The 115,343-nt window shown below is 49.1% G+C and carries 100 protein-coding genes and 1 tRNA gene (2 of these 101 running past the window's edge); 40 read left to right on the top strand and 61 right to left on the bottom strand.

Going from position 1 to position 115,343, the window contains the following annotated elements; translation table 11 throughout:
- Together Q0577_RS26575 and Q0577_RS26570 are read left to right on the top strand one after the other, a co-directional pair.
- Nucleotides 1–422 carry the 3' portion of an isoprenylcysteine carboxylmethyltransferase family protein gene (locus Q0577_RS26575; protein WP_298741811.1) on the top strand. The gene continues 139 nt to the left of window position 1, outside the view, so the window shows 422 of its 561 coding nt (coding positions 140–561); its start codon lies beyond the left edge, outside the window; its stop codon occupies nt 420–422.
- A 99-nt stretch (nt 423–521) separates the two neighbouring features.
- Nucleotides 522–595 (top strand) — tRNA-Met (locus Q0577_RS26570).
- 180 nt (nt 596–775) lie between these two features.
- Here the strand turns inward: Q0577_RS26570 and Q0577_RS26565 are convergent.
- Complete coding sequence (locus tag Q0577_RS26565; protein WP_298741807.1) at nt 776–946, bottom strand: transposase; 171 nt, start codon at nt 944–946, stop codon at nt 776–778.
- Nucleotides 947–1,309: 363 nt separating this feature from the next.
- Between Q0577_RS26565 and Q0577_RS26560 the strand changes: the two genes are divergently transcribed.
- Both Q0577_RS26560 and Q0577_RS26555 read left to right on the top strand, forming a co-directional pair.
- Nucleotides 1,310–2,077 (top strand): glucose 1-dehydrogenase, encoded by a 768-nt coding sequence (locus Q0577_RS26560; protein WP_298741804.1) that lies wholly within the window; start codon nt 1,310–1,312, stop codon nt 2,075–2,077.
- Nucleotides 2,078–2,133: 56 nt separating this feature from the next.
- Nucleotides 2,134–2,718 (top strand): Crp/Fnr family transcriptional regulator, encoded by a 585-nt coding sequence (locus Q0577_RS26555; RefSeq protein WP_298741802.1) that lies wholly within the window; start codon nt 2,134–2,136, stop codon nt 2,716–2,718.
- Nucleotides 2,719–2,815: 97 nt separating this feature from the next.
- On the opposite strand, the gene Q0577_RS26550 is transcribed toward Q0577_RS26555, so the two are convergent.
- The 5 genes from Q0577_RS26550 to Q0577_RS26530 form a co-directional block, all read right to left on the bottom strand.
- Nucleotides 2,816–4,387: a DUF6770 family protein gene (locus Q0577_RS26550; RefSeq protein WP_298741801.1), complete on the bottom strand. Its 1,572-nt coding sequence runs from the start codon at nt 4,385–4,387 to the stop codon at nt 2,816–2,818.
- A gap of 19 nt (nt 4,388–4,406) precedes the next feature.
- Nucleotides 4,407–5,864: a M48 family metalloprotease gene (locus tag Q0577_RS26545; RefSeq protein ID WP_298741799.1), complete on the bottom strand. Its 1,458-nt coding sequence runs from the start codon at nt 5,862–5,864 to the stop codon at nt 4,407–4,409.
- Nucleotides 5,865–6,012: 148 nt separating this feature from the next.
- The gene (locus Q0577_RS26540) at nt 6,013–6,993 is read right to left on the bottom strand and encodes a transglutaminase domain-containing protein (RefSeq protein ID WP_298741797.1); all 981 of its coding nucleotides are present in this window, start codon (nt 6,991–6,993) and stop codon (nt 6,013–6,015) included.
- Between the two features lie 9 nt (nt 6,994–7,002).
- Complete coding sequence (locus Q0577_RS26535) at nt 7,003–8,478, bottom strand: hypothetical protein (protein ID WP_298741795.1); 1,476 nt, start codon at nt 8,476–8,478, stop codon at nt 7,003–7,005.
- 141 nt (nt 8,479–8,619) lie between these two features.
- Nucleotides 8,620–8,832, bottom strand: coding sequence for a hypothetical protein (locus Q0577_RS26530; protein ID WP_298741793.1), 213 nt, complete (start codon nt 8,830–8,832; stop codon nt 8,620–8,622).
- 114 nt (nt 8,833–8,946) lie between these two features.
- On the opposite strand from Q0577_RS26530, the gene Q0577_RS26525 reads away from it, so the two are divergent.
- The gene (locus tag Q0577_RS26525; protein WP_298741791.1) at nt 8,947–10,149 is read left to right on the top strand and encodes a DUF1343 domain-containing protein; all 1,203 of its coding nucleotides are present in this window, start codon (nt 8,947–8,949) and stop codon (nt 10,147–10,149) included.
- Nucleotides 10,150–10,163: 14 nt separating this feature from the next.
- Here the strand turns inward: Q0577_RS26525 and Q0577_RS26520 are convergent, their stop codons facing one another.
- On the bottom strand, nt 10,164–11,285 hold the full coding sequence (locus Q0577_RS26520) for a DUF692 family multinuclear iron-containing protein (protein WP_298741789.1): 1,122 nt from the start codon (nt 11,283–11,285) through the stop codon (nt 10,164–10,166).
- Between the two features lie 38 nt (nt 11,286–11,323).
- Complete coding sequence (locus tag Q0577_RS26515) at nt 11,324–11,485, bottom strand: hypothetical protein (protein WP_298741787.1); 162 nt, start codon at nt 11,483–11,485, stop codon at nt 11,324–11,326.
- Nucleotides 11,486–11,748: 263 nt separating this feature from the next.
- On the opposite strand from Q0577_RS26515, the gene Q0577_RS26510 reads away from it, so the two are divergent.
- Complete coding sequence (locus Q0577_RS26510; RefSeq protein ID WP_298741785.1) at nt 11,749–13,440, top strand: beta-xylosidase; 1,692 nt, start codon at nt 11,749–11,751, stop codon at nt 13,438–13,440.
- 36 nt (nt 13,441–13,476) lie between these two features.
- On the opposite strand, the gene Q0577_RS26505 is transcribed toward Q0577_RS26510, so the two are convergent.
- The 3 genes from Q0577_RS26505 to Q0577_RS26495 form a co-directional block, all read right to left on the bottom strand.
- Nucleotides 13,477–14,823 (bottom strand): glycoside hydrolase family 88 protein, encoded by a 1,347-nt coding sequence (locus tag Q0577_RS26505; RefSeq protein ID WP_298741783.1) that lies wholly within the window; start codon nt 14,821–14,823, stop codon nt 13,477–13,479.
- Nucleotides 14,824–14,974: 151 nt separating this feature from the next.
- Nucleotides 14,975–15,517 carry a ferritin-like domain-containing protein gene (locus Q0577_RS26500; RefSeq protein WP_298741780.1) on the bottom strand — a complete coding sequence of 181 codons (543 nt, stop codon included), beginning with the start codon at nt 15,515–15,517 and terminating at the stop codon, nt 14,975–14,977.
- A 269-nt stretch (nt 15,518–15,786) separates the two neighbouring features.
- Nucleotides 15,787–16,371: a TetR/AcrR family transcriptional regulator gene (locus Q0577_RS26495; protein ID WP_298741778.1), complete on the bottom strand. Its 585-nt coding sequence runs from the start codon at nt 16,369–16,371 to the stop codon at nt 15,787–15,789.
- Nucleotides 16,372–16,695: 324 nt separating this feature from the next.
- On the opposite strand from Q0577_RS26495, the gene Q0577_RS26490 reads away from it, so the two are divergent.
- On the top strand, nt 16,696–18,513 hold the full coding sequence (locus Q0577_RS26490) for a cbb3-type cytochrome c oxidase subunit I (RefSeq protein ID WP_298741776.1): 1,818 nt from the start codon (nt 16,696–16,698) through the stop codon (nt 18,511–18,513).
- Here the strand turns inward: Q0577_RS26490 and Q0577_RS26485 are convergent, their stop codons facing one another.
- From Q0577_RS26485 to Q0577_RS26430, 12 genes are all read right to left on the bottom strand, one after another.
- Entirely contained in the window at nt 18,514–19,461 is a 948-nt protein-coding gene (locus Q0577_RS26485; RefSeq protein ID WP_298741774.1) for a phosphatase PAP2 family protein, read from the bottom strand.
- Between the two features lie 2 nt (nt 19,462–19,463).
- Entirely contained in the window at nt 19,464–20,084 is a 621-nt protein-coding gene (locus Q0577_RS26480; RefSeq protein WP_298741772.1) for a sterol desaturase family protein, read from the bottom strand.
- Nucleotides 20,085–20,099: 15 nt separating this feature from the next.
- Entirely contained in the window at nt 20,100–21,377 is a 1,278-nt protein-coding gene (locus Q0577_RS26475; RefSeq protein WP_298741771.1) for a DUF4833 domain-containing protein, read from the bottom strand.
- Nucleotides 21,378–21,438: 61 nt separating this feature from the next.
- The gene (locus Q0577_RS26470; RefSeq protein WP_298741769.1) at nt 21,439–24,006 is read right to left on the bottom strand and encodes a DUF5686 and carboxypeptidase-like regulatory domain-containing protein; all 2,568 of its coding nucleotides are present in this window, start codon (nt 24,004–24,006) and stop codon (nt 21,439–21,441) included.
- Nucleotides 24,003–24,389 (bottom strand): GtrA family protein, encoded by a 387-nt coding sequence (locus Q0577_RS26465; protein WP_298741766.1) that lies wholly within the window; start codon nt 24,387–24,389, stop codon nt 24,003–24,005. The genes Q0577_RS26470 and Q0577_RS26465 overlap by 4 nt, the downstream gene beginning before the upstream one ends.
- Before the next feature lie 5 nt (nt 24,390–24,394).
- Nucleotides 24,395–24,853, bottom strand: coding sequence for a phosphatidylglycerophosphatase A (locus tag Q0577_RS26460; RefSeq protein WP_298741765.1), 459 nt, complete (start codon nt 24,851–24,853; stop codon nt 24,395–24,397).
- Nucleotides 24,850–26,175, bottom strand: a complete 1,326-nt coding sequence (locus Q0577_RS26455) for an inositol-3-phosphate synthase (protein WP_298741763.1) — start codon at nt 26,173–26,175, stop codon at nt 24,850–24,852. Before Q0577_RS26455 ends, Q0577_RS26460 begins: the two co-directional genes overlap by 4 nt.
- A 104-nt stretch (nt 26,176–26,279) precedes the next feature.
- Entirely contained in the window at nt 26,280–27,269 is a 990-nt protein-coding gene (locus Q0577_RS26450; RefSeq protein ID WP_298741761.1) for an NAD(P)-dependent oxidoreductase, read from the bottom strand.
- 83 nt (nt 27,270–27,352) lie between these two features.
- Nucleotides 27,353–28,528, bottom strand: coding sequence for a hypothetical protein (locus Q0577_RS26445; RefSeq protein ID WP_298741759.1), 1,176 nt, complete (start codon nt 28,526–28,528; stop codon nt 27,353–27,355).
- On the bottom strand, nt 28,525–29,592 hold the full coding sequence (locus Q0577_RS26440) for an aminotransferase class I/II-fold pyridoxal phosphate-dependent enzyme (protein ID WP_298741758.1): 1,068 nt from the start codon (nt 29,590–29,592) through the stop codon (nt 28,525–28,527). The genes Q0577_RS26445 and Q0577_RS26440 overlap by 4 nt, the downstream gene beginning before the upstream one ends.
- A 509-nt stretch (nt 29,593–30,101) precedes the next feature.
- Nucleotides 30,102–30,677 carry a YceI family protein gene (locus Q0577_RS26435; protein WP_298741756.1) on the bottom strand — a complete coding sequence of 192 codons (576 nt, stop codon included), beginning with the start codon at nt 30,675–30,677 and terminating at the stop codon, nt 30,102–30,104.
- Between the two features lie 40 nt (nt 30,678–30,717).
- Entirely contained in the window at nt 30,718–31,317 is a 600-nt protein-coding gene (locus Q0577_RS26430; protein WP_298741754.1) for a TetR/AcrR family transcriptional regulator, read from the bottom strand.
- Nucleotides 31,318–31,563: 246 nt separating this feature from the next.
- Between Q0577_RS26430 and Q0577_RS26425 the strand changes: the two genes are divergently transcribed.
- The 8 genes from Q0577_RS26425 (at nt 31,564) to Q0577_RS26390 (ending at nt 40,750) form a co-directional block, all read left to right on the top strand.
- Nucleotides 31,564–32,163 (top strand): TetR/AcrR family transcriptional regulator, encoded by a 600-nt coding sequence (locus Q0577_RS26425; protein ID WP_298741752.1) that lies wholly within the window; start codon nt 31,564–31,566, stop codon nt 32,161–32,163.
- 334 nt (nt 32,164–32,497) lie between these two features.
- A complete protein-coding gene (locus Q0577_RS26420) occupies nt 32,498–35,029 on the top strand; it encodes a TonB-dependent receptor (RefSeq protein WP_298741750.1) in 2,532 nt (843 codons plus the stop codon).
- A 5-nt stretch (nt 35,030–35,034) separates the two neighbouring features.
- On the top strand, nt 35,035–36,225 hold the full coding sequence (locus Q0577_RS26415; RefSeq protein WP_298741748.1) for a PepSY-associated TM helix domain-containing protein: 1,191 nt from the start codon (nt 35,035–35,037) through the stop codon (nt 36,223–36,225).
- Nucleotides 36,222–36,932 (top strand): 5-oxoprolinase subunit PxpB, encoded by a 711-nt coding sequence (gene pxpB, locus Q0577_RS26410; RefSeq protein WP_298741746.1) that lies wholly within the window; start codon nt 36,222–36,224, stop codon nt 36,930–36,932. Before Q0577_RS26415 ends, pxpB begins: the two co-directional genes overlap by 4 nt.
- Nucleotides 36,929–37,930, top strand: coding sequence for a biotin-dependent carboxyltransferase family protein (locus Q0577_RS26405; protein WP_298741744.1), 1,002 nt, complete (start codon nt 36,929–36,931; stop codon nt 37,928–37,930). The genes pxpB and Q0577_RS26405 overlap by 4 nt, the downstream gene beginning before the upstream one ends.
- Nucleotides 37,917–38,657, top strand: a complete 741-nt coding sequence (gene pxpA, locus Q0577_RS26400) for a 5-oxoprolinase subunit PxpA (protein ID WP_298741742.1) — start codon at nt 37,917–37,919, stop codon at nt 38,655–38,657. The genes Q0577_RS26405 and pxpA overlap by 14 nt, the downstream gene beginning before the upstream one ends.
- On the top strand, nt 38,654–39,832 hold the full coding sequence (locus Q0577_RS26395; protein WP_298741739.1) for an NRAMP family divalent metal transporter: 1,179 nt from the start codon (nt 38,654–38,656) through the stop codon (nt 39,830–39,832). The genes pxpA and Q0577_RS26395 overlap by 4 nt, the downstream gene beginning before the upstream one ends.
- A 45-nt stretch (nt 39,833–39,877) precedes the next feature.
- Nucleotides 39,878–40,750 (top strand): EamA family transporter, encoded by an 873-nt coding sequence (locus Q0577_RS26390; protein WP_298741738.1) that lies wholly within the window; start codon nt 39,878–39,880, stop codon nt 40,748–40,750.
- Between the two features lie 4 nt (nt 40,751–40,754).
- On the opposite strand, the gene Q0577_RS26385 is transcribed toward Q0577_RS26390, so the two are convergent.
- The gene (locus Q0577_RS26385; RefSeq protein WP_298741736.1) at nt 40,755–41,156 is read right to left on the bottom strand and encodes a DoxX family protein; all 402 of its coding nucleotides are present in this window, start codon (nt 41,154–41,156) and stop codon (nt 40,755–40,757) included.
- A gap of 76 nt (nt 41,157–41,232) precedes the next feature.
- Nucleotides 41,233–43,362: a thiamine pyrophosphate-dependent enzyme gene (locus Q0577_RS26380; RefSeq protein WP_298741734.1), complete on the bottom strand. Its 2,130-nt coding sequence runs from the start codon at nt 43,360–43,362 to the stop codon at nt 41,233–41,235.
- Nucleotides 43,363–43,434: 72 nt separating this feature from the next.
- Between Q0577_RS26380 and Q0577_RS26375 the strand changes: the two genes are divergently transcribed.
- Nucleotides 43,435–43,869: a MarR family transcriptional regulator gene (locus Q0577_RS26375; RefSeq protein ID WP_298741732.1), complete on the top strand. Its 435-nt coding sequence runs from the start codon at nt 43,435–43,437 to the stop codon at nt 43,867–43,869.
- An 82-nt stretch (nt 43,870–43,951) separates the two neighbouring features.
- On the opposite strand, the gene Q0577_RS26370 is transcribed toward Q0577_RS26375, so the two are convergent.
- The 4 genes from Q0577_RS26370 to Q0577_RS26355 form a co-directional block, all read right to left on the bottom strand.
- The gene (locus Q0577_RS26370) at nt 43,952–44,563 is read right to left on the bottom strand and encodes a fumarylacetoacetate hydrolase family protein (RefSeq protein WP_298741730.1); all 612 of its coding nucleotides are present in this window, start codon (nt 44,561–44,563) and stop codon (nt 43,952–43,954) included.
- A 52-nt stretch (nt 44,564–44,615) separates the two neighbouring features.
- Nucleotides 44,616–45,197, bottom strand: coding sequence for an aminoacyl-tRNA hydrolase (gene pth / locus Q0577_RS26365; RefSeq protein WP_298741728.1), 582 nt, complete (start codon nt 45,195–45,197; stop codon nt 44,616–44,618).
- A 139-nt stretch (nt 45,198–45,336) separates the two neighbouring features.
- Nucleotides 45,337–45,927: a 50S ribosomal protein L25 gene (locus Q0577_RS26360; RefSeq protein ID WP_298741726.1), complete on the bottom strand. Its 591-nt coding sequence runs from the start codon at nt 45,925–45,927 to the stop codon at nt 45,337–45,339.
- Between the two features lie 33 nt (nt 45,928–45,960).
- On the bottom strand, nt 45,961–46,911 hold the full coding sequence (locus tag Q0577_RS26355; RefSeq protein WP_298741724.1) for a ribose-phosphate pyrophosphokinase: 951 nt from the start codon (nt 46,909–46,911) through the stop codon (nt 45,961–45,963).
- A 210-nt stretch (nt 46,912–47,121) separates the two neighbouring features.
- Between Q0577_RS26355 and radC the strand changes: the two genes are divergently transcribed.
- Nucleotides 47,122–47,847, top strand: a complete 726-nt coding sequence (gene radC, locus Q0577_RS26350) for a DNA repair protein RadC (protein WP_298741723.1) — start codon at nt 47,122–47,124, stop codon at nt 47,845–47,847.
- A gap of 65 nt (nt 47,848–47,912) precedes the next feature.
- The gene (locus Q0577_RS26345; protein ID WP_298741721.1) at nt 47,913–48,896 is read left to right on the top strand and encodes a Gfo/Idh/MocA family oxidoreductase; all 984 of its coding nucleotides are present in this window, start codon (nt 47,913–47,915) and stop codon (nt 48,894–48,896) included.
- Here the strand turns inward: Q0577_RS26345 and Q0577_RS26340 are convergent.
- The 4 genes from Q0577_RS26340 to Q0577_RS26325 all read right to left on the bottom strand — a co-directional run bounded on the left by Q0577_RS26340 (nt 48,893) and on the right by Q0577_RS26325 (nt 53,331).
- On the bottom strand, nt 48,893–49,567 hold the full coding sequence (locus tag Q0577_RS26340; protein WP_298741719.1) for a 2-C-methyl-D-erythritol 4-phosphate cytidylyltransferase: 675 nt from the start codon (nt 49,565–49,567) through the stop codon (nt 48,893–48,895). The two genes, Q0577_RS26345 and Q0577_RS26340, sit on opposite strands and share 4 nt — an antisense overlap.
- Nucleotides 49,568–49,627: 60 nt before the next feature.
- Nucleotides 49,628–50,677, bottom strand: a complete 1,050-nt coding sequence (gene queA / locus Q0577_RS26335) for a tRNA preQ1(34) S-adenosylmethionine ribosyltransferase-isomerase QueA (protein WP_029464719.1) — start codon at nt 50,675–50,677, stop codon at nt 49,628–49,630.
- An 89-nt stretch (nt 50,678–50,766) separates the two neighbouring features.
- Entirely contained in the window at nt 50,767–52,521 is a 1,755-nt protein-coding gene (locus tag Q0577_RS26330; protein ID WP_298741714.1) for an ABC transporter ATP-binding protein, read from the bottom strand.
- A 39-nt stretch (nt 52,522–52,560) separates the two neighbouring features.
- Entirely contained in the window at nt 52,561–53,331 is a 771-nt protein-coding gene (locus Q0577_RS26325) for an AMP nucleosidase (protein WP_298741713.1), read from the bottom strand.
- 58 nt (nt 53,332–53,389) lie between these two features.
- Here Q0577_RS26325 and Q0577_RS26320 point away from each other — a divergent pair, with 58 nt between their 5' ends.
- Complete coding sequence (locus Q0577_RS26320) at nt 53,390–53,836, top strand: type I restriction enzyme HsdR N-terminal domain-containing protein (protein WP_298741712.1); 447 nt, start codon at nt 53,390–53,392, stop codon at nt 53,834–53,836.
- A gap of 81 nt (nt 53,837–53,917) precedes the next feature.
- On the opposite strand, the gene Q0577_RS26315 is transcribed toward Q0577_RS26320, so the two are convergent.
- The 4 genes from Q0577_RS26315 to Q0577_RS26300 all read right to left on the bottom strand — a co-directional run bounded on the left by Q0577_RS26315 (nt 53,918) and on the right by Q0577_RS26300 (nt 57,128).
- The gene (locus Q0577_RS26315) at nt 53,918–55,336 is read right to left on the bottom strand and encodes a Glu/Leu/Phe/Val dehydrogenase (RefSeq protein WP_298741711.1); all 1,419 of its coding nucleotides are present in this window, start codon (nt 55,334–55,336) and stop codon (nt 53,918–53,920) included.
- 37 nt (nt 55,337–55,373) lie between these two features.
- Nucleotides 55,374–55,613: a CcmD family protein gene (locus tag Q0577_RS26310; protein WP_298741710.1), complete on the bottom strand. Its 240-nt coding sequence runs from the start codon at nt 55,611–55,613 to the stop codon at nt 55,374–55,376.
- Nucleotides 55,610–56,272 (bottom strand): cytochrome c biogenesis protein CcsA, encoded by a 663-nt coding sequence (gene ccsA, locus Q0577_RS26305; RefSeq protein WP_298741708.1) that lies wholly within the window; start codon nt 56,270–56,272, stop codon nt 55,610–55,612. Before ccsA ends, Q0577_RS26310 begins: the two co-directional genes overlap by 4 nt.
- A gap of 184 nt (nt 56,273–56,456) precedes the next feature.
- Nucleotides 56,457–57,128: a heme exporter protein CcmB gene (locus Q0577_RS26300; protein ID WP_298741706.1), complete on the bottom strand. Its 672-nt coding sequence runs from the start codon at nt 57,126–57,128 to the stop codon at nt 56,457–56,459.
- A gap of 380 nt (nt 57,129–57,508) precedes the next feature.
- On the opposite strand from Q0577_RS26300, the gene accC reads away from it, so the two are divergent.
- Together accC and Q0577_RS26290 are read left to right on the top strand one after the other, a co-directional pair.
- Nucleotides 57,509–58,993 (top strand): acetyl-CoA carboxylase biotin carboxylase subunit, encoded by a 1,485-nt coding sequence (gene accC, locus Q0577_RS26295; protein WP_298741704.1) that lies wholly within the window; start codon nt 57,509–57,511, stop codon nt 58,991–58,993.
- Between the two features lie 55 nt (nt 58,994–59,048).
- Nucleotides 59,049–59,540 carry a GtrA family protein gene (locus Q0577_RS26290; RefSeq protein WP_298741702.1) on the top strand — a complete coding sequence of 164 codons (492 nt, stop codon included), beginning with the start codon at nt 59,049–59,051 and terminating at the stop codon, nt 59,538–59,540.
- A gap of 4 nt (nt 59,541–59,544) precedes the next feature.
- On the opposite strand, the gene Q0577_RS26285 is transcribed toward Q0577_RS26290, so the two are convergent.
- Nucleotides 59,545–60,114, bottom strand: coding sequence for a thymidine kinase (locus Q0577_RS26285; protein WP_298741700.1), 570 nt, complete (start codon nt 60,112–60,114; stop codon nt 59,545–59,547).
- A 163-nt stretch (nt 60,115–60,277) separates the two neighbouring features.
- Here Q0577_RS26285 and Q0577_RS26280 point away from each other — a divergent pair, with 163 nt between their 5' ends.
- Nucleotides 60,278–61,093 (top strand): hypothetical protein, encoded by an 816-nt coding sequence (locus Q0577_RS26280; protein ID WP_298741698.1) that lies wholly within the window; start codon nt 60,278–60,280, stop codon nt 61,091–61,093.
- Here the strand turns inward: Q0577_RS26280 and Q0577_RS26275 are convergent.
- Nucleotides 61,063–62,352, bottom strand: coding sequence for a glycosyltransferase N-terminal domain-containing protein (locus Q0577_RS26275; protein ID WP_298741696.1), 1,290 nt, complete (start codon nt 62,350–62,352; stop codon nt 61,063–61,065). The genes Q0577_RS26280 and Q0577_RS26275 overlap by 31 nt on opposite strands.
- Nucleotides 62,353–62,462: 110 nt before the next feature.
- On the opposite strand from Q0577_RS26275, the gene Q0577_RS26270 reads away from it, so the two are divergent.
- Genes Q0577_RS26270 through rfbD form a run of 6 tightly spaced genes read left to right on the top strand, consistent with a single transcriptional unit; the run spans nt 62,463 to nt 68,374 of the window.
- The gene (locus Q0577_RS26270; RefSeq protein WP_298741694.1) at nt 62,463–63,590 is read left to right on the top strand and encodes a DegT/DnrJ/EryC1/StrS family aminotransferase; all 1,128 of its coding nucleotides are present in this window, start codon (nt 62,463–62,465) and stop codon (nt 63,588–63,590) included.
- Between the two features lie 9 nt (nt 63,591–63,599).
- Nucleotides 63,600–64,913 carry a UDP-glucose/GDP-mannose dehydrogenase family protein gene (locus tag Q0577_RS26265; protein ID WP_298741692.1) on the top strand — a complete coding sequence of 438 codons (1,314 nt, stop codon included), beginning with the start codon at nt 63,600–63,602 and terminating at the stop codon, nt 64,911–64,913.
- A gap of 13 nt (nt 64,914–64,926) precedes the next feature.
- The gene (locus Q0577_RS26260; RefSeq protein ID WP_298741690.1) at nt 64,927–65,871 is read left to right on the top strand and encodes a UDP-glucuronic acid decarboxylase family protein; all 945 of its coding nucleotides are present in this window, start codon (nt 64,927–64,929) and stop codon (nt 65,869–65,871) included.
- 7 nt (nt 65,872–65,878) lie between these two features.
- Nucleotides 65,879–66,934, top strand: a complete 1,056-nt coding sequence (rfbB, locus tag Q0577_RS26255) for a dTDP-glucose 4,6-dehydratase (RefSeq protein ID WP_298741688.1) — start codon at nt 65,879–65,881, stop codon at nt 66,932–66,934.
- 7 nt (nt 66,935–66,941) lie between these two features.
- Nucleotides 66,942–67,502 (top strand): dTDP-4-dehydrorhamnose 3,5-epimerase, encoded by a 561-nt coding sequence (gene rfbC / locus Q0577_RS26250; protein WP_298741686.1) that lies wholly within the window; start codon nt 66,942–66,944, stop codon nt 67,500–67,502.
- 5 nt (nt 67,503–67,507) lie between these two features.
- Nucleotides 67,508–68,374 (top strand): dTDP-4-dehydrorhamnose reductase, encoded by an 867-nt coding sequence (rfbD, locus tag Q0577_RS26245; RefSeq protein WP_298741684.1) that lies wholly within the window; start codon nt 67,508–67,510, stop codon nt 68,372–68,374.
- Between the two features lie 122 nt (nt 68,375–68,496).
- Here rfbD and Q0577_RS26240 read toward each other — a convergent pair whose 3' ends face one another.
- Together Q0577_RS26240 and hscA are read right to left on the bottom strand one after the other, a co-directional pair.
- Nucleotides 68,497–68,727 (bottom strand): hypothetical protein, encoded by a 231-nt coding sequence (locus Q0577_RS26240; protein ID WP_298741683.1) that lies wholly within the window; start codon nt 68,725–68,727, stop codon nt 68,497–68,499.
- A gap of 171 nt (nt 68,728–68,898) precedes the next feature.
- A complete protein-coding gene (gene hscA, locus Q0577_RS26235; protein WP_298741681.1) occupies nt 68,899–70,755 on the bottom strand; it encodes a Fe-S protein assembly chaperone HscA in 1,857 nt (618 codons plus the stop codon).
- A gap of 126 nt (nt 70,756–70,881) precedes the next feature.
- Here hscA and tyrS point away from each other — a divergent pair, with 126 nt between their 5' ends.
- Nucleotides 70,882–72,165 carry a tyrosine--tRNA ligase gene (gene tyrS, locus Q0577_RS26230; protein ID WP_298741679.1) on the top strand — a complete coding sequence of 428 codons (1,284 nt, stop codon included), beginning with the start codon at nt 70,882–70,884 and terminating at the stop codon, nt 72,163–72,165.
- 79 nt (nt 72,166–72,244) lie between these two features.
- A complete protein-coding gene (locus Q0577_RS26225; RefSeq protein WP_298741677.1) occupies nt 72,245–72,850 on the top strand; it encodes a hypothetical protein in 606 nt (201 codons plus the stop codon).
- 39 nt (nt 72,851–72,889) lie between these two features.
- Here Q0577_RS26225 and Q0577_RS26220 read toward each other — a convergent pair whose 3' ends face one another.
- Complete coding sequence (locus Q0577_RS26220) at nt 72,890–74,194, bottom strand: amidohydrolase family protein (RefSeq protein ID WP_298741675.1); 1,305 nt, start codon at nt 74,192–74,194, stop codon at nt 72,890–72,892.
- Between the two features lie 10 nt (nt 74,195–74,204).
- Complete coding sequence (locus Q0577_RS26215; protein WP_298741673.1) at nt 74,205–77,249, bottom strand: amidohydrolase family protein; 3,045 nt, start codon at nt 77,247–77,249, stop codon at nt 74,205–74,207.
- A 169-nt stretch (nt 77,250–77,418) separates the two neighbouring features.
- Between Q0577_RS26215 and Q0577_RS26210 the strand changes: the two genes are divergently transcribed.
- The 5 genes from Q0577_RS26210 to Q0577_RS26190 all read left to right on the top strand — a co-directional run bounded on the left by Q0577_RS26210 (nt 77,419) and on the right by Q0577_RS26190 (nt 82,455).
- Nucleotides 77,419–77,859: a hypothetical protein gene (locus tag Q0577_RS26210; protein WP_298741671.1), complete on the top strand. Its 441-nt coding sequence runs from the start codon at nt 77,419–77,421 to the stop codon at nt 77,857–77,859.
- Entirely contained in the window at nt 77,856–79,160 is a 1,305-nt protein-coding gene (locus tag Q0577_RS26205; protein ID WP_298741669.1) for a glycerate kinase, read from the top strand. The genes Q0577_RS26210 and Q0577_RS26205 overlap by 4 nt, the downstream gene beginning before the upstream one ends.
- Nucleotides 79,161–79,254: 94 nt before the next feature.
- Nucleotides 79,255–80,430 carry a mannonate dehydratase gene (gene uxuA / locus Q0577_RS26200; RefSeq protein WP_298741667.1) on the top strand — a complete coding sequence of 392 codons (1,176 nt, stop codon included), beginning with the start codon at nt 79,255–79,257 and terminating at the stop codon, nt 80,428–80,430.
- Between the two features lie 124 nt (nt 80,431–80,554).
- On the top strand, nt 80,555–81,028 hold the full coding sequence (locus tag Q0577_RS26195; protein WP_298741665.1) for a MarR family transcriptional regulator: 474 nt from the start codon (nt 80,555–80,557) through the stop codon (nt 81,026–81,028).
- Between the two features lie 119 nt (nt 81,029–81,147).
- The gene (locus Q0577_RS26190; protein WP_298741663.1) at nt 81,148–82,455 is read left to right on the top strand and encodes a hypothetical protein; all 1,308 of its coding nucleotides are present in this window, start codon (nt 81,148–81,150) and stop codon (nt 82,453–82,455) included.
- 16 nt (nt 82,456–82,471) lie between these two features.
- Here the strand turns inward: Q0577_RS26190 and Q0577_RS26185 are convergent, their stop codons facing one another.
- The 11 genes from Q0577_RS26185 to Q0577_RS26135 all read right to left on the bottom strand — a co-directional run bounded on the left by Q0577_RS26185 (nt 82,472) and on the right by Q0577_RS26135 (nt 98,828).
- Nucleotides 82,472–82,705, bottom strand: a complete 234-nt coding sequence (locus tag Q0577_RS26185) for a hypothetical protein (RefSeq protein WP_298741661.1) — start codon at nt 82,703–82,705, stop codon at nt 82,472–82,474.
- Nucleotides 82,706–82,983: 278 nt separating this feature from the next.
- Nucleotides 82,984–84,297: a glucoamylase family protein gene (locus Q0577_RS26180; protein ID WP_298741659.1), complete on the bottom strand. Its 1,314-nt coding sequence runs from the start codon at nt 84,295–84,297 to the stop codon at nt 82,984–82,986.
- Nucleotides 84,298–84,323: 26 nt separating this feature from the next.
- Nucleotides 84,324–85,847, bottom strand: a complete 1,524-nt coding sequence (locus Q0577_RS26175; RefSeq protein WP_298741657.1) for a RagB/SusD family nutrient uptake outer membrane protein — start codon at nt 85,845–85,847, stop codon at nt 84,324–84,326.
- 10 nt (nt 85,848–85,857) lie between these two features.
- Nucleotides 85,858–89,301, bottom strand: coding sequence for a TonB-dependent receptor (locus Q0577_RS26170; RefSeq protein WP_298741655.1), 3,444 nt, complete (start codon nt 89,299–89,301; stop codon nt 85,858–85,860).
- Nucleotides 89,302–89,402: 101 nt separating this feature from the next.
- Complete coding sequence (locus tag Q0577_RS26165) at nt 89,403–90,431, bottom strand: FecR domain-containing protein (protein WP_298741653.1); 1,029 nt, start codon at nt 90,429–90,431, stop codon at nt 89,403–89,405.
- A gap of 145 nt (nt 90,432–90,576) precedes the next feature.
- Complete coding sequence (locus Q0577_RS26160) at nt 90,577–91,176, bottom strand: sigma-70 family RNA polymerase sigma factor (RefSeq protein WP_298741651.1); 600 nt, start codon at nt 91,174–91,176, stop codon at nt 90,577–90,579.
- Nucleotides 91,177–91,222: 46 nt separating this feature from the next.
- Nucleotides 91,223–91,819 (bottom strand): response regulator transcription factor, encoded by a 597-nt coding sequence (locus tag Q0577_RS26155; protein WP_298741649.1) that lies wholly within the window; start codon nt 91,817–91,819, stop codon nt 91,223–91,225.
- A gap of 518 nt (nt 91,820–92,337) precedes the next feature.
- A complete protein-coding gene (locus Q0577_RS26150; protein WP_298741647.1) occupies nt 92,338–93,711 on the bottom strand; it encodes an alpha-L-fucosidase in 1,374 nt (457 codons plus the stop codon).
- Nucleotides 93,712–94,455: 744 nt separating this feature from the next.
- Nucleotides 94,456–94,734, bottom strand: a complete 279-nt coding sequence (locus Q0577_RS26145) for an HTH domain-containing protein (RefSeq protein WP_298741645.1) — start codon at nt 94,732–94,734, stop codon at nt 94,456–94,458.
- Nucleotides 94,735–95,564: 830 nt separating this feature from the next.
- Nucleotides 95,565–96,260: an AcvB/VirJ family lysyl-phosphatidylglycerol hydrolase gene (locus tag Q0577_RS26140; RefSeq protein ID WP_298741643.1), complete on the bottom strand. Its 696-nt coding sequence runs from the start codon at nt 96,258–96,260 to the stop codon at nt 95,565–95,567.
- A 21-nt stretch (nt 96,261–96,281) separates the two neighbouring features.
- Nucleotides 96,282–98,828 (bottom strand): phosphatidylglycerol lysyltransferase domain-containing protein, encoded by a 2,547-nt coding sequence (locus tag Q0577_RS26135; RefSeq protein ID WP_298741641.1) that lies wholly within the window; start codon nt 98,826–98,828, stop codon nt 96,282–96,284.
- Between the two features lie 196 nt (nt 98,829–99,024).
- Between Q0577_RS26135 and Q0577_RS26130 the strand changes: the two genes are divergently transcribed.
- The 4 genes from Q0577_RS26130 (at nt 99,025) to Q0577_RS26115 (ending at nt 103,194) form a co-directional block, all read left to right on the top strand.
- Complete coding sequence (locus tag Q0577_RS26130; protein WP_298741639.1) at nt 99,025–99,828, top strand: mechanosensitive ion channel family protein; 804 nt, start codon at nt 99,025–99,027, stop codon at nt 99,826–99,828.
- A 111-nt stretch (nt 99,829–99,939) separates the two neighbouring features.
- Entirely contained in the window at nt 99,940–100,287 is a 348-nt protein-coding gene (locus Q0577_RS26125; protein WP_298741637.1) for a YciI family protein, read from the top strand.
- A 9-nt stretch (nt 100,288–100,296) separates the two neighbouring features.
- Entirely contained in the window at nt 100,297–101,565 is a 1,269-nt protein-coding gene (locus Q0577_RS26120) for a sigma-70 family RNA polymerase sigma factor (protein ID WP_298741634.1), read from the top strand.
- Nucleotides 101,566–101,610: 45 nt separating this feature from the next.
- Nucleotides 101,611–103,194 carry an FMN-binding glutamate synthase family protein gene (locus Q0577_RS26115; protein ID WP_298741632.1) on the top strand — a complete coding sequence of 528 codons (1,584 nt, stop codon included), beginning with the start codon at nt 101,611–101,613 and terminating at the stop codon, nt 103,192–103,194.
- Nucleotides 103,195–103,378: 184 nt separating this feature from the next.
- Here the strand turns inward: Q0577_RS26115 and Q0577_RS26110 are convergent, their stop codons facing one another.
- The 7 genes from Q0577_RS26110 to Q0577_RS26080 form a co-directional block, all read right to left on the bottom strand.
- Complete coding sequence (locus Q0577_RS26110) at nt 103,379–104,119, bottom strand: amidohydrolase family protein (RefSeq protein WP_298741630.1); 741 nt, start codon at nt 104,117–104,119, stop codon at nt 103,379–103,381.
- Nucleotides 104,116–105,573 carry an alpha-L-fucosidase gene (locus Q0577_RS26105; protein WP_298741628.1) on the bottom strand — a complete coding sequence of 486 codons (1,458 nt, stop codon included), beginning with the start codon at nt 105,571–105,573 and terminating at the stop codon, nt 104,116–104,118. The genes Q0577_RS26110 and Q0577_RS26105 overlap by 4 nt, the downstream gene beginning before the upstream one ends.
- Before the next feature lie 93 nt (nt 105,574–105,666).
- On the bottom strand, nt 105,667–106,389 hold the full coding sequence (pgl, locus tag Q0577_RS26100) for a 6-phosphogluconolactonase (RefSeq protein WP_298741626.1): 723 nt from the start codon (nt 106,387–106,389) through the stop codon (nt 105,667–105,669).
- A gap of 93 nt (nt 106,390–106,482) precedes the next feature.
- Nucleotides 106,483–107,985, bottom strand: a complete 1,503-nt coding sequence (zwf, locus tag Q0577_RS26095; protein WP_298741624.1) for a glucose-6-phosphate dehydrogenase — start codon at nt 107,983–107,985, stop codon at nt 106,483–106,485.
- A 78-nt stretch (nt 107,986–108,063) separates the two neighbouring features.
- Nucleotides 108,064–109,479 carry an NADP-dependent phosphogluconate dehydrogenase gene (gndA, locus tag Q0577_RS26090; RefSeq protein WP_298741622.1) on the bottom strand — a complete coding sequence of 472 codons (1,416 nt, stop codon included), beginning with the start codon at nt 109,477–109,479 and terminating at the stop codon, nt 108,064–108,066.
- A 177-nt stretch (nt 109,480–109,656) separates the two neighbouring features.
- Nucleotides 109,657–112,236, bottom strand: coding sequence for a phosphoenolpyruvate carboxylase (locus Q0577_RS26085; RefSeq protein WP_298741620.1), 2,580 nt, complete (start codon nt 112,234–112,236; stop codon nt 109,657–109,659).
- 162 nt (nt 112,237–112,398) lie between these two features.
- Entirely contained in the window at nt 112,399–113,235 is an 837-nt protein-coding gene (locus tag Q0577_RS26080; protein WP_298741618.1) for an energy transducer TonB, read from the bottom strand.
- Nucleotides 113,236–113,979: 744 nt separating this feature from the next.
- On the opposite strand from Q0577_RS26080, the gene Q0577_RS26075 reads away from it, so the two are divergent.
- Nucleotides 113,980–115,343 carry the 5' portion of a TonB-dependent receptor gene (locus tag Q0577_RS26075; protein WP_298741616.1) on the top strand. 697 nt of this gene lie beyond the right edge of the window, so 1,364 of the gene's 2,061 nt are visible here — the first part of the coding sequence; it begins with the start codon at nt 113,980–113,982; its stop codon lies beyond the right edge, outside the window.

Here is a 115,343-nt window from a genome sequence, read left to right as displayed (position 1 = left end):
CTGCCACCGCTATTGGCGGGAACCTTGCCGAATATACCAGCTTTCCGCTAACGGGGTGGACAGGCATCGGGTGGTCGGGCATAGGCATGATATTGCTGGGGATGATCATCCGGTTTATAGCGATCCGCTCACTGGGCAGGTTTTTTACGGTCGATGTGGCCATACGGCAGGGCCATATGTTGAAGAAGGACGGGATGTATAAGTATGTTCGCCACCCGGCTTACTCGGGATCGCTGCTGTCTTTCCTAGGCTTTGCCATTTCGCTGAACAACTGGGTGAGCCTGCTGATAGTGGTGATACCGGTAACAGCGGCATTCCTGTACAGGATAAGGGTGGAGGAAGCGATGCTGACGGCGTCTTTCGGGGCGGAGTACGAGGCGTATCAGCGGACCACTAATCGCTTACTACCGGGTGTTTATTAAGCCGCTTATATATTATTTTGGAAATAATATTTAGATTAATTTTTGATATTTCGGGGACGACCATTATCTTTGCACTCCCTTGATCAAAATAGGAAACATGGCGAGGTAGCTCAGGCGGTTAGAGCGCAGGATTCATAACCCTGAGGTCAAGGGTTCAACTCCCTTTCTCGCTACGAATTTAGAAAAAGGCTTTCAGGCACATGCTTGAAAGCCTTTTTTTATTTATGGTTCCGGTAATTAATGAACCCCAGCCCCGGATGTGAGGGATCAAGTTAAATTTCTGGGGGATTTAAGTTTTCAAGCATAAATTTTAGATAATCTAAACAGAAAGAATTCCACATCTCTTACGCCTCTCATCGCGTTCCTAAATCTTTAATCTTCGCATTAAATGACTCTGCCGCTGCATTGGTGGACCTGTTGTTGAAAAAGTTAAGTATGCCCAGATAATGATGTTGGATAGTTTTGGCAAGGGTTTTAAAAGATGGAAGCCCGGCATCTTCTACATCATTGTACCATAAAACCAACTTTTTAAAAGCCTGCTCTTTACTGGTGCAGTGGCGAAAAACTTCTCCAAGACGACTACCGGTAAGTCAATCTTTCCTTCCAGGTAAATATGAAGCCCATTGGGTGATTGAGTGGTTTTGATCAAGTCAAAATAATTCAAAAGTCCCTTTGGGAGAAGAAATTTAATTAACTGCTGATAGTGCTGATCCAAGGTTGTTGATTCTTAATGAGCTGCAAAACAACAAAATTTTAACCTTCCCCCAAGTTTTCATCTTGATCCACATTTCCACGGTGATATTTATCACACAAACTTCTTATCATATGTCCTTGTGCCCTGGCACCAAACCACCTCAACTTTGCTGTGGAATAAATTAACTGACCAAATGAGACTAAAAGACAAAGTAGCGGTGATCACCGGCGGTAATAGCGGAATAGGCTTTGGAATTGCAGAAGCTTTTCAGAAAGAAGGCGCCAAAGGCGCCATCACCGGCAGAAACCAAAAGACGATCGATACGGCGGTTCAGCGCCTGGGTAAAAACTTCATCGGATTAAAAGGCGATGTAACCAATATGGGCGACCTTGAAAACATCTTCAGCACAACGGCTGAAAGATTTGGCAGGATCGATGCCCTTGTAGTGAATGCAGGCGGTGTGGTGGATGGCAGCCAGATGGGCCCTGTAACAGTTGTTACAGAAGAAAGTTACGACGGTTATATGGCCCTGAACCTGAAGAGCGTCTACTTTACCGTGCAGAAAGCGCTTCCCTACCTGAATGAAGGAAGTTCCATTGTACTTATCGGTTCCAGTGCCGCACACCGTGCAGCACCTGGTATGGCTATATACAGTGCAGCCAAAGCAGCTGTGATATCGCTGGCCAAAGGTCTCTCCCTGGACCTGTTGGAACAACGGATCAGGGTAAACGTACTTTCGCCAGGCACTATTGATACACCGGTGTTTAACAAATTCGTGCCTGAAGGCCAGGTGAATCAGGTGAAGCAGCTTTGGGTGAACCAGATACCCATCGGAAGGATAGGACAGCCCGCTGATATTGGCAATGCGGCCGTGTTCCTGGCATCGGATGAGTCTTCATTTATTGTCGGTTCAGAGCTCCTGTCGGATGGAGGTATGACCCATATCAGCCTGATGAAATAACTGTAAGACCAACCCTGTGAAAAGATTTGCATAGCTTTGTCAAAAGCCAGCAAATTATGTTTGAGTCATTAGCCGTTTATCTGAGAGAGGGAGCAGGCCTGAACGATGAAGCATTGCAACAGGTGAAGCTGGTTACGACAGAAAAAAAACTGCGCAAGCGGCAATACCTGCTCCAGGAGGGTGATGTATCCAATTTCAATTGCTTTGTTGCCAAGGGTTGTCTGCGGCTATATCGTATCGGTAAAGATGGTGCTGAACATATTATGAGATTCTCCATCGAGAACTGGTGGATGAGCGACTATGAGAGCTATAATTCAGGCCTTCCTTCCAAATGCAATATTGATGCACTTGAGAATAGTGATCTGTTACTCATCAGAAAACAGGATTTCGATAACCTGGTTAACACTATTACGCCGTTCCGGCTGTTCAAGGAGAAACTGGAGGCCAGGAGTTATGACGCCAGCCAAAGAAGGATACTTAGTAACATCAGCGATACCGCGGAAGAAAAATACCTGAACTTTATTAAATCCTATCCCAGGATCTATGAGCGGGTTCCCCTGCATATGATCGCATCATTTCTTGGGGTAACGCGCGAAACGCTCAGCCGTATCAGGCAGCAGTATGCAAAGCATTCATCCTGATCTGCATGTTTTGCGGAACAATGTCTGCCACCTCAGCAGGTGCAATAAAAAGAAAGACTGAAGTATTCTATTCAGTCTTCCTTTTTTTATAACCGGGTTATAATGATTCTATAGACACCTTCCGGGAACGGTCCTGCTTGTTGTATTCAGAAACCATGATATGCCCTTCCTTGGCGGGATAGATGGTGGTTACCACATTACCGTCCTTACGGGGGATAGTGCGTATCACCTTCTGCTGGTTTACGTTATAGATATGCACATTGTTCTTGTCACTCACCACCAGGTAATTCGTTTTTGTTTCAGAGTTGGTTACAGTATAATACGCATTTAAATCATACAGGTAAATAGGCAATCTGCAGGGGTAGTAACGGCCATGATATGTAGGAATGGCGTTTACATAGGTTAAAGCGCCTTTCTCATTCTGTTTGAACAGCAGCGCATCCCCCTGCCGGGTTTTCTGTGTGCCACCCATACTTAGTATCCACAACGGCGGAATTACGAGGGGCAGTGTAATAACCGATGCGGTAATAGCGCCCCATTTCGGTTTCCTGATGTAGGAAGTGCCGGCGAAATAAGTGTTGCCCTGATAGTCCTTGAAAACAGGTTCAAACATTATATACGATCTGGTAGCCTGGTAACGGCCTTTGGCAGAGAATGCCGCCTGAGTGCCAGCGGACCAGTCAGATACTACTTTTTCCATTTTGCTGGTGCCGGGGCCTTTTGTGCGCACCGTAAACACGCCTATGTAAGGGCCTTTTGCCAGCTGTTTAACGGTCAATGTAGCATTTCCCCTGCGTGGATGCAGTACAACACCTGCAATGTATGGCCTGCCGGTTACAGCATCATTTTCAAATGTATGTACACTGAACGGGCGTCCTTTGTTGTCACTCAGGTTGAACTTGGCAAAAGCATCGTTATTATCCACATTGTAACCCATCAACCAATAACCACCTTCCTGCAGTTTCTCTGTCTTTTTATAAAGCAAGTAAATATCGTGTTGTGATGGCAATATGAAGAATTTGTCCGCAGCCTGCATAAAATCTTTGTGCCAGATATCCTTTCCCTCCGGACTGTACACTGTAAGATAATTCTTACTCTCGTCACCGTAAAAGCATACAAAGCCTTTACCGGTCATATTCCTGAGCCGTACAACATGTTTTAGGCCTCCATCGCCTATTGAAGTATGATCCCAGCTGCGGGCGTATACATCCAGTACTTTTATATTCACCTTGACAGTGTTGGAATTGATGATATTTCCATCCAGGCTTACAAACTGGGTAAAGACAGACACATAGCCGTTAGCGGCCTGCGCTTTGCGGTCTCTTCTTTTCTTATCACCATAACCTATGAAGTTACTTTTGAGGTAGGCCAGGCATAAAACATCCTGTTCAAATGCCACTGCTTCCAGGTCCAGTTTCAGTTCAGTAAAATTTAATACGCCGATATCGTTCAGGTTTTCATCCATAATAGTTACCCGGTAACGAAATGAATCGGCGTTTACACGTTCCAGTTCTGTAAAAGCGATATAGCCGATGAGATTGTCGTCTTGTATAACGGGTTTTACTTCTGTAGAAATACCATTACTTACTTCTTTAAAAACTTTAGTCTGGGCAAAGGGATTGTTGGTAAATACCAAAAAAAGAATGCTGATGAGTAATAATTGTTTCATTGTATTAGGGATAGATGTGTTATTTTTTGTCAAATCTATGGGCAAATTCGGCGTAGAGACTGTTCTCGTTGCCATTAAGAAAAGCTTTGGCAACGCTGGCTTTATGGGCTTCAGAAAAATCGGGATCCAGGGTTAACGCGCTCATCAGCCGGCGGAATGCCGCTTCATCTTTTTTGCTGTCGGGCCACCGGTTGGAATTCAGCAGTGTTCTGCAGAATTGTTCAAGGTTATCGCGGGGGATCTGCTCAAACAATGTTTGCAATTCGTAGTAGTCTTTGGAAATGTACTCTTTAGGTTTAACGCTGATAGCATTGAAACGGTCAAGCTCCCGATCGGCGTAGTAAAGTCCTGAGATGACGTTTGCCGCCATAAAATCATACCAGGGATCCTTGTTCCCCTTGTCTTTTTCGAGCAGGATCATATAGAGGCAGGCTGTCAGGTTCATATTGTAATACACGCTCCATATCTCCATTTTGCGGGCTCTTTCCTGCATTTCCTCTGGTACCGGAGTGAATGCAACATTTTTGCTGCCATCGCGCAGGGTTCTGTTGTAACGCTCTATACAGTCCGGGTGTGTTTTCATGGAATCCTGTATATGAGTAGTGTCTTTAAAATTGTAGGCCCTGGTGGAAAGCCCTTTGGATCGTTTCTGCATCCAGGTGGGCATGATCTCCAGACTATAGGCAGAAAAGTACTGTGGCAAGGTTTGTTTCAGGGCTTGTTTGTAGATGATGTCTGCGCTGTCCAGCCGCAGAAAGAAGGATGGGTCAAAAGCGATACTGCTTTTTTTCAGGAGGAGGATGGCCAGTGAATCTGCATCGCTTTCGTGATAGCGCTGGTGTCTGCTCCTGTTGAATGAGTAACCTTCAAAAACTTTCTTGAGGCGTGTCAGCCTTTCATACTTTGAATCTAGTATGGCATTCATTGATTTTTTGTACTCCGCAGAAGTGAGCCACTCTGCCCGTTGTCTGATAGCATTTTCCGGATGCATTAAGATATTGTGGGACAGCTCATGGGCAATCGTTAGTGCTATATCCTCTTTCGATTGGGCAAAGGTGATCAGTCCAAGGTTGATAGCCAGTATATTACCGCCTACTGCATAGGCATTTACCGCAGCGCTTCTATCGATCAACACAAACGGTTTAACGGGGATGAGCTGCTTATTAGCCCGGGCTATCTGGTCAACAATACCGTCGATATAGGCAAGTAACTCCTTGTCATAAACGTAGTTATCCTCTTTAAGCGCCTTTGTAAGAAAATCGGTACGATCATCCCAAAGCTCCTTGTACTGCTTCTGAGTTTCTTTTTGCTTGAAAACTGCCGGGCAGGCCCATGCTTTTTTCAGCGAATCCAGCTGCTTTTGATAGTAAAGGTGAGATAGATCCTGGTAACGGTACAATTCTTTGTTCTGGGCATAAGAGCAATGACAACAAAGTATCAATAACGCAGCGGCTAGGAGGCGTTTATAGCTTGGCATAGGTAAAAGGATAGATATAATATTCTAATAGCTAACAAATTATATATTGACAAATATATAAGTTTATTTGGTCATATTTTCATATGTTTTGTAAAACATTGAAAAATGGCTTCCTGAGAATTGTAAGGAATATGCTTGTTTATCCGCTTTACAGCCGTGCCATGCGCTGCGCTATCATTTGCTTACCCCGCTGGCAGGCAGGCAATAACTGCCGGATATCTGGTTTTGAAGAACGTTCAATAAGGATCATTGCCGTTTCCAGGAACTGTGCGGCTCTTTTCAGGGCAGGCAGACTTGCTTTTTCATTGTTGACAATAGCCACCGCGTAGTTATAGTAAACGGCGATCCGCGTATTTGGGTTGTCTTTGTTGAACAGGTAACTGTTCTCAGCCACTTTAATCTTTTGCTCCACTTCGTTTAGTTTAAGAAAGGCGTTCAGTGAATCACGGTAATTCAGATAGCTTGCTTCAGCACTGCTATCGGGGTGCCGAGCAGCAGTATAGAATGCCTGCATACTGAGGGGATAATTACTAAACTGGAATACCGGGTCTAAAGGTAAGTGTGAAGAAATAAGTTGTGCAGGCGGCACCAGGTAATAGGCGGTGTTGATCTTCTTAATGAAGTGGTAACCGCTGGGCTTACTAACCAATTCACAGGTAGACCAAAACAGGTCGCACAGCAGCCAGGAAGAATCAATATATACCGCATTCCAGGCGTGGTTGGCATCATCCAGTATATCTGTAGATTTGAACCCGGCATATTTTACATACCCTTCAATACGTATACAGGGGATGTTATTCAACCTGCAAAATTCAGTGACTATATTGGCATACTCATCACAGAGGCCTATCTTCTTTTCAATGCTTTCATCGGTTGTGAGGGGATATCCACCAGAAAAAAAACGGTCGGTATCCACCTGCAGGTATTTATCCGCCCATAGCAATAACAGCTGAAGCTGTTCCCTGGGATCTTTTGTGGATGGAGCAATGGCCCCGGACAGGTCTTTACTGTTCCTGACAGCAGGGAAGGTGGTGGCAGCAAACTTTGTGATCGTGGATAAAGGGATACCCTGCTGAGCGGAGACAGTGATATGTGCGAATAGTAAAAGAAGGGTGGTTAGTTTATTCATACCAGGTAGTTACTCATGCAAGGCAGTTACCCTGAACAGATACAAGTTACTCGATTCCTCTATTGCGTAATCTCTTTTATCAACCAGGTCAAGCTGATATGCCTTTAGCAAAGGGGGGTACCTTCTGGAGATATATTCCCTGGACCGCGCTGTGATGAAGTATACTTCTTTCAGATGCTCTCTTGCAAATAGTGCTTTCATGCCATTGTAGTACGAGTCAGGCGCTTCCAATGGGACCTTGTATTCATCTTTCCACTGGAGAAAATAGAACGCTCTTTGCATATCAACACAATAGAATGCCTGGCCTGTATACGTAGAAAGCATGTCGGCACACCAGAAATCAGTTACAATCTTTTTTCCGGTGGGTACCTCTTTTAATACCTCGCCAGCCTGGTATGCATTGGAAAAGGGATAACGTATATCCCTGTACACTGCGATTGCAGACGCTATTATCTGCACCGCCAGCAGTATATTAACAAGACGGCTGGTCCTTCTGCGGGGAAAGGCCTCAGCGGTATATATCCACCAGGCTGTAATAAAGCTGATAAAAATAAAACCGGTGTATCTCACTGTTGTTAATGGGAAAACAGCAGCCATTACCATTGTCACTGCAAAGTTGGCGATAAAAACCAGCAGACTTTTCCGGTTGCCTTTCAAAATAAAGACCACCAGCAAAGACAGGGCCACTGATAACAGTAAAGTAACCCCTTTCAACAAAGGGTACTGTTGCCCTGCATTCAGTAAGAATTGTGTATTCCAGAAATTATAATTCCACCACGCCGGCACCGGAATAAAAGACCTGACAGGCGCCAGCAACATGATGGCCAGTTGTTGTTTAATGTGCACCCTGCCCCAAAAGGCACTAAAATCAAGTGCACTATCTGTGGGCGGAAAAATAAAATACAAGGTAGGTAATAATACTATCAGTCCAAATAAGCCGTGCAATAGTAATTGTTTCATTCTCGCGTTCTTCTCCTGGTTCCGCACTAAAAAATATAAATGCAGACTTCCGGCTAATATTAACGCCAGCAGGTGTGTATTGGCCAAAATGAAAAGCAGTACATAATACAGGGGAACGCTGTACCTGAACTTACCTGGTATTACCAGCAGGATACAAAAGAGCAATAATAACGCTATCGCATAATTTCTGCTTAAGGCAGCATATTCAAACAAAAAGAAATATCCGAACGGGATCAGTGATCTTGTAAGACAAGGGATGGGTGAGAAAAAAAGCAGGACAAAAACAGCGGAAGTGATGATCACCCAATGAACCACCTGCATCCAAACTATGTCCTGGGTACACCTGGAAATGGACCAGAGTACAATATACCATACGGGCGGATGCCCCTCATACCGGGAATTGGAGACCACATCTGAAATGGTAGCGCTGGACTTTGCGATGTTCCAGCTATGCAATTCGTCTCCCCATATTTCATGGTGTGAGATCGTTAAAGAAGAAAGGGCTACATATAGAAGAAATATCACCCATTTCTGCGTTAGTTTGACATTTATTGCTGCGAAAGGCAAATGTAGGGATCGGCCCTGTTTCCTGGCCATGATCCATCAAATATAGGGAAAAAGCCTGGCCAGGTGATCATAGATACCACTATGGCCAGCGGCCTTGTATCAGTGGCGTTTGTTACCGCTCAACACCAGCACTACCCCCACCACGGCTACTATGCCGCCCGCATAGGTAGGCCAGCCCACCCATTTATTTTCTTTTTTATTTACTTCTACAGGGCCCACATCCAGCACTTTCTTTTCGGTTTGAACAGAGAAACCACGAATGATCACCATAGCAAGACCTGCAATGATCAGGATGATACCTAGTACTTTCATAATTGTAGCGTTTATGGAACTACTACAAGCGTTGTGCCATAACCACCCGGAATAACAGGCTGGCATTACCAAATAAATACTATTTTTAAGCAATTACCTGTATAATAGCATCATATGTGTAAACTTCTGACCCTGGTATTTATACCGCTCATTTTTCTTTCTTCTTCGCGCATGGAAGATGATCGTCATAAAACAACACCTGTTACCGGTGCTGAACAGGTAGCACGCTATCTGCCCTATTTAAAAGGAAAAAGAGTGGGGTTGCTGGCAAACAATACATCAATCATCGGCAATAAATCCATTGCCGACAGTTTAAAAGCATTGGGTGTAGACATCCGAATGATATTCGGCCCTGAGCATGGGTTTCGTGGCAATGCCAGTAATGGCGCTCATGTAGGGGATGAAATAGACAAGGCAACTGGTATACCGGTTATTTCCCTGTATGGCAACAAGAGAAAACCGTCTGCAGAGGAAATGAAAGCGATAGACATCATGATCTTTGATATACAGGACGTAGGCTGCAGGTTCTACACCTATATTAACAAGCTGGCAGATATTATGGAGGCTTGCGCTGAATCAGGGAAAGAATTACTTATACTGGATCGCCCCAACCCGAATGGCTATGTTGATGGCCCGGTACTGGATATGCAATTGAAGTCTGGAATAGGCAAGTTTCCGATCCCCATTACCCATGGTATGACCATTGGGGAATTTGCCAGGATGATCAACGGCGAAGGATGGCTGCCAGGAAAGCAACAGTGCCGGATCAAAATAATACCGGTTCTACACTATGCTCATAATATGGACTACACCCTGCCGGTAGCCCCCTCTCCTAACCTTAATACACAACAGTCCATCCTTTTATATCCTTCGTTGTGCCTGTTTGAAGGTACCATCATCAGCCAGGGACGGGGCACTCACATGCCATTTACGGTGTTGGGTAGTCCGGCGCTGAAAGGCGTTTACAAATTCTCCTTCACCCCGGTAAGCATACCTGGAATGTCTGAAACACCTTTACATCAGGATCAGACCTGCTACGGACTGGACCTCCGGCAATATGATATGACGGCTCTTCGCCATAGTGGCCGCATTAATATTAAATGGATGATGGAGTTGTACAAAGCTTATCCAGCCAAGAATAAATTCTTTGACAGATCACAGAGTAAGCAGATGGGAGACATCGATAAGCTGTCTGGCAGCACCCGGTTTAAACAACAGATCATAGCCGGCAAATCAGAAGCGGAGATCCGCAAAAGCTGGGAACCTCAGCTATCTGCGTATAAAACGATGCGTAAAAAGTACTTGTTGTATCCCTGACAGGGACTTTGTTGCTATTTCCATTTCTGTGCAATCTTTACCGCTGTTTCTATCATATATGGCTCCCATTGTTCTATCCGCCAGTCAGACTTTGCCAGGGAAGATTGCTTCAGCAACAGCATAGCCTCCTCATAAGTGTTGGATGATTCAAGGATGGAAGATAGTTCCAGTTGTTGCTCATAAAGCATACTATCTTCCACAACTGCTCCAGTCAAAAATGAAGATGATGGAAGAAAAGGCTCCTTTGGCCCATCATCCTCCTCATCATTATTCCGGCGAACGATCTCCGCCATCTGCAGAAAATCATTATAAAAAAGAGATCTGCTCTGCGCTGTTGCCAGCCCGTCTCCAAGCTGTTCCAGCACTACATATTTGAGATTGGGACACCGTGCGATGCTCATTTCCAGCAGTTGAAAAACATCCCTTGGTACACTGTCGTCATGCGTATCTCTTCTTATACTTCGGGAAGGGGTTACTGCAGACGCATCCCAACTACCCCCGGAAATATGTATTTCCCGGACCCTTTCCAATGGGTATAAAGAGATCAACTCATCAAATGCCAGGTCAAAATTGCGGAGCTGACAATATAGATTGTGCAGGTCCAGTATAATAAAGCCATTTACCGGTTCAAGCAGCTGTTCCAGAAAGGCCCCGTGCCGCTTTGCCTCATCCAGTGAATAGGAGAATGCCAGGTTTTCCAATCCTACCGGAAGCCTGCACGCTTCCTGGATCCGCTTTAAACGGTCCCTGCCAATGTTAAGGGTAGTACTGGTATAGGGAATATTCAGCGGGGCGCCACGGTGAAAATCTTTACCGGTCATGAAGCCGAAATGCTCCGTTATATGATCAAACCGGAACTCGGTACAGGTCTGTCTGAGATGTTTTAACCAGACCACCTGCTCCGGCAGCCACTTACCCGAGAAAAGAGAAAAGAAGACGCCATGGCCAATTAGGCGTTTTTCGTTACTAAAGACGTTCAATAATTCGCGGAACCAGGCAGGCACTTCTTTTACCTTGTATAAAGTGTCAAAAGACCACTCTATGGCTTCTACCCTGGATTCCTCCATTAAAGGCAAACTTGCCGCAAGGATGTTAGCATCCAGGTTACAGGCAAGGGTTGATAATATTCTGGGCACCTTTCTGGAATTACAGCTAAAGTATCAGGTTTAAGTTATCAACCCATGCCGCAGGCAGGACAATTGCCCAGGGGCTGATCTTTTTTCGGCTCTTCCTTGTCTTTGGGCTGGGGCTGATCATCCTTCCCGCATGAGATAACAGTTGTTTGTACGGCAATGCCGATCAGGATGGCACTGAGTAGAGATTTTGGCAGTTTCATTCTTCAGGTTTTAAGATGAAAGAGAATTGATTGATGATAGTACCTCGGGCAGCTTTTACCCTGCATTGATCCCTCACTTTCTTACGTATAGCAACCGATCTGATTTTTAAACGGAACAGGAAGCCAAAAGTTACAAGGAGGCTCTCCCAAACCTCGCGGAATACCGCTTTATAAATTCTCTTCCAAAACCCATATCTTTATTTGGTAACAAACATCAACACAAGCCAGGTATATTATACCTCCACGTTAAAACCCTGCAACATATGAACTGGAAACATGCGCTTTATTTTATTGCCATACTGGCCGTATTGATGCACCCGTTTTACAGCAGCGGCCAGGACACAGTAGCAATACAGGTTAACCTGGATAAAAGCAAGGGGCCTATGCAGCCCATCTGGGCATGGTTTGGTTATGATGAACCCAACTACACCTACATGAAGGATGGTAAAAAGCTGCTTACTGAAATATCCCGGCTAAGCAATGTATCGGTATACGTTCGCGTACACAGCCTGCTGGTAAGCGGCGATGGTAAAGCAGCCCTGAAGTGGGGATCCACCAATGCCTATACAGAAGATGCCAGCGGAAAGCCCATATACGACTGGACAATCATCGATAAAATATTTGATACCTATATAGAACGGGGCATGAAACCTATCGCGCAGATCGGCTTTATGCCGGAGGCGCTTTCTGTAAAACCGTCACCCTACAGGCACCACTGGCAACCCGATCATGCCTATGACGATATTTTCACAGGTTGGGCATACCCGCCTAAAGACTATACAAAATTTGCAACGCTGGTATATGAATGGGTTAAACATTCCGTAACCCGCTATGGTAAGGCAGAAGTAGAAAGCTGGTACTGGGAGCTCTGGAACGAGCCTAATATCAGTTATTGGAAAGGCACAACGGAAGAATACATCAAGTTATATGATTACGTGGCAGACGCCGTTAAACGGGCTTTACCCAGTGCACGTATCGGCGGCCCTGAAGTAACAGGCCCCAACTGGACCGATGCCGCCGACTTTCTCAAAGCCTTCCTTGATCATGTAGTAAGCGGCACTAACTATGTAACCGGTAAAACCGGAAGCCCCCTGGATGTAATTACCTTTCACGCTAAAGGAGCGCCCAAGCTGGTGAACGGTATTGTTCAGATGAACATGGGTACCCAGTTACGGGATATCGACAAAGGCTTTGAAATAGTAGCCTCCTACCCCTCACTGAAGCATCTGCCCATTATCATCGGAGAATCAGATCCGGAAGGATGCGCTGCCTGCTCAGAGAAGTTCCATCCACAAAATGCTTATCGAAACGGCACGATGTATTCCAGCTATACGGCCGCATCTTTTGCCCGGAAGTATGAACTGGCAGCCGCCCGCGGTGTAAACCTTGCCGGCGCCGTTACCTGGGCTTTTGAATTTGAAGACCAGCCCTGGTTTGCCGGCTTTCGCGATTTGGCCACCAACGGAGTAGATAAACCCGTACTGAACGTATTCCGCATGTTTGGGTTGATGCAGGGGAACCGGGTGGAAGTAAGCGGGAACCTGGCTTACGACTTTCAGAAAATACGTGATTCCAGCGTACGCGGCGCCAGGCCCGACATCAGCGCCCTGGCTACCCTCGATAGCGGCAGCGCATCGGTCATGGTATGGAATTATCACGACGATAACATACTTACAGATGGTGAACCTGTTACCATCACTATCCGCGGTTTACCCACCGCCAAAGCCTTGTTGCAACATTTCCGTATTGACCACGAACACAGTAATGCTTATACCGCCTGGAAGCAAATGGGATCTCCGCAGCAACCCACTCCACAACAGGTGGAGGGGCTTGAAAAAGCAGGACAACTGCAACTGCTGTCTTCACCGGAATGGGTACACGTAGAGAACGGTACGGCTGTTATACGTATGCAGCTACCCCGGCAGGGTGTATCATTACTGAAGTTTTACTGGTAAGTAAGTATTACAGCGGAAGCCCTGGTTCTATAGCGTTTATTCGCTTAACTGCAGTGAGCTGTCGTTAATTCCAAATGTATGCCGCTTAAGCAGGTTGATCACTTCAGCACCCGCCAGCAATACCGGTCCATAGCCATGCGCAGCATATACGTTCACCGGGCGATAGTAATAGAACGCCGGATCAAAAGCCATACCTGTACCCACACAGGTACCTTCCACTTGTCCCCCTGCACTCACTTTAGACGCCACCGCATTCCATGCCAGCAATGCAGCAGGTGCATAAGCCATTGCATTCAACCAGCCCCTGTTCACTCCCCTCGCAAAACAGTAGGTATAGATGGCTGTAGCAGAGGTCTCGAGATAGGAATCGTTACGGTCCAGTAACTGATGCCATAGTCCATGGCCCGACTGATAAGCTGCCAGCCCTTTTGCCAAAGCCTGGAATTGTGTTAATACCGCCTTCCTGCCCGGGTGTGCATCCGGCAGCACATCCAGCAGCTCTGCCATCGCCAGCAATGCCCAACCATTAGCACGTGCCCAATTGAATTGCGGATGTACATCCATTCCCTGCACCCAGCCGTGCATATAAAGGCCCTTCTCCTTGTTGAACATCCTGGCAGAAAATTGCAAAACCTGTTTTACTGCATCATCAAAATATCGGGTATTGCCGGTCAATTTCCCCATCTGGGCCAAAGCTGGTACGCTCATATAGAGATCATCCAGCCAGAGTGTATTTCTCTGCGGCCGGTTCCTGGCAAGGGTACCATCCGGCAAACGAAATTCCTTCGATGAAATATATGCGATATAATTATCTGCCATAGGCCGCAGATTGGAGGGTCCACCCGCGCTCAATGTTTTAACAACGGCGGCACACATGGCCCCGGCATCGTCCAGCGCATGTGGAAACATTACGGCCCGCAACGGGTTATTGTTGTTGCCCGCTTGCTTATACAGCTGTTTAAACGCAGGCAGTGCATCGGCAATAAATTGCAGGCGGCTCATGGTATAATTGGTAAACTTCTGGTCGCCGGTAGCCTCGCCCGCCAATAACATACCGCAATAGGTAACGCCCCACTCGTAACTGGTAAGCCGGAAATCACCCTGCTGCCAGGTAGTCTGTTCATTGATCGCAGCCGTATTGACAAGTACCTTACCGGTAGAACGGTCTCTAAAGCGCGGCGGCGTCACTGTATCCAGGTAGCGGTAGATCCTGTCCAGCACCTGTTTTACGCTTTCAGTGGCGGGTGCGCCGTAGCTCACAGGATAGTCTGGTTGCAAGGCATGTAAGGGCGTTGTTACATCGTTTGCTTTTGGCTGTGCCAATAGGGGTGCAGGAAACAGTAATAAGCAAAGGAAGGCAATGCGTTGAGGTATTTGTTTCATAACATGGATAAATGATGTATATACTAAAAATAAGCAAGCAAGCTCATTTAGCTGTCCTATACTATCCTGCCGTATGAAAAGCAGAACGCCTGACACATTTATTGTCAGGCGTTCTGCATCTCTGCATTCCTACACTCAGCATTCTCCCTGATTATGCCGATTGCGGTTCCCTCCTTGCCTTTTTGTTCACACTATTCTCGGCAATTTGCGTAAGCAGGGCATCTGCTTCCTTCTCCTCACTTAATGTTTGTCCTAATATTTTTGCCACCTGCTCATAACCCAGGGTAAGGGCCAGCTGGCGTAATCCGCCATAGGTAGCAATCTCATAATGTTCCGCTTTCTGTGCTGCGAAGATCAAGCCAACGTCTCGCTGGGCAGATGCTTCATCGGTTTCATCTATTATGTCCTCGCCTTCATCAACAATACCCGCCATCGCCTGACATTTCTTTGACTTCGCCTCCTTACCTATTATTCCAAATATATCCTCCAATCTGGTTACGTGAGTCCTGGTTTGCTCCAGGTGATTACCAATCGCATTCTTCAGCTCATTCCCGGTAGCAGCTTCCTGCATTTTCGGTAATGTTTTCACCAGCTTCTTTTCTGCCCAGTAAATATCCTGTAACTGATCCTCAAAAAATTCCTGCAGTTTAGAATCCGCAGCAGTAGCGGCCTGGTTAGCATGTGTAGTTGCCATAAGAAATAGTTTTTAGCTTTCAATAATATCCCTTTCTAACACTGTACTGTATAATACATAACCATGCCATGCTATGGTGCGGCATTGCCTCCAAGCCGTTAGACACAGAAAATCAATTGCTAATACCGGCCACACCAGTTATGCTACGCTACAAATATGCACAACTGCGGGAAAAGAGTGTTGCGTATCCGGTCGTAAATGTGGAGATACCTGCGCATTATATGCATCAGTGTTATTATGCACCATACCGTACAAAACTGCTATAAAGACTATTGGAGTATTTTCAATTGCAACTCTATAAGGCTGCCTAATATCTTAGCGTCTCCATACATCCTGCGGGTAATGTTCACCCCGTTCCACATGGTTAGCAGGTAGCGGGCCATTAAGGCCGGGTCTTCCTTTGTTTTCAATTCGCCACTCTTCTGGGCCGCCTTCACAGCATCGTAGAACAGCTGCTCCAGCTGCTTTAACCGCTTAACTGCTTTCAGCTTAAGCTGAATGTCCACATTAGACAGCTCGGCTATTGTGTTGCCCATAAAACAACCTTTTCCGTGCTCCTCTTTAGGGCTAACGGCAATCTCCCGGAAGAACTTTCTTATCTGCTCTGCCGGCCGGTTTGTTTTGGCCAGCGCGGCCTGTAAACGTTCCAGTGATCCATTGTTAAACTGCTCAAGGGCATTTTCAAACAGTTCCCTTTTACCCTCCGGAAAGGCCAGGTAGAAGCTGCCTTTACCAATACCCATAGCCGCCAGCAGCTCGTCAGTAGAAGTTGCCTCATACCCTTTGCTCCAGAAAAGATCTGCCGCCTTGTCCACCACTTCCTTCTTATCAAATATCTTGGGCCTGCCTGCCATATCAAAAGATTTACACTACAAAGATACATACTGTACTCAACAGTACAAAAAACCAGTTAAACAGCTGATGCGTCACTACAGCTATCAAATAGCACCCTACCGCATGCAGGTCCTGTCTAAACATTCCGACCTTATTTTACCCATGCTGTGTAGATAATTATACAAGCCCATCGGAACTATAAAGGGACACGACAGGTAGCAACATCTGTGGGCGTAGTTTTTGAGGAAATACGCTATAAAAACCAGCTGAACCATAAAAAGTGAACGGTGAAGAAGCTGTCTGCACCGTTCACTCATCGTTTTTATCGTTAAACAGAACCTGCTATGACCCAGCCTACTCCTCAGCAAACACAGGAACAAAGCGAACACACAACTGCTACGGACGGACACGGTAACGGACACGAACATCATCCAAAAGAAAACTTCTTTTCCCGGTATGTTTTCAGTATGGATCATAAAATGATTGCCAAACAGTTCCTTATAACAGGCATGATCTGGGCAATTATTGGTGCTGCCTTTTCAGTTATTTTCCGCCTGCAGCTGGGCTATGGCGAACAGACTTTTCCCTGGCTGGAAACCTTGCTGGGCCATTGGGCTAAGGGTGGGCGTATTACACCGGAGGCTTACTATGCGATGGTGACCATGCACGGTACCATCCTGATATTCTTTGTGCTGACCGCAGGTTTGAGCGGTACTTTCTCCAATCTGCTCATTCCCCTGCAGCTGGGGGCACGTGATATGGCTTCGCCATTTATGAATATGCTAAGCTACTGGTTCTTTTTCCTGGCCAGTATTGTGATGATGAGCTCTCTGTTTGTTCAAACCGGCCCAGCCTCCGGCGGCTGGACCTCCTACCCGCCGTTAAGCGCCCTGGGTGATGCTTCCATCGGCTCAAAGATCGGTATGGATCTGTGGCTCACCAGCATGGCTTTGTTTGTAGTGTCACAACTATTAGGCGGACTCAACTACATTACCACCATCCTCAATATGCGCACCAAAGGCATGAGCCTGAACCGCATGCCCCTTACCATGTGGGCTTTCTTCTTTACCGCTGTGCTGGGCGTACTGTCATTCCCCGTGTTGCTCTCCGGTTTCATCCTGCTGCTGATGGACCGCCACGCAGGCACCAGTTTTTACCTGAGTGAACTTTTTGTAGCCGGTAAGGCCCTCACCAATGAGGGCGGCAGCGCTATCCTCTATCAGCACCTGTTCTGGTTCCTGGGACATCCTGAAGTATATATCGTGATCTTGCCCGCTATGGGCATTGTATCTGAAGTGCTGGCCATTAATGCACGCAAGCCCATTTTTGGTTACCTGGCCATGGTAGGCTCGCTGCTTGCCATTGCTTCACTTTCATTCCTGGTATGGGCGCACCATATGTTTGTAAGTGGGATCAATCCTTTCCTGGGATCCTTTTTTGTGCTACTTACGCTATTGATTGCCGTTCCCTCCGCCATCAAAGTATTCAACTGGCTGGCCACCATCTGGCGAGGTAACCTGCGTTTTACACCGGCAGCCCTTTTCAGTATAGGTTTTGTGAGCACATTTATCTCGGGCGGGCTGACCGGTATATGGCTGGGCAACTCTTCCATAGATATTCATGTGCATGATACCTACTTTGTTATTGCACACTTTCACCTGGTAATGGGCGTGTCTGCCATCCTTGGGATGTTTGCGGGCATCTATCACTGGTTTCCCAAAATGTATGGCCGTTTCCTTAATGACACCATGGGGTATATTCACTTTTGGATCACACTGGTAGGCGCCTACCTCATCTTCTGGCCCATGCACTATATGGGACTGGCAGGTGTACCCAGGCGTTATTACGATTTCAGTAACTGGGAGTCTTTCAAACAATTTTCAGATCTGAACCATTTCATCAGCTTTGTAACCATCATCGTGTTCTTTACACAGTTGCTGTTTGTGTTCAATTTCTTTTACAGCCTGTTCAAGGGAAGAAAGGTTACCAACCCCAACCCCTGGAATGCCACTACTCTGGAATGGACCACGCCCATTCATCCCGGTCATGGCAACTGGCCGGGCGAAGTGCCCCAGGTACACCGCTGGGCCTATGATTACAATAAGGGGAATACGGACTTTCTTTCGCAAACAGTACCGGTATCAGAAGAAGAGAATAAATGATCAGGAAGTATGCCTGTTTAAATACTGCAGAAAGCCCAGGAAGAAATACTTTCTGCACAGTACCTTTTCATATAGCAGAATGCCTGCAGCTGCACATATAATACCTGCCAGCACATCAAGTATATAGTGGTGACTGGTATATACTGCCGCAAACCAGATACCGGGTGTTACAATAGCTGCCAGCACCTTAAAGAAAATACTCCTGGTCCTCAACGCAAACACCAGCACGATCAGGGGATAAGCCGAGTGTAGTGAAGGCATTGCCGCAAATACATTGGAGCCCTTGGCATACAGCCCCTGGAAGATATTTACCTGGAAGAACTGGTCAAACCTGATCAGGCCCGCCGTATTGCCGGGTGTATGTGGCTCCAGCTCAAAACCATGCAGTTGCACATACCAGGGTGGGGCTGCCGGGTAAATGTAATAGATCACAAAACCGATCAGGTTCACCAGCAGGAAGATGAACATAAAATGAAAGAACTGCATCCGGTTGCTATAGAACAGGTACACCGCAAATACCAATGGCAATGGTATCCAGCACAGATAGAAGCAACCGCACATGATGTCCAGGAAGGTGGCGCTATGCAGGCGCCAGTACTCATTGGGGGTTACCATTCCTTCCGGCGATGCAATGCCGAAGATGTCCTTTTCCGCATGGTAGATACTGGCTATGTGCACTTTCCCAAATTCATAGTTGGGAAAAGCCTTCATATAGTCGTACAGTATCCAGTAAACAATGAAAATGGAAAAACCGATAATAAACCTGCGTGTGCCGCGGGTAAGGTAGAATAACGCGTTGAACAGCCCCACCAGTACCAGCTGATCTGTTTTAAAGCCTACCAGCAGTGCAGACAGCAGCAGGTAACCTACGCTGATCAGGCTGGTGAGCAGTATTGTTTTGCGACTATAGAAAGAAGTTGTGCCAGTTACCGTTGAAAGCGTGTCCATCGTCATTTCTTTATAAAATCCGATCTGAAGATCTTGTCCCAGAACGAAGAGCTAACACCGTATCCCTTATCGGCATCCTGGTAATGGTGTAGCATGTGGTGCTTTTTGATCTTCAGCCAGATACCACTATTGATGTTAACGTGATGTATTGCATAGTGGATCATATCATAGAACAGGTATCCCGTTACAAATCCCGGGAATACCGCATACAAATAAGGAGGATCTATCAATGCGGCAAACAGGAAATAAAAACCAAAGGCCAGCGGAATGCTTACCGAGGGTGGCATCACCAGGCGAAGCCGGTCTTTTGGAAAATCATGATGCACCCCGTGGAATATAAAATGCAGCCGCAGTCCCCATTTGGATTTCGGTACAAAATGGAATACGAAACGGTGTAAGATGTATTCCGTAAACGACCATAAGAAAAGGCCGCCGGCATAACAGCCAAAGAAAAGCAGTATACCCATGTCTGCCTGAAACAATGCTCTCCAGGAAAAGTAAAGAACAACGGGAACATAGATGATCAGCGGTACAGAAAAATGCACTTTAGATAAGCTCTCCAGGAAGCCATTCTTAAACATCCTGGTAGATTCACTGGAATTTGATATATAATTCTTAGGCATAGCTCTCTTCTTCTTTTATGGTTTAAAACGCTCCAGCGTCTCAGCACCGGTAGCAGGATCAATTCCCTTCATCTCAATATACACCACATTGGGTACCCAGAAAGTGCCTCCTTCAATCTGGATCCAGATACTGCTCAGCGCTGCCATGGTATCGTTTATCTTGGTGAAGATCTGGTATTTGCCTTTATCAGATTTCATCAGATACATAGGGTGTTTGTCATATGCCACCGATTTGATCTCATATTTATCTTCAGCCAGCTTTTTCACCTTAATACCATAGGCAAATTTACGCTGTATAAAGTTGAGTCCTTTCTTAGTGCCACCTTCGGTGTAACGAATCCAGTACACGTTTACCGGATCGTCTGCATTCAGTTTACCATCCTTGTCTACATTCAGATCATATATGATGGTATTGGCGTTGGGTGTACGCTGCAGGTAGAACAACATATTGGGTATGCCGCTGGGCACAGGAAAATTAGGTCTTTCTGGTCCGCCTGCCTGTGCTGCAGTACCCGTAACCATCATGACAAACAGGCCTATCCAGGCAATTAGTTGTTTACCCGCCGGTTTGCTTTTGCGCTCTTCCTGCTGTTGCTGCTCCATTGCTTTTTTTGACTCCCTCAGACGGTTGATCGCAGTTATATTGCTCATAATAGCCAGAATAGTTATTGGGATCGTAAAGATAGACATGGTTTCGAACACATGAAAGGGGAATCCCGGAATATACAGTTTATAATTCCCTCCTATATAATGGCCGGCCACCCCGCAGCCAATGGCAGACAGGGCTATCAGTACCACCCGCTCTGGCCTTTGCATCAGGCCGCCTTTACACTCAATTCCCAGGCCTTCTGCGCGTGCCCTGGTATAGCTTACCATCATGGAGCCGATCATGGCAATGAACGCAAACAGGGAACTAAGAAAGTAGTGGTGTGCCACCAGGTAATAACAGATGCCCAGGAACAGCACCAGCTCACTGTAGCGGTCCAGTACAGAATCATACAATGCTCCGAATTTGGAGCTCATCTTCCCCAGGCGGGCCACCTGCCCGTCCAGCATGTCAAACAGGCCGGCAAACAGGATCAGGGCGCCCGCCCAGCCCACATATCCAAGCTCGCCCCGGTTGCTCTTCTCCGCCCCTACTATAAATATAGCGGCTACTCCAATGTTCAGTATTAAACCTATGGTTGTCACCGCATTAGGAGTCAGTCCCATTTTTATCAATCCCTTTACCAAAGGATTGATGATCACGTAGATGCCCTGCTGTAGTTTATCTCTGAATGTGCTCTTTTTCATACATAATACGCATAAAGTTGATCATCAATAATTACACAAATATCCTGATAATATATGCGTTCTAAAAATCAAATCGTACGCGGGTTCTTATACCCCAGCTGGAAATATCAGGATGATCCAGGTAGGTAAAGCGTTTCACAAGGTCTACCCTGATCAGTCTGAAGATATTGGCAATACCTACACTGCCCTCCACATATGGCCCGTCGCTAAGGGTATAGGTGGCAGGAACCCCGTCTTTACCCACCGGGAAATTGAACAGTGAGGGGTCGTTCTCCGGCATGTTTTCCTTCCTCACACCGCCTACCAGCACCTTTACGGCAGCCACCTCACGCAGTTTCAGGCGTTTCATCAGCGGTATCTTATTGAAGATAAAGCCGTTGAAATGGTGGTCTATATTCAGGCTGGCGTAGTGATCACTCACAAACTCCAGGAAGTTCATCAGGTTGTAAGACTCCAGCTGGTAAGCATAGGTCTGGTTGGCATGGTGGATGGTTAGCAGCGGGAAGGGTACCTTTCCAAAGGTATAGCCGCCTTCCAGCACCACCTCACTGTAACCGATGGGCGACAGGTACATCATTTTATAGATGTTCAGCTGCAGGTTCTGGTAGTTGTACTGGCCACCCAGCAATCCTTTCACCCCTACGGTACCTGTCAGTGAAACGATCGGGTATTTGTTCGGGATGGGTACACGGAAATTCTTACCAGAGTAGAACTGTTCGTGCGGCGCCCACCTGAACTGCAGTGAGAACTCCTGCGTAGTGATCCGGCGGATGCTATCCTGCGCTACCTGTCCCTTGATGTAGGCAAGGCTGCCCGCCGGCTGCTGCCGCCAGTTCTTAAAGCCCAGCTTGAATGAGGTATGGTTTTGCAGCTCGTGCAGGTAAGTAATATTATAGATATCGTTATATAACCACTTGTCGTTATTACCGCGTTTGAAAGACAAGAGGAAGTTATCCTCCTGCACAAACTGCAGTTCCTGGCCAGGTATCTTCATGTCGTGCTGGTAGTTGGCAGACAACGAGCGTACCGGGAACTCCCAGATAGAACGGTGGGTGAAGGAGTAAGTACCACCAAAGTAGTACTTCCATTTTTTATCCTTGAAACCGTAGGCGCCATAAGATTCCAGGTAAATGCTCTTGTTGAACCTCGGAGTGGTACGGCCGCCCAGGCGTCCACGGAAACCTTCTACAGGGTTGAAGCTGTAAAAAGTATTTACTGGTCCTACCTCAATAGGCCCAAACTGCTTGTAACCTGCCAGCAGCAGGGTAATAATGTCCATTGTACGCCTGAAAGAACGCATGTGCTGCAGGCTGTCAATATTGGCATATACTTTTGACTCCGGACCGGTAAGCGTATCGTGCCGGTTCTCTGCCCAGAAAGACTCCGGTACCTGTGAAACGCTGTCTGCTTTTACCTGGGCTGCCCCTTTATAGAAGTCATCCGGCAACTGCTTGTTAATTTCAAAGTCTTTCACCGATACTGTGCGTTCACCATAAACACCGCCTTTGCTATTGGCAAACAGGGTAAAATCGGCCTGCAGTGTTTTCTTACTGGTATAAAACCTGCCATCGGGCGCCTTCTCAAATTCCTGGATCACACGGAAATCTCTTACCCAGTTAATATTGGTACGTTTATTACCTGTCATGTCTGCTTTCCGGATGGCATAATTGCCGTCCAGCGTCACATACAGCTTACCCTGCAACAGGAGGTCTGTCTGGTTCCTGGGCACAAATTCCATCTCCACCAGCTTGGTACCCTCTTCGTTTACAACGGTATCGGTAATAAAATATTTATAGAAAGTAGGCCCGGCATTGGCAATCGGGCTCAGGAACTGGTTTGTGAACAACATCAGGTTGTTGTCATAAATATCGTAGTCCTGGTAAATATGGTTCAGGTACTGGCTAAGGCCCTGGTTGTCAATAAAGTCCTCAAAGCTTACCTTTTTTTCTCCTCTTACAATCTCTTTCTTCTTTTCAGGATCTTTCCGGTAGTATATATCAGAAGATATTTCCTCCAGGTAAACAGGCAGCAACGCTTTGCCCTCTACCTTGGTAGTATCCCTGTTGTCGAATATGAATTTATACTTCTTGAGGAAGCGGCTTTTCTGGAATTTCTCTGTGCTGTTACTTAAAGCAAATTCCAGTTTTTCGTACTGGTTATACTGGGTATAATTGTAGTGTTCGATACGGTTTTTGTCCCTGTTGTCTATCACGAGGCGGATCAGTTCTACCGCCGGGTTATTCTTGTTGCGGTAACGTTCACGCTTGCCGCTTTTTACAATCACCTCTCCCAGCATGCGGGAAGTGGTCTCCAGCCTTACGTTAATGACCTGGTTGGTGCCGTTGGCAATCTTCATACGAAAGGTCTTGTACCCCAGGCTGGCAATATGCAGACTGTCGCGGTTACCGGTGAACTGAAGGCTGAATTTTCCGTTTACATCCGTTTGTGTACCAATGCTGGTACCCGGAATAAATACGTTTACAAAGGGCATAGGGGCCTTCTGCTTTGCGTCTGTGATGGTTCCGCTGACAGTAGTGGTCTGCGCAGCCAATCTTACCGAGCAGACGGTCAATAAAAATAAAAAGATCAGGCTTATCTTTTCCAAGCTATGATCCATACGCTTCTTCATCTGAAAACAAATTTCTTTTGCAACACATAATTATACCCTATGCCTACCACAATTGATGTAATTACTTTGGACAGCACAGGGTTAAGACCCATGTATTGCGTGATAATGAATACCCCCGCTGCATTCAGCAGGAGGTTGCCGGTCCACACCAGCACATATTTAATGAACTGCCATTCCATTTTCCCTTCTGCGGCATTGAATGCCCACAGCCTGCCCATCATGAAATTGAGCAAACCGCCGGCGATAGTTCCCGTTATACTACCTGCCAGATACCACCAACCGAATACATTCACCAAAACGATTGTGGTCAAAAAGTCGAAACCTGTGGCAGCCAAAGAGGCGGCCTGCGCTTTGAAAAAGGTCGCTTTTATAAAGGTCGCCATTTATTCTAAAACAGTTTAGATCTGAATGCGATCTGTAAAAGCAGGTTGGCGTACACCCCTGCCAGTATATCGTCCAGCATTACACCCCAGCCACCCGGCAGGCGCTCCGCTTTACGGATATACAACGGTTTAGCAATATCAAAAAAGCGGAACAGTACCAGGCCAGCCGCTATATATAGTAAACTCGGCGGCAGCATCAGCAGGCTGATGCACATACCTGCCACTTCGTCAATCACCACTTTCTGATTGTCTTTGCCCCAGTTCTTTTCTACTTCGCTGGCACTCCAGGTGCCCAGCACCACGATCAGGAGGGTAATCCCCCATTGCATGGAAATATCGGAGATCTCTCCAGCCTGCAGCATGTACCAAGCCAGGGCCGTTACCACTGCAGCTACCGTACCCGCTCCTTTGCCTATGTACCCTATCCCCAGGCTGGTAGAGATCAACTGATGAAATCTGATCATGATTGTTCTACGGTCTCTTCGTAATAATCCAGTCCCAGGTGAGTGATTAAGTCTTCACCCATCATATGGCGCAGGGTATTTTCGAGTTTGATCAGCTGTTTGAAAATATCGTGTTCCGGTCTCAAACCAGGCGCAGTCTGCGGTGATTTGAAGTAGAACGACAACCATTCCTGTATGCCAGACATTCCGGCCCTTTTGGCCAGGTCTATGAAAAGTGCCAGATCCAGCACGATGGGCGCTGCCAGGATAGAATCACGGCATAGGAAATTGATCTTTATCTGCATCGGATAGCCCAGCCATCCAAAAATGTCGATATTATCCCAGCTTTCCTTATTATCGCCACGGGGCGGATAGTAATTGATCCTGATCTTGTGGTATAGTTCTCCATACAGCTCCGGATTAAGATCAGGACGGAAAATGTCCTCCAGTACCCCTAGTTTGGACACCTCTTTGGTCTTGAAATTATCCGGATCGTCCAGTACCCATCCGTCCCGGTTACCCAGGATATTGGTGGAGAACCAACCCTGTACGCCGAGGGCCCTTGCATGCAAACCTGGTGCCAGAATGGTCTTCATGAGCGTTTGTCCGGTTTTGAAGTCCTTTCCGCCAATGGGGGTCTCTGTTTCTCTGGACAGTTCTACCAGGGCGGGAATGTCTACAGTCAGATTGGGCGCGCCATTGCAGTAGGGTACTCCCAGCCTGAGGGCCGCGTAGGCGTAAATCATGCTGGGGGCAATACGGCTGTCATTATCTTTCAGGCCTTGCTCAAAACTTGCCAGACTGTCATGCACATCTGAAGTTTCATGGAAGATCTCCGTAGAACCGCACCATACCATTACAATACGGTCGCAGTTGTGCTTTGCCTTGAAGGTTTCAATATCCTTCATAACATCCAGGGCCAGGTTATATTTGGTATCGTACTGCTTGATGTTGGTGCCGTCCAGGTTCTTTACATAGTTCTTGTCGAACGCTGCTTTCATGGGAACCAGGGCCTCCAGTTCGGGCTGGATGGCCTTCAGGAGGTAGGGGTCCAGTACACCTGCCTTTACGGCAGCCTGGTACACATTGTCTTCATACACATCCCAGCCGCCAAATACTATGTCGTTCAGGTCTGTGAGGGGTACAAAATCCTTGATCTTGGGGGTTCTGTTCTCGGTTCGTTTTCCCAGGCGGATACTGCCTGTCTGAGTGAGGGAGCCGGTAGGTTGGGCCAGGCCTTTCTTAACGGCCTCCACACCGGCTATCACGGTAGTTGCGACAGCGCCGAGCCCTGGTATGAGGATACCCAGTTTGCCCTTTGCTTCTTGAACTTGTTGTTTCATCCGATTAACATTTGTTTGTTTTGAATTACCGGACGGAACTTGCGCTTACAATCCTTCTGTAAGTAAAGATCCATACGGGTGCTTGTCTTTTTTCAATGTTGTTGCTATAACCATTTATTGTCCCTGTACCATTGCAGTGTCTCGGCCAGGCCTTTTTCAAGGTCATAGTCCGGTGAAAAATGCAGTTCTGTCCTGCTTTTTTCAATGCTACAGTACCAGTTCGGCGCAGTAAGCTCATTCAGTTTTTCCCTGTTGAGCGCCGGCGCCGTTTTACCCCGGGAAGGCATTCTTTCCAGCGTGCTGGCAATTACCTGCACAATTCCGAAAGGAATATGCACTTTCCAGGTCTGCCTGCCCAGCAATCGTTTCGCAACGTCTGCAAGGGCATAGCGGTCATACACATTTCCGTCTGACAAGTTGTAGGTGCCTGTACTAGGCGATGTAAGCGCTTCTATGGTGGCTTTTGCCAGGTCTTTCACGTACAGAAAGCTGAAGCGTTGCTGCTTTCTGCCGATATATGGTTCAAATCCGCGGCTGATCAGTTTGAACATAATGAAAATGTCCTTATCGCGGGGACCATAAACAGCAGTAGGGCGGAGAGTGATCAGCGGAAGCCCTTCGATCTGCTGTAAGTATTGCTCTGCTAATAGTTTACTTCTTCCGTATCCTGTAACCGGCTTTGGTTCACTGTTCTCACAGATAGGAGTCACCGCATCATAAGCGATAGGCCCCAAAGCCGCCAGGCTGCTGATAAAAACAAATTTTTTCAGCGGTGTTGCTGCACTTTTAACGGCCATTGCCAGCGCTTTAGTATAGCCGGCGTTTACCGCATTATATTCTTCATCTGAAAAAGCTTTTGTGATACCGGCCGCATGTATCACGTAATCATATTGTTTATCTTCCAATACTTCCCTGATGGAAGCTGCGTTGCTAAAATCCGGGGAAACATACTGCACCTCGTATCCCTGCAGGTGATCGATACGGCTGGATGACCTTACGGCTGCATGTACTTCCAGCCCTGCTTTTAATGCTGCCTCGATCAGATGAAACCCCACAAACCCACTGGCGCCTGTGATAAGAACTTTTTGTTTCACTTTCAATTATTTGTCCGGGGTTGAACGTTTGATGCCTGCATAACAGTTCTAAAGCAATGTTAAATATCACTTTAACCTAACGTTCAAATCGCCTTTTCGAATATCCTGTACTTCTTGTATACTTTACCGTTCACACTGTTCTCTATCCCTTTGTTCATCATTTCATTGGTTTCCAGCACCCAGCTTGCTTCCGCCCATTTCATGCCTTTCTTCAGCCCGTTCTCCATGACCGTGCCGTAAAAAACAGCTTCAATACCCAGCTTCCGGTAATCTTCCAGTACACCCAGCACCATGATGCGGAGGGCATTGATCTTTTTCCTGCCGAACAGCAGCTTGAAAATACCGGTAGGTAATAACCTGCCTCTCTTTACATTGATCAGTACCTGGTTAATATCAGGAATACAGATGGTGATGCCTATTACTTTGCCCTCATGTTCTGCCAGCAGCACAAAATCAGGATCAACGATCAGTTTCAGGTCTTTGGCTGTATAGTCAAACTCCTCATTGGTCATTGGCACAAATCCCAGGTTCTTGTCCCAGGCGGCATTATACACTTCCCTGATTTTATCGGCTTCCTCCTTGAACTTCTTCATGTTGATCTTGCGGATAGTGATGTTACGCTGCTCCAGGCGTTTGCGTAACAGCTCCATCATCTTCCGTGGCTTTTCATTCACGGTATCCGCGGTGATCTTATGGGCAAAAGTGTCTACCTTTTTTACAAACCCGCCCTGTGTGATCAGGTCCAGGTAATAAGGCTTGTTATAGGTCATCATCGCCATGGGAGGCGAATCAAAGCCTTCTATCAGTAATGCGCAGGTTTCATTGGTAGAGAAGTTCACCGGCCCTATCATGGTGTTGGCGCCCTTCTGCTTCAGCCAGGCTGCTGCCGTGCTGAATAAAGCATCTGCCACCAGCTGGTCGTTGATGCTGTCAAAGAAACCAAAAAAGCCATCCTGCGTATGATTGAACGCATTATGGCTGTTATTCTGGATAGCAGCTATCCGGCCTACGATCTTGTCTTTTCTCCAGGCCAGGAAAAGCTGCAGTGAAGAATGTTTATGAAAAGGATGCTTACCCGGCGTAAGCAGGTCGCGTTGTGCTATAAAAAGCTCCGGCACATAACAAGGATCATCCTTGTAAAGGTCATGGGGAAAGTCAATGAACTGCCCCAGTTCCTTTTTTGACTGCACCGGCTTTACCTCCACCATCTCATCTGGTGTAAGCGCCTTGCGCTGCTGCACCGGCGTTGCCTCCATCATATGTTCTCTTTTATTGTGATGATGTTCAGTTTTCTGAATGCACGCTGCATTTTTTCTACCGCTTCTTCGATCTGCTCAAAGGTGTGTGTGGCCATCAGTGAGAATCGGAGCATGGTAGCATCAGCAGGTACAGCAGGGGGAACTACAGGGTTTACAAACAAACCATTATCCTGCAGCAGTTTTGCTATTGCGAAGGTTTTTTCGTGATCCCTTACAAACACCGGGATGATCGGAGATGCAGTAGGGCCCAGTTCAAAACCGGCTTCCATCAGCAATCCCTTGGCATAGTTGGTATTTGCCCACAGCTTTTCGATGTGCTCAGGCTCTGTTTCGATGATCTCGAGTGCCGCCATTACACTGGCCACAGAAGCCGGTGTCATGCTGGCGCTGAAGATCAGGGAACGTGCACTGTGTTTCAGGTATTCAATGGTATCTGCGTCGCTGGCAAGGAAACCTCCCAGGGAAGCAAATGACTTACTGAAAGTACCCATGATCACATCCACCTTATCGGTAAGACCGAAATGGGAAGCAGTACCGGCGCCTTTATCGCCTACCACGCCCAGGCCGTGCGCATCGTCCACCATAATACCGGTGTTGTACTTCTCAGCAATATCCACGATCTCAGGCAGCCGCGCCAGGTCTCCCTCCATGCTGAACACGCCGTCTACTACGATCAGCTTGTTCACTTCAGGCGGCAAACCTTTCAGCTTGGCTTCCAGATCTTCCATGTTGTTGTGGCGGTACTTGATCACCTTGGAGTAGGATAAACGGCTACCGTCCAGAATAGAAGCATGGTCATACTCATCCAGGATGATATAGTCGTTACGACCGGTCAGACAGGATAAAGCGCCCAGGTTAGCCTGGAAGCCTGTGCTGAACAGTATCGCTTTCTCCTTACCCACATAGCGCGCAAGGCGGTCTTCCAACTCAATGTGAAGATCAAGTGTGCCGTTCAGGAACCGGGAACCGGCACAGCCAGTCCCATAGGTCTCAATGGCCTGCTTTGCAGCTTCCTTGATCTTGGGATGACTGGTAAGCCCCAGATAGGAGTTGGACCCAAACATGAGCACCCTTTTCCCATCAATAATCACCTCTGTGTCTTGCGCAGATGATATCGGCCGAAAATATGGATATATACCTTTTTCCTTGGCAATAACTGCCTCTTTTACAGGTAGCCTCTTGTACATTAATTTTTATGCTTATGCTGTGAAAATCGTACGCGTATTTATGCTTTATCGCTTGCCGTAAAGACTTCCAGTCTGTTCGACTGAAAAAGTTTTAATGTCCAAAAATACAATTCTTAAACATTTCTTAACAAAAAATTTTGTGCCCGGATTGCATTTCTCATAGGGATATAGCTCATTTTCAATAGGTTAAATATTTTTTTTAATTATTTTGACAGGTCCCGATCCGGGTACATATATATTAATAATTATCCGAATAAAGAAATGTTTTCTCTGACTGCATCACGGATAAAAATAATCACAAAAATAAGAACGAATTACACAAATTGTTGTTACACAATAGTGTAATTCGTTGTAATACTTATTCACAAAGCATTATTAGCTAATAATCAACCTTTTATAAACTCTGTATTGGCTGTAATGGTTACTTCGTCGCTCAGCATCGCGTTCGGATACTTGGTTCCGAAAGAGAAATCTGCACGTTTGATAGTACCAGTTACCTTAAAGCCGGCTACTGTTTTCTTACTCATCGGGTTTACTGTTGTACCCCTCAATGTAGCATCCAGGGTTACGGGCTTGGTAACGCCATGCAGGGTCAGATCACCAGATACCTTGTACTTGTTCTCACCTACTTTCTGGAAAGACTTGCTTTTGAAAGTGATAGTGCTGTATTTGGCTGCATCAAAGAAGTCTTCGTTCTTCAGGTGGCCGTCGCGTTTTTCGTTGTCTGTGTTCACGCTGTTCACGTCTGCAGTCAGTTCTACAACAGCATCGCTGAAATCTTCTTTGGAAGAGGTGATCTTGGCATCAAATTTTGAAAACTGGCCGTCTACATCAGAGATCATCATGTGTGTAACGGTAAAACCCAGTTTAGAGTGCGCCGGATCCAGCGACCAGGTTGTTTGCGCAACACCTGCCAGGGATAAAACAGAGCATACTGCAAAGAGTAGGGCGGTCTTTTTCATTGTTGTTGATTTTATTTTTGGTTTTTAATGAATAAATGGCTCATGCGGTGCATCCTTTAATAAAACCGGTCACCAGGTCTTTCAATACCAACCGGTTAAGGTCTTCATTGTTGGCCGGACCTATTATGTTGATAGACACCAGGCCGTGGATCATGGAAAGAAAGGCATGGAACTTCAGAAAAGGGTCTGCCTGGCTGTTCCTGTATTTTTCGATGATCTGGCGGATAGTACACTGGATCACATCCATACAGGCGCTTACCTCGGGTATCTTACGGGCACTTTCACAGCTGGGAACCCCCAGGCTGAACATCAGCTGATAGTATTGTTTGTGCTGAAAAGCAAAATCCCAGTAAGCCGCGCCAATCGCCTCCAGCTGCTCCTCCGGTTCCCTGTAACCAGCCCTCACGGCGCTCAGTTCATTGCCCAGCAACTCAAATCCTTTTTTATTGAACTCCGCTACAATTGCATCCTTGTTCTCAAAGTGATCATAAACAACCGGAACACTGTACTCAATCGCCTCCGCTATCTTCCTGATAGAGAGCGCCTGCCAGCCTTCTTCATGAACCAGCTTCCAGGCCGCATCCAGTATCCCTGTGCGCATTTCTTCCCGCTGCCGTTGCTTACGTTCCGTTATTCCCACTGCTGTAATTTCTATTGTTAAACGATAGTGTCACCCTCCCAAAACACCTTTTAGAAAAACTAACACCGTTAGCAAATGTAGTAGCAATTATTTGTTTCAACAAATATTTAGCACTTACGTTTAGGTAAGTGCCCTGAGCATCCGCTGTTTTTCGACTATTCAAAAGATTTAGTCTGAAAGTCCGGAAAAAATTGGGCCTTCTCGCATTTTCTCTCTAGTTTTGAGCAGAACGACTTCAAACCTACAATGACAACACTGGCTAAAGACGAAGTGATCAAATCCGATATACTGGATGAAGCGGCGAAGCTTTTCCGACACTATGGCTTACAGAAAACGACCATGGAGGATATTGCCAAAGCTGTAGGAAAAGGTAAAAGCACGCTCTATTACTATTATAAGAATAAAGAAGAGATCTTTGACGCGGTGATCCGCAAGGAGAAGAACATCATCTTCCGTAATATTCAGGAGGCCGTCAGTAAAGAAGACAGTGCCGTAAAAAAGCTGGAAGCCTTTACCCGCAGCAAGATGCGGGAGATCAAACGGATGAACACCCTCTACCAGGTGGTGGTCAGCGATCTGAAGGCCTGCAACGAGCTGGAGATCAGCATCCGCAGAAATTACGACTGCACAGAAGCCGAGATACTGAAAAGCATTCTCCAGTACGGGGTCATTACCGGGGAATTCCCGAACTATGACCAGCAGGAACTGGACATCCTGGCCTTCCTGCTTGCCAATGCTCAACGCGGTGTAGAATCTGCCTGCATTATGGATAAAAAGCTGGACGAAATAGGCGAGAAAATGGATTTCCTGGTGTCTGTACTGATGAACGGGATCCGCAAATCCTGAATTTTTTTGACAAATAATCGACCGAAAAACGATAATATTCTAATTTTTCATAGTATATAATTGCTGTTACAACAGTGTAACAGTTGTAGGTTTAGGCAACAAGCCGGAATAGTCCTGTTCCGGCTTTTTATATTATATTACCAGTCTTCTTCTTGTGTTCTCCTGGCGTGGTCTATCTGTGCTCTTGTGATATGGTAGTACCGGGGCATTTTGTTAAAATAGTATCATTCAAAAGTATTTCCTCTTTGCGAAAATGATTTTCCCGATTGGAGTACTAACAACTAATAAGCCTTTGTTCCTTTGCGTCATCAAAATCAATCACACGTCAAAGATCATGGCAATTCTCATCAGCAGGCAATGGTTGACAGCATTATTTATCTTCCTGTCAATCAATGCTTTTGGACAAACCATCCGGGGAACAGTAAGGGACATTAACAACACTCCGCTGCAAAAAGTAAGCATTCAACTCGCCAATAAACAGCATACCACCGCTACGGATACCAGCGGCGAATTTTCCTTTACCGGCCTGCCCGCAGGAAAATATGTCATCCGCTTCTCGCATACCGGCTTTGAAGCCGATCAGAAAACCATTACCCTCTCCAACGGCGAAACCCGCGTGGTAGATGTAGTGATGGTACCCTCTACAGAACAGCTGCAGACCGTAGAGATCACCGGCCGTAAAGAATCCGGCTACAAGAACACCAACTCCTTCATAGGCTCTAAAACGGCTACCCCCTTACGGGAAGTGCCGCAGGCAATTTCATATGTTACCAAGGAACTGATGCAGGACCAGTCTGCCGTACGTGTAGGCGATGTGGTAAAGAACTTCAGCGGGGTGAACCAGTTCACCTTCTACGACGATCTTACCATCCGCGGCTTCCGAATCAACGGCGGCAGCACCACCCAGCTGCTTAATGGTATGCGTACCTTTTCCGGTTTCTGGAAACAGCCCATGGTCAACTACCTGGAAAGGGTGGAAGTGATCAAAGGCCCTGCCTCTGCCCTCTTCGGAAACGCCTCCCCCGGCGGCACCGTCAACCGCGTAACCAAAAAGCCGCTGGCAGAATCCCGTAAATCACTGAGCTTTACCACGGGCAGCTTCAATACCACCCGTGCCCTGGCCGACTTTACCGGTCCGCTGAATGACGAAAAGACCATCCTGTACAGGCTTAACCTGGGTTACGAAAATGCACAGTCCTTTCGCGATCTGCAATTTGACAAGAACCTGGTGATAGCGCCGTCTATCTCGTTCCTGCCTACTCCCAAAACAAGGCTGAACTTTGATGCGGTATATAACAAATCCAACAGCCGGCTGGACCGCGGCCAGTCCGTATTCGCGGGTACTGATCAGCAGGCGCTCTATACCACGCCCATCTCCCTGTCGCTCGCAGCGGTAAATGACTATCTCAACGAGGAGACCTATACCGTCATGACCTCCCTGACGCATGAATTCACCAGCAAACTGGCCTTTAACCTGTCTTACCTGCGCACCGGTTATTCGCAGGACCTGCTGGAGCACAGAAGCTCCAATACCTACGCGGTGGATTCTTTCGGCAATCCTATTCCCAACCTTGTCGCCAGGCAGGTGTTTATCCGTCAATCAAAAGAGTTTGTTGACAACGTATCTGCTTATTTTACCTACGTGCTGAACACGGGCAAAATAGCGCACAAGCTGCTGGCGGGCTACGACTACGCACAGGATGTACTGCCCCCGGGCGCTTCGCAGCAAACAGCCAATAACTACCAGAACAAAAACGGTGGCAATGCACTGGCCTACAATCCGGCCAACCCGGGTAACTATGTGTACACCCGGTACATAGTAAGAGACAACAGGGGTAACCCGCTCAAAAATGCGGCGGGCAGAGATTCTTCCATCAACATCCCGAAACCGAATGTGCCCTCTTATGACCTGATCCTGAGAAACAACCAGCTGGAAGACGTTTCCAAATACACCTTTGTTACCGCATCGAATTCCGCTACCCTGCCCATCTTCACCGGCCTGAATGGCTTTTATGTGCAGGACCAGGTAAAACTGGGCCCCGTACAGCTCCTCGCAGGCTTACGCTACGAAACCTTTACCAATAAGCTGTATTATAAGACCGACAGTACCAGGAACGTACGCCAGCATAAACTGCTGCCACGTATAGGCGCTGTGTATACCATTAACAAGAACATCAACGTATATGGCGTATACACCGAAGGGTACAACCCCCAGGACGCCGCCACACAGGCCAATCCCCTGGCAGGAGGCCCCTTCGATCCCATTTCTAGCAACCTCATAGAAGGCGGCCTGAAAACAGAATGGCTCAGCGGCCGTTTGACCGCCAACCTGGCTGTATACCGCATCCGTCAGAAAGGCACGCTGTATAACGCTTCCGCCCCCGGCAACCCTGACCTGATGGTCCAGATAGGCGAGGAAGAGGCCAAAGGCGTAGAACTGGATGTTACCGGGCAGATCATGCCCCATTGGGATGTGGTAGTTACATACGCCTACAACGATGCGGTGATAACATCAGCCGGTAAAACAGACCTTGACCTGGTAGGACAGCAAAAACCCAATGCACCTAAAAACCAGGGCAGCATCTGGACCAAATACACCATTCCCTCCGGCGCGGTTAAAGGATTTGGCATTGGTGCAGGGGGCAACTTCGTTACAGAAAGGAACGTAAGCCTGAGCAAAACGCAGACGCTTCCCGGCTATGCATTGCTGAACGCTGCATTATATTATAAAGTGAACCGCGTTCAGGTACAGTTCAACATGAACAACCTGGCGAACAAAGTTTATTGGGTGGGCGGATATGATTATCTTCGCCTCTTCCCGGGTGCGCCCCGTAACTGGCAAGCCACCGTATCTTATACTTTCTGATCATTATGAAGAAGATCATCGGCTGGCTGCATTTATGGTTAGGGATCGGTTCCGGTCTGGTGGTGCTCATTGTAGCACTCACCGGCAGTATCCTGGTGTTCGAAAACGAACTGGAACCACGCCTCAGCCCCCGCTTCAGTTATGTGGAGGCGCCCGCCGGCGCAAAAGCCCTTCCCCTCGAAACGCTGACCAATACCGTGCTTACCCGCTATAAAGCGTATAAGCTGCGGGAGATCATCATCGAACCTGCCGCCTGCCGAAGCATCATCTTCAACATCAATAAAGACAAAAAACATGCACTGTCGGTTGCCGTAAACCAGTATACCGGCCAGATCATCAAAGCGGTGGATGAAGATGGCCGCTTCTTTGCAGTAGTACTCAGGCTGCACCGCTACCTTTGTATGGGTGCCACGGGGAAAGCCATCACCGGGGTATCCTGCTCCATCTTCCTCATCATGGTCATCACAGGCATTGTGTTATGGTGGCCCAAACGCAATACCCGCAAACAACGCATGCAGATAAAATGGAACGCCTCCTGGAAAAGGCTTAACTGGGACCTGCATGCTGTGCTGGGCTTTTATGTGCACATCATTATCTTCCTGACAGCCCTCACCGGTCTTACCTGGGCCTACCAGTGGGCCAATAACCTTATCTTCTACGCTTTCGACGGAAAGCCGATGAAGAAAATGACCGCCCCGCAAACACCCGCAGTGAACACGGCGCCCACCGCCTACCTGAGCCGCATAATGCACAGTACCGACAGCATACTTGATTATACGGGCCCGGTTAGAATCCGCTTTGCTGAAAAGAAAAACTTTGTTGAAAAGAAGAACCAGGCCATCACCGTTATTAAACGCAACGATGATGCCGCCATCGGTAATATTGCCAGTACCTTATACTTCGATCCAGGTACCGGCAGCCTGGTGCAATCCCGCCTCTACGAAAATGAGAGCCGCGGCATGAAGGTAAGAAGGCTGGTATACCCCATCCACACCGGCAGCCTCCTGGGATGGCCCACAAAACTGCTGTCCCTGATCGCAGCGCTGGTGGCCGCCTCCCTTCCTGTAACTGGGTTTTACATCTGGCTGAACCGCCGCAGGAAAAAGAAACCCGCTGCCAAAGACAATAAAACTCCTGCATTACCATCGGTCCCGGTCCGGAAAGATTCCGTATCTTTCCCTGCAGGGATATCATGAACACAACTTTTAGCATAACTCCGCTGGGCGATAACGCCGTCATAATCGAATGGGAACAGCAGATAGCCCCACACATACATGAACAGGTAATGAAAGCTTTTCACTGCCTGCAGTCCTTAAAGCTTTCCTTCATCACAGATCTGATCCCCGCTTATGCCTCCCTGGCCGTTCTGTACGATGCAGCCGCCATCAGGCAGAAAATAAACCGCCCGGCCAGGGCCTGGATCAGCGATTTTATCAAGAGATCATTGCAGCAGGTAACAGATACCGGAACGACGGTATCGCGCAGCCTGCAGATACCCGTGTGTTACCATCCCTCCCTTGCGCCGGACCTTAGCGTGCTGGCGCAGCAAAAGGGAATGTCTGAAGCAGCGCTGATTACCTTGCATACCGCGCAAACCTATACGGTGTATATGATCGGCTTTCTGCCCGGTTTCCCCTATATGGGCAAGGTAGACGCCCGGCTGGCCAGCCCGCGGCTTAAACAGCCCCGTACAGCAATACCGGCGGGCAGTGTAGGCATTGCCGGTGAACAAACCGGTATTTACCCGTTGTCATCTCCCGGGGGCTGGAATATTATCGGGCAAACGCCCATCCGCCTGTTTGATCCGTCCGCCCAGGATCCCTGCTACTGCAGGCCGGGCGACCAGGTACAGTTTGTACCCATCACGCTTGAAACATTCTATCAAATGCAACAACCTTCATGAGCATACGTGTATTGCAACCCGGCCTGCTGGATACGGTGCAGGATGCCGGACGTTCCGGCTACCAGCACCTGGGCATTAACCCCGGCGGGGTGATGGACCGTGTGGCCATGCAGGTGGCCAACAGCCTGGTAGGGAACCCGCCTGGCGAAGCTGTGATAGAAATGCATTTCCCCGCTGCCGCTTTCCTGTTTGAGGCACATGCCATGATCGCTTTGTCTGGTGCAGACATGGGCGCCATGATCAATGATCAGCCCGTGCCCATCAATAAGCCCTTGCTGGTATCCGGCCAGACCGTACTTCGTTTCACCAAACCCGTTGGTGGTGCATGCAGCTACCTGGCCATTCGTCATGGCCTGTCGCTCCAACCCTGGCTGAACAGCTACAGTACGCATCTTAAAGCCGCTGCAGGAGGCTTCAATGGCAGAGCCCTGCAAAAGAATGACGTAGTGCCGTTCTGCATAACCAACTCTTATACCACCGTACTGGGAAAGCAGGAGCTGATGATACTGCCCTGGACAGCGGGCGTTGCCGACTTATACGGCCCGCCGGGCCAGTTGCATATTACCGAAGGCAGCGGCTTTGCACTGCTAAACGATCATGCCCGGCAACTGTTAACCGGCGCCGCTTTTGAAATAGGTCCCCAAAGTGATCGTATGGGCTTCCGCCTGCGCGGCCCCTCCCTGAAGATGGCGGAGTACCGCGAACAGATATCCGCCGGTGTAACCAGGGGCACCATACAGCTGTTACCCAATGGACACCTGATCATCCTCATGGCCGATCACCAGACCACCGGTGGTTACCCGCGGGTGGCGCATGTGATCACTGCAGACCAGCCTGCCCTCTCCCAGCTCAGGCCCCGCGATGAGATCCGCTTCCTGATGATCCCCGCAGAAACAGCAGAAGAACTGCTCTGGCAGCAGGAGCAGCGCTTGCACTTTATGCAAAATGCCTGTAAATTACGGTTGGAAGAATGGCTATCCCACTATGGCTTACATTGACTTAAACTGCGACATAGGCGAAGGACTGGATACAGATGAAGCGATCATGCCCTTCATCAGCAGCGCCAATATTGCATGCGGCTATCATGCCGGCAGTCCGGACACGATGCAGCGTACCGCCGCCCTGGCCGTACAACATAAAGTAGCCATAGGCGCCCATCCCGGTTTTGCAGACAAACAAAACTTCGGCAGAACAGAACAGCAGCTGTCAGACAACGCATTGTACGATCTTGTTACCACACAGATATTTGCCCTGCAGGTAATATGCCGCAAACTGCATACCCGCCTGGTACATGTAAAACCTCACGGCGCCCTGTATAACATGGCCGCCAGGATACCCGCTATGGCCCGGGTGATTGCCAAAGCGGTATATGATGTTGATAAACAACTATGCCTTTTCGGACTTAGCAACAGCTGGCTGATACGGGCAGCACAGGAAGCCGGACTGAAAACTGCCAGCGAGGTATTTGCAGACAGGACCTACCAGGATGATGGATCGCTTACGCCCAGGAACCAGCCTAATGCCCTGATAGACACAGAAGAGAAGGCCATTCAACAGGTATTGCAAATGGTTACACAACAAAAGGTAACTACCGTAAACGGGCAAACGATACCGCTCAGCGCGGAAACCATCTGCCTGCATGGCGACGGCCCCCATGCCGTTACCTTTGCCCGCGCCATTCATACCGCCCTACAGGATCATCATTTAACTATCCGCCGCCCTTGAACCAGCAACGATCTTCTGCCCTGCTTGGCGCCGCTTTCCTGATGGCCACTTCTGCCATCGGCCCCGGCTTTCTGACGCAAACCACCGTATTTACCCGGCAGCTGGCTGCCGCCTTTGGCTTTGTAATACTGGTATCCATACTGCTGGACATTGGCGCGCAACTGAACATCTGGCGTATCCTCACCCTTACCAACCGCCGTGCACAGGATCTTGCCAATGAGCTGCTGCCCGGTATGGGTTACCTGCTGGCAGCGCTGATAGCACTGGGCGGACTGGCCTTCAATATCGGGAATATTGCGGGCTGCGGACTTGGACTGGAAGTATTGAGCGGCATGGATACCACCTATGGAGCACTGATCAGCTGTGGTGTGGCCCTGTTCATTTTCTGGATGAGGGAAGCCGGTAAGGCCATGGACCAGTTTGCAAGATGGCTGGGCATCCTCATGGTGTTGCTTACATTATATGTAGCGATCAGTTCCAGGCCCCCCCTGACATTAGCCCTGTCGCAAAGTATATGGCCCAACATGATAGACGCCAAAACGATTGTTACCCTGGTTGGTGGCACCGTAGGCGGCTATATCAGTTTTGCAGGAGCTCACCGCCTGCTGGACGCCGGTATCAGCGGCCCGCTGCAGGTAAAGTATGTTAATAAAAGTGCGGTAAGCGGTATCATTATCACCGGCATTATGCGGAGCGTATTGTTCCTGGCGGTGCTGGGTGTGGTAATGCAGGGCGCTGCGCTGCAAGGCAATAATCCACCCGCAGCGGTATTCCGTTTTGCCGCGGGGGAGATAGGGTACCGCTTTTTCGGTGTCGTGATGTGGAGCGCAGCCATCACCTCGGTAGTAGGAGCTGCATACACCTCCGTTTCTTTCATAAAAACCCGCCATCCCTTTGTTGCTCTGCATGAACGCTGGTTCATTTCTCTTTTCATTATATGCTCAACGCTGATCTTTATTGCTGTAGGACAGCCTATCCGCCTGCTGATCATTGCGGGCGCCCTCAACGGGCTTATTCTGCCGGTGGCGCTGATCATCATACTGGTAGCTGCTACCCGTAAAAAGCTGATGGGCGGTTACCGCCACCCGCTATGGATGCAGCTGGCCGGGTGGGTGGTTGCGCTGGTGATGGCCTGGCTAAGCATATTGACCATCCGTCAATGGCTGTCATCCTGATCACACAATAATTATCACCAGGGAATTGTAACTTGCACGGTTTTTATGAAACAGCTACTAGCCGGATTTCTTTTTGCGGCCTTATGGGCTTCTGCCGCCGTGGCAACCAAGATAGGCATTCAGGCTGCCGATCCGCTGGTATTGGCCAATGTACGCTTTCTGCTGGCGGGCCTGCTCATGTTAGCCTTTGCTTATATTGTACTGCGCAGCAAACGATATGCGTTGCCCAAAGGCGCTGAATGGCGCCAGCTGGCAATATTTGCACTGCTCAATACCACCATTTACCTGGGATGCTTTGTATTGGCCATGAAAGAAGTGTCCGCCGGTATCGGTAGCCTTTCTACCGCTACCAGCCCGCTGTTCATTATGGTGATATCTGCAGTCTGGCTTAAAAGAAAACTACGCTGGTATGAAATAACAGGCGTGATACTGGGACTGGCTGGTGTGGGGCTGGCCACCTACCCCCTTTTACAGGACAGTCACGCTACCATCAGGGGGCTGGCCATCCTGCTCACAGGGATGGTATCCGTTTCAATAGCTACGGTATATTACAGCCGGGTAAAATGGCAGATACCCAACCTGGCCTTTAATGGATGGCAGGTATTGCTGGGTGGATGTATGCTGTTACCCTTCACTGCCCTCACCGCCCGTTCAGGCGCCACGCATCTTAGCCTTTCCTTCTGGGGAGCGGTGTTCTGGCTGATCCTGCCGGTGTCAATTATAGCGCTGCAGCTCTGGTTCTACCTGGTGAAACTGGATACCGTACGTGCCTCCTTCTGGTTATTCCTCTGCCCTATCTTTGGTTTCGTATACTCCTCCCTGTTGCTACATGAGCCCATCACTGCCTATACTTTTGCCGGAACGGCCTTAGTAATAGCAGGGTTATACCTGGCCCAGCGGGAAAAGTTCAGTAAGTAAGCAGCTATTTTCTGTTCCCGGCCATCTTCTCATCTACGCTCAGCGGCCCGGCGCCAAAATAAGTGATCATTAAGGCGGCCCCTGTGAGGCCAACATTCTTCATGAACATGACCATGTCCATTTGTTGCGCTACCGGGTCTGTAATTTTCCAGAAAGCATGCATAAACAAGGTTACGGGCACCAGGAAAATAATGATCAGCCATGCGCCCAGTTTGGCCTTATAGCCAAAAACGATACTGAGTCCACCCGCAAACGCTATGATACCTGAAAGCGGCACCAGGAATGAAGGAGCTGGTACACCCTGGGCAGCGGCATAACCAATCAGCTGAGGAGAAAAATGCCCGGGTATGGTAAAGAGAAAGATCAGGGAAAAGAGTACCCGGCCAAGTAATACAGCGACTTTCATGATGCAATAATTTTAGTGTGAGATTATTTCGCTCAATGAAATCTGCTTTCCGAATTTACTTCTTTTTCAGGTTGCTTTAGTAGGCCAGTAATTCACCTATCACGGCAGTTACCTTTTCCGTGGTCGGCAACATTGCCTTTTCCAGTTCCATGTTAATGGGTACAGCCGGGAGGTTTAACGCCCCAAAAGTATATACCGGCGCATCCAGGCGTTTGAAGCATTGTTGCTGGATGCGGGCAGCCAGGGCCTGCGCAAAGGAGTTGTTAAGTTGTTCTTCTGTAAGCACCAGGCATTTTCCATGCCTGTTCACCGTCTCAAACACCAGGGCTTCATCCAGCGGCTGCAGGGTGCGCAGGTCTACGATCTCCACGCAGCCCGGGAAATGCTTTGCTGCAGCAAGCGCCCAGTAAACGCCCATGCCATAGGTGATGATGCATATACTGTTGCCACGTTGCACATCTTTGGGATGTGCAGCCAGCACTACCCTGCCTTTTCCCAGCGGCAGCACATAATCAGCTGAAGGCTCTATGGTCATGGCTTCCTGTGTGCCCGGTACCTTGCTCCAGTAAAGTCCTTTATGTTCCAGCATCACTACCGGGTTGGGATCCAGGAAGGCAGCTTTCATCAGGCCTTTCATATCCGCCCCGTTGGAAGGATATACCACCTTGATACCTTTAATGCTCAGCAGTGTGGTTTCTATACTGCCGGAATGATAAGGGCCACCACCACCATAGGCGCCTATTGGCACCCGTATCAGCGTTTGTACCGGGAACTTACCGGCGCTGAGGTAACAGGATTTTGAAATTTCGGTTACCAGCTGGTTAAACGCGGTATAGATGTAATCGGCAAACTGTACTTCTACAATGGGCTTAACCCCCACTGCATACAAGCCTGCGGTTGCGCCAATAATGTACGCTTCCTGTATAGCGGTATTATATACACGGTGATCACCGAACTTCTCTGCCAGGGTAGCTGCTTCCCTGAATACGCCGCCCAAACGCCGGCCAACATCCTGTCCATAAAAAATGGCTTCGGGGTATTGTTGCAATATCTCTTCAACGGCATGCAGTGCAGCATCCACCATCACCACCTTGTTGCCGGTGGCGGGGCTGCGGGTACCTGATTCTCTGTCAACCGGTGTAGGGGCAAACACGTGTGCGGTTACGGTCTGAGGATCCGGCTCAGGGGCATTCACTGCTGTCTCAAAAGCGGCGGCTACTGTCTGCGCGGCAGCTGCTTCTATAGCTGCGATGGCTGCTTCGCTGATGCCTTCTTCTACCAGCAACTGACGCAGCAAAGGCATAGGGTCACGGCGGGCATGTGCAGAGAGGTCTTCTGCTGAACGATACCATTCTTTTCGCACGCCGGAAGTATGGTGTCCCAGCAATGGCACTTTGGCCTGTATCAGTATCGGCTTTCTTTCGGTACGTACAAACCGGATGACGGTCTGCATGGCCTGGTAGCACTTGTCAAAATCGCTGCCATCAATCCGCATACGTTCCAGTCCTTTAAAGCCGGCTGCGTATTCATAAGCGTCCATGGCCCGTGTTTCAACGCCGGTTGCAGAAATGCCCCAGTCATTATCCTGCACCAGGTAGATCACTGGAAGCTGCTGCAGTACGGCAAATTGCCAGGCTTCGCTTACCTCCCCTTCCGTAACGCTGCCGTCTCCCAGGGAGCATAGTACCACCGGGGATTCACCATCCGGGCCTTTCCGCAGTGTTTCCGCACCTATTTGCTCCAGGTAGCGGATGCCCTGCGCCATACCGGTGGCCGGGATCACCTGCATACCGGTAGCGCTGCTCTGGTGTGGGATAAGCGGCCTGTCTGGCTGCCGGCTGCAGGGATGGCAGTAATAGGATCGTCCGCCTGAAAAGGGATCATCTGCCCGGGCCAGGAGCTGTAACATCAGCTCAAGGGGGCTAAAGCCCATGGCCATCAGCATACTGTCGTCCCGGTAGTAGGGGCTGGCGTAATCCCAGGGCTGTAATTGCAAGCCGGCTGCGATCTGTATGGCTTCGTGCCCGCTGGAGGCAGAGTGCACATATTTGCATATGGCACGGTTAGCCTCATAGGTGGCGGCCATATGTCGGGACTGGCACATCAGGCGGTATGCCTCCCGGAGTAATTGCGATCTGTCTGTTCGGCGTTCCTGGCTGGTGTCGGGGGTTTTTAAAGTTGGAACGCTTGTATTATCTTTAAACACGTAAAAATGTTTTGGTCTTAGCTATTCCATATTAGTTGCTAATACAACTATTGCTACTGCAAATTACAAAATATGCCCGATACTTACGTCACAAACCCATCCTTTTTTAAGCTGGACGCTACCCTTAAAAAAATCCGCAATTACTGGCAGCAGACCTTTGATGCCCACCACAAAGACATTACCGTAGATCAATGGCTGCTGCTTGAGAACCTGTACAAGCACAAAAAGATTACCCATAACGAGCTGGCCCGTTTCACTTCCAAGGATATCACTACTGTATCCCGAATAATAGAGCTGATGGTAAAAAAGGGCCTGGTACAACGGGAAGCCGCTGTGACAGACCGCCGCAAGGTGTTTTTGCAGCTGACCCCGCCGGGTATTGAAAAATATAAGGAAGTAAGACCCCTGGTGCTGGAAATGCGTAAAACAGGCTGGAAAGACCTGACAGAAAAAGACTTTTTGGAATTAACCAGGATACTGGACGTGATCTATCACAACATCCCCTGAAAGTTGGTAGTCTGAAAGTTCAAGTGGCTGAAGATGCCCCGGACAGCGGGATACTTTCAAACACTCAAACTTTCAACCTGTATTACTTTACCATAAACTCCAGCAGGCTGTCGTTCTCGATAAAGGCTTCCAGCGTGTCACCTATCTCTACAGGCCCCACCCCCGCCGGTGTTCCGGTAAAAATCAGGTCGCCTATATTCAGTGTGAAGAACTTAGAAATATAAGACAGCAGGAAGTCGAAATTAAAAATGAGGTCCTTCGTATTGCCTTGTTGAACTATTTCCTTGTTTTTATACAGACAGAAGTTAATATCCTTTTTATCCAGCTCAGGGGTAACAGGTATGAACTTACCCACCACAGCAGAGTTGTCAAATGACTTGGCGATCTCCCAGGGCAGTCCTTTGGTTTTCTGCTTATCCTGCAGATCGCGTGCTGTAAAATCGATCCCTACTGAGATAGCGTCGTAGTACTTGTCTGCAAATTTCTCCTGTATATGTTTTCCGTTTTTGCATACACGCAATACCAGTTCGCATTCATAATGCAGGTTGTCGGTAAAATCGGGGTAATAGAAAGGATGATTGTTCTGCAACAATGCATTTTTAGGTTTCATAAATAAGACTGGTTCCGTTGGCAGCTCATTGTTCAGTTCTTTTGCATGTTCGGCATAGTTTCTTCCAACGCAGATAATTTTCATGATGCGTGCATTTAAAAGGTTAAATAAAATGGCTCCGTTCCTGCACTCAAAGTTACTCAGCGGCAGGGAAAGTCAAGTTATTATAATTATTCATTGTTCTTTCAATACCAATAGAAGCGATGGCTTCTATGATCTCTACGGATTTCTCAATTTTCTGTTCTACTACAGGCAGTTCTTTGTCTCCCCATTTGCCCAGCACATAATCCACCTGCCGCCCTTTGGGGAAATTATTACCTATGCCAAAGCGCAGCCGGGGATATTGATTGGTCCCCAGCAATTCCTGTATGCTTTTAAGACCGTTATGCCCGGCATCGCTGCCGCCCGGCCTTAACCGCAGTACATTCAGGGGCAGGGCCAGCTCGTCCATGATCACCAGCAGGTGTTCTACCGGTACTTTTTCCTTGTCTAACCAGTACTTTACTGCTTTTCCACTCAGGTTCATGTAGGTAGTGGGCTTTATCACTACAAATACCTTTCCTTTCCATTTGCATTCTGCCACATCTGCCAGCCGGTCGCTCCGGAAACTGCCGCCATGCTTGGCCACAAAAGCGTCTGCCACGTCAAAGCCTATATTGTGGCGGGTGTGTTTGTATTCTTCGCCTATATTTCCCAGTCCGGCTATTAAATATTTCATCCCTTAATGTTCGGCTTCTAAAATTGAGTCAAAAATAGAAATTTAATCCGCATGCGCCTATAAAGCAAGGTGCTGCCTTATAAAAAAACCCTGGCCGCCATCCGGGACCAGGGTTCCTGTGAATATCTGTAAGAAGCTTTTATTTCTTTTTAGCGTCTTTATCACCTGCCGCTTCTTCCTGGCGCAGCTGACGGGTCATTACCACAGATGCGATGGGGATACGGGGAGAGTTCAGGATCTCGAAGTTCTCATCTTTTACATCTTCTACACGGATGTTCTGGTTCAGGTCCAGGTTATCGATGTTCACTTCGATGTTCTCACGCAGGTATTTAGGCAGGGTTTTTACCTTCAGCGCTTTCATTTTCACCACCAGTTTACCGCCGGCTTTTACACCAACAGACTGGCCTACCAGTTTCAGCGGCAGGGTAGCTACCACTTTCCTGTCTTCTACCAGCTCCATGAAGTCAATGTGGGCCAGTTCATCGGTCACCACGTTAAACTGCATGTCTTTCAGAATGCATTTGTAAGTTTTGCCGCCTACTTTAACTTCGGCCAGCTGGAAATCCGGAGTATACACCAGGCTTTTAAATTGTTTTGCCGGAGCAGAAAAGCTGATGGTATCGGCACCCCCATAAATAACGCAAGGCACTTGCTCCTCAGAACGAAGTTGGCGGGTGGCTTTTTTGCCTAAGTCGCTCCTGAGTTGTCCTTCGATGGTTATTGTCTTCATTGTTTAAACAGTTTATGTTAATTGAATAAATCCTTATAATCCTCTCCGGTGGCTGTGTACGAACAGGCTGGTAATAGACTTGTTCTCGTACATGTTCCGGATAGCCACTGCGAAAAGCTCTGCTACGCTGATCACTTTGATCTTGGAGCATTCCTGCTTCAGCGGCATTGTATCGCATACTACCAGTTCCTTCAGCACGGAATGCTCGATATTCTCGTATGCTTTACCGCTCAGTACCGGGTGTGTACAAAAGGCCCGTACGCTCCTGGCTCCCTTCTCCATCAGCAGGTTAGCCGCTTTGGTAAGTGTACCTGCCGTGTCAATGATATCGTCTATCAGTACGATATCCTTATCTGTCACATCACCTATCACCACCATGGAAGCGATCTCGTTAGCGCGTTTACGGTGCTTGTCGCAAATCACCATTTCCGCATTGAAATAAGACGCTACTTCCCTTACCCGGTTGGTGCTACCTACGTCAGGGGACGCAAAGGTAAGGTTTTCCAGCTTCAAATTCTCTATATACGGAATGAAAATTGCAGAACTGTCCAGATGATCCACGGGTATATCAAAGAAACCCTGGATCTGGGGAGCGTGTAAGTCCATTGTAATCACCCTGTTAGCACCCGCAGAAGTAAGCAGGTTGGCTACCAGCTTTGAAGCGATGGCCACCCTGGGCTTATCCTTTCTGTCCTGCCTGGCGAAACCAAAATAAGGGATCACGGCCGTAATATAGCCCGCAGAGGCCCGCTTGGCAGCATCGATCATTAACAATAGCTCCATCAGGTTGTCTGCTGGAGCATTGGTGCTTTGTATCAGGAAAACATAGTCTCCCCGGATACTTTCCATGTACACCGGCTGAAACTCGCCGTCGCTGAACCGCTGGATCTGTAATTTACCAAGGCCGTTGCCGTAGCGTTTGGCTATTTTCTCTGCCAATCCGGGGTTGCTGTTGCCCGTGAAAATTTTTACTGATGGTTGCATGACTGTGGAAAAGAGTCGCAAAACTATAACTTTTGCTTCGTACTGCACTTCTTTTTTTTGTTCACCCCGGCCATAGCACTCACTTTCTCATTTTTCCGTATGAATAAATGCGCTGGTATCAAGCCCTTTAGCCTGACTGGCGGGGTGTGCATTAAAATATTTGCTGGTACGGCAGCAAACACGTTACTTAGTGGAGATATCCGAAAGATTATGCAAGCAAAAGTTAACCTCCCCCAGGGCCGGCTTCCCGAAAGCTATACTCCCGTGAAAAAGCTCCCCACAGATGACAAACCCCGGGAAAAACTTATCCGCAAAGGTCCGGCTGCCCTCAGCGATGCCGAGCTGCTGGCTATCCTGCTCAATAATGGTACTAAACAAAAATCTGCCATAGAGCTGGGCAGAGAAGTATTACGCGCCGCCTCCAATAATCTCCCTGAGCTGGGTAAACTCAATGTGCTGCAGCTTAAAAAGCTGCGCGGCATCGGTGACGCCAAAGCAGTTACCATTGTAGCTGCCATGGAACTGGCCAGGCGTAAACAGGCAGGGTATATGCGCGAAAAACAGGTGATCACCAGGGGCGCAGATGCGGCCCTGTTCTTTAAGCCCTTGCTGTCAGATCATCCCTATGAGGCTTTTTACGTACTTTACCTTACCCATAATTGCCGTGTGCTGCATTACCGTTGTATCAGCTCCGGCGGCATTAGCAGCACTATCGTAGATGCCAGGCTGATATTCAGGGAAGCCCTCGAAACAGGCGCCTCCCGGCTGCTGCTCTGCCATAACCATCCCTCCGGCAGCCTGAGCCCAAGTGCTGCTGATGTCGGGCTCACCCACAAGATCAAAGCAGCAGGCCGCCTCTTTGACATAGAAGTAGTAGATCATATCATCGTATCGGAGGCCGGATACTACAGCATGGCAGAAGAAGGAGTTATATAGCTAAACTTTTGGATATAATAATTCCCTTTTTCCTTACATTCGCAATTATTTCATTAAAATCTGCTATGCTGAAAATTGGAATATTTGGTGTTGGACATTTAGGCAGGATCCACCTTTCCCAGTTGATGACGATGAAGGACGTTGAAGTAGTAGGGTTTTACGATCCAGGTAATGCCAATGCGGCAAGCGTGACAGAGCAATACCAGATTCCGCGGTATACCATTGCTGAAGAACTGATACAGGCTGTAGACGCCATCGATATAGTAGCTCCCACCACCCAGCACTTTAAACTCTGCGAAATAGCGCTCCGCAACGGCAAGCACATTTTCGTGGAGAAACCCATGACCAATACTATGGAAGAAGCCAAAACACTGGTAAAACTGGTGGAAGAGGCCAATGTCAAATTCCAGGTAGGTCATGTGGAACGCTTCAACCCGGCTTTCCTCGCCCTGCGCGGTTACCACCTGAAGCCTATGTTCATAGAAGTGCACCGCCTGGCTGAATTTAACCCGCGCGGCACAGATGTAAGTGTAATCCTGGATCTGATGATCCATGACATTGATATCGTGCTAAGCATTGTACAATCCACCATCAGCCGCATTTCGGCAAGTGGCGTGGCGGTAATGAGCGATACGCCTGATATTGCCAATGTGCGCATCGAGTTCCACAACGGATGCGTAGCCAACCTCACCAGCAGCCGCATCTCCCTGAAAAAGATGCGCAAAATGCGACTGTTCCAGAAAGACGCTTATATAGGCATCGACTTCCTTGACAAGAAAACCGAGATCATTAAGCTGAAAACACCGGACGACGCCGGACTTTTTACACTGGATATAGAAACCAATACCGGCAGGAAAACGATCGCTATTGAGAACCCGGAGGTAAAACAGTCCAATGCCATCCGCATGGAGCTGGAACTGTTCCGCGACAGCATACTGCAGAACAAACCGGTAGCAGTAAATGTGATCGATGGTTTGCAGGCCCTGGATGTAGCCCACCAGATCCTTCAGAAGATCGGCCGCAATCAGTCTGCCCCTACCGCATCTTAACCCTTCAGCAATGCATGCGCAATCACCAGGTCCAGCGGACGGGTGATCTTAATATTGCGCTCCTCACCCACCACCAGGTGGATGCGGTGACCCAGCCGTTCTACCACGGTAGCCTCGTCTGTAAATAAAGGATCATAAGGCAGTTCGAATGCGGGCAGCAGCTGTTCTGATAAGAACGTTTGCGGGGTTTGTATAATCTTATACCATTCACGGTTCACCGCCTTGTTGGCATCCCCCTGCAGCTCCCGGATACTGTCTTTCATATCTGTTACAGGAATGGCATTACCATGCACCAGGGCCGCTTCATAACAGGTGTGTATCAACGCAGCAGATAAGAGCGGACGTACACCGTCATGCACAAACACCACCGATTTTTCCTGCACCTGCTGTAAACCATTCTTCACAGAGTGAAAGCGGGTCTCCCCGCCCTTTACCAGCGTTACCGCCGGCGCTGTGCTGAAACAGTTCAGTACCTGCTGCGCCGGGGCAAAATGCGCTTCAGGCACAACCAATACCACCTCCATATCTTCATAGGCATTTATAAAAGCGGCAATGGTATGGTATAATACCGGCTTGCCGGCCAGCTCCAGGAACTGCTTGGGCATTGTACTGCCCATACGGGTACCCGAGCCGCCCGCCACAATGATGGCTATCTTTCTAAGTTGTTCCATGCGGTCCCAAAAATAAAAAAGTCTCACCGCAGTGAGACTTTTTTGAAGAGTAAAATATGATTAAAGGATCAGCATGGCATCGCCATAACTGAAGAAACGGTATTTCTCTTTGATAGCCTGCTGGTAAGCTTCCATGATCAGATCATACCCTGCAAAAGCGCAAACCATGATCAGGAGGCTGGTTTTAGGCAGGTGGAAATTAGTCACCAGCGCATTCGGGATAGAAAAATCATAGGGCGGGTGAATGAAGGTATTGGTCCATCCTTCTGCCGCCTTCAGATGGTTCTGTGCCGTTACTGAAGACTCCACCGCCCTGACGGTAGTGGTGCCGATAGCGCAGATCTTGCGGTTCTCGTCTTTTGCCTTGTTCACGATCTTAACGGCATATTCATCTATGTGGAAATACTCCGCATCCATCTTATGTTTGCTGAGATCTTCCACTTCAATAGGCCTGAAGGTACCTAAACCGGTGTGCAGGGTCACTTCGGCAAATTTGATACCCTTTATTTCAAGACGTTTGATCAGCTCACGGCTAAAGTGCAAACCCGCCGTAGGAGCCGCTACCGCGCCTTCAAACTTTGCATATACGGTCTGGTAACGCTCTTTATCTTCGTCTTCCGGTTTACGTTTGATATACTTTGGTAAAGGAGTTTCACCCAGTGTATCCAGCACAGCCTTGAACTCATCATCGTTGCCCTCAAACAGGAAACGGATGGTACGGCCCCTGGACGTCGTGTTGTCAATCACCTCCGCTACCAGCGATTCGTCATCCCCGAAATACAGCTTGTTACCCACCCTTATTTTACGTGCAGGGTCTACTATCACGTCCCACAGGCGGTTCTGCTTGTTCAGCTCACGCAGCAGGAATACTTCAATCTTGGCGCCAGTCTTCTCCTTACGTCCATACAGCCTTGCAGGGAACACCTTCGTATTGTTCACTACCATTACATCCTTATCATTGAAGTAACCGATAATGTCCTTGAATACCTTGTGCTCAATTTTTCCCGTGGCACGGTTCACCACCATTAAACGGGACTCATCTCTTGTTTTGGAAGGGTGCTGCGCGATCAGATTTAAAGGGAGATCGAATTTGAATTGCGATAATTTCATATTACGGTATGAATGAATTTAAAGGTTGCAAAGGTACTGATATCTCATAAGGTTACCAAAAAATATTCCAAAACCTAATAAACAGCACCTTATGTATACATATTTTTCGGAATAGCGGCTATCAGGTGCCGGGTATACGGACTGGCCGGGTGCTCATATATCTGACCCGCCGGACCGCTTTCCTCAATTTTGCCCCTGTTCATTACCATCATACGATCACTCATAAACCGTACCACGGAAAGATCATGAGAAATAAAAATATAGGTAAAGCCATACTCTTCCCGCAGGCTGATCAGCAGGTTCAGTACCTGCGCCTGTATACTTACATCCAGGGCTGCCACTGATTCATCACAGATAATAAAGGAAGGATGCAGGGCCAATGCCCTCGCAATCACAACCCGTTGCCGCTGCCCCCCGGAAAACTCATGCGGATAACGATAAAAATGTTCCGGGCGAAGATGCACCTTTTCCAGCAGCTCCAGCGCCTTTTCCTTACGGTCCCGCTCCGTTGCATACAGGCCATGTACCTGCATAGGTTCCATAATAGCCTCCCCCACCGTTAAACGGGGATTAAGCGAAGAATAAGGATCCTGGAAGATGATCTGCATATCTTTCCGGAGATCGCGTAACTCAGCAGCCCCCAAACTGTTCAGGTCTTTGCCTTTATAAACAATATTGCCCCCTGTTGGTTCTACAAGCCGCAGCAATGTACGGCCCAGGGTGGTCTTCCCGCAACCCGATTCTCCTACCAGTCCCAAAGTTTCCCCCTGGCGTACGGTGAAACTTACGCCATCTACCGCTCTTACCCATCCCTTTACTTTGCCGAAAAGACTGCGGGAAGCCGGGAACCAGGTTTGCAATTGCTCTACCTGCAACAAGAGCGGGCTTTCCTGCAACTGGCGCTCACGGGCGGCCAGCTGTTCAGGCGGTACGGTCAGGCTGTTCACCAGTGTTTTGACAGCAGAAGGCTTTTCTTTGACATTACCCGCGGCATCTACCTCCATAAAATCAGGAGTTACCGGCAGGCGGTACAGTTGTCTGTCCAGCGGCGGGCGGCAGGCCAGCAGGCCTTTCGTATAGGGGTGACGGGGATGGCGGAAGATCTCTGCCACCTTCCCCTGTTCAACAATACTCCCCTTATACATTACAGCCACCTGGTCTGCTATTTCTGCGATCACCCCGAGGTCATGCGTAATAAATACAATGCTCATACCCGTTTGCTGCTGCAATTCTTTTAACAGCTCCAGGATAGCTTTCTGTACGGTCACATCCAGCGCGGTGGTGGGCTCGTCTGCTATCAATAGTTTAGGCTGACAGGAAATTGCCATGGCGATCATCACCCGCTGCTTCTGGCCGCCTGAAAGTTCATGGGGATAACGGCGCAGCAGCTTTTCCGGGTCTGGCAGCTTTACCTGCCGGAAAAGATCAATTGTTTGCTGTCTGGCCACTGCGGGGGATACTTTCCTGTGAATGCGGATCGCTTCCGCCACCTGCTCGCCGCAGGTATGAAGGGGATTCAGGGAGGTCATAGGTTCCTGGAAGATCATCGCTATTTCATTGCCGCGCCAGTCCTGCATCTGGCGGGGCGATAGCTGTAAAATGTCTACCGGGGTTTGTGCCGAAGCATGATAAAGAATGCGGCCTCTGGTAATCCTGCCCGGTGATTGCACCAGGCGCATCAGGGATAATGCAGTTACGGATTTACCTGAGCCCGACTCTCCTACTATGCCCGTAATGCTGCCGCGGGGAATATCCAGCGAGATATTGTTCACCGCCGTCACCTGTTCCTGCTCTACAGAGAAGGTGACAGTGAGATCCTGAATGGAGACCAGCTGATCGGGCATACACGATTTTAGATAAATCTACGATCTAAAATCTTAATTCTAAAATCGTAGATGCTTTACCGTTTGATGGCTGTTGATCAGGTTCTTCAGAGAGTCTATCCCGATCCTCAGGTGTCGGTCCACATACTCGGAGGTTACTTTCTTATCGCTTTCTTCTGTTTTTACGCCTTCCGGCACCATAGGCTGATCACTTACCAGCAGCAGGGCCCCGGTGGGTATCTTGTTGAAGAAGCCAACAGAGAAGATGGTGGCAGTTTCCATATCTACCGCCATTGCCCTGATCCTTTCCAGGTAACGCTTAAACTCTGTGTCATGCTCCCATACCCGGCGGTTGGTGCTGTAGCAGGTACCTGTCCAATAATCGCATCCATACTCCCGGATACTGGTGGAAATAGCTTTCTGTAAAGCGAATGCAGGTAGTGCCGGTACTTCCGGGGGAAAGTAGTCGTTGGAGGTACCCTCACCGCGTATAGCCGCTATGGGCAGGATCAGGTCTCCGATGTTATTCTTTTTCTTCAACCCTCCGCATTTGCCCAGGAACAGTACCGCTTTGGGGTGGATGGCGCTGAGCAGGTCCATCACCGTGGCGGCGCTGGGACTACCCATCCCGAAATTGATGATGCTGATATCGCCTGCGGTGGCACATTGCATAGGACGGCCGATACCTACGATCTCGGCGTCATTCCATTCTGCAAAAGAGGTAACATAATTACTGAAATTGGTAAGGAGGATGTGGGAGCCGAAATTGTCCAGCTTTTCTCCTGTGTAGCGGGGAAGCCAATTGGCTACTATTTCTTCTTTTGTCTTCATAGCCTTTTGACACGCAAATGTACATCATTTTGGTGACATTTTGTCTTAGCTTTGTGTTATGATCGCCATTGAGTTCCCTGCTCCCGATTTTAAAATGGTACGGGAAGGTAACAAAGACCTGATATTTGACCGCTATCGCAGGAAATATGTAACGCTTACACCGGAAGAATGGGTCAGACAAAACTTTCTGCAATACCTGGTAAAAAGCCTGCAATACCCTGCATCACTGATAGGCATTGAAAAGGAGATCTACCTGGGAGAACTGAAAAAGCGCTGCGACATTGTGGTATATGACCGCAATATGCTGCCCTGGATGATAGTGGAGTGTAAGGAAATGAATGTGCCGCTAAACCTCTTAACAGTAGAACAGATTGTACGCTACCATATGGTGCTGCGCGCGGTATACCTGGTGATCACCAACGGCGTGCATACCTGGTGCTGCCTTTACAGGCCCGAAAAAGAAGAATGGGAGTTTGTGACGGAGATGCCGGGTTATGGGGAATAATACCTTTTAAGATTTGGGGGTTTGACAGTTTGAAGAAGCCCCTGTTCAGGCGCCTTCAGCCTGTCAAACCCTCAGACTCTCTTACGGGAATATGCCTAATTGCTCATAAGCCGCGCCTACCTTATCAATAGCGCAAACATATGCAGCGGTACGCATGTCGTGTATCTTGCTGTTGGAGACCATGATCTCGCGCACTTCGTGTAAAGCAGCATGCATGGTTTCTTCCAGGCCTGAATATACCAGGTCTACTTCATCCGCCCCGTGTGCAATGAATTTTCTTTCCTGGTCAGACACCTTTTTACCGGTAAGGTCTTCAATGGTGCTCAGGATATGTATGTTCATATTCTCATCAAAACGTTTGCCCAGACGGCCATAACGCACATGGCTCAGGTTCTTTAACCATTCGAAATAGGAAACGGTTACACCGCCGGCATTCAGGAACATATCCGGCACTACGATCACGCCTTTCTTGTTCAGGATAACATCTGCATCGGCAGTTATCGGGCCGTTGGCCGCTTCGCCGATGATCTTTGCCTTGATGTTGGGCGCATTATCTTTATGAATAACGCTTTCGAGTGCAGCCGGTATCAGGATGTCGCATTCCATTTCAAGGCCGTCTGTATTTTTCTTCAGGTTCACTGCGCCGGGGAAGTTAACGATAGAGCCTGTTTCATTCCGGTGTTTCAGCACAGCTTCCGGGTCAAGGCCTTTTTCGTTATAGATGGCGCCGTCCCACTCTATCAGGCAAACTACAACAGCGCCTGCTTCGTGGAAGTATTTGGCAGCGTGGTAACCCACGTTACCCATACCCTGAACGATCACTTTCTTGCCTTCCAGGCCGGGCTGCAGTCCCAGCCGCTGCATATCTTCCTTAATGTTGCACAGTTCGCGCAAACCATAGAATACACCCAGTCCGGTGGCCTCCTTACGGCCGCGAACACCACCCTGTGAAACCGGCTTACCAGTCACACAACCATAACCGTCTATTTCACCGGGGCGAAGGCTCATGTAAGTATCCAGTATCCAGCTCATTTCTCTTTCACCGGTACCGTAATCAGGCGCGGGCACGTCCACACCAGGGCCGATGAAGTTCTTCTTCACCAGTTCTGCCGTGTAGCGGCGGGTAATATTTTCCAGCTGGAAGGGGGTGTAATTGCGGGGATTGATCTTAATACCGCCTTTGGCGCCGCCAAAAGGCACGTTCACAATGGCGCATTTGTAAGTCATCAGCGCGGCGAGGGCCATTACCTCATCCTGGTTCACTTCTTCGCTGAAGCGGATACCACCTTTACAGGGCAGCTTGTGGTGAGAGTGTTGTACACGGTAAGCCTCGATCACTTCGATCTTATCTCCCACCCTTACCGGGAATTTAATGCGGTATACGGCATTGCAGGCCTTGATCTGCTCCAGGATACCCCTTTCCCATTTGGTGTACTGAGCGGCTTTGTCGAAGCTCTTCTGCACACTTTCAAAAAAGTTATAATGCTGTTCTTGCGACATAAAAAATTGTTTTGGAGATCTATTGTTTTGGTTATGATTATGGTTTAGACTGTTGTTGATGTTCCAGCTTACTGATCTTGCGGTCCAGCCGGACCAGGTACAGTATGATAAAGATGAAGATGATCACCAGTACGGTCACTACCACATATATTTTCCCGTTGCTGCGCAACATCTCGTTAATGGGACCAGTCTCTGTGTTCTGTTGTTGCGCCTGCGCCATCAGGGAAGTGCACAGTAAAAAAAGGGTAAAGAAGAAGTAAGACGCTCTGTTGATCATTTAAAAATATTTTTAAGCTCAAGTCTCTTATAGCGTACGCGCAAGGTATAGATCCATACGCCCAGTAATGTCCAGCCGGTAAAAGCGGGATAGAATACCATCATCAGTGTGCCGTCGGTATCCTGGGAGCGGAACCCCGGACTGCTTGCACTGCCCGGATGCAGGGAATCTACCATACGGGGGATGATATAGGTCAAAGGAATTAACATTGCAAAGGCGAATATGTTGTAAATGGCCGATACTCTTGCCCTTTTGTCAATATCATGTATAGACAGGCGCAACACCAGGTAGGCCATGTAGATCAGCAGCGCCACCGCCGTAGCGATCTGCTTGGGATCATTGGTGAGGGTACTGCCCCAGGTGTACGTAGCCCATACCGAACCTGTAGTAAAGCCCATAACGCCGAACAATACACCCACATTGGCTGCAGAACTGGCCAGTATGTCTTTTTTCAGATCGTATTTAGTGAGATAAAGAACGGAATTGACTACGGAGATGGTGAACAGCGTATACATGCTTATCCACATCGGTACATGAAAGAAGAGATTACGCGTGGATTGTTCGTTATTCTCTATCGCGGGTATCTTCACCAGGAACCCCGCTATGAGTGTGAATAAAAGCAGTAGTACCGCCAGCGCTTTCCACCAATGTTTTGCCATTTTTTTGTCATCTATATTGGGGGCAAACCTACAGGTTTTATCACTAATCACAAAATTAGTTGGGGAGTTTGACGGTTTGAAAGTTGGACAGATTGAAGGTTTAAAAGTTTGAACGTTTCAAGGTTTAAGGGCCTGAACCGTTTACGAACCCTCAAACTGTCAAACTATTAAACGCTCAAACGTTCTAGTCCTTCCAAAGGAACGGGAAGAGTATCATGGCCAGGCCCACGATCAGTACATCCATCCCCGCCAGCAGCAGGAACATATTAGGCAGGCCGGGTTGAAAAACCGGAACAAATGCAGAGCGGGCTATATTGGCCAGCAGCATCAGCAGGGGCATCATGATCGGGAAACCCATGATCGCCATCAGCGCCGCATTCTGGTTAGCCTGGGCGGCGATGGCCGCCAGCATGGTAAATAACAGCGAAAGGCTGACGCCCCCCAGCATCACTACCCCCACAAAATACCAGACGTTGATAATGGGATTACCCAGGAATATCAGGCAGCTCACCAGGGCAATAATACTCATGATGGCCATTAACAGTATGTTATACAGCAGCTTGGCAGCAATAAAGCTGCGCGGATGCACCAGCGAATAGAAGTACAGCAGCCGCCCCCTGCTTTCCTGCATAAAGCTTTTGGCAATGGCGTTCACCGACACAAATAGCTGTACTACCCAGAACTGGGCATTCCAGATCTGTTCTTCCGGGTGCCCCATCATCATATTGATAACGAATACAGTAGAAATAATATACAGGAGCACGCCGTAAAAAGCATATTTCTGGCGAAGTTCCAGCACCAGGTCTTTCTTTACCAGGGTAAGCGTTCGATGGAGAGCAGTGGTTTGTTGTGCCATTTCGCTGGCAAAAATAGGACAATACAAGCCCGCCCCAAAAACTGGTACAATTTAAACCTGCATCAAGTCCACCTCAGGTCCACCTTAAATCCAGCTCAACATTAGTTCTGCGTGGGGTTTACTAGCCATCTACACGCCGAATGCCTTGGGTGTTAATTTAGTACCATCTTAGAAAGTGCTTAGTAAGTGCTTAGTAAGTGCTTAGTAAGTGCTTAGTGAGTGCTTAGTGAGTGCTTAGTGAGTGCCATGTAAGTGTTTAGCAGGTGTTGACTCATTGCTTCAAACCAGCCCGGTTACTGCCGTTGGCTATAGTACTCATCGCCTAATTAGCAAGTATTTGTGATTTGTGCCTATATTCGCTCCTTAACAATCACAACAGCATGCAAAAAATTCTGGTGGCGAACCGCGGGGAGATTGCTTTGCGGGTAATGCGTTCTGCAAGGGAAATGGGGATCAAAACAGTGGCTGTCTTTTCAGAGGCAGACCGTACCATGCCTTTTGTACAATATGCAGATGAAGCTGTTTGTATCGGTCCGCCCCCTTCCAGCCAGTCTTATTTGCTGGGTGATAAGATCATTGAAGTGGCCCGGCAAACCGGCGCAGATGCCATTCATCCCGGCTACGGCTTTTTAAGCGAAAATGCCCGTTTTGCCCAGGCCGTAAAGGATGCCGGCCTTATTTTCATAGGCCCCAGCGCCCCGTCCATAGAAATGATGGGCAGCAAGCTGGCAGCCAAACAGGCCGCCCAGCAATTTGGTGTTCCCATGGTACCTGGTACAGAAACACCCCTGCGGGATCTTGAAGAAGCCAGGCAGGTGGTACGCAAAACAGGGTTCCCCATCCTGATCAAGGCTTCTGCTGGTGGCGGCGGAAAGGGCATGCGCGTGGTTGAACGGGAGGAAGAACTGCCGGAGCAGATCAGGCTGGCTAAAAGTGAAGCCATGAACGCCTTTGGAGATGATGCCGTGTTCATAGAAAAATATGTGGGAGCCCCCCGGCATATAGAGATCCAGATCCTGGGTGATCAGCATGGTAACTATGTGTACCTGTTTGAGCGCGAGTGCAGTGTACAACGCCGTCACCAGAAGCTGATAGAAGAAGCGCCCTCCTCCTGCTTAACGCCCGGCATACGTGCCGCCATGGGTAAATGTGCCCTCGATGTGGCCCGGGCCTGTAACTATTACGGAGCCGGTACCGTAGAGTTCCTGGTAGACGAATCGCTGAATTTCTATTTCCTGGAGATGAACACCCGCCTGCAGGTAGAGCACCCGGTCACAGAGATGATTACCGGGCTGGACCTGGTAAAAGAGCAGATCCGCATTGCCATGGGAGAAAAATTAAGCTTTACACAGGAAAGCCTGCAGATCAACGGGCATGCCATAGAATTACGCCTTTGCGCAGAAGATCCCGCCAATAACTTCCTGCCTGACACCGGTACGCTGGAAACCTATATCCGCCCGCAGGGCTATGGCGTACGGGTAGATGACGGCTATGAGCAGGGAATGGACATTCCCATCTACTACGATCCCATGATCGCCAAACTGATTGTCTGGGGCAATAACCGCGAAGAAGCCCGTTTACGCCTTATCCGCGCTATAGATGAGTACCAGGTGAAAGGCATCCATACCACCCTGCCCTTTGGCCGCTGGGCATTGCAGCACTCCGCCTTTATTGAAGGTAAATTTGACACCCATTTTATTGGCAAGTATTTTGCCCCCTCCCTGCTGAACACTCCTGATGCTGCAAGCATTCAGGCTGCAGCTATCCTGGCTGCACAGATCTGGCAGGAGAGCAAAACGGCCCAGTTACCGGTCAACACAACTGCGCCGGAACATCAATGGAAAAAAAGAAGAACATTAAGATAATACCCTGCAGTTGGCTTACAGGCAAAAAGCTTTAAATTTGTAGTAATTCTCTAATATGAAGAACCTTATCCTCCAAGTAATAGATTTTTTTTACCGGCCCTTCGCCAGGCTAATGCCCCTGCAGACCTTCCGCTACCTGGCCTGCGGCGGCGGTAATACCTTGCTGGATATCGTGCTTTATTACATTATGTACAATTTTGTACTGCATCAGCAGGATCTGCACCTGCCCTCGCTAACCATCAGCTCGCCCATAGCAGCGCTGTTCATGGCGATGTCTATCACTTTCCCTACCGGCTTCCTGCTCAGTAAGTATATCGTATTCTCAGAGTCTAACCTGCGCGGTCGTATCCAGCTGTTCCGCTACTTTGTACAGGTGGCTGCCTGCCTGCTGCTGAACTACCTGTTCATGAAACTCTTTGTTGAGTATCTCCACATCTATCCAACCATTTCGAAAATACTGACCACATTCTTCGTTGTGTGCTTCAGCTATCTTACGCAGAAAAAATTCACCTTTAAAGTGAAACCAGAAAAGTTAAAAGTTTTCTAAAATTTTATTCCACTTCGTAGTAACAATACCGGCAACGGGGTTCGTATTTATCCTGTTCTCCCAGTAATACTGTTTCTTTACCGGCTGCCTTACGGTAGGAAAAACTTGCAATATTGCCGCACTTTACACAGATAGCGTGCAGCTTGGTGATGTAGTCTGCTTTGGCCAGCAGATCGGGCATCACGCCAAAAGGGCGCCCTTTGTAGTCCATATCCAGACCGGCCACTATTACGCGTACACCGCGCAGCGCCAGCTGGTCGCAAACATAGGGCAGCTCTGCATCAAAGAACTGCGCTTCGTCTATCCCCACCACATCTACTTCCTGCGCCAGCAGCAATATCTGCTGAGAGTTATCGATCGGGGTAGACACCACTTTGTTTTCATCGTGCGATACAATATTCTGTTCATCATAACGCACATCTATACCCGGTTTAAATATCTCAATCCTCAGGTTGGCTATCCTGGCTCTTTTCAATCTTCTTATCAGCTCTTCCGTTTTTCCGGAAAACATGGAACCGCAGATCACTTCAATCCATCCTCTGCGTTCTCCGGCCAGGGAAGGTTCAATAAACATATCATCAGTTTTTATTAGTAAATACGCTAAAAACGCTAACTTTATGCAAATAAAATAAATTCTGCTACACAGCGTTAACCAATTACAGATTGGTTGTGATTACCTTCAATACGTTGCGATTACTATCAATAATTAAAGCATGATTTGTGCACTACCTGACACTATGGAAAAGATCAATGCATTAATTGACAGATTACAGGAATTGAAGAATTCCAACGCAGACCTGCAAACCATATCCTATTATGCGCAACTTTTGCAGGTTGAGGTGTTGCATGCGCGTACCCTGCAGAAAGCGCAGGATCAAAGTCAAAAATCGTCACAGAGCACTATAGCGGTGATCATGCCCTCACAGGCAGCCCAGACCGTTTCCGCAGCAGCGGCAACAAACGGCGCTCACCACCATAACGGACATACGAATTCAAACCACCTTGATACTGCTACCGTTGCGCCCGAAAAGCGCAGCATACCTGCACCTGAACGCATACAACCCGAACCGGTACAAGTTGCGCCACCGCCGCCTCCGCCTCCGCCGCCTCCTGCTCCTTCTCCGGCGCCTGTTCAGGAGCGTAAACCAGTGACCGCCACTTTGTTTGATGTAGAGAAACCTGCGCCGGCGCCCAGGGCAAAAGAAGCCAACGGCCTGCGCCGGGAGATCAATGAACTGGTTTCCCAGAAAAGCACCTCGCTGAACGACAGGCTCAAACAAAGCATAACAGAAGTGGCAGACAGGCTTGGCGATATGCCGGTGAAAGACCTTAAACAAGCCATCGGCATTAACGACAAATTCCAGTTCATACAGGAACTGTTCCGCGGTGATGTAGACATGTACGAGCGTTCCATCAAAACGATCAATGAATGCCACACCCTGCAGGAGGCAGAATACTGGATAGAAAGGGAATTAAAGATCCGGCAGGGATGGCTGGATGATACCCGGCCGGTACAACATTTCTATTCTTTGGTTAAAAAGCGCTTTTCCTGAATATAAGAAAGGATCCTGTCTGTAGCCCCCTTGTTGTCTGCAACATATTTGCTGGCCACATCTCCCGTTCTTGTACACAATGTATCGTCCAGCAGCAGTTCCTCCATTTGCTGCGCTAAGGCAGGATCATTGGGCACGCTGACCGCGCCGCCGGATGCCAGCAGTTCTACCGCCTCGGCATATTTATCGTACACCGGACCAAACACGATGGGCTTACCGAAAGTAGCAGGCTCCAGTATGTTATGGATCCCCCCCGGATCAAAACCTCCGCCGATATACGTCACGCAGGCATAACGGTACAGGGAGGACAGCATCCCTACATTGTCAATAATCAGTACCGTACCCGGATGTTCACCTTCATAACCATTGTGCTCCACCCTGGCGCCGCCCAGTTCCGAATAGCGCACTGCACCGGGAAACAGATCCAGCAGCTTCCTGATGTGTGGCTCATTCACCTCATGCGGCGCAATGATCAGACGCCTGTCTGCCTCGTAATGGCCTGCCCACCAGGCGGCAAGGGCGCTTTCGTCGCTTGCCCAGGTACTGCCGGCTACAATGGTGCGTTTGTTGCCCACAAACTGTTTTACCAGCGGCAACTCTACCGCCTCATGTGCCAGGGCCCATACCCGATCAAAACGGGTATCGCCGCTCACCGTAACATGCTCAATATCAATCTGCTGCAACAGCTGACGGGATGACTCATTCTGTACAAAAATATGGGAGAGCAAACGCAGCAGCCGCCTGAACAGGCCGCCATGCCATTTAAAGAAGACCTGGTCTTCACGGAAGATCGCAGAGATCAGCACAAACGGTATCTGCCTTTTATACAGCCCCGTCATAAAATGATACCAGAACTCATATTTGATGAAAATTGCCAGGCTGGGACGGACAATATCCAGGAACTGCCGGGCATTTCCCGGTGTATCCAGGGGAAGATAAAACACATGATCGGCGCCCTTATAATCCTTTCTCACCTCGTAACCGGAAGGCGAGTAAAAGGTAAGTAACAGGCGATAACCCGGGTACTGTTTGCGCAGCGCTTCCATTACCGGTCTTCCCTGTTCAAATTCTCCCAGCGAAGCGGCGTGTACCCATACCAGGGGGCCGGTTTCACCCTCCAGCTCCCTTTTCATCCTGGCGGCCCAGCCTTTACGGCCTTCCAGCCAGAGGCGGGCTTTACGGTTACCGGTTGCCGCGGCGATGTTTACCCCGGCCTGGTACAGCCGGATGCCGATGTTGTAAATGAAGGTTTCCACCATACTGATCTTCAGTTTTATCTATATTTTATACTTCAGCAAAGATAATCGCCTTCCAACGCCAATTTTTGTAAATTTGCACACTTTAAAACATTTTAAAATACCTATTCCGCATGGTTCCTATTCAAATGGTGGATCTGAAACGTCAGTATGCAAAGATAAAACCGCAGGTTGACGCTGCTATCCATGAGGTGCTAGAGAATGCCGCCTTCATAAACGGCGCCCCTGTTCAGCAGTTTGCACAGGAACTGCAGCAATACCTGGATATTAAACACGTTATACCCTGTGCCAACGGTACAGACGCATTGCAGATAGCCATGATGGCATTAGGTTTACAACCCGGCGACGAAGTGATCACCCCCTCCTTTACGTTCATTGCCACCGCAGAGGTGATCGCCCTGCTGCAACTGAAACCGGTATTCGTGGATATAGACCCTGTAACTTACTGCCTGGACCCTGTTGCGGTTGAAAAAGCCATCACACCAAAAACCAAAGCCATTGTTCCGGTACACCTGTACGGGCAAAGCGCTGACATGGAACCGCTGATGGCCATTGCTGAAAAATATAACGTTCCCGTCATAGAAGACAATGCCCAGGCCATAGGTGGTACTTATACCTTTAAGAACGGAACGGTTAAAAAGACCGGTACCATCGGTCACATCGGCTGTACCTCCTTCTTTCCCTCCAAAAATCTGGGATGTTACGGTGACGGCGGCGCCGTCTTCACCAACGACGATACCCTGGCCGCACAAATGCGAATGGTGGCCAACCATGGCCAATCTGCCCGCTATTACCATGATGTGGTAGGCCTGAACTCCCGCCTGGACACCCTGCAGGCAGCGGTGCTGCGTATAAAACTGCCCCTGCTGGATGAGTATATCAACGCCCGCCGCGCAGTGGCAGACGCCTATGATGCTGCCTTTGCCAATGTGCCGCAGATCACCACACCCGGTCGTGTGCCTTACAGCTATCACGTTTACCATCAATACACTTTACAATTGAACGGCGCCAGCAGGGATGAGCTGCAAAAGTTCCTGCAGGAGCGCAATATCCCCTCTATGATCTATTACCCGGTACCTGCTCACCGGCAAAAGATGTTTGCAGACTTTGGGGGAGCTGCATTTAATTTACCTGTTACTGACGCACTGACCGCCAAGGTCATCTCCTTACCGATACACACTGAAATGGATCAGGATCAACAAGAGTACATTATTAATTCAGTTAAATCATTCTTAAACTAAACTTCCCCAATGAGAATTACCGTAGTAGGAACCGGTTATGTAGGCCTAGTTACCGGCACCTGTTTTGCTGAAACAGGGAACAATGTCACATGTGTGGATATAGACGAGAACAAGGTTAAAAAATTATCCTCCGGGCAGATCACGATCTATGAGCCCGGACTGGAAAAACTATTTGAGCGCAACCTCAAGGAGGAACGCCTGCATTTTACCACCAGCCTGGAAGAAGGTATCCGTGAAGCACAGGTGATCTTCCTGGCATTACCTACCCCTCCCGGTGCAGACGGTGCTGCAGACCTGTCATTCGTACTGAAAGTAGCAGAACAACTGGGCAAACTGTTGACAGACTACAAAGTTATCGTAGACAAGAGCACCGTTCCCGTTGGTACGGCAGAGAAAGTTCATGCCGCCATCGCCAAAAACTGCAAAGTGGAATTTGATGTGGTATCCAACCCCGAATTCCTGCGTGAAGGAGTAGCCGTAGAAGACTTCATGAAGCCCGACCGCGTAGTGATAGGCACCACTTCTGAAAGAGCCCGCAAAGTGATGGGCGATCTGTATGCCCCCTTTGTTCGGCAGGGCAACCCGATATTGTATATGGACGAAAGATCCGCCGAGCTGACCAAATACGCCGCTAACTCTTTCCTGGCCACCAAAATATCTTTCATGAATGAAGTGGCCATCCTCTGCGAAAAACTGGGCGCTGATGTAGACATGGTGCGCAGAGGCATCGGCAGCGATGACCGTATCGGCAAACGCTTTCTCTTTCCCGGCATCGGGTACGGCGGCAGCTGCTTCCCGAAAGATGTACAGGCACTGGTAAAATCTTCTGAGGAAGTGAGCTACGATTTCAAGATCCTGAATGCAGTAATGGACGTAAATGAAAGGCAAAAGGTATTCCTCATCCCCAAAATAAAAGCTTACTATAACGGCAACCTTAAAGGAAAGCGCTTTGCACTGTGGGGACTTGCATTCAAGCCCAATACAGACGATATCAGAGAAGCGCCGGCGTTATATATCATTAACGCGCTGCTGGCAGAAGGCGCAACAATATGCGTGTTTGACCCTGAAGCAATGCCCAACGTAAAACAGGTAATCGGCAACAAGATCCAGTATGCCGAGCATCAGTATGACTGCCTTGAAAATGCTGATGCATTGATCATTGCCACAGAATGGAGCGTGTTCAGAACACCCGATTTTGATAAGATCAATGAGATCCTGAAACATAAAGTGATCTTTGACGGTAGAAACCTGTTTGACGTACAACGCATGCACGAGCTGGGATTTCATTACGAAAGCGTAGGCCGTGCAGTGGCAAAGCCTTAAACCTAAAATTGTTATGAGTAAAAAGCGCGTATTAATAACCGGTGCAGCCGGCTTCCTGGGATCACATCTTTGTGACAGGTTCATTAAGGAAGGATTTCATGTAATTGGCATGGATAACCTGCTGACGGGTAATATCAAAAATATTGAACACCTCTTCCCCCTGCCTGAATTTGAATATTATCATCACGATGTTACCAAATTTGTGCACGTTCCGGGAGAACTGGATTATATCCTGCATTTTGCATCTCCGGCCAGTCCGATAGATTATCTCAAAAAACCGATCCAGACCCTGAAAGTGGGTTCACTCGGCACACATAACCTGCTGGGCCTTGCCAAAGAAAAAAAGGCACGCATATTGGTAGCATCTACCTCCGAAGTATATGGCGATCCTACCGTACACCCACAGACAGAAGAATACTGGGGCAATGTGAACCCGGTAGGACCGCGTGGCGTATATGATGAAGCCAAAAGGTTCATGGAGTCCATCACAATGGCTTACCATAACTTCCATGGTGTGGAAACCAGGATCGTCAGGATCTTCAATACATACGGTCCCCGTATGCGCCTCGACGACGGCCGTGCCCTGCCCGCCTTTATGAGCCAGGCCCTTACGGGTCAGGATCTGACACTGTTTGGCGATGGTATGCAAACCCGTTCATTCTGCTATGTGGATGACCTGGTAGATGGTATATACCGCCTGCTGCTCAGCGATTATCACCTGCCGGTGAATATCGGCAACCCGGAAGAGATCACCCTGAAGCAGTTTGCAGAAGAGATCATTACGCTGACGGGCACCAAACAACAGATCGTATATATGCCGCTTCCAAAGGATGATCCCAAACAACGGAAGCCGGATATCAGCAAGGCTAAACAGCTGTTGGGCTGGGAACCTAAAGTAAGCCGCAAAGAAGGACTGAAGATCACTTATGAATATTTTAAGGAGGCCTTAAGTAAATAATTATACTATGCAACGTACTTTATTGATTACCGGAGGCGCAGGTTTTATCGGATCGCATGTAGTGCGGTTATTTGTTTCCAAATATCCTGAATACAGGATCGTTAACCTCGACGCACTTACTTATGCCGGCAACCTGGAAAACCTGGTGGACATAAAGGACAAGCCGAATTATGTGTTTGAAAAAGGTGATATAACAGACGAAGCGCTGGTTGACAGGCTTTTTGCTGCATACCAGTTTGACGGGGTGATACACCTGGCGGCAGAAAGCCATGTAGACCGCTCCATCATGGATCCGCTGGCCTTTATCAAGACCAATGTACTGGGCACAGCCATCCTGCTGAATGCCAGCCGCAAATACTGGCAGGACAATATGGAAGGCAAGCTGTTCTACCATGTGTCTACTGATGAAGTATACGGCAGCCTGGGCGCTGAAGGCTTCTTCACAGAAGAAACCCCTTACGATCCGCGTTCTCCGTATTCTGCTTCCAAAGCCAGTTCAGATCACTTTGTGATGGCGTACCATCATACCTACCACATGCCGGTGATCATCAGCAACTGCTCCAATAACTACGGCTCCCATCACTTCCCGGAAAAGCTGATACCGCTGGCCATCAGCAACATCAGGCAGAGCAAACCTGTACCGGTGTACGGGAAGGGTGAGAATGTACGGGACTGGTTGTGGGTAGAAGATCATGCAAGGGCTATAGATACCATTTTCCATAAGGGCCGTGTGGGAGAAACCTATAACATCGGCGGCTTTAATGAGTGGAAGAACATCGACCTCATTAACCTGCTGTGTATGATTATGGATAAGAAACTTGGCCGTGCGCCCGGTACTTCCGCCCAGCTGATCACCTTCGTGAAAGACAGGGCAGGGCATGATCTGCGCTACGCCATTGACGCCACCAAGCTGAATAAAGAACTGGGCTGGCAGCCATCCCTGCAGTTTGAAGAAGGACTGGAAAAAACGGTAGACTGGTACCTGGCCAATGAAGCCTGGCTGGATCATGTTACCAGCGGGGCCTACCAACAGTATTACGAAGAACAATATCAAAAAAGATAACGCAATCATGCCTTTTACGGAAACAGGAATACCAGACCTGCTAATATATGAGCCCCGGGTTTTTGCCGATAGCCGCGGATATTTCTTTGAAAGCTACAATGCAAATGCCTTTGAACAGGAAGGCCTGCACTTCCCTTTTGTACAGGATAACCAGGCCCGCTCTACCTATGGCGTATTGCGTGGGTTGCACTACCAGCTGGAACCCTATGCCCAGACTAAACTGGTTAGGGCCCTGGAAGGCCGTATACTGGACGTAGTGGTGGATATCCGGAAAGGATCACCCACCTATGGAAAGGTGTTCACCATAGAATTGAGCGCAGAAAATAAATTACAGCTGCTGGTGCCCAAAGGCTTTGCCCATGGCTATGCCGTATTGAGCGAAACCGCGGAAGTAATGTATAAGTGCGACAACTTTTACCACAAGGCCAGTGAAGGCGGTATCATTTATAACGACCCTGCGCTGAACATAGACTGGGGCATTGACCTGAAAGATGCCATCGTTTCTGATAAAGACCAGGTATTGCCAACATTGGCGGAAAGTCAACATAACTTCGTTTATAATTCCTAATGCACATGCAAAACATTCTGGTAACAGGCGCTAACGGCCAACTTGGACAAGCTATAAAATTAATCGCAGGCAATTACCCTGCCTTTAACTTTATCTATACCGACTATCAGGAACTGGATATAACCAATGCCGCTGCTATAGCTGAGTTTTTTTCTCAGCATCCCATTCATGCCTGCGTTAACTGCGCCGCCTATACCGCAGTGGACAAGGCCGAAACGGAAGAGGAAAAGGCTTTTCAGTTAAACTTTGAAGCTGCGCTGAACCTGGCGGAAGCATGTCTGCAGCATAGCGCCCAGCTTGTGCATATTTCTACGGATTATGTATTTGACGGGCGTTACTACCTCCCTTATACGGAAAACGATGAAGCCAGCCCCCAGAGCATCTACGGCGCCTCAAAACTACGTGGAGAGGCAGCTGCCCTGGGCGCCAACCCTGATACAGTGGTGATACGTACTTCCTGGTTATACTCCCAGTTTGGCGTCAACTTCGTAAAACGGATGAAGGAGCTGATGCAGGAACGCCCCTCCCTCAACGTGGTATTTGACCAGGTGGGTTCGCCCACCTACGCAGTAGACCTGGCCCGGGTGATCCTGCAGGTGTTGGCGCATCGTGCAGAGCACTCCGAGACAGCTATCGGCGGTGTTTACCATTACAGCAACGAAGGGGTTACCAGCTGGTATGATTTTGCAGTGGCTATAAAAGAACTCACCGGCTCCGCCTGCGAGGTATCGCCTATCACTTCCGACCAGTACCCAACCCCGGCCCAGCGCCCGGCGTACAGCGTAATGAACAAACAAAAGATCCGGGATACATTTGGTATCAGCATTCCTTACTGGAGAGATAGCCTGCAGCAGTGCCTGCAACAGCTGTAAGCACATCATATTATCTTACAATAGAACAGCCGCCCTGGTAATACAGAGCGGCCGTTTCTTTTTTGGGGCTAGACTATATATGAAAACTAAACTGCTTGGCTGCTATTAAAACGTACAAATCATCAAAAGGTACTACTCTGATCTTCTTCTTCGTCTGCATTTCCCCAGCCGCCGTAAAAAATATCCAGTATGTCAGCAGAGCGTACATAAAAAGATCCGTTGCTGAAAACAATGTTCACTGCTGGCGCGGGGCGCTTGAACGCCGGTTTGGTAGCGGTCCGGTAACTGGTGGTGGCAATATTTGAAGATCTGTTTACCGGGAAAATATGTCCTGCACAAAGTTTACCTGTCATCACTTATGGGGTTGTTATTATTTAGAAAATCTGGTAACGGGTGCAAAGATGCGCCGGTAAAAAGGGTTAAGAGACAGTAGTAAAGCTGAATTTCTGAAATTACGTAGTTGTACGGAGCAATCCGGGCACTTTCAGACGCCGTGAACGTCTGCTGCCCACTCCCAGGCCGCGTCAGATCTTCTTCCCGGCCATGGCTGCTTTCAGGGCCTTATCCATCAGTCGTTCTGCAAAGGGGCGGCTTACATCGTTCAGGTAGGCAATCTTTTCATGTATGGCATCCCTGTTACCACTGCCAATGATATCCTGCAGCCCGTTCATGGCTTCCCTGGTGCGCTGTTGTTCCTCTTCAGAGATCATTTCAACGTTCTTTTCCAGGAAGGTGGCCGTTACATCCAGCAGTTGCTGGGCTTCTGTCTGTGCTTCCACCAGGGAACGGGTTTGTATATCCTCCTTTGCATGGGTAATGGAGGCCACCAGCATCTGCTCCACTTCTTCGCCGCTAAGACCATATTGCGGTTTCACTTCAATGCTTTGTTCCACCCCGCTGCGTAATTCCGCGGCTTTCACCACCAGGATGCCGTCTGCATTCAGCAGGAAAGAGATCTGCACTTTGGCCAGGCCTGCCGGCATTGCAGGGATACCGGTAAGATTGAATTCCGCCAGTTTGCGGTTGTCCTTTACAAGGTCACGTTCTCCCTGGTATACCGCTATCTTCATACCGGTCTGCCCGTCTTTCTGGGTAGTATAGCTTCGGGCTATGCTGCAGGGTATCTTGGAGTTGCGGGGAATCAATACATCCATCAGGCCGCCCATGGTTTCTATGCCCAGCGACAGCGGCGTTACATCCAGTAACAGGAAGTCCTTATTATTGCCGGCGAGTATATCGGCCTGTATGGCGGCGCCCAGGGCTACCACCTCATCGGGATTCAGGCTGTCGTTCACCGGCTTTCCAAAGAAAGCGGCAACGGTTTCTTTCACCATCGGTACACGGGTAGAGCCGCCCACCATAATCACGGTATCAATATCCCTTACAGTAAGCCCCGCATCTGCCAGGGCCTTGCGGCAGCTTTCCATGGTCTTTTCAACCAGGGGCCGGATCAGCTCTTGGAGTTGTTCCCTGGTAAGCTGCAGTTCGTAATTATGTAAACGGGCATCGTAGTAATCAGTTACGGATAACTGTTTCTTGGCCTCCTCCGCCTTCAGGCGGAACGCCTGCGCCAGACCTTTGTTGCTGCCCAGGGCTTCGGGAGATATTTCGTGTAGCCAGGCCCAATGTTCCATAATGGCCCTGTCCAGGTCATCCCCGCCCAGGTAGGTGTCGCCGTTGGTGGCCAGCACTTCAAAGATGCCTTTGGATATCTTCAGGATGGAAATATCAAAGGTACCACCTCCCAGGTCGTACACGGCAATGGTCTTGTCTTCATCCGGCTTTAAACCCAAACCATAAGCCAGGCTGGCGGCAGTAGGCTCGTTGATGATACGCAGCACATCCAGGCCCGCCAGTTTACCGGCATCGCGGGTGGCCTGCCGCTGCGCATCGTTAAAATAGGCAGGAACCGTGATCACCGCCTTGCTCACCGGCGTTTTCAGTATATGTTCTGCCCGGGCCTTCAGGTCTCTCAGGATATAGCCGGATAATTCAATAGGAGAATAGAACCGGCTGCCTACCTGCACCTTTACCAGGCTTTCGGCATTATCATCATGTATACGATAGGAAAAATATTCCGCCTTTTCCCGGAGGTCATTGTAAGACTTCCCCATCAGGCGTTTGGCGCTGTAGATGGTTTGGCGGGGGTGCGTGATCAGCAGTTCACGGGCATTATCGCCCACTATTACCGTGCTTTCTTCCGTAAAATGCACCACCGAAGGAACCAGGGCGCTGCTGTTGAATTCACGGAGGGTGACCGGCTGCCGCAGCGCAGGATGTATAATAGCCACCAGGCTGTTCGTAGTGCCCAGATCAATGCCTACGATCATTTCCTGTTGTTGTGAACCTCCTGTTACCGGGTTGGTGCCGATCTTTGCCATACTCAAAAATAACTATTAGCTGTGGATCCATCATCAAAGAGCGGGCCAAGCGCTAATAGCCGGTTGCCAACAGGTAATAGCTAATTATTTATTAGGTTTGCACAAATTTTAATATCAACAGCACCAATGAACCTGATAGAAGAATTGCGCTGGCGCGGCATGTTACAGGATATTATGCCCGGTACGGAAGAGCAGTTACAAAAAGAAATGACCACCGCTTATGTGGGTTTTGACCCCACGGCAGATTCCCTGCACATCGGCAGCCTGGTACCCATCCTGCTGCTGGTGCACCTGCAGAGAGCCGGTCATAAACCCCTTGCGCTGGTAGGCGGCGCCACCGGAATGGTGGGCGATCCTTCCTTTAAAGCGGAAGAACGTAAAATGCTGGACCTGGACACCCTCCAGCATAACCAACGCGGCATCAAAGCCCAGCTGGAAAAATACCTGGACTTTGACCCGGCCAAACCCAATGCCGCCGAAATGGTGAATAACTACGACTGGTTCAAGGATATCTCTTTTCTGCACTTTATCCGGGATGTTGGCAAGCACATCACCGTTAACTATATGATGGCCAAGGATTCTGTAAAGAAAAGACTGGAAGGCGACAGCGGCATGTCTTTCACAGAATTCAGCTACCAGCTCATACAGGGGTATGATTTTTACCATCTGTACACCGCTAAGAACTGTAAACTGCAGATGGGCGGATCCGACCAATGGGGCAATATCGTAACCGGCACCGAGCTGGTGCGCCGTATGGCCGGTGGTGAAGCCTTTGCCTTTACCTGCCCGCTGGTAAAAAAAGCAGATGGTACCAAGTTCGGTAAAACCGAATCGGGTAATGTGTGGCTGGACCCTAAACGCACCTCTCCGTACCTGTTCTACCAGTTCTGGATCAAAACCACCGACGAAGATGCAGAGAACTATATCCGCATGTTCACCTTCCTGGACCAGCCTACCGTAGATACACTGATCGCTGAGCACCGCCAGAACCCCGGTATGCGCCAGCTGCAGAAAAGACTGGCCAGGGAAGTGACCATCTTTGTACATGGTGAAAAAGAATATGAATTTGCCGTACAGGCTTCTGAGATGCTGTTCCGTAACGATACAGCTGCTATTCTCCAGTCACTCACCGAAGAACAGCTGCTGGAAGTAATGAGCGGCGTACCGCAGGTGGATGTTGCCCGTACTGAGCTGGAAACCGGTAAGGATATCATCAGCTTCCTGGCAGATGCCAAAATACTGCCCAGCAAAGGCGAAGCCCGTAAGATGCTCCAGAATGGCGGCATCAGCATCAATAAAACTAAAGTAGAAGGCATGGATCTGGTGGTGAACGCCAGCCTGCTGCTGCGCGATCAGTATCTGTTGGTGCAGAAGGGAAGAAATAATTACTTCCTCGTAAAGGCGGTGTAAAATATCGAACCTATCATTATAAACGGAAGAGGCTATATCATACCAGTGATATGGCCTCTTTTGATAAACCGGCATACCTATGAACAAACTACCATTATTAATATCCGTCCCCCTCCTGTTGCTGACACAGGCACTGTACGGGCAAACGCCGTCTCAAACACTCAGCAAAGCAGCGGCAGCAGCAGAAAAACGTAATCATCACTGCACCAAAAACACTCGTCATTCACCGGAACAAAGAAGGAAGAATTATCCTTTCAATATGTCTGCCGTTGTTCAACTTGTTTCATTCGATGGCCTGGTGAAAATTACCGCAGACAAGGAAGTCATCGTTGTAAGCCCCGACCCCGGGGTTATAGTGGACGGTGTTGCCCCCCCTGCCATGACTGTTAAGGAAGAAAAAACGCTCAGCCCTGCACAGATCGATGAGCTTACCGATATCTTATACAACTACGGATTTGCCGGCCCCATAATTGGCCAGAAAGCACTGCTATGCTATAGCCCGCGGAATGCAATACTTTTCAGGGATGATAAGGGAGAGGCCTTTGCTTTTATCGAGATTTGCTTTGAATGCCATAACACCAGGGAGAGCAGCGATCAAATATCGCTGGGGCAAATGTGCGATCAGAAACTGGACATGATCAAAAACCTGTTCAACAAGGCAGGGATCAGGTACGGAATTAAATAAGGGGCGCCTCCTTTTGCTGAAGCGCCCCGTACTTTTTACTTACTTCAACCCATATTTATACTTATACCTTTCATACAACTGCTTCTGCTTATTATCCAGATTCACTTCACGCCCCTGTATAAACGCATGTGTTACTTTATTCGATTTCATATCCAGTATATCCCCGGCGCTTACCGCAATGTTGGCGTCTTTCCCCACTTCCAGTGATCCGGTTACTTTATCAATACCCAGTATCTTAGCGGTATTCAGCGTAACGGCGCTCAGCGCTTCTTCTTTGGTCAGGCCATAGGCGCTGGCCGTACCGGCTTCAAACATCAGGTTGCGTTGCTGCCAGAAACCTTCATTGCTGATGCAGAACAGTACGCCCGCTTTTTGCAGCTGTGCCGCTGTTTTATAGGGCTGATCCACATCATCATCCTGTGTTACGGGCAGGCTGTGTGGCTGCGCCAGTATCACGGGAATACGCTGCTGTTTGAGGATATCTGCCACCAGCCAGGAGTCGGCGCCGCCCACAATCACGGCGTCAAACCCAAACTCTTTGGCAATATCGATGCCCAGCAGGATCTCTTTTACCAGGTTGCAATGTATGTACAGTTTCTGTTCCTTGGTGAACAGCTTGCGCAGTGCCTCAAACTTCAGGTTCGTTTCCGCATGTTTGCTTTCCTGAGCGTATGCCTGCGCTTCACGTAAGAAGGCGCGCAGCTGTTCTATCTTTTCCAGCGCTTCCTTTACCCGGTCCCTGGCAGGTGTTTGCTGGGCTGCCCGGAAAGGATTGGAGGAAGGCAGTAACTGCGGCATGTACAGGTGTTGCCCGTCGTCTGATTTATAGGCGGCGTCTTCCCAGTTCCAGGCATCCAGCTGTACTACAGAAGAAGTGCCGGACAACATCCCGCCTTCCGGAACAGTTTGCGCCAGCAGTATGCCGTTGGAGCGCAATGTGTTGATCACTTTTGAATCGGTATTGTAAGCCACCAGTGCGCGTACGGAAGGGTTTAACTCCCCAACTTCGCTGTAGTCGTTGGTAGAGCGTACCGCTTCTACTTCCGTCAGACCCAGGCTGCTGGCCGGCGCAATAATGCCGGGATACACGTGCTGCCCTTGGAGGTCTATTACCTGGGCGCCTGCTTCGCCCTGCGCGTTGGCGCCTACCGCAGTGATCTTGCCATTGGCAAACGCAATGCTGCCATTTTCTATTACCTGCCCGTTGCCCACATGTATAGTGGCATTGGTGAGCAGCAGCGCCTTTTGTTGGGCCGGAGCGGGATATACGGTTTCCTGCGCAAAGGCTTTGACGCCGCTCAATGCAGCCAGGCATGCTATATATATGAAGTTCTTTTTTACCATTGTTGTTGTTTTATTGTTCGTCATCACCATTAATTATACTGTGCTGGTGCCCGCTTTCCATATCCTCACAATTCCAGAGATCGTCTTTGGTGGGCTTTGCTTTTTGTACGGGGGCTCCTTTCTTTTTCTCTCCCAGCATTTTCTGGATCAGGCGGTTGCGCTCTGCGGCAATGCGTTTACGCAGCTCCAGGTCACGCTCGCGGTCAAAATAAACGATACCGTCTACAATCGTCTTATCTGCTTTTGCATAGATGCTGAGGGGATGATCAGACCACAATACCAGGTCGGCATCTTTACCGGGCTTGATACTGCCTACCCTGTCAGATATATGCAGCAGTTTGGCCGGGTTCAGGGTCACCATCTTCAGGGCGTCTTCTTCTGCCATACCACCGTAAGTGATGCTCTTGGCGGCCTCTTGGTTAAGCCGGCGCGCCATTTCCGCATCGTCTGAGTTAATGGCAACTGTAAGGCCTACCCCGCTCATGATGCTGGCGTTATAGGCAATGGCATCCTGCACTTCCATTTTATAGGCCCACCAGTCGGCAAAGGTAGAGGCGCCTGCGCCATGTTGCTTCATCTTATCGGCTACCTTATATCCTTCCAGTATATGCGTGAACGTATTTACCGTGAAGCCGAAGGTATCTGCCACATGCATCAGCATATTGATCTCGCTTTGCACATAGGAATGGCAGGTGATGAACCGTTTTTTGTTCAGTATTTCCACCAGGGCGTCCAGTTCCAGGTCGCGGCGTTTGCCGGCGGCCTGGCGCTCATAGTCACGTGCACGGGTAAACGCATCGGTCAATACCTGCTCAACGCCCATACGTGTTTGCGGGAAGCGTGAGCGCTGGCTTTCACCCCAGTTGGACTGCTTTACGTTCTCGCCAAGGGCGAACTTGATGAAGGGATCCCATCCTGCAAATTTCAGCTGCTCGGCATCTGCGCCCCAGCGCAGCTTTATCAGTTGCGTTTGTCCGCCAATGGTATTGGCAGAACCATGCAGCAGATGACTGGACGTAACGCCGCCGCTGAGCTGACGGTAGATGTTGATATCATCAGGGTTCAGCACATCGCCGATGCGTACTTCTGAGGTAACAGACTGCGTACCTTCATTTACGCCCCTGGTGATGGCAATATGGGAGTGCTCATCTATCACACCAGGTGTAAGGTGTTTTCCGGTACCATCTATCACAAGTGCATTACCGGCGGGTAAGTTTTTACCAACCTGGGCGATCTTGCCCCCGCGGACCAGTACGTCGGTATTCTCCAGTTTACCCTGCTGCTCATTGGTCCATACCGTTGCATTTTTAATCAGGATATCTTTTTGCTGTGGTAATGTTTCCCAGCCATAACCATTGAAGGGGTAATATATTTTACCGATGTCCGGACTGGTCTTTTTCTTTGTTGTATCAGCCGGGGCCGCAAAAGCTTTTGCAAACGCGGCAGACCATTTTACGGCATTGCCGCTGGTGTCCTGCCCGTTGCCACTCCAGCCCTGGTCTGCCAGTACGCCGCTGAGGCGCAATGTGCGGCTGCTGCGTTTAGCCAGCGGGAACGCCAGCCGTACCAGCTTACCGTCTACCGAAATGGTGCCCGCCAGGGTATCCTGCTGCTGCAGCAGTAACAGTGCCGGGGATACAGGAGTGCCTTTTACCAGTATTGTATAGGTGGCGCCCGGGCTAAGGGTCAGGGTATAGGTGCCACGTATATCCGTCCAGCCATCTTCGTTTAGTACATACCGTTTGCCCTGCACCCAGTTATGGAACAGTATGGTATTTTCCTTGAACAGGGGCCCTGAAGTGACCAGGAAATTAGCCAGTTTGCCGGCTTCCAGTGAACCCACCTTATCATCTGCCTTTATAAGGGCAGCAGGCACTTTGGTGAGCGCGTCCAGCGCTTTCTGCTCTGTCAGCCCGTATTCAATGGCCTTGCGCACGTTGGCAAGGAACTGCTTCATATCTTTCATCCCATCAGCAGTAAGGCAGAATGGAATACCCGCTTTTTCAAAGGCAGCTGGCGCGGCAGGGGCCATCTCCCATTGTTTCAGATCGCTCAGCGCTACAAAGCGTGCATCGTTGGGATCTTCCACATCCATGGCCTGGGGAAAATTCAGCGGTAATATAAAAGAAGCTTTCGTAGCGGCCATTTCAGGTATACGCTGATATTCATTGCCTGCGGCTTTGATGATATACTGCACGCCAAATTCATCGCCTATTTTGTCGGCGCGCAATACATCCCATTTATCGCCGGCCTCAAATATCTGCGGCAGGGATTGCACATCGTTCCAGGCCTGCAGGCTCAGGTTCACACCTTCTTTTGCGGGCCGGTTCTTATACCACTGCGCATCCAGGTAAGTTTGCCGCAGCAGCGCAATAGCTCCCATTAGAGAACCCGGATAATTCTGGGTAGAGCTTCCCTTATCAAAAGAATACTGGGCGGAGGCCTTTTCTCGGATCACTACCTTGTTCTCCTTTTCATCTGCCAGGGTAACCAGTGCGCCGGTACCGCGGGCAATACCATCCTGCTGATGTGTTAACACAGTACCGAAGCCAGCCTGGCGCAATGTTTTGGCTTTCGCCTCGTCTGTCTTGAAGATACTGGCTGCCTGCACCTCGCTTTTAATAGCCTGGTTCCAGCCAAAGGCCCCTTTGGTGTTAGACAGGAACTGAGGCGGCGCCCGGAAGCCCCCAGAGCTTCTCTTAACGGCCTGGGTGCCATAGTCGCTGTAAATGTCTACGAAAGAAGGATAGATGTATTTGCCCTTACAGTCTATCACCACTGCGTCTTTAGGGATAGCTGCTCCCGGGCCTACGTTAATGATGCGGCCATCTCGTATTACCAGCGTTGCATCCTGCAAGGTGGTTGCGGCATCTTTTACAATAGTGGCATGCGTCAGCGCAAAGCAGCCTTCGCGCGGATCAGACACGCCGTTCACTGGAAAAGTTTCCTGCGCTTTTGCATACGCGCCGGCCAGCAGCCAGGCAAATAACAGGTAAATGATCTTGATACGTCTACTACGTACAACGGTTGGTATTGGTACCGAGGGTTGTTCCATACGTTGTGTTTTAATGTGGCTTTTAATTAATTAGCGGTTTAGATTCAGATCTTGGTAAAATCTTAAATTTAATACAGCTATAAATATTTCATTATATTTTTTATGAACGGTTACTTTCAGTACCTTAGTTGCAGGCCAATTTTAATTTTAGGACACAACTCCTTACTATATGAAAAAATTGACAACGGTTACCGCAGCTTTACTTCTTTGCCTGATGCTTGTGTTTCAGCCAAATAGCTATGCCCAGGTAAAAGACAGCAACACTACACCCAAAAAAGGCCGTTGGAGCGCAGAGAAAAAAGCCGATAAGATGAGCGACAAGCTATACCGTGAACTGCACCTTACCCATAAACAGGACGAACAGATCTACGCCATCAACGAAGATATTATACGCCGCAGAGACGCTATCAAAGCAGATAAAAGCCTGCCGGCAAAAGATCGTATGCAGCAACTGAAAGCCCTGAACGAAGAACGCTGCCAGCGATTTAAAACAGTATTGTCACCTGCACAATATAAAAAGTGGAATGACTGGGAAATGAAGAAAAGAGAACAGCTGGAGGCCAAAATGGACAAAAGACAGGAACGCAAAATGGCGAAGCAGGATCGATGAATACAGTCTCCATTGCTACTGCTGTTTTCCGGCAGGCCGTGGCAGCCGTGCAACCGCAATATCTGATTCCCCAACACATACAAGCAGCAACCGAAGGTTTACGTATAGCCGGTAAATTATTTCATTTACAACAAGACAGCCGCATTTTTGTGGCCGGCGCCGGTAAAGCATCAGCCGCCATGGCGCTGGCCCTGGAAAGCTGTAACCTTCCCTACCCGCTGGAGGGCCTCGTGATCACCAAATACGGTCATTCCCTGCCCGTACAGCAGATACAGGTAATGGAAGCCGGCCATCCTGTACCAGACAATAATGGAGTGCACGCCACCCACCAGATGATGGAGCTGCTTTCCAGCGTTAAAACCCGCGACCTGGTGCTCTTTCTGCTCTCAGGCGGCGCCTCTGCCCTCCTGGCAGATTACCCTCCCGGCTCCGGCCTGGCAGATGTGCAGGCCTTATTTGACCTGCTGCTGAAAAGCGGGGCATCCATCCATGAAATGAATACGGTCCGCAAGCACATCTCCGCTATCAAAGGCGGACAACTGGCCCTGCAGATCTACCCCGCTTCCCTTTGTACACTCATCCTGAGCGATGTGGTGGGTGATGACCTCGACGTTATCGGCTCCGGCCCCACGGTACCAGACCGCAGCACCTTTGCAGATACCCATGCCATCCTGGAAAAATATAAGCTAACCCGCCTGATCCCCGCGTCCATTCAAAAACACCTGCGGCAGGGATTGATCGGGCAAGTTGCAGATACCCCCAAACCCGGCCATCCCGGCTTTAACAACACCTATAATTACCTGATAGGCAGCAACACCATTGCCCTGGAAGCAGCCGCCCGCTTTGCAGAAGAACAGGGCTTTCATACCACCCTGCTGAGCAGCAGCGTTAGCGGCAATGCCCACACCCTGGCACAGGCCCTGGCACAACAAGCCATCCGGTGGACAGGCCCCCGCCCTGCCTGCCTCCTTATGGGCGGCGAGAGTACCGTGATAGTAAGCGGCAACGGCCTGGGAGGTCGTAACCAGCAGTTTGCCCTGTCTGCCGGTATCACCCTGCAATCCCATCCCCATATCACCATCCTGAGCGCCGGTACCGACGGCACCGATGGCCCTACCGATGCAGCAGGCGCCGTGGTGAACGCCTCCATTATGCAACAGGCTATCTCCATGGGCCTTGATCCTTTCAGCTACCTGGAAAATAATGATGCCTATCACTTCTTTGAGCAATGCGGCGGCCTGATTAAAACAGGCCCCACACAAACCAACGTGATGGATATAATGCTCGCAATTATTGAATAAATATTGAATAAAGTAAAAATTTGCATATCTCAGGAGACATTCTATTTTTGGGCCTTGTACTAAAATATTCTTAATTCTTATTAAACCTATAGATATGCCGAGAATGGAACAGACATGGCGATGGTTTGGCCCCAATGACCCTGTAAGCCTGCAGGACATCAAACAGGCTGGGGCAACCGGTATCGTAACGGCGTTGCATCATATCCCCAACGGGGCAGTGTGGACAAAGGAAGATATACTTGAACGTAAAGCCCTCATAGAAGCAGCCGGACTTACCTGGTCTGTGGTGGAAAGCGTACCGGTGCATGAGGACATAAAAACACAAAGCGGACGTTTTAAAGAATATATACGTAACTATCAGCAAAGCCTTCGTAACCTGGCTGCCGCCGGTATCTATACCGTTACCTACAACTTTATGCCGGTATTGGACTGGACCCGTACCGATCTGGCCTATACCGTAGCAGATGGCTCAAAGGCACTCCGCTTTGAAAAAGCAGCCTTCATCGCTTTCGATCTCTTCATGCTGGAAAGGCCCGGTGCGGAAAATGACTATGATGAGACGGATATCTCCCGCGCCAAAGAACGTTTTGACAGCATGACGGCTGCAGAAAAACAAGCCCTTCAGCGTAACATTATTGCCGGCCTGCCGGGGTCTGAGGAAAGCTTTACCCTCCAGCAGTTCCAGGAAGCATTGGATAAGTATAAGGGTATTGACGCCACCCAGCTGAAACTGCACCTGTTCTATTTCCTTCAGCAGATCGCACCGGTTGCAGAAGAAGCGGGCGTTAAGCTGGCCATCCACCCCGATGATCCTCCCTTCCCCATACTGGGACTGCCCCGCGTGGTAAGCACAGAACAGGATGCCCGCGAGCTTCTGGCTGCCGCCCCCTATACCTCCAACGGCCTGTGCTTTTGCACCGGTTCCTACGGCGTACGCGCCGATAACGACCTGCCCGGAATGGTAGAACGCCTCGGAGAACACATCCACTTCATTCACCTGCGCAGCACACAGCGCGACAGCCTGGGCAACTTCCACGAAGCCAACCACCTGGAAGGCGATGTAGATATGTATGCCGTTATAAAAAACATCCTATCGGTCATGAACAAACGCAATGTAGCCATCCCCATGCGCCCCGATCACGGGCACCAGATGCTGGACGATCTTCACAAGAAGACCAACCCCGGCTACAGTGCTATCGGCAGGCTTCGTGGGCTTGCAGAGCTCCGCGGCCTCGAAATGGGTATTGCAAGATCCACCGGGTCTAAATGACTGAGCGGTTATAAAGTAAGCAGCAGGATATTGCTCAACACCTGGAGGTTTTAAAACCTCCGGGTGACCGGCACTCCCTGCTACCAGATAATAAATATATATTTGGCCCTAAAATACCTGCACTATGACCGGTCCGCTGGACGAGCAACTACAGGAGTACATTGCACAAAGACGCACCCTGCTGATAAGGGCGGTGAACCTGCTGAAAAAGGAAATGGATAACCGCCTGACAGACAGCTTACAGCAAAAGGGATATACCGACTTCAAAATGGGCGATATGGTGCTGATCGCCAACATTGCCCCCGAAGGCATCATCAATAATGAGCTGGCCAAAAAGGCGCATATCACCAAACAGGCGATGAGTAAGGTGGTCAAGAACCTGGAAGCCGCCGGTTATATTGTTACCCGCAAGCATGAAAATGATAACCGCGCAACAATGATATTCCTCAGCGACAAGGGAAAAGAACTGGTGATCGCCGCCACAGAAAGCGTGCTTGAAATAGAACGGTATTACGCCAGCCTGGTAGGAGCATCTGAGCTCGGCGCGGCAAAAGACGTATTAATAAGACTAGTAGATTTTGTGTATCCGGGCCTGTAATGCTGAATCTGGCACGTAAACTGTATGTACCTACCTGCTGTTCAGAATATTTTCGCGTATTGAACCAGGTTTAATACTTTTATGCTGAGCAACCCAAATTCAGAACAAGCGGCGAACGTATGACCTCCACACGGCTTTTATATAACGACGATGAGTATATAGACGGCTTATTGGAAAGCTCCCCGGCCATTATAGATGCCATATACCGGCAGTTTGCAAAGAAGATCAGCTCTTACATTCTGCAACACGGGGGAAACAGGAAAGATGCAGCACATATTTTCGAAATTGCCCTTACCGATATCTACGGGTATGCACGCCGGCACTCCATAGAACTGACAGCCCGTTTCGAACCTTTCTTAATGCTTATCTGTAAGATAGCCTGGCGCAAAGAAGTGGAAAGGCGGGGTATGGACCTGCGGGAAGAAGCCGAAGCAGAAATAGCCGCACTGGATAATACCCACCTCAAATATGCACGGGAGATCGTAGAGAACGGCAACAAAAAAAGATGCTGGATACAGCTTTACTACCAGTTATCGCCGGCCTGCCAGGAAGCCCTTCAGAAAGCATTGATCCGTCCTGTAACCGATGGTGCAGGTACTGATCCGCAACCAACTGCCGGACTGCCGCCCGAGCTCTCCGCTCCCTGTATGGCTACGCTTATTAAAAGCAATCTTACCCAGCGCAGTGGTAACGGGATGATGCCCGGCAATATTGAGCAGGCAGCCCTTTATGTGATGAACGAGCTTCCCGAATCAGAAAAACAATCCTTCGAACAACTGCTGAATGAACAGCCGGCCCTGCAGGAGATCATAGCCCAGGGACGCGAAGCCATAGAATGGATACGTCGCAGCCTCACCCCCGACAATACCAAACGGGAACTGATGCAGCTACTTGCCGATATGCGCCAGCGCTGGTTTTACGGCAAAGAAAGGGACACCAACCGCATGGGATGGTATGTAATGGGCATCACTGTATTGGCCATGCTGATTGCCGGACTGCTCTTCATCAGCCCCTGGCATAAAGATGTATACCGGCAGTTTGCCCCTACCGAAATGATACATCATCCTGTTCCCGATAATGACACGTCAAGGCTGTTGCACGAAGCATCGCGCAATTTCAACAGACGCCGCTTTACAGCAGCCATTCAGCAGCTGGACCGCGTAGTGCAGCTTGATCCGTCCAACAGCTTTGCACGCTACTACCGGGGCGTCTCCCTGGTTGAAATAAACCGGCAGCCACAGGCCCGCGAAGATCTGCAGGCAGTGTTCAACAGTAACAAACCCATTCGTTACGATGCAGCTTTTTACATGGCGCTTAGTTTTCTGAAAGAAAGGGATAAACAGCGGGCCCTGGACTGGCTCTTAAAAATACCGCCGCAGGCGGCTGTTTACGCAAAAGCTCAAAAGCTGATGGAAGAACTGAGATAGTTAGGATTTTCTCGTCTTAATTTAGCCTGCTGTACTGTATAATACTTTCCACCTCTCTTTTGATCACTTCATAGATCTTCACATTGTCTTTCTTGATCAGCACCAGCTGTTGCAGTACCAGGAAGTAGGCTTCTGCTCCATTTACACTGCAACCATACAGGTGTGCCTTTACAATTTCTTTTTTTACGTCTTCAACACCTATTTCATCCAATTTCTGGTAAATGGTGTACAAGTCTTTCATCCAGATCATATAAAAACATTTTCATAGGATAGATATATATAAAAATATTCATAACATCTAAAATAACAAAGTGTTTTCAAAAATTTATTTCAGCTGGTTAACAGCGCTTTCCGAAGGTGATTAATAGCATTTTGCCAGTGTTCTCATAGTATTCTCCTTGTGTTCTCTATGTGTTCTCTATGTGTTCTCCTAGTACTTGACCGTTTTTGTTAAATAATACCAGTAAAAGAAAGAGGCTGGTCGTTCTGACCAGCCTCCCGGCTACTTTACCAGTACGTTTTATGCTGCTACCCTTTGGGGATGGCCGGACTGCTGAACCCGAGTTTCTTCAGCGCCACCTGTATTTCCGGAACAGACATGAACAGTTTCCATAAAAGTCCGCTGCGATAGTTCTCGATCATCACCACGATCGGTCCCTGGTCTATAGCCAGGTACTGGTTGTCGTACCAGTTATGCGTTTCGCTGAAAGCGTCGTAAAAGCCATATTCCCCCCATAAACGGTCGCCCACCTTATAGTAGAAGTACTTCAAAGCCTGCATCGAATATTCGGGTGTATAAGGGAAAGATGACAAGGCAGCGGTAGGCGTGATCACTCCCAGGTCGTTGGTGGGAGAATGCGCATTATAAAACTCGTGGTTGTCACTGGCGGTCAGTCCCCAGCAATCTGCGCTATAGCCCTTATACCCTTTTGGATTCTTTATACAGTACTCCCTGTTGATCAGGGTATGGTTCCTGTTCTGCTCCCAGTAATCCGCGTAGCGGTCTTTTAAGCCCCGGGGATCCAGGCCCAGGAAGGAGTAATGGGTAAAGAACAACGGACCGCCATATTCAAAGCCAAGGGGCAGTTTGATGCCATAATACTCTTTTCCGTTCAGGAAGTGAGTACTCTGTGTCCAGCCATTGTGGTATACTTTAGGAGACACCGGGTAGTTGGGAGAGGCCACCGCCAGTATATAGGTGATCAGGCACTCGTTCCATCCCCGTATCTGGTGGTTCATGGCCCAGCCGTTGTTGGGCGACCAATGCCAGTACAATATATCCTGCCCATCACGGGTATACCAGTTCCATTCGGCCTCATTCCACATCCAGGTGATCTTGTTGCGCAGCTCCGTTTCTTTGGCGCTGCTGCCGGTGAAGTACTGGCGCACACATAAGAGCCCCTGGAACATAAAGGCAGATTCTACCAGGTCGCCTCCATCGTCTTTACGGCCAAAGGGAATTGTCTGACCGGTAGCCCCGTTCATCCAGTGCGGCCAGATGCCATGATAGTGATTGGCCTTCCAGAGAAAGTTCACAATCTTGAGCAGGCGGTCCAGCCCTTCTTCCCTGGTAATAAACTTCCTTTCAATGCCCACCAGTATACTCATCACCCCAAAGCCGGAACCGCCGATGGTGACCGTCTCCGGTGTAGGGGTACGCTCCGGCGCCAGACCTGATACGGGGTGTGCAAACTTCCAGAAATAGTTAAACGTACGTTGCTGTACCAGGGTTAGTAAAGCCGAGTCGCTCAGCTGTTCCCTCTTTTCGTTTTTTCGCTGCTGCGCCTGTATTAAGCCGGGGCCCAACAGGATCAGCAGTGCTGCTATGGTGATCCACCTCATCGTCTCTCCTGAACTTTTACTTGTTATCAATAATTAGGGTTCTGTTGCAGTCTACCCTGGCTGAACTGTATCTGTGTAGCCGGTATGGGGAACACTTCATTCTTTCCCCTTACAAACGTTTTACCGTGGGCCTGGAAGGCAGCGGCTGCTGTGCCGGGCGCCAGCGCATCTTCTCTTACCAGCTCAAAGAAACGGTCATGCTCCATTGCCAGCTCCACCCTTCTTTCATGCCAGATATCCTCGCGGGTAAGCGTAGCCTTTGGTAAAAGGCCTGCGCGCTGCCGCAACGCGGTAATATCAGTCACCGCAGCGCCACTATTGCCCAGGGCCAATGCGGCTTCTGCATGTATCAGCAGTATTTCGCCATAACGCAGTATTCGCAGGTTCTTTGGCAAACGGTCTGCATTACCGCAATACTGCTCACGGGTACGGCTATGGTAAGCTTTGTAATTGTAACGGTCATTCTCAACGCTGTCCCGGCCGGGAATACGGAAACCATCCCACAGTACGGTGCCGCCCGGGTTAACGAATATAATGGTGGCATCCCTGCGCCTGTCGCCCGCCTCATAAGCATTCAGCAAACTTTGAGAGGGAGTACCAAAGCCCCAACCCAGATCGGCCCAGCCACGCTGACCGCCGGCGCGGGGTCCCTGGCAAACACTGTATACTTCAATAGCCGCATCGCAGGAGGCATTAATACCCGCCTGTACTTCAAACAGGGATTCTATCCCGTTCTCGCCCGTTTCTCTCCAGATATCCGCATAATCGGCCAGCAGTCCATATGCGCCTACTTTGCCGGTGATAATGGAATCAGACAGGCTATATGCGCGCTGCCAGTTCTGGAGGTATAAAGACACTTTGGCCAGCATACCGGCTGCTGCGCCTTTGGTAGCGCGGCCTGGCTGGCTGCCTGCCTCGCCTTTGGCAGGAAGGTTGGCCAGTGCAAACTCCAGGTCTGTACTGATCAGCTGGTAGACAGCTGCAGCACTGGCCCTGGTCTGGTACTGATCGGTCATCGCCTCATCGGGGGTAAGCACTCTTTCCACCAAAGGCACGCCGCCAAAAAGTCGTACCAGGTTAAAGTAAAGGTAAGCCCGAAGGAAATGTGCCTCGCCCTGCAGGCGGGCTTTTGTTGCCGCATCGATAGTTGCCGGCTCTAATACCTCCAGCGCTTTATTGGCGCGGGCGATGGCCTGGTAATAGCCAGACCATATATCATTCAGAGAACTGGTGTTCGGGTCCATTGTCAGGTTATCCAACGCACCCTGTGTAGCTGCTGCATCATCCGGATTACTTCCTTTATCTGCATCGTCAGACGCGATATTGGTAACACCTATGAACGGGAAACCGTGTACGTTGCCCAGCCAGAGATTATTATAGATGCCGGTTACCAGGTTCTGGGCGGCTTCCGGATCACTGATGGAGGCTTCTTCATCTATCTGCCCCTGCGGCTTCACATCCAGGTAATTATTACAGGCTATCAATGCCGCAGACAGCACAAATCCCAGGCAGACAGTTTTAAACAGGATACTTGTATGTATATTCTTCATAACTCTTTTTTTAGAATGAGACATTTACACCAAATGCAAACGTACGGGTAGTGGGATAGGCGTTCAACTCAATACCGGCGTCCAGTATCCCGCTGGTGTTATTGGTATTATTGCCGCTGCTGCTGCTGCCGGTGCCTGAGCGGTTATTAATACGGTTATTGATACTGTTATCATAATCAATAGTACCGCCGGGCAGCTCAGGGGTGAACCCGCTGTACTTTGTAATGGTGAACAGGTTCTGTGAAGTAAGGAATACCCGGAAGCGGCTGATGCCAATGGCTTTCAGCTTATCCGGCGAAATGGAATAACCAATGGTAAGATTATTACAACGCAGGAAAGCACCTGATTCCACAAAATAGGTAGATGCAGGCATGGAGGAGGTAAGCAGCTGCGGATCTGTTGCAGACGGACGATCGGGCCTCCAGCGGCTGTCGGCAAAGTCTGATTCTATATTGTCGGTTGTTTCATAACGGAAGGCTTTTTTACCATTGTAGATCTTATTGCCGCCATTACCGTAAAAGTCGGCGCTCAGATCAAAACCTTTGTAATTCAGCCCCAGGTTGAAGCCATAAAAGAACTTGGGTTGGTATGAGCCTACATACTGCCGGTCGTTATTATCTATTACACCATCGCCATTAGTGTCTTCATATTTCAGTTCGCCAGGCTTGGCGCCAGGCTGTATCACCTTCCCATCCTTGTTCTTATAGTTATCTATTTCAGACTGGTTCTGGAAAACGCCCAGGGATCTCAGCACATAAAAGCTGGCCACCGGTTCTCCGTTATCTGTGCGGGTAACAAAGCTCTGCTGCCCTACGCTGCCGCCCAGCAATGCCTGACCGCCTGCCAGGTTGGTGATCTCATTCTTATTAAAGGTAATATTGGCGCCTACATTATAGGTCAGATCTTTTGTAATATCATCCTTCCAGTTCAACGACACTTCATAACCGGTGTTCTTGAAAGACGCTGCATTAGTGATATAGGCGTTGTTGGGGTCTCCCAGGATGCTGGGAATATTAACCACCACCAATGCGTCTTTGGTCTTCTTGTTATAATAATCCACTTCACCGCTCAGCCGGTCATCCAGCAGGCTGAATTCCACACCAAAATCAAACTGATTGGTGGTCTCCCATTTCAGGTTACGATCTTTTGTTTCCTGCAGGGCAGTACCCAGTGTGATCGTGTTATCAAAGAAATAGGGCAGATTTACGGTAGCCGTATTAATATAGGCATTTGTGGGTATGTTATCATTACCCAGTATGCCCCAGCTGCCTCTCAGCTTCAGGAAACTGAACAGTTGCTGGTCCTGCATAAAGGCCTCTTTGGAAATTACCCAGCCGGCTCCTACAGTCGGAAAATAGCCCCATCTTTTACTGAACTTGGAGCTGCCGTCTGCACGGATAGAAGCGCTTAACAGGTAACGGTCGTCATAGCCGTAGTTCACACGTCCCACAAAAGACTGACGGGCATATTTATCACCGCCGTTGTTCAATTTGGATTGTACATCCGGGTTACCCAGATCCAGGTACCACAGATCTTCGCTTTCCGGTACATTGATACGGGAGCCTGTCAGGAATGTGCTGTAAAAGCCTTCTGTAACAGAACCGCCCAATAAGGTTAAATTGTGTTTGCCGAAGCTTTGGTCAAATGTTACCGTGTTATCCCATACCCAGCCCGTTGAACGGGAGTCACTGGTAGTCAGCTGGCTGTTATCAGTACGCTGGTTACCACCTGCCACCAGGAAGGTCTTATCATCGTTGAGATATTTGTATTGGTAGATGCGGTCATTACCCCAGCGCAGGTCTGCGTTGAAAGCGGAGCGGAAGCGCAGCGCCTTGATGGGCTTAAACTCTAGCGCCAGATTGCCTTGCAGGCGGCTGTCCTGCTGCCGGTAATTTCTTTTATCCAGCGACAGCAAAGGGTTACCCACATTGCCCCAGGCGGAGGTGTTGCCGTAACGGCCTCCCTGTTCGGGGATAACGATCGGCGCAGCGCGGTAGAGATTACCGTAAATGCCGTTCAGGTCTACATTACGACCGTCCCCCCTTGAATAAGACAACTGTGTGCTGAATTTCCACTGATCGGATATGTTGACCTCGTTGTTGGCGCGTAAGGTAAACCGGCGGAAGGTATTGGTTTTGACGATACCATCGTCCTGTATATAACCGCCACTGAAGAAGTAAGTATGTTTATCAGAACCGCCGGATACGGATAGGTTGTGATTCATCTGGAAAGCCTTTCGCAAGGCAGCATCATACCAGTTGGTAGAACCGGGATAGGCCACCGGGTCATTGATCGGGTCTCTGCCGGGGGCTGCATCTTTCAGGTAATCGATGTACTGGTTCCGGTCTGCCATTTTAACAAGGCTGGATGCCTCACGGAAACCTGCATTGGCGTCATAGCGCACTTCTGTTTTGCCGGCTCTTCCCTTGCGGGTGGTAATGATGATCACACCGTTGGCGGCACGTACACCGTAAATAGCCGCAGAAGCGTCTTTCAGCACATCCATGCTTACAATGTCGGCGCTGTTGATGTTGCGGATGTCGTCGGTGAGCACGCCGTCTACCACGTACAGCGGGTTAGCCCCCGCCATTACAGAACCGGTACCTCTTACTCTCACCTGCGGTTGGGAGTTAGGCTGGCCGGAGGTAATTACCTGTACGCCGGCTATCCTTCCCTGCGCTGCCTGGGTGGCGGTAAGTACGGGCTGCTTGGCCAGCTCCTCTCCTTTTACGGAGGCGATAGACCCGGTAAGGTCTCTTTTACGCTGGGTGCCATACCCCACTACTACTACCTGTTCCAGCTGCTGATCGCCTGACTGCATGACGATATTTATTTCAGCTCGTCCGCCAATAGCAATCTCCTGCGACTGGTACCCCAGGTAGGATACCTGTAAAGTATCTTTCCCCTCAGGCACATTAATGCTGAAGGTACCGTCAGCACCGGTGGTGCCGCCGGTAGCAGTACCTTTCACCCGTATGGTAACGCCTATCAGCGGTGTACCGCTTTGATCGGTTACTTTTCCCCTGACAGGTGCAGCCTGCATCACGGCAGCGGCCATGCCTACCTCGTCACCGTTCATTTCTTCCTGTGTGTTGGCCGCTTTTATAACATATACGTTCCCTTCAATTTGTTTAAACTGCAGTTCCAGCGGCGTCAGTAATGTTTGCAGCAACTCCTGCAGTGGTGCATGTTCACTGTTCTCCAGCACCTGTGCAGAAACTTCCTTACCGGCTACCAGTCTTGCGTTATAGGCAAAGCTGATACGGTAGGCCTTCTCCAGTTGCTGTAACGCAGCCTTTAATGGAATGCTGGCTGATCTTAATGAGGAAAGCGGCGTGTCCGGGCCTGCGGACCGTGGATGTTGGTAAGCAAGATCCTGTGCCTGCACAGTAAAGGCTGCAGCCAGGAACAGCACCAGCAAGGTATTGCCCTTGTAAGTACCTGTTACTTTCATAACGATTTGTTTTGTTTACGAGCGTGAAATTGATTCCGGGCTGTTAGCTACCGGCTATTGGCTTTCAGCGCGTGCATCGGCGAAAAGCTAATGACTGGCAACTAGCGGCTTAAAAGAAATGTACTATCATCTTGTTGTTGTAACTGCGCACTGAAAGCCTCCTGTATGGCTTTCAGCACTACTTTATGATCTGCCTGCTGTAAGGTGGCGCTAAATTGCTCCTGCGCAAAAGAACTGTCTGAAAAAAACACATGGATTCCGTATTTATTGTACAACTGAAGGGCTACCTCATCCAGCCTTGTATTCTCAAATACCAGTGTATGATCAACCCAGGCTACATATTTCTCTGTTGCTACTTTACGACGTACATAGCGATTATCATCCGAACGGTATTCTACCAGCTCTCCAGGCTTCATTACGATGCGCGATGCTGTGCGGGTACTTTCCTGCAAGGCCACTTTGCCGCTGTGCAGCACTACCTGTGAACGACCGTTATAATTATTCACATTAAATTCCGTGCCCAGTACTTCAATATCCAGGTTTCCCGCATGTACCGTAAATGGTTTTGCCATAGCGTCATCATGTTTAACGATGAAAAAAGCTTCTCCATCCAGCCATACTTCTCTTTTGTTTTCTTCCATCCGGAAAGAGGCCGCACGTAAGGAAGAGTGTGGTCCCAATATCACCACTGAGCTGTCTGGCAATACCAGCCGCCGGTTTTCTCCAAACTGGCTGGTATACAACTCCCGTTTGTCTGCCGGCTTTAACAGCCAGTAGGCGCCCAGTGCCAACATACCCAATACGCCGGTAAGGATGGCGGCGCGGCGCCACCTCCGGCGATGATCAGTACGCTCATAGCGCATGGTTTCCGGCATGGCTTTGTCCATCTGCTGATGGAGTGCGAGCCATATACGATCATAACTTTCCTGCGGCATATGGTGCCGCTCATATTCCAACGATAACAGCATCGCACGCGCCTCCGCTATTACCGCCTGTTTTTCAGGATAGTGCTGTTGCCATGATTCCCAGAAGGCCTGGTTCTCCCCATCGGGGCGCAGTACCCACTCCATAAAAAAATCATCGGCCAGGAAATCAGCCGCGGTAAAGTCTGCGTAGTCTTTCCATTCCATGGTAACAGCGAGGTTTAGGTCAGGTGGTTTAATACATAGAGGAGCAGTTTCCGCGTTTTATCCCCTTCCGGGAGAATTTTTTTTCTGCCTGCTATAAGATGATGTATAGCTTCCCGGAGATATAACAAATAAAACAGCCTAAAGGTTAAGCTTTCACGGAGAGGTAACAAAGCAGCAGCCAGAACGGGAAGTCGATCAGTTTTTGCCGCAGTTTGCCGAAGGCTTTGTAGATTATTTTATACACCGACTTCTGGTCAATGTCCATCACGGCCGCAATATCTTCAAAGGAGAGGTTTTCGTAAAAACGCAGGAACAGCGCTTCTTTCATACGGGGAGGTAAGGCGTTCACCGCCACCCTTACCTGTTCGCGGCGACGTATACTGCTTTGCCGGGCTATCAGCCTGCTTTCAGGGGAGATCACAATTTCAAAGCTGGCCTCGTCTGCTGAGTCAACGGGTATATTTTTACGCACATTGCTTATTTTTCGCAACAGGGCGCGGCGGTAGGTTTTTATAAGATAAGCGCGCACATTGGAAACCGCCGAGAGTTGTGTACGGTGCGCCAGGAGGTATTCAAATACATCCTGAATGCAATCTTCTGCAAGGCGCGGGTCTGCACATTGTTTACATCCGTAATTATAAAGTAACGGTGCAAAGCTGGCATATAGCGTTGCAAATGCGTCGCGGCTGCCTTCCAGAAATTGCCGCCATGTAGCAGCATCCCCCTCCCACGAATGTAAGGCCATGCGGCAAGATAGGAATTTATCCGGAACCGGCGTGTAGTCAACAGGGTCAACCGCGCATTGCCTTCACAATAGCAGCGCTCCGCGAGTTAACTTCCAGCTTGCGGTAAATGTTCATGATGTGGGAACGTACGGTGCCTACACTGATATGGCAAAGTTCAGCGATCTTTTTATAGGTATGCCCGTCCACTAAACGGTCAAGCACCTCCTGTTCGCGCGGAGAAAGGCCATACTGAGTAATATCGGTTTGCGAACGGCGGTTGAAAAAGGCCAATACTTTCTGTACTGCAGCAATGTTGGTTTCAAGCGCTGCTTCGTACACCTGGGTGATGAAGTCTGTTAATGAGCTGGGAGCAAGACCAGGTATTCCATCAGGCGCATTTAAACGGGGAGCTATACTTGTAATGGATTGCCTATCCTTCTGCACAGTGAGCAGCAGCACGTTGATCTCAGGATAGGCGGCTTTAACGATACTTGCTGCTTCAATGGCAGTCAGGCCAGGGATATCAAAATCCATAAAAACAATATTGCATATGTCCTTTGCGAGTTGTTGTAACATCTCCTGGGAGTCATTATGTATGCTGGCGACTTCAAGCATATCCGCTCCATTTAAGTGACCTGCGCTGTCACGCCGCACTTTTTTCATAATATTTCTTTTGGGTTTATTATTTTGTGAAATCTTCGCACAGTACTGCAAGTTCTCTCAATGACGTAAGGCGCTATATCGTAAAAATTAAGAGGACACAATTCTCTATAACGAAACAAATTTGAAACAAATACCCTCAGCAGTCAATCGGATATATATATGGTTTTTATAAAATTATTAATAAACAAATTAGTTTATATTATTTATATAAGCAATACGTGGATACCTGCGCGATCAAATAGCTAAAGTGGACAACTAATTTGTGCTCAATCGCTTAAAGTGTAACTTTTAATGGCCCTCCCGGAAATGCTCCCGGCCCGGTCACGTCATCCTGAATGGCAACGATAAACCGGCTTTTTCTCTGGCTTGACATAGGATCATCATACGGTATAAATACAATCTCAGGATCACTTAGGATATATTGGATCTTTGTTGCGCATAGGATAGCGGTCCACTACCGTTGATACAAGTTATGAAAAAAACGGTAATGGACCACTGCGCCAATATCGGAAATCATACTAGTTTAAAATAAGTTCTATCACCGGTATCTCTACATCCGGTTTCTTAACAGGCAGGCTCAGGTTAATATCCTGCTCTCCCTGGTTCTTACCCATACTATGGTGCATCTGCGGCTCACTCATTTTTATCTCAGAAGCATCATGCAGAAACTGGGCGTATTTTATCTTTCCTTTATAACCAGGCAGCGTGAAATTCTGCAGCGGATAATCCAGTAAATGCACATACAGGCGTTTGGTAGTGGGATTATAGGTGAGCAGGCAGTTATCCGGTTTGGCATATTCCGCCGGCGCCTGTGTACATCCATAAATGGAGCGGCTGTTTAGAAGCATCCACTCACCCATTGCCTTCAATGCCTGCTGTGCACGCACATCAAAGGTGCCCCGTGCAGTAGGGCCTACATTCAGTAAAAGGTTACCGCCCTTGCTAACTGATTCTATCAGCAATCCTAATAGTTGTTTGGTGTCTTTCCAGGAAGTTTCGTCACGGTAATAGCCCCACGAACCCGAAAAGGTCTGGCAGGTTTCCCAGTGTACTTTCCTGCCGTTGCGTGTGGGCCATTCTGATACTTTATATTGTTCCGGCGTAACAAAGTCGCCACCGTCTTCATACTCCCCGAGGTCCAGCCGATCATTGATAATAATATCCGGCTGCAGCTTGCGTATCATTTTTATCAGCTCAACGGAATTCCAGTCGTTATGGTCCTTCCCATGGTTGCCCGGGAAGGAGAAGTCTGTCCAGAGAATATCAATTTTACCATACATAGTCAGTATCTCTTTCACCTGGTTAAACAGGTACTCCCGGTACCTGGCCATATCCCTTCCCTGGTTCAGCTGGTTGTATGCGGCGGTATCGTTGGGGCGTTGCGGATGCACGCGGTCTATGGTGTAGTCAGGATGATGCCAGTCTATCAGCGAATAGTAAAACCCAACTTTTAAACCCTCGGCCCTGAAAGCATCCACCCATTCTTTAATGATGTCTTTGCCGTAAGCCGTTTTAGTGGCTTTATAATCTGTATAGCGGGAATCAAACAGGCAGAAGCCTTCGTGGTGCTTACTGGTGATCACCGCGTACTTCATACCGGCAGCTTTGGCCATACGCGCCCACTCCTTTGGGTTGTAAAGATCCGGGTTGAAATTGTCAAAGTACTGCTGGTAGTCTGCATCCGTAAGCCGTTCCCTGTTCTTTACCCATTCATGACGGGCAGGCAGGGCATACAGACCCCAGTGAATAAACATGCCAAAGCGGTCGTTCACCCACCATGACAGGCGTTTTTCCTTTTGCTCAGGCGTTTCATTGAAGAGCTTCTTTTCCTGCGCGGGTAGCTTTGTTAACAGGAAAAGGCTGCACAGTAAGAGTAGGCTTCGTTTATTCATTTTGTTCAGTTTATGTTATGTGAAAACAGGCAGGTACCGCCGCCTGATCGTGGAATGCACGGGTTTCATGATATCATTCAAGTTCGTCGAATTTATCGGTTTTTTGTAATAGTGAATTAACGAATAATGATACTGTAGTAACGACCTGGCCGCCCTGCCCTACCCCCTGCTAATTATTTGAATTTCAACATACCTGTTCACGTGGTGGACAACAACACCCGGAGCCGTCCGCCTAAAATTCAGGCGTTAACCGCATATTAACTGTTAGAGATAAATACTGTTGTAACATTGTGGAACCTGGTTCAGTGAAACACATTCTTTTTCCTATCGTTATGTCTAACGCCTGAGTGTCTACTCCGGCGGTTTTATATTTCCGCAGGCATCTTCCACATAGATTCACCTCATTCTATATTAACTGTTTGCTATTGAATATTTTGCAGCAGGCAATGGAACGGCTGTAAAAAAAACAGCAGGTAACTCAAAAGAAACCTGCGTTGCTAGTTTGTAATCTAAACCGTCTTTTATATTCAGTGTGAGAAATGAATATCCGTTAAATATCCGGGCGTGAAATTCAGGCTTTAAAATTTTTTATTAGTTAATATGCCGTTAAAGAGGAAGTTAATACGAGGTTAACTAAAGCGTAGCCTGGGCACAATAGCTACAATAGCAGGAACAGTACCTGGTATGGGGTTGGCTGCTTAATTGGGTTTGTGTATATGTTCTGTAATGACAAGCTCCGGCGGGTTACCACCAGTCTATAAAAAGAGAGAACACCATGGTCCCGGCTGTAGCCAGGTTCTTTACAAACCGGATATTAAAGCCGCCTTTCTCCGTATAATAATAGCTTTCTTTATACCTGTCATATTCAATAGGTGCTCCCAGGTCCTTCATCATTTTAAGAAACTCATACAGGGTTCGTTCGGAAATGCGGAGCCGTTTGGCCAACTGGGCTGGTTTGCCGGTACCTTTAATGCGAATGAGGTAGTCGATCGTTTGTAACCTTTCAAAATAACGCTTGGGCATGTGGCATAGGGGGTTTAACGATGAATGGAATTTACTGCATACATAGCATTATACCAAAATATTTTACATATATCTATTCCTTTATTTTGAACCTGCAATACCATGGTTAACGTGATAAAGGGTTGATGGTATCAAGAGTGAAAGGATGTCTTACTACAGTTACCGCGGTTATGTCACATACAGGCGTTGGCAATAGGTTGATAATAAACGGATTCTCTCTGTTCATAACTTATGGGTTTTTCGAGGGTAATTAAAATAACTTCGTTATACCGGTCAGCGTTCGCTAACTGCAATTTAGCATCCCTTACTGCAATAGCGTCGCAGTTATAGTGCGTGAGGTAAAAATGGCATTTAGAATCAGTTTTTTACAGCCCGGAAAGCAGGCAGAGAGGGCCGCTAAATACCAGACAGGCAGGAGGTTCTAGTTTTAAACGATAGGAAGCCCCCGGTGAACACCGGGCGCGCAGAGATCAAACTATAATTTTCACCAGGCCGTTTAACCCAGGTAAAAAAGATATGTCCGATCTCCCTTCGTGCAATAAATAGTAATTTTTAACACTGATTAAATCATTGCAACAATGTTAGGGCTTTATTTAGTCTTAACAGTTAACTGCACGTTAACGGAGACTAAAAAACCTTGCCGGTCTGATAACCGGCAAGGAGAGAACCGTGGAAGGATCAGAAACAGACGCTGATAGTATAAAGCAGGAAAGGACTACCGCACCGACCTACCTTCCTTTAGCACAATGAATTGTACCTGCTGCAATTATACACTGGTTTATTCTTTCAGCGGTTAATCGAAAGTTAATTGCCGCCGGAAAATCCGGTAGTCATTGCAGTTGAAAATGTGAGATAATGGTCTGTACCACATTGCCCGCCTCATTATCATAGTGATGTCCCCCCGGCAATACCATATGCTGATAGTTGGAAATATGCAGCTCCTTCAGATCAAAGTCCCTTTCCCCCTCTCCAAATAATAACAACAAAGGATGGTCGGTGATCTTGTTGATGGCCTCCGGCACACTCATCCCATTCTTCATGGTTTTACCCAGCATCTCGGATACATGCACCTCCATATCCGTAAAGCGGGAAGGCGACATGAGTACCAGCTGCTTTGTCTGATCCTGCAGGTTGGGAGGCAGGTTATTAAAGATAAACGGCAGTACATCCGCCCCCATTGAATAGCCCACCAGCAAAAAGGTCTGGTGCTTCCACTGCGCACTATAATATTGTAACAGCGCCGCTACATCGCCCCCTGCCTCTTCTGGCGTCTTCTTCTTCCAGAAATACCGGAGCGCGTTCAGGGCTACAACCGCATAGCCTTTGTTATTGAACGCATTTACCATGTCTACATTAAACTTCTTCATCCCCCCGTCGCCGCTGATAAACAACACCAGTGGACGATGTTCGCTGGCCGGCGATGCCACCGCCGTAGCCGGCAGCTGATCTACGGGCCTGCTCTGTGCAAAACCTGTGGTCAGCAATAACTGCAGAAGGACCATTAAACAAACAGATCGTACTTTCATAAATACGGCTTTATTATCCTGTTAAGGCTGCATCACCTTGCTTAAGGCGGTGGGCAACTGTATCAGGTCAAAATCATGCTCATATACCAGGTATTTATTGGTCCACATAGTGGCATATTTCTCCTTGAACTCCCGCAAACCATGATAGTGGCGGAAAGCGCGGATCTTTTCATAGGCAAACTTCACCACCTGCTCTGCGGTATTACTGGGGTGCACAATGCCCGACATGGGCACCATGCCCAGGTTCAGGAACTGCATGTTACGCTGCTGTGCATCCTGTATCAAAGCGATGATGAGCGCATCCATACATCCGCCCGGTGCATCTGTTCGCTTGCGGATCAGGTCGTAGGTACACTCGCCGGGGGCGTAATCTGGTATAATGTTAAGAAAGGCTACAACCTGCTGGTCACTATTCCTGACCGTGATTACATCCTGTCCCTGAATCACAGCAGCATCAAACAATCCCTGTGAAAAGGTCATTTCCTTTACTTCATATTGCTGCAGCCATTCGTCAGACACTATTTTCAGTTCTGCTACCAGCGCTGCAGGAAGCGGCCCCCGGTGAATGGCCGTGGTATAGCCTTTGGCGTTCAGGCTGTTCAATGCGTTGCGCAAAGATTTTTTGTCCTTCCCGCTAAGGGTAAACGTATTGATATCCAATATCGCCTCCTGTCCTATCAGCAACTTTTTTTTCTTCAGACGGTTAAAGTAGTATACACTGTCCTGGTCCACCCGGTAGAATGCCGGTTTCAATCCCATCTTCCTGCATTGCATTTCAAATTCCTGCAACAGTAATAGTTTATCTTCTTCGCCACACACCGGTTCTTCCAGCACAACAGCAAACCCATTGGCCACCCGGTAGGCTATAAATCCCTCGTGTACATCGGATACGTACAGCAGTTTATCTTCTCCCACCTTAAAATAATCCATTGCTGAATCGCCGTACTGGCTCAGGTAAAAACGGGCTTTCTCCAGCGCGGTATTACTTTGCTGGATATTAAGATAAGGACGGATAATGGTATAGAACAGGAAAGCCCAGGCGCCAAGGCCCAGCACATGTATAGCGCTCAGGAACTCCCGCCCGAAACGAGTAACGGGATGCAGGTCTTCCTCATTCAGCAGCAAAAAACCATGAAAAGCGGCGCGCAGCGAATGCTGCCAGGTAAAGTCAATACCAAAATGCCGGGCTTTCAGGAAGTAAAAGCCGGTGGCGCCAAATATCAATACCACAAAAAAGGTGGTCAGTGCGGTCATCACGCCAATGTTAACCAGCTGAGGATTGCTTCTTACCCGGTATTGCCTGGCCGTGATCAGCAATATCACTGCCGTGATCAGCGCCAGCGATGCTTCCTCATAATCCAGCGCCTTGCTCAGGTGCCCTATCACTGACAATAACGATACTATCAATGCCACCACCCAGGCGCCCCGCAAACCACGGAACAGGAAAGTGGCGGTTACCAGCAATATCAGCCCAAGAAAGATCACAAAAAGATTGGAAGCATGTATAGACTCCCCCGGTATATAAGCGTGCAAAAGGTGTAAACGATCTGCCAGCGGCGGAGTGAGCACCGAGAAGATATTCACCATGCCCAATAGGAAGATCAGTACCGGCGGTACCAGGCGCAGGGCCAGCTCACGGCCTTTCAGGGCAAATGCCAGCAGGCCCCCGGACAGTGGCAGCCAGAACTCAAACAACCTGTACAGCAACGTTATTTCCACCGCCTGCACCGGGGTGTAGCCATAATTGCCCAGCAGCCAGGCAAGCGATAATTCTATAGCGCCCAGCCCGCGTAAAAATGGTGATATGATCAGGAAGATGGTGGCTATGATATAGCCCACACAGGCGGCCTCAAAAGATGGTGTTACGCCCATGGCAAGCATGCTCAGGTATAAGTGACCGATGCCGCACAGCTCTATTGCCACCGATGCCACCACCGTCTGTACAAATGCCTTGCGCTGTACATTAAAGGCAAAGATCTCCTGCAGCTGTTGTATAAAAGAAGGAAAGTACCGCAACAGCATCTTATATAGGATGCCCTCTCCCTGGATGGAACGTACCATCCATACCACGCCCGCCAGCAGCAGGCAGATGATCGCCATCGCCGGAAGCGCCCTCCCCATGGAAGGGTTGCGCAATATAGCGACCGCCACCACGGGAATACCCACCAGGAATACAGAAAGTATGCCCACATAACCATAGATACCCGAAGCCTGGTGCACCTGCTGCTTATTAACATCATCCGTACGCAAACGCGGCGGCAGATAGGCCAGTGAGCTGACCCCTCCCGCCGGGAGGAATACAGATAGTAAATTGCGCTTCAGGAACAGCTCTATGCCCATACCTATGCTTAAACGCGCACCTACAGCGTTAAAACTGTACCGGTACATCCATGCCTGCAGGCCAATGTATACTAAAGTAAGCACTATGCCCAGCCACATCCACACCTGGCTGGCCTGCTCAATGGCGGGTACCAGGGCGGTCAGCTCATGTCTTTCCTGCCTGAAAAAATAGATTGCCAGCAGCAGGAACAGCACAGACAGCAGTTCTTTGAGATGCAGTTTTCGCAATAAAGGGGTTATTTGCATGGTAATTCAGGCCAATAACGGTTTGCCTTCCGTTTAATAACACGCAAAGCTACATTGAAGTTCTATCGGCCAGCCGCCGGCAGCCTAAGTTTAAGTGAATTTTAATACCACGGGCCATCAAAAGCGGCACAATTATTCGTACCTCAATACGCGGGAGAAGTTCAATCTTATGCGATATATGCAATGGGGCAAGCTGATATATGACAAAATATACGCCTGGGTAAAGATCGCCATTGCCATGCTGCCTAACCTGGTTGTGGCGGTGCTCGTGTTGGTACTATTTGTTCTGATAGCGCGCCTGGTGAAAAAACTGGCATTCAGGCTGGTATCACGCCTGTCTGACTCTCCCGCCCTCGCCGGACTGTTTTCCAGCGTCACCTACTTCCTGGTGTTCTTCATAGGGCTCTTTATTGCGCTGGATGTGCTGAAGCTGGACAAAACGGTATCCTCCCTCCTGGCGGGCGCCGGTATCATAGGCCTGGCCCTGGGCTTTGCCTTCCAGGACCTTACGGCCAATTTTATCTCAGGCATCTACATCACCTTCCGCAAACCTTTTGAAGTAGGCCACCAGATCGAAACCAACGGCTTCACCGGCACGGTGGAGAACATACAGCTGCGCTCTACCACCCTGCGCACTATAGACGGCCTGCACGTGCTCATTCCCAATAAGGATATTTTCCAGAAACCTATTATCAACCACTCCCTTACCCCGGAACGCCGGGTGAGCCTTACCTTCAATGCCCCGATCAATAACGAGCAAACCGCTTATGCCCGCGAACTGATACAGCGTGAACTGTCAGACCTGCCGCATATTGCCAGCTATAAACCCTGTAAGGTGCTGTTTTCCAATATAGACGGAGCGAATGTCAAAATAACCGTCTCCTGCTGGGTTAACAATGAGAACGTTGATATCTACGACGATACCATGCACACGCTTATTAAAGACGTGATAACCGTCCTGAAACAGAATAAACTGGTCTAGCCCCTGAAAAAATACCCCTTCTGAAAAATTTTCTGGATTTTTGTCCTGCACAGCATTTTTCGCCCGTCATTACCCTGTTCACAACATTAATAACCTACAAACAATCTCGTCATGAAAGACTTTATGTTGATCTTCACCAACGGCAGCAGTTCCGGACAGTTATCCCCTGAAGAAATGCAGGACAATATGCAACAATGGTTTGCGTGGATAGAAAAATTAAAGGCCAGTAATACCTATATATCAGGAGAAGCGTTGCTGCCCGAAGGTAAAACCGTAAAAGGCCCCAAAGGAGTAGTAACAGACGGTCCGTTTGCAGAAAGCAAGGAATTGGTAGGCGGCTACTTCATCGTCAGGGCCGCTTCTATAGAAGAAGCGGCAGAGATCGCGAAAGATTGCCCGGACCTGGCTCTGAACGGCAATGTGGAAATACGGGAGGTAATGAAATTCGACAATATGTAAACCCGCATAATGTCTTCCAGCCCCTCCTCTCCGCAACAAATTGTAGATCATCTTTTCCGGCATGAGTCGGGAAAGATGATCGCTGTACTGACACGCATCTTCGGTATGCACAATCTCAGTCTGGCCGAAGATGTAGTGCAGGAAGCTTTTTTGAAAGCCGTGCAAACCTGGGCTTTTGATAAAGTGCCGGACAATCCCTCCGCCTGGCTCATGACTGTTGCCCGTAACAAGGCACTGGACATCATCCGCCGCCAGCAACATTTTCAACACCTCTCCGGCGAGCTGACCTACCATCTGCAGCATACCACCGAAAGTGCGGTAAGGCAACTGTTCCTGGATACGGAGATTACTGACAGCCAGCTGCGTATGATCTTCGCATGCTGCCATCCCGCCCTGAAAGAGGAAGACCAGATAGCGCTTACCCTGAAAACCGTTTCCGGTTTCAACGCCGCAGAAATTGCCCGCGCATTGGTTACCAACGAAGCTGTGGTACAGAAACGCCTGTACAGAGCCAGACAGTTCATTAAAGATCATGACATACAGCTGGAAATCCCCAGCGGATGGGAACTGGCGCCACGGCTACAGACGGTGTACACCGTGCTATACCTCCTGTTCAATGAAGGTTATAACTCCCTGAAGGCCGATGAACTGATCCGTGAAGACCTCTGTATGGAAGCTATGCGGCTTTGCCTGCTGCTCACAGCACACAAGGTAGGTAAGCAACCCGCCACCTTCGCGCTGTTATCCCTCATGTGCTTCCAGGCTTCGCGTTTCGACAGCCGCGTGGATGAGAACAACGCCATTGTATTGTTGCAACACCAGGACCGTAATACCTGGAACCACGACCTGATTAACCTGGGCTACCGCTACCTCAGCCAATCTTCCCAGGGCGATCTGCTTACCATATATCACATCGAATCTGCCATTGCTGCAGAACATTGTCTTGCCGCTTCCTTTGAAGACACCAACTGGCGCCGCATGCTGCAGCTGTACGATCTGCTGCTCCAAGAAAAACCAATGCCCGTAGTATACCTTAACCGGGCCATTGTTCTTTCACAGCTGGGCCATAAAAATGAAGCCATCAAAGAGATCAGCACCATTCCCGGTATAGAAAAACTGCTGCACTCCCACTACATTTACAGCGCCGTACTTGGCGACCTGTACCTGCAGAACGGCGATATTGCCGAAGCCTGTAAATATCTCACTCAGGCACAACACTTAACTGTCTCGCTCGCAGAACAACAACTGATCAGAGAAAAACTGCAGCGCATTCGCTGATTATTCATTCTTTATTGTTGTTACCTTTACATCAAAGAATCAATTATGGCAAAAAGATTTCTGGTATTTGCAGTGGGCGCTATAGTGCTCATTGGTGTAACAGGTTATTTTTTTCATTGGGTATGGTGGCTGCTGATAATAGCGTTACCACTGATTATCATGGGGATAGTAGATATGCTGCAGACTAAACATGCTATTATGCGCAACTATCCCATCTTCGGCCGCATGCGCTACTGGATGGAAGATCTTCGCCCTAAAATATACCAGTACTTCGTGGAAAGCGATACAGATGGCAGCCCTGTAAACAGGATAGACCGCTCTACCATCTACCAGCGTGCCAAAAGGGAACTGGATACCCAGCCTTTCGGCACCCAGTTTAACGTATATGCGGAAGGGTATGAATGGATGGCGCACTCCATACAACCGCAGGATTTTGAAAAGATGGAAAAAGATCCGCGTGTGATCATTGGCGGCAGCGATTGCGCACAGCCTTATGCTGCCAGTATCCTCAACGTTTCTGCTATGAGCTATGGCTCCCTGAGCGCCAACGCAGTAGAGGCATTGAATGGCGGTGCACGCCTGGGTAATTTTGCACACAATACCGGAGAGGGTGGTATCAGTCCGCATCACCTGAACCAGGGCGGCGATATCATCTGGCAGATAGGCACCGGCTATTTCGGATGCCGTAACGAGCAGGGAAATTTTGACGACAATACCTTTGCTGAAAAAGCAGCCCTGCCGCAGATCAAAATGATAGAGCTCAAGATATCACAGGGCGCTAAACCCGGACATGGCGGTATCTTACCCGCTGCTAAAAACACACCCGAGATTGCCGCTATCCGTCATGTAAAGCCTTACACTACGGTGTATTCACCGCCCTATCATACTGCTTTTAATTCTCCCCGCGAAATGATGCAGTTCATCGCACACATGCGCACACTTAGCAAAGGCAAGCCGGTAGGCTTCAAACTTTGTATAGGTCAGCCCAGGGAATTCTATGCCATCTGCAAAGCCATGATGTCCACCAATATCTATCCTGATTTTATTACGGTTGATGGAGGTGAAGGTGGTACCGGCGCTGCACCTCCCGAGTTCTCCAACTCCGTAGGTATGCCACTGATGGATGCCCTTACCTTTGTGCACGATACACTAACAGGATTCAATATACGCCACAAAATAAAGATCATTGCCTCCGGCAAAATACTGACCGGCTATCACATCCTCAGGGCCATGGCATTGGGCGCCGATGCCTGCAACAGTGCCCGCGCCATGATGATGGCCATCGGCTGTATACAGGCCCTGTTATGCAACACCAACAAATGCCCTACCGGGGTTGCTACGCAGGATAAATGGCTCGCCGCCGGACTGGTAGTAGACGACAAGAAACACCGTGTTGCCAACTATCATCGCGATACCATAGAAAGCGCCATGGAGCTTACCGCGGCAGCCGGTTTAACAGATCCGCATCATATTACCCGCGGACATATTTTTCGCCGTGTGTTCGTGAACCAGGTAAAGAGTTTTGAAGAGATATATCCCAGTGTACCTGTGGGCCTTTATTTGAACGGGCACTTAACAGAAACGTTAAAAAGGGATCTGGATACAGTGAGTGAAGACAGGTGGAATTAATTCCGCTAACCCGCTAAAGCTCCATTGCTCCTCGCAATGACGTAAGATGAAGACCAGGGTCTGTTATCCCGTCATTGCGAGGCGCTGTGGATAGCTGCTGCGGGGAGCAAGGCCGAAGCAAACTTTTAAGAATAACCCGTTTGATCCGCAATAGCGTGAACAAACATACCAACTGTATAATGTCTCACAACCTGTAAAAATCCATCCCGTTCTGGTACAAAATCTTCCTCGCCTGCTCTCTTGAAAAATTATCTTTTATCAGCTGTACATCCTCATCTTTGAATGGCTGTGGCGCCCTGGTAGAAGGCAGATCCGTACCAAATATCAAGGCAGCAGGATTGATATCCATGATCTCCTGCATTGCTTCCACCACATTGAAATTACAGCGGCTAAACCCCGAAGCTTTCACCTTAACACCATAAGACACCAGCTCCAGCAAATATGGCAGCCCTTCTTTTGAAAGGCCCAGGTGATCTATGCTCACACCGGGCAGCTGCTTTAAACGGGACTGCATATCCTTCAGCATTATGGAATCAACATACAGCTCCGTATGCCAGCCTACCAGGTCAAACACACGGCGGGATACTCTCTCCAGGTGTTCCAGCCCTTCAGAGCCTCCCCGCTGCACATTAAACCTTACCGCCCTTACGCCCGCTTCAAGCAAACGCTGTATCTCACCATCTGTGATATCGGCAGGTATCTGGGTAACGCCTACAAACCCGGGGCCCAGCGCCTGCAGGGCCGCCACCAGGTATTGTTGGTCAAATGCCTGGAAGGAACCAGACACCACTGCGCCCCCTGTAACGTTCAGCGGCTGTACCCTGGCCCGGTATGTTTCCGCCGAAAATGCTGGCGGCAGGTATCCCTGGTTAGGTACCAGCGGAAAGCGGGGGTCAATGATATGAAAGTGTGCATCAAAGATCATGATCCGGCTATTTTTACCACGAATATTTTATAGGGTATATCACCAGGATGCAAGGCGGAAAGATCAATTACACAATCTTTTCCCTGCTGCTTTAAACGGATGCCTGACTTGCTGCCCAGGATGCTTGCGCTGGCGCCCGCGGGCGCTGTATAATTACGTATCAGCAGCTGGGGAGTATAGGCAGGTACGATACAGTAAAGGTCATTATTTTTCCGTGTAAAGAACATTTCAATATTGGCATGTTCTTTAGAAGGTTGCACCATTTTCACCACATCATACTCCGCCATATAGGAGGCCTTTTTCACCGTAGGCTGTTTGCCCGGGCTCCACTGGCGGGTAGCTTTCCAGGCAGTAGTGCCATAGATGGCCTCTCCGTTCACCTGCAGCCAGTCGCCAATATCTACCAGCCTTTGCTGCATGATCACGGGAATGCGGCCATCTGCAGTGGGACCAATATCCAGTAATAGATTACCACCACGGGATACAATATCGATCAGCGCCAGCAAAAGGTCGTGACTGCTTTTATAATCATTTACATTCTCCATACGGTTATACCCGTATGACTGGCCAATGCCCCTGCTTTCTTCCCAGATCACCCCGGGTTCCATACCGCTGCCGTATTCTGAAGTAAGATAAGTGCTGGCAGCATTATGCCCGCGGGTATTACTGCCCCAGCGGTCGTTCACCACCACTTCTTCCTTCACCGGCGACTCGTTGTACAACCAGGATAATAAAGCGGGAGAATGCCATGCAGCATCCGGAAGGTCCCACTCGCCATCAGAGAAGATTACGCTGGGCTTATAACGGGTCACCAGGTCTTTAAACTCCGGCTCCATTACCTCCCGGATGTATTGTTGTTTATCGGAACGCCATAAAGGGTTGAACCATTCATACAGGGAATAATAATATCCCATACGGAGGCCCGCTTTGCGCACAGCATTGGTGAGGTCGCCCAGCAAATCGCGTTTAGGGGTGCCTGTTACGGCATTCCAGGGACGGCCCCAGGCCTTGTCGGCCCATGGGCTGTTCCATAAACAGTATCCTTCATGGTGTTTGGACGTAAGCACTACATACCGGGCGCCTGAGCGGCGAAAGATATCTGCCCACTGATCGGGATTAAACAGCGAAGCGGTGAATTGCGGTTCAAAGGCTGCATAGGAAAAATCTTTCCCGTAGTTCTTTTCATGAAAGGCCTGTACCTGTTTGTGAGATCCCGCATCTTTTGTCATCAGGTTATACCAGTACCATTCTGAATATCCGCCGGGGCCCACCACGGCAAAAGAAGGAACGGCATACACACCCCAGTGTATGAATATGCCAAACTTTGCATCATGGAACCATCCGGGAATTTTCCGTGTATTCAGCGATTCCCAGTTGGGGGCATACTGCTGCGCCATACCGGGCTGCAGCGAAAACGATACCAATAACAGTAGCAGCGACAAGGTTTTTTTCATGCAGTGGAATATTAACAGCTGGTAAAATACTGAATATTCAAACCACCTGCAATCATTTCCTGCTTCAACGTCACTGTTAATCAGCCTGCTATGCTATTCCAGCGCGCTGGCCGCTGCTTCGTCTACAAACCAGTGCAGCTCGCCATCCTGTGGACGTATTAATTGAGAGGGGAATTGTTCTGCATTGAAGGTACCTTCTATCACATTTTTGAGGGTAAGCGCCTTACCTGCGCCTGTGGCCATAAACACCACGCAGGCAGCGCGGTTCACCACCGGTGCTGTGAGGGTAATGCGGTACATATGCTGGGCAGGCAGGAAGAATGATTTTACCCAGGCCTTCTGCTCCTGTACAATAGGCAAACCGGGAAAGAGGGACAAGGTATGCCCGTCATCGCCCATACCCAGCAATACCAGGTCAAAGGTAATCTTGAAATTGTCGAAGTATTCTTTCAGGAGTTTCTCATATGCCTCGGCAGACGCTTCCGGCAGCAGGTCGGTACGCATTACATGAATATTCTCCTCCGGTACACCCAGGGGCGTCAGCAGGGTTTCATAAGCCATGCGTGCGTTGTTGCGCTCATCGTCAAAAGGTACTACCCGCTCATCGCCCCAGAAGAAATGGATCCTTTCCCAGGGTATCATCTGGCGGTAGGGCTCCCTGGCCAGCAACGTGTACAGCTGTTTGGGGGTGCTGCCGCCAGACAGTACGAAAGTAAATCGCTCCTTTTCCTGTAATACTTCCTGTATGTAATTACTGATCCAGGCGGCGAGGTTGTCGCTCAGTTGCTGAGGGTCTTTGGCGATGTGAAGCTCCATAGTCAATTATTTGAAGTGCTGAACGCTGAAAACGTAAACGCCTAACGTAAAACACATCAGCGTTCCGCATTCAGCGTTCAGCGTACTTAATTATTATTTGGTCAGGTTGATCCAGGCATGACCATCCTGCGCGATCAATGCATCTGCGTCGTTCGGGCCCCAGGAATCCGGTGCATAATTCGGAAAATCCTGCGGGGTACGGTGTTCCCATGCTTCCAGGATCGGCATGATCACTTTCCAGGCTGCCTCTACCTGGTCTGCACGCATGAATAAAGTGGCATCTCCTTCCATCACATCCAGCAGCAGTGTCTCGTATGCTTCAGGGGCATGCTCTCCGTAGGCGGCATCGTAGTTGAACACCATCTCTACAGGGTCCAGCGTCATGGTCTGTCCCGGGCGCTTGGCCTGGAAGCGGATACGGATGTCCATTTCAGGCTGTATGCTGATGGTAAGGCGGTTAGGCCTCCAGGTCTCTGCTGATTCCGGCGGGAACGCGTAATGCGGCGCCTGGCGGAACTGCAGCACGATCTGCGTTGTTTTCTGATGAAGGTACTTACCGGTGCGCACATAGATGGGCACACCCTGCCACCGCCAGTTGTCGATATAGAATTTTACTGCAGCGTAAGTATCAATATTGGAATTGGGATTTACACCCTTCTCTTCGCGATAGCCTACCACCCTTTCCCCTTTCTTCCATCCGCTGGAGTATTGTCCGCGTACGGCATACTCATGTACTTTATCACGGCTGATGGGGCGGATAGCATTCAGCACATCCACCTTCTTGTTCCTGATCTCATTGGCGTCAAAAGATACAGGCGCTTCCATCGCCACCATACATAGCAGCTGCAATATGTGGTTCTGCACCATATCGCGCAGCGCGCCGGAACGTTCGTAATAACCGCCCCTGCCTTCCAGTCCAACGCTTTCTGCAGCGGTGATCTGGATGTACTCAATGAAGTTGCGGTTCCATACAGGTTCAAACAGGGCGTTGGCAAAACGCAGCGCCAGTATGTTCTGTACCGTTTCCTTACCCAGGTAGTGGTCTATACGGAAGATCTGTTCTTCAGAGAACATGCGGGTCAGCAGTGCATTCAGCTCATGCGCGCTTTTCAGGTCATGGCCAAAAGGCTTCTCGATCACAATGCGGGTATTGTGCGTATCGCTGCAAAGATTGAGCTTGCCCAGCTTCGTAGCAATGGCAGGCACCAGCTGCGGCGCAACTGCCAGGTAAAAGATCACATTCGGGTGCTGGCCCCATTCTTCTTCTTTCTGCTTTACAAATTCGGTAATGGCGTCGTAAGATTCGGCATTCTCCGCATCCATCTGCAAAAAGCTGAGGTGCTGAGCGAACCCTTCCCAGTGACCATTCTGTTCACCCTTACGGCGGGAGAACTTGCTGATCCCATCCAGCAGGTGTTTGCTGTAAGCCTCATTGGTATAGGCGCTTCTGCCTATGCCAACAATAGCAAATTGTTCTGGCATCCAATCGTCCAGGAAAAGATTGTATAAAGCGGGCGATAGTTTCCGGTAATTCAGGTCGCCACTGCCACCAAAAATAAACAGCACGGAGGCAGGCGGGCGCTTGTGGTCTTGCATATATCTATTGTTTAAAAGCTTCTGGCCGCTAGCCCCGGCGCCAGCTAATGCCGGCTGCTAAGCGCTAATGGCCGTTCTTCAGTGTTGTTCCCAGACAGTGTGGAAAGTACCGGGCATGTCTATACGCTGGTAGGTGTGCGCGCCAAAATAGTCACGCTGCGCCTGCACCAGGTTGGTAGGCATCCGTTCTGTGCGGTAAGCGTCAAAGTATGACAATGCTGCCATAATAGCGCCTGCCGGGATACCGGCCTGCGCGGCTTGTGCTACCACGGTACGCGTATTGGTCTCCACTTCGTTTACCAGTGCTGCCACATCCTTGCTCAGCAGGATGTTGGGCAGGTCGGGCGATTGCTGGTACGCGGTTGCATATGTTTCCAGCAATACGGAGCGGATGATACATCCTCCTCTCCATACTTTTACTGCCTGCGGCAATGGTATTTCCATTTTAAGTGCAATAGAGGCCTGGTACAGTTGCGACAATCCCTGCGCATAACTCATAATAGTACCGAAGTACAATGCATCCTCTACCAGTTGTATCCAGGTATCTACGGGTGTATTGATCTTAGCGGCGGGGCTTTTGTATAAAGCGGCAGCCTGTACCCTTTCTTCCTTATAACCGCTGATAGTGCGTAATGACACGGCAGTGTCTATTACAGGTATGGCCACCGGCAGATCCATGGCCTCCTGTGAGGTCCATTTACCGGTGCCTTTTGATCCTGCCTTGTCAGAGATCACATCTACCAGGCGCTGATCTGTTTTATCATCCTTTTGCAGGAATATATCTGCGGTGATCTCTACCAGGAATGATTGCAGTTTGCCTTCATTCCATTTGCGGAACACCTGATGTAAACGGTCGTTATCCAGCCCGGCGTGCTTCAGCAGGGCATATGCTTCGCTGATCAGCTGCATAATACCATACTCAATACCGTTATGCACCATTTTAACATAGTGCCCCGCGCCTTCCTTACCCAGGTAAGCCACACAGGGCTCGCCTTTCACCTTGGCCGCAATGGCTTCCAGCATAGGCCTTACCTTTTCATAAGCCTCCACATCGCCACCCGGCATAATGGCCGGACCAGTACGGGCGCCCATTTCACCGCCGGAAACACCGATGCCCATGAAATGGAGCTGCTTTTCCCGCAGGTATTTTACTCTTCTCAGTGTATCTGTATAATGAGAGTTACCACCATCAATCACTACATCGCCAGGTTCCAGCAGGGGTATCAGGGATTCGATCACATCATCTACCGGCTGCCCGGCGGGCACCAGCATCATGATGCGGCGCGGACGCTGTAACAGCTGGATCATAGCTGCCAACTCTGCTACTCCCTTAACCGTTGTACCTGCCGTAGCGCCAGATTCCAGCGCAGCGGTCTTGGTAGCATCCTTATCAAATCCTATTACGGAGAAACCGTGATCGGCCATATTCAGTAACAGGTTCCTTCCCATTACACCCAGACCGATCATTCCGAAATCATATAAGCTCTTTGACATAAGCAAAAGTAAAAGTGAAAGTAAGAGTAAAATTAGGACAAATACATTAAAAAGTTATCAGTTATCAGGCCTTCATGGCCAGTTATTCCTTGTCAATTGTCTGGTATTTGTTGTCAATTTTCCGGTAATCGTCCGCCTGCCTGACAACAGACCGCTGATAACTGTTAACTATCCGCCTCAGGCAGAATTCCGGCCAGCATTGATGATACCAAAGGAACAACGCACTACCAGCTTCTCGAACACGGCCTTCTGCTCCTTACTTCCACCCCGCTTTTCCAGCTCACGGATACGGGTAAGTGCGTACTGTTGTATAGTAACCAGCGGTAATACGATCCTTTCCCGCATTTGTATGGATAATTGGTCAACAGGGCTGTCTGCCATCAGGGCCGACTGACCCGAGAGCTGCAGCAGGTACTTCTTCGTCAGTTCAAACTCATCGCGGATCATCCTCCATACAGGGCCATAACGTTCATCCCTAGCCAGGTGAGCGGTTAAAGGCATATAGCTCTTGATCATGGCCATTTCACAGTTGTCCAGCAGGGTTTTGAAGAATAGAGAGCGTTTGTACAGCTGCCGCAGCGCTTCCCATTTGCCTTCCTTTTCCAGCTGCTGCAATGCAGACCCTACGCCGTAAAAGCCGGGCACATTCTGCTTCAGCTGGCTCCAGGCCCCAACATAAGGCACCGCACGCAGGTCATTGAGCGTAAGCCTGGCGGCCGCATTACGTTTAGACGGACGGCTGCCGATGTTTGCTTCTGCATAATACCGCAGCGGACTGGTATGCTCCAGGTAATCCAGGAAATCGGGATGTTGTTTCAGCTGGTTAAAGGAGCGGTAACCTTCATCTGCCAGGGCCTGTAACAGCGCTTCTTCTTCCGTGTTCAATGTTACTTCCCTGGAAGAGAACAACTCATTGGCAATACCTGCATGGATCAGTTGCTCCAGGTTAAACTGGGCCGCGTCTATGGTACCAAAATTGGAGCTGACGGTTTGCCCCTGTATGGTGAGCTGGATCTCTTTATTGGCAATGTTGCGCCCCATAGAGGCATAGAACTGGTGGGTTTTACCGCCCCCACGGCCGGGAGGGCCACCACGGCCATCAAAGAACACTACATCGATACCGGCTTGTCTTGACAGTTGTGTCAGCTCTTCCTTGGCCTTGTAGATGCTCCAGTTAGCCATCAGGTAACCGCCATCTTTGGTGCCGTCAGAAAAGCCCAGCATGATGGTTTGCTTATTGCCACGCCTTTGCAGATGCTGGCGGTATGCTTCATTCTCATACAGGGAGCGCATTACCTGCCCGGCCTGCCGCAGGTCGTCGATCGTCTCAAACAGCGGCACTATGTCTACGCTCAGCTGTTCTTTCTGCCAGCCGCCCAGCAGGAACAGTCCATACACTTCCATCACATTCAGCGCGCTGGTGCTGTGGCTGATAATGTAACGATGACAGCCTTCCTCTCCATTAGCCGCCTGTATGGTTTGCATGGCTTTAATGGACTCAAGTGTATCATACTGCAGCGGGTCTTTCAGCAGGCTGCTGCTGATGCGCCCCTTTATATTCAGTAAGGCCTTTACTTTTTCTTCATCGCTGAGTGATGCGTAGTTCTTCGGCAACACATCGCTTTCGGCGGCAACGGTCTCCAGCAGGGGGCCATGAACAGAACTGTCCTGCCGTATGTCGAGGGTGGCGAAGAACAGTCCGAACAGTTCCACCTTGCTGATCAGCGATTCTACCAGGTGTACAAACAGCCCGTTGTGCTGTTCCAGGATGGTAGTACGTATCCTGTGCAGGGTGTCCAGTATCTCGTCACGGCCAAGATTGGTTCTGTGGCCGGGTATAAACAGGTTACTGTACAGCTTCTGTTCCAGGGCGCTCAGTTCGTTGTCCACACCGCGGAAGGTAAGGCGGCGTTTTAACCTGCGAACATCCAGGTAATAGCATTTGATCACCGCACTGCGCAGCGCATCTGCCACCTGGAGGGTAGTGGCGGCTTTCACAAAGGGATTACCGTCACGATCACCTCCCGGCCAGAAGCCCATCCTGATCAGGGGATTGGCAGAACTTACGGCCTCCGGGAAATGTGATTTCAGGTAATACATGATCCGCCCGGCTGCCTGGTAAAACACATTTTCCAGGAACCATACCAGGCTGATGGCCTCATCATATGGGGTGGGTTTCTCTTTCTTAAAGAAAGGGGTTTTACCCAGCTGCTGCAGGTACATATTTACCTGGGCAGTGTTGTCGTTTATAAGTGCTTTGGAAAGATCGTTGATAATGCCCAGTACCTCTCCGGGGTAGAACTGGGTGGGATGGGCTGTCAGCACCAGGCGTACGGCAAAATCCTTCAGTTTTTTTGCCAGTTCTTCTTCCTTCTGATACTGTGTTACGCCGGAATGCAGATGCCGCAGGCTGCCGGCGCCCTGCATATCATGAATGTCGCGGAAGGCGGCGTCTTCCAGGGCGTCAAACAGTACCACCTGCCGTTCTGAATATTGTACAAAGCGGAACAGCAGATCCAGCTGCTGCTGCTCATCCCGGTAGGTGGTATATTGTTCAAAAAATGAGTTCAGTATCTCTTCCGGGCTTTGTTCCTTAGCGAACCCTTCCTCGCAATGCAGCAGAAAGAGTGAAAGAAAGATGCCTGTTTTTTCAACCCTGTGAAAGGGTAACGCAGTAAAAAGACTGTTATAGAGCTGAAATTTAGTTCCTACCAGGTTCCTGAATAACTGCAAAGTATTATTAACCGGTGCTTCCATGAATGCTGATTTGCTGATTCCCGGAGGACAAAGTACGAAAAAAATCGAGGGATTGAAAGTTTGCGGGAGATGGGGGATCGGCGCCGGGACTGCAAACAGCAAAAGGCCCGGCCATTACGGCATCGGGCAATTGCTTTCCATCGGCTGTATGTTGTTATTTGATCAGTTACTCAACCTGAAATTTACAGGGATGGAATATAACACCGAAACGTTACGCCCGTTCTGCCGGCCGGGCTTCCATTTTGGCATTGCTTTTATTACACGGGTGGCTTCCTGTTCCAGTCCGCCGCCTTTGGGTGTGCTCAGCACCTTTACATCTTTTATGTTGCCTTCATAGTCCACTACAAACTGTACTACTACCAGCCCCTCAATACCATTTTCAGCAGCAATATGCGGATAGCGGATGCTGTTGTTCAGGTACCTGGCAAGCCCGTCTTCACCACCGGGGAAGGATGGCATTATTTCAACGATGACCCATTTTTTGTCAGGATCGTCGCGCTCTTTGGGCGTAATGAGCGGGCCGCCTGATCCTAAGTCAGGAAGCAGATCTGCATCAATACCCGTTTCATCACCAGCGGTGGTGGTCACTCCCACTGATTTGTTTTCAAATTCACTCATTCGTGGCGGAACATCTTCCGGCCTTACATCTTCATCCCTCGCAATAACAGGAGGCAGATATTTTGCAGAAGGCCTTGCAGGAGGCGGGGTACTGGATGAAAGGACCGGCGGCGGGGGAGGCGTGGGCTTTGCCTCAAGTGGTTGGAGCGTTTGAAAAACAACGGGAGCGGCTGGTTTTCGTATAACCGCTTCCGGTACATCCAGGCGGTTACTCAAAGCATATCCGCCAATGATCGCCAATGTAACAGAAGCCGTGCCTATAATGGCATTGCGCACCCGCCTGTCGTATTTGCGGCGTAAGTCGTAAGCGCCGTAATCTTTGTTCCTTCCATTGAACAGAATATCAAGGAAGTCATTCCCGGAGATAGTAGCTGTGTTCATGGTATAAGCTTTACAACTAGATGCAGGAAGAAAATAAATTCCACACACGGAAAAATAAAAACTGAAAAGCCGCTGCAACGCAGCGGCCTTTCAGCAGGTTTCCAATATATGAGGGGCTTTACAATTATTAATTATTAACTAATGGCTGATTACTTTAAAAATACCACCCCAGATTGATATCCGGGCCGGGATCACCTATCTTGCTAAAGGAAGTATTATATCTATATGCAATTTTCAGATCGAAGAGAAAGGTTTGCTGAAGAAGATGCCACGGGGCGCGGGAGGCACATTACATAAAATTTACCACCAATAAATTCGCAATATGCCAATCCCGCAAGCCTTACCGGGCATTTATTTACAGCTTACAGCAAACAACGCTTAGCAACAACAGCAGCCGGAACAGGTGCCGTTAACAGTATGGTAATAAGTAGTAGTGATAACCACCTCACCCCTTAGAATAGCACGTTTAGATACATGGGCAAACTGTTGCATAACAGCAATAATTTTTCTTGGTTAATTTTTGACCGGCTGACAGTAGCTGCTGGTGAAACATATACTGCCGGAGCATTGAGCCTTATGCTCCATGGGTGGTGGTAAATTGTTTGTATTCCCTATAGAATTGGTAGACAAATATACATTGCTTATTCAGATTTCCAAAGAAGTACACAGAAATTTTTTTTGTGGTTCACCACCGGTCACGTAAATAATGGCAGGCTCCCGAATATTTTCTACATTAGTTCCTGTATGAAACGAATGCTATTTTTGCTGACAGGCATTATCTCCGTAACGGAAATCACTGCGCAAACCGCAGATACCACCCATCAGTTGCACGAGGTAGTAGTAGAGGCCTACCTCAGCAAACAAACGCTTTTACAGGTCCCTACCTCTACCAGCGTCATCACCGCCAAACAATTACAGCTGCAACCAGGCATTACCCTGGTACCCGCCATGAACACGGTGCCGGGCGTACGAATGGAAGAACGCTCACCGGGCAGCTACCGCCTTTCAGTCAGGGGCAGCCTGCTGCGCTCTCCCTTCGGTATCCGCAACGTAAAAATATATGTGGATGAAATGCCCTTCACCGATGCTGGTGGCAATACCTACCTCAACCTCGCTGATCCCGGCGCCATACAAAGCGCAGAGATCCTCAAAGGGCCCGATGGCAGCCTGTTTGGCGCCAACTCAGGCGGCGTTATTCTATTACATCCGCTGGGACTGCACACAACAGACAGTACCAGGCTGCAGGCAACTGTGCAAGGCGGCGCTTACGGACTATTCCATGAAAAAGCGGGCTGGCAGCAACAGTTTGGGCCCTACCAGCTAAGCCTGTACCAGGCTTACCAACGCTCAGATGGGTACCGCACCAATAGTGCCTTAAAAAGATACTATGTGCAGACAGCCCAACAATGGCAGTACAATGCACATAACCGCTTAAAGCTGCTTGCCTTTTACAGCGATCTTGCTTACCGCACTCCCGGCGGACTCACCGAAGCCCAGGCCCTGGCCAATCCACGGGCGGCCCGCCCGGCTACCCCTACCCTCCCCGGCGCCGTAACACAACAGGCGGCAGTGTATAACCGCACGTTCCAGGGAGGACTGGTACATGAATCCAACATTACATCGCACTGGCGGCATGTGGTTACCGTCTTCGCTGCCAACACCCATTTTGAAAATCCTTTCATTACCAATTACGAAGCGCGTGATGAGAACACCGCCGGACTTCGCACCTATATCTCCCTGCACGACCAGGCCATCGGGAACACCGGCCTGCGCCTTAACTGGAACACCGGGCTGGAATGGCAGCGCACCGGTACCGACATTATTAATTACGGCAATCGCGCCGGTAAACGTGATACCGTACAGGCAGCTGATAAGCTCACCGCACAACAGCATTTCTACTTCACCAGCCTCAGTGTAAGACTGCACGAAAGATGGATATGGGAAGCTGCCGCCAGCCTGAATTATTTCCACTATACATTTAATGAAGCAGGCAAGGCAGACAGCACGCGTAAATTCAGCGCACAGCTGATGCCGCGCTTTTCTCTGTCTTACCTCATCACCAGCGATCTGGCGGCGCGTGTTACCTTCAGCCGCGGATACTCTCCTCC

The sequence above is a fragment of the uncultured Chitinophaga sp. genome (assembly GCF_937898475.1).
Lineage (GTDB): Bacteria > Bacteroidota > Bacteroidia > Chitinophagales > Chitinophagaceae > Chitinophaga.
Note: the sequence above shows the minus strand (reverse complement) of the source record. Positions and strands in the feature narration are given on the sequence as shown.

What these genes read in the sequence shown, in the direction of transcription:
- Q0577_RS26560 (WP_298741804.1), top strand. Translation starts at nt 1,310, where the DNA reads ATGAGACTAAAAGACAAAGTAGCGGTGATCACCGGCGGTAATAGCGGA.
- Q0577_RS26555 (WP_298741802.1), top strand. Translation starts at nt 2,134, where the DNA reads ATGTTTGAGTCATTAGCCGTTTATCTGAGAGAGGGAGCAGGCCTGAAC.
- Q0577_RS26550 (WP_298741801.1), bottom strand. Translation starts at nt 4,387, where the DNA reads ATGAAACAATTATTACTCATCAGCATTCTTTTTTTGGTATTTACCAAC.
- Q0577_RS26545 (WP_298741799.1), bottom strand. Translation starts at nt 5,864, where the DNA reads ATGCCAAGCTATAAACGCCTCCTAGCCGCTGCGTTATTGATACTTTGT.
- Q0577_RS26540 (WP_298741797.1), bottom strand. Translation starts at nt 6,993, where the DNA reads ATGAATAAACTAACCACCCTTCTTTTACTATTCGCACATATCACTGTC.
- Q0577_RS26530 (WP_298741793.1), bottom strand. Translation starts at nt 8,832, where the DNA reads ATGAAAGTACTAGGTATCATCCTGATCATTGCAGGTCTTGCTATGGTG.
- Q0577_RS26525 (WP_298741791.1), top strand. Translation starts at nt 8,947, where the DNA reads ATGTGTAAACTTCTGACCCTGGTATTTATACCGCTCATTTTTCTTTCT.
- Q0577_RS26515 (WP_298741787.1), bottom strand. Translation starts at nt 11,485, where the DNA reads ATGAAACTGCCAAAATCTCTACTCAGTGCCATCCTGATCGGCATTGCC.
- Q0577_RS26510 (WP_298741785.1), top strand. Translation starts at nt 11,749, where the DNA reads ATGAACTGGAAACATGCGCTTTATTTTATTGCCATACTGGCCGTATTG.
- Q0577_RS26505 (WP_298741783.1), bottom strand. Translation starts at nt 14,823, where the DNA reads ATGAAACAAATACCTCAACGCATTGCCTTCCTTTGCTTATTACTGTTT.
- Q0577_RS26500 (WP_298741780.1), bottom strand. Translation starts at nt 15,517, where the DNA reads ATGGCAACTACACATGCTAACCAGGCCGCTACTGCTGCGGATTCTAAA.
- Q0577_RS26495 (WP_298741778.1), bottom strand. Translation starts at nt 16,371, where the DNA reads ATGGCAGGCAGGCCCAAGATATTTGATAAGAAGGAAGTGGTGGACAAG.
- Q0577_RS26490 (WP_298741776.1), top strand. Translation starts at nt 16,696, where the DNA reads ATGACCCAGCCTACTCCTCAGCAAACACAGGAACAAAGCGAACACACA.
- Q0577_RS26485 (WP_298741774.1), bottom strand. Translation starts at nt 19,461, where the DNA reads ATGGACACGCTTTCAACGGTAACTGGCACAACTTCTTTCTATAGTCGC.
- Q0577_RS26480 (WP_298741772.1), bottom strand. Translation starts at nt 20,084, where the DNA reads ATGCCTAAGAATTATATATCAAATTCCAGTGAATCTACCAGGATGTTT.
- Q0577_RS26475 (WP_298741771.1), bottom strand. Translation starts at nt 21,377, where the DNA reads ATGAAAAAGAGCACATTCAGAGATAAACTACAGCAGGGCATCTACGTG.
- Q0577_RS26470 (WP_298741769.1), bottom strand. Translation starts at nt 24,006, where the DNA reads ATGAAGAAGCGTATGGATCATAGCTTGGAAAAGATAAGCCTGATCTTT.
- Q0577_RS26465 (WP_298741766.1), bottom strand. Translation starts at nt 24,389, where the DNA reads ATGGCGACCTTTATAAAAGCGACCTTTTTCAAAGCGCAGGCCGCCTCT.
- Q0577_RS26460 (WP_298741765.1), bottom strand. Translation starts at nt 24,853, where the DNA reads ATGATCAGATTTCATCAGTTGATCTCTACCAGCCTGGGGATAGGGTAC.
- Q0577_RS26455 (WP_298741763.1), bottom strand. Translation starts at nt 26,175, where the DNA reads ATGAAACAACAAGTTCAAGAAGCAAAGGGCAAACTGGGTATCCTCATA.
- Q0577_RS26445 (WP_298741759.1), bottom strand. Translation starts at nt 28,528, where the DNA reads ATGATGGAGGCAACGCCGGTGCAGCAGCGCAAGGCGCTTACACCAGAT.
- Q0577_RS26440 (WP_298741758.1), bottom strand. Translation starts at nt 29,592, where the DNA reads ATGTTTGGGTCCAACTCCTATCTGGGGCTTACCAGTCATCCCAAGATC.
- Q0577_RS26435 (WP_298741756.1), bottom strand. Translation starts at nt 30,677, where the DNA reads ATGAAAAAGACCGCCCTACTCTTTGCAGTATGCTCTGTTTTATCCCTG.
- Q0577_RS26425 (WP_298741752.1), top strand. Translation starts at nt 31,564, where the DNA reads ATGACAACACTGGCTAAAGACGAAGTGATCAAATCCGATATACTGGAT.
- Q0577_RS26420 (WP_298741750.1), top strand. Translation starts at nt 32,498, where the DNA reads ATGGCAATTCTCATCAGCAGGCAATGGTTGACAGCATTATTTATCTTC.
- Q0577_RS26415 (WP_298741748.1), top strand. Translation starts at nt 35,035, where the DNA reads ATGAAGAAGATCATCGGCTGGCTGCATTTATGGTTAGGGATCGGTTCC.
- pxpB (WP_298741746.1), top strand. Translation starts at nt 36,222, where the DNA reads ATGAACACAACTTTTAGCATAACTCCGCTGGGCGATAACGCCGTCATA.
- Q0577_RS26405 (WP_298741744.1), top strand. Translation starts at nt 36,929, where the DNA reads ATGAGCATACGTGTATTGCAACCCGGCCTGCTGGATACGGTGCAGGAT.
- pxpA (WP_298741742.1), top strand. Translation starts at nt 37,917, where the DNA reads ATGGCTTACATTGACTTAAACTGCGACATAGGCGAAGGACTGGATACA.
- Q0577_RS26390 (WP_298741738.1), top strand. Translation starts at nt 39,878, where the DNA reads ATGAAACAGCTACTAGCCGGATTTCTTTTTGCGGCCTTATGGGCTTCT.
- Q0577_RS26385 (WP_298741736.1), bottom strand. Translation starts at nt 41,156, where the DNA reads ATGAAAGTCGCTGTATTACTTGGCCGGGTACTCTTTTCCCTGATCTTT.
- Q0577_RS26375 (WP_298741732.1), top strand. Translation starts at nt 43,435, where the DNA reads ATGCCCGATACTTACGTCACAAACCCATCCTTTTTTAAGCTGGACGCT.
- Q0577_RS26370 (WP_298741730.1), bottom strand. Translation starts at nt 44,563, where the DNA reads ATGAAAATTATCTGCGTTGGAAGAAACTATGCCGAACATGCAAAAGAA.
- pth (WP_298741728.1), bottom strand. Translation starts at nt 45,197, where the DNA reads ATGAAATATTTAATAGCCGGACTGGGAAATATAGGCGAAGAATACAAA.
- Q0577_RS26360 (WP_298741726.1), bottom strand. Translation starts at nt 45,927, where the DNA reads ATGAAGACAATAACCATCGAAGGACAACTCAGGAGCGACTTAGGCAAA.
- Q0577_RS26355 (WP_298741724.1), bottom strand. Translation starts at nt 46,911, where the DNA reads ATGCAACCATCAGTAAAAATTTTCACGGGCAACAGCAACCCCGGATTG.
- radC (WP_298741723.1), top strand. Translation starts at nt 47,122, where the DNA reads ATGCAAGCAAAAGTTAACCTCCCCCAGGGCCGGCTTCCCGAAAGCTAT.
- Q0577_RS26345 (WP_298741721.1), top strand. Translation starts at nt 47,913, where the DNA reads ATGCTGAAAATTGGAATATTTGGTGTTGGACATTTAGGCAGGATCCAC.
- Q0577_RS26340 (WP_298741719.1), bottom strand. Translation starts at nt 49,567, where the DNA reads ATGGAACAACTTAGAAAGATAGCCATCATTGTGGCGGGCGGCTCGGGT.
- queA (WP_029464719.1), bottom strand. Translation starts at nt 50,677, where the DNA reads ATGAAATTATCGCAATTCAAATTCGATCTCCCTTTAAATCTGATCGCG.
- Q0577_RS26330 (WP_298741714.1), bottom strand. Translation starts at nt 52,521, where the DNA reads ATGCCCGATCAGCTGGTCTCCATTCAGGATCTCACTGTCACCTTCTCT.
- Q0577_RS26325 (WP_298741713.1), bottom strand. Translation starts at nt 53,331, where the DNA reads ATGAAGACAAAAGAAGAAATAGTAGCCAATTGGCTTCCCCGCTACACA.
- Q0577_RS26320 (WP_298741712.1), top strand. Translation starts at nt 53,390, where the DNA reads ATGATCGCCATTGAGTTCCCTGCTCCCGATTTTAAAATGGTACGGGAA.
- Q0577_RS26315 (WP_298741711.1), bottom strand. Translation starts at nt 55,336, where the DNA reads ATGTCGCAAGAACAGCATTATAACTTTTTTGAAAGTGTGCAGAAGAGC.
- Q0577_RS26310 (WP_298741710.1), bottom strand. Translation starts at nt 55,613, where the DNA reads ATGATCAACAGAGCGTCTTACTTCTTCTTTACCCTTTTTTTACTGTGC.
- ccsA (WP_298741708.1), bottom strand. Translation starts at nt 56,272, where the DNA reads ATGGCAAAACATTGGTGGAAAGCGCTGGCGGTACTACTGCTTTTATTC.
- Q0577_RS26300 (WP_298741706.1), bottom strand. Translation starts at nt 57,128, where the DNA reads ATGGCACAACAAACCACTGCTCTCCATCGAACGCTTACCCTGGTAAAG.
- accC (WP_298741704.1), top strand. Translation starts at nt 57,509, where the DNA reads ATGCAAAAAATTCTGGTGGCGAACCGCGGGGAGATTGCTTTGCGGGTA.
- Q0577_RS26290 (WP_298741702.1), top strand. Translation starts at nt 59,049, where the DNA reads ATGAAGAACCTTATCCTCCAAGTAATAGATTTTTTTTACCGGCCCTTC.
- Q0577_RS26285 (WP_298741700.1), bottom strand. Translation starts at nt 60,114, where the DNA reads ATGTTTATTGAACCTTCCCTGGCCGGAGAACGCAGAGGATGGATTGAA.
- Q0577_RS26280 (WP_298741698.1), top strand. Translation starts at nt 60,278, where the DNA reads ATGGAAAAGATCAATGCATTAATTGACAGATTACAGGAATTGAAGAAT.
- Q0577_RS26275 (WP_298741696.1), bottom strand. Translation starts at nt 62,352, where the DNA reads ATGGTGGAAACCTTCATTTACAACATCGGCATCCGGCTGTACCAGGCC.
- Q0577_RS26270 (WP_298741694.1), top strand. Translation starts at nt 62,463, where the DNA reads ATGGTTCCTATTCAAATGGTGGATCTGAAACGTCAGTATGCAAAGATA.
- Q0577_RS26265 (WP_298741692.1), top strand. Translation starts at nt 63,600, where the DNA reads ATGAGAATTACCGTAGTAGGAACCGGTTATGTAGGCCTAGTTACCGGC.
- Q0577_RS26260 (WP_298741690.1), top strand. Translation starts at nt 64,927, where the DNA reads ATGAGTAAAAAGCGCGTATTAATAACCGGTGCAGCCGGCTTCCTGGGA.
- rfbB (WP_298741688.1), top strand. Translation starts at nt 65,879, where the DNA reads ATGCAACGTACTTTATTGATTACCGGAGGCGCAGGTTTTATCGGATCG.
- rfbC (WP_298741686.1), top strand. Translation starts at nt 66,942, where the DNA reads ATGCCTTTTACGGAAACAGGAATACCAGACCTGCTAATATATGAGCCC.
- rfbD (WP_298741684.1), top strand. Translation starts at nt 67,508, where the DNA reads ATGCAAAACATTCTGGTAACAGGCGCTAACGGCCAACTTGGACAAGCT.
- Q0577_RS26240 (WP_298741683.1), bottom strand. Translation starts at nt 68,727, where the DNA reads ATGACAGGTAAACTTTGTGCAGGACATATTTTCCCGGTAAACAGATCT.
- hscA (WP_298741681.1), bottom strand. Translation starts at nt 70,755, where the DNA reads ATGGCAAAGATCGGCACCAACCCGGTAACAGGAGGTTCACAACAACAG.
- tyrS (WP_298741679.1), top strand. Translation starts at nt 70,882, where the DNA reads ATGAACCTGATAGAAGAATTGCGCTGGCGCGGCATGTTACAGGATATT.
- Q0577_RS26225 (WP_298741677.1), top strand. Translation starts at nt 72,245, where the DNA reads ATGAACAAACTACCATTATTAATATCCGTCCCCCTCCTGTTGCTGACA.
- Q0577_RS26220 (WP_298741675.1), bottom strand. Translation starts at nt 74,194, where the DNA reads ATGGTAAAAAAGAACTTCATATATATAGCATGCCTGGCTGCATTGAGC.
- Q0577_RS26215 (WP_298741673.1), bottom strand. Translation starts at nt 77,249, where the DNA reads ATGGAACAACCCTCGGTACCAATACCAACCGTTGTACGTAGTAGACGT.
- Q0577_RS26210 (WP_298741671.1), top strand. Translation starts at nt 77,419, where the DNA reads ATGAAAAAATTGACAACGGTTACCGCAGCTTTACTTCTTTGCCTGATG.
- Q0577_RS26205 (WP_298741669.1), top strand. Translation starts at nt 77,856, where the DNA reads ATGAATACAGTCTCCATTGCTACTGCTGTTTTCCGGCAGGCCGTGGCA.
- uxuA (WP_298741667.1), top strand. Translation starts at nt 79,255, where the DNA reads ATGCCGAGAATGGAACAGACATGGCGATGGTTTGGCCCCAATGACCCT.
- Q0577_RS26195 (WP_298741665.1), top strand. Translation starts at nt 80,555, where the DNA reads ATGACCGGTCCGCTGGACGAGCAACTACAGGAGTACATTGCACAAAGA.
- Q0577_RS26190 (WP_298741663.1), top strand. Translation starts at nt 81,148, where the DNA reads ATGACCTCCACACGGCTTTTATATAACGACGATGAGTATATAGACGGC.
- Q0577_RS26185 (WP_298741661.1), bottom strand. Translation starts at nt 82,705, where the DNA reads ATGATCTGGATGAAAGACTTGTACACCATTTACCAGAAATTGGATGAA.
- Q0577_RS26180 (WP_298741659.1), bottom strand. Translation starts at nt 84,297, where the DNA reads ATGAGGTGGATCACCATAGCAGCACTGCTGATCCTGTTGGGCCCCGGC.
- Q0577_RS26175 (WP_298741657.1), bottom strand. Translation starts at nt 85,847, where the DNA reads ATGAAGAATATACATACAAGTATCCTGTTTAAAACTGTCTGCCTGGGA.
- Q0577_RS26170 (WP_298741655.1), bottom strand. Translation starts at nt 89,301, where the DNA reads ATGAAAGTAACAGGTACTTACAAGGGCAATACCTTGCTGGTGCTGTTC.
- Q0577_RS26165 (WP_298741653.1), bottom strand. Translation starts at nt 90,431, where the DNA reads ATGGAATGGAAAGACTACGCAGACTTTACCGCGGCTGATTTCCTGGCC.
- Q0577_RS26160 (WP_298741651.1), bottom strand. Translation starts at nt 91,176, where the DNA reads ATGGCCTTACATTCGTGGGAGGGGGATGCTGCTACATGGCGGCAATTT.
- Q0577_RS26155 (WP_298741649.1), bottom strand. Translation starts at nt 91,819, where the DNA reads ATGAAAAAAGTGCGGCGTGACAGCGCAGGTCACTTAAATGGAGCGGAT.
- Q0577_RS26150 (WP_298741647.1), bottom strand. Translation starts at nt 93,711, where the DNA reads ATGAATAAACGAAGCCTACTCTTACTGTGCAGCCTTTTCCTGTTAACA.
- Q0577_RS26145 (WP_298741645.1), bottom strand. Translation starts at nt 94,734, where the DNA reads ATGCCCAAGCGTTATTTTGAAAGGTTACAAACGATCGACTACCTCATT.
- Q0577_RS26140 (WP_298741643.1), bottom strand. Translation starts at nt 96,260, where the DNA reads ATGAAAGTACGATCTGTTTGTTTAATGGTCCTTCTGCAGTTATTGCTG.
- Q0577_RS26130 (WP_298741639.1), top strand. Translation starts at nt 99,025, where the DNA reads ATGCAATGGGGCAAGCTGATATATGACAAAATATACGCCTGGGTAAAG.
- Q0577_RS26125 (WP_298741637.1), top strand. Translation starts at nt 99,940, where the DNA reads ATGAAAGACTTTATGTTGATCTTCACCAACGGCAGCAGTTCCGGACAG.
- Q0577_RS26120 (WP_298741634.1), top strand. Translation starts at nt 100,297, where the DNA reads ATGTCTTCCAGCCCCTCCTCTCCGCAACAAATTGTAGATCATCTTTTC.
- Q0577_RS26115 (WP_298741632.1), top strand. Translation starts at nt 101,611, where the DNA reads ATGGCAAAAAGATTTCTGGTATTTGCAGTGGGCGCTATAGTGCTCATT.
- Q0577_RS26110 (WP_298741630.1), bottom strand. Translation starts at nt 104,119, where the DNA reads ATGATCTTTGATGCACACTTTCATATCATTGACCCCCGCTTTCCGCTG.
- Q0577_RS26105 (WP_298741628.1), bottom strand. Translation starts at nt 105,573, where the DNA reads ATGAAAAAAACCTTGTCGCTGCTACTGTTATTGGTATCGTTTTCGCTG.
- pgl (WP_298741626.1), bottom strand. Translation starts at nt 106,389, where the DNA reads ATGGAGCTTCACATCGCCAAAGACCCTCAGCAACTGAGCGACAACCTC.
- zwf (WP_298741624.1), bottom strand. Translation starts at nt 107,985, where the DNA reads ATGCAAGACCACAAGCGCCCGCCTGCCTCCGTGCTGTTTATTTTTGGT.
- gndA (WP_298741622.1), bottom strand. Translation starts at nt 109,479, where the DNA reads ATGTCAAAGAGCTTATATGATTTCGGAATGATCGGTCTGGGTGTAATG.
- Q0577_RS26085 (WP_298741620.1), bottom strand. Translation starts at nt 112,236, where the DNA reads ATGGAAGCACCGGTTAATAATACTTTGCAGTTATTCAGGAACCTGGTA.
- Q0577_RS26080 (WP_298741618.1), bottom strand. Translation starts at nt 113,235, where the DNA reads ATGAACACAGCTACTATCTCCGGGAATGACTTCCTTGATATTCTGTTC.